Here is a 99,079-nt window from a genome sequence, read left to right as displayed (position 1 = left end):
CCTTCCACCACCCCAGCTGCTTCTCCAGCACCTCCCCCTTCAGCCACTCCCGCTGCCATCTCGCGTAGTCCGCGTACTGCACCTCCAGTCTCGCGGCCTCCACCGCCTCCCCTCTCACCCTCGCCCCGTACCCCTCTCCCAGCTCCTTCTCCAGCAACCCCACCGACCACCCGTCGAACACGATGTGATGCACCACCCACACCAGCACGTGCTCTTCATCCCCCACCCTCAGCACCTTCGCCCTCAGCAGCGGCCCTCGCTCCAGGTCGAACGGACGCCGAGCCTCCTCCTCCACCTTCGGCAGCACCTCCGCCGCGGACACCGACTCCACCGTCAGCGACAGCTCCACGTCCTCGTGGATCCGCTGCACCGGCTTCCCGTCCACCTCACCGAAGGTCGTCCTCAGGGACTCGTGCCTTCGCACCACGTCACGGAACGCCCCCTCCAACGCCCTCACATCCAGCCGGCCTGTGAGTCGTCGGGCGAACGGGACGTTGTAGGAGATGCCTCCCGTGTCGAGCTGTGACGTGAGCCACAGTCGCTGCTGCGCGAAGGACTGCGGCACCACGCCACCGTGCGGCTGGTGCGTGAGGGGACTGCGCTGGGCTTCGTGGTCCTCCTCCAACCGCTCCGCGAGCCGGGACACCGTCGAAGACTCGAACAGGACGCGCACGGGCAGCTCACGTCCCACCACTTCGCGCAGCCGCGACATGGCCCTCGTGGCCAGCAACGAGTGTCCGCCCAGCTCGAAGAAGTCGTCCTCCACGCCCATCCGCGCCAGGCCCAGCAGCGGGGCCAGGACCTCCGCCACCACCTGCTCCATCGCCGTGCGAGGCGCCACGTACTCACGCCGCGAGCCCTCGACCCCGGGGGAAGGCAGCGCCCTCCGGTCGAGCTTCCCGTTCGGCGTGAGCGGCAGGCCCGGCAACATGACGATGGCCGAGGGCACCATGTACTCGGGCAGCCGCGCACGCACCCACGCGCGCAGCTCCTGGGACTTCGGGAGCGCCCCCTCCGAGGGAACACAGTACGCGACGAGCCACCGTCCTCCGGGGCCATCCTCGCGCGCCACCACCGCCACCTCGCGCACGTCCGGGTGGCTCGCGAGCACGGACTCCACCTCGCCCGACTCGATGCGGAAGCCGCGCAGCTTCACCTGTCCGTCCAACCGCCCCGCGAACTCGAGCGTCCCATCCCGCCGCCACCGCGCCCGGTCTCCCGTGCGGTACAGCCGCGCCCCGGGCTCCGCGCTGAACGGATTCGGGACGAACCGCTCGGCGGTCAGCTCCGGACGACGGAGGTATCCCCACGCCAGCCCATCGCCGCCCGTGTACAGCTCGCCCCAGACACCCACGGGGACGAGCGACATCGCCGCGTCCACCACATGGACCTGGGTGTTCGAGATGGGTCGACCAATCGGCACGGCGCCGTCCACCCGCGAGCCCGCCGTCAACGGATGGCACGTGGTGAACGTGGTGTTCTCCGTGGGCCCATACCCGTTGATGACGGCTCCCCCTCGCGCCAGACGCGCGCGAACGGCGGAGGGCGACACCACGTCGCCGCCCGTGAGGAGCTGACGCACCCTGGACAGCGCCTCGGGACGCGTGGCCATCACCTGCTCGAACAGCGCGGAGGTCAGCCACAGCGTGGTGACGCCACTTCGCGCCAGCCCCGCCTCCAGCTCCTCCACCGAGGGTGTCCTCGGCGCGAAGACCACCAGCCTCGCGCCATTGAGCAGCGGCCCCCACAGCTCCAGCGTCGCGGCATCGAACGAGATGGGCGCGAGCTGGAGGAAGACCTCCTCCGGTCCCAGCTCCGCGAAGCGGCTCCCCTTCACCAACCTCACCACCGCGCGGTGCGGAACGCAGACGCCCTTCGGTCGCCCCGTCGAACCGGAGGTGTACATGACGTAGGCGAGCGACTCCGGCGCCAAGGGCAACGCCAGGTCGACCTCGGGCTCGTGAGCGAACGCCGCCCCCGAGGGCTCCAAGGGAACGAGCTTCACCGGACCCGAGACGAGCCACGGACAGGCCGCGTCCGGTGCCAGCAAGGCCGCGAGCTCCGAGTCCTCACACATGAAGGACAGCCGCTCGTCCGGATACGACGGGTCCAATGGAACGTACGCGGCCCCGGCCTTGAGGATGCCGAGCGTCGCCACCACCATCTCCAACGAGCGTCGCGCGAAGAGCCCCACCCGACTCCCGGGCTCGATCCCCAGTCGACACAGGTGGTGCGCGAGCTGATTGGCGCGCCGGTTCAGCTCCGCGTACGTCAGGCGCTCGCCCTCGAACTCCACCGCGACGGCGTCCGGAGTGCGGGACACCTGTGCCTCGAACAGCGCGGGGATGCTCGCGTCGCGCGGATACTCCGTCCGCGTCGCGTTCCACTCCGTCAGGAGCAGCCCACGCTCGGCCGCGCTCACGAGCGGGAGCTCGAAGACGCTCGACGAGGGGCGCTCCACCACCGCCTCCAGCAACGCGACGTAGCGCTCCGCCAGTCGCGTCACCGTCTCCTCGTCGAAGAGGTCCGTGTTGTACTCCCAGTACGTCACCAGCCCGCGGCTCGTCTCGCGCGCGAACAGCGTGAGGTCGAACTTGGAGACGCCCGGCTCCAGCGGGACGTCCGTCGCGACGAGCCCCGGCAGGCTGAGCGCCGCGGACGGCTCTCCCTGGAGCACGAAGGCCACCTGGAAGAGCGGCGAGCGGCTCGGGTCCCGCTCCAGCTGCAGCGCCTCGACCAGCTGTTCGAGGGGCACGTCCTGCCTTGCGAAGGCCTCCAGGCACGTCTTGCGGACCTGACGCAGCAGCTTCTGGAACGGGACGTCCTCGACCTGGGCCCTCAGGGCCAGCATGTTGGCGAAGAACCCGACCACGCCCTCCAGCTCACGCTGCCCGCGCCCCGCGAAGGGCGAGCCCACGACGATGTCCCGCTGCCCGCTGTGACGCGCCAGCAGCACCTGGAACGCCGCCAGCAGCGTCATGTACAGCGTCACCCCTTCCTTCCGGCTCAGCTCGCGCAGCCTCTCTTCCAGGGCCGGCAGGGGCGGCATCCACTTCAGGGCGCCCGGATAGGTCTGCACGGCGGGACGCGGTCTGTCGGTGGGCAGCTCCAACACCAGCGGCGCTCCCGCCAGCTGCTCCTTCCACCACCCCAGCTGCTTCTCCAGCACCTCCCCCTTCAGCCACTCCCGCTGCCATCTCGCGTAGTCCGCGTACTGCACCTCCAGTCTCGCGGCCTCCACCGCCTCCCCTCTCACCCTCGCCCCGTACCCCTCTCCCAGCTCCTTCTCCAGCAACCCCACCGACCACCCGTCGAACACGATGTGATGCACCACCCACACCAGCACGTGCTCTTCATCCCCCACCCTCAACACCTTCGCCCTCAGCAGCGGCCCTCGCTCCAGGTCGAACGGACGCCGGGCCTCCTCCTCCACCCTTGGAAGCACGTCCGCGGCCGCCACCTCCTCCACCTCCAGCCACAGCTCCACCTCGTCGTGGATCCGCTGCACCGGCTTCCCATCCGCCTCGCCGAAGGTCGTCCTCAGTGACTCGTGCCTTCGCACCACGTCACGCAGCGCGCCCTCCAGCGCTCCCACGTCCAGCCGGCCCGTGAGCCGCACCGCGAAGGGCGCGTTGTAGGACGTTCCGCCCGCGTCGAGCTGCGAGAGGAACCACAGCCGCTGCTGCGCGAAGGACTGCTCCGCCACGCCGCCATGCGGCTGGTGCGTCAGCGGAGGCCGACGGCTCGTCCGCTCCGGCTTCGTGGCGATGGACGGCGCGCTCCGCGTCATCACGCCACTCGAATCGTGGGCCGAGGCCCCTCTGGCGCCCCCTGCCCGGGCTGCCCCTGAGGCTCCGGCAAGAGCAGGTCGTACGGATTCATCGCGTCACCGGCCAGGCACTCCAGCTCCACGTCCAGCCCCAAGCCGTGGCGTCGCGCCAGCTCGATGAGCACGCCCGTCACCGCCTCGTCCTCCAACGAGAACCCCGTGGAGTCGAACACCGTGGACCGCTCCCGCCACTCCCCGAAGCGCTCGGGATGCTGGACGACCTCGATGATGCCCGGGCCAATCTGCTCGGGCCGCAGCTGCTGACACTCTCCTTCCACCAGCGCCTGCGGCAGGAAGTCCGGACACACCAGGCTGCGCTCCAGCAGCGAGCGCGGCAGCTCCAGCTTCCCCGGCAGGTCCGAGCCCACCGCGTTGACGTGCACCCACGGCTTGAGCCGCCCGTCCTCCAACACCGGCCCCTCTCCCACGCCCACCGACGTCACCGTGCACACGATGTCCGCCTCCGCCTCCACCGTCTCCAACGGCGCCGCGCGGACATCCAATCCCAGGAACGCCGCCCGCCCCGCGAACGAGCGCTGCGCCACCGGGTCCACGTCAAAGACAAGCACCCTCTCAATGGAAAACAACCGCGACAGTGCATGCAGCTGGGTCACCGCCTGGGCGCCGGCGCCGACCAGCCCCACCACCCGGCTCTCCGGATGTGCCAGGTGCCGGCTGGCGATGGCGGACGCCGCCCCCGTGCGCAGCGCCGTCGCCAGCACCCCGTCCACCAGCGCCGTCAGGTGGCCCGTTGCACAGTCATAGACACTGTTCGTCGCGATGATGGTGGGAACCCCATAGTGTCTGGGATTCATCGGATTGTAGCCGACAACTTTGATGGTGATGGATTCACCCTGCCGCATCACCGGCATCCACTCGAGCACGCCTGTCCGGGCGTTGCGCAGCGTGAAGCCCTCGCGCTGCCGCAGCTCCGTGCGCGCGAGGTCGAACGTTCGGAAAGCCGTCTCCACCGACTCGATGACCCGGTCCATCAGGACATCGATTCCCACTTCGTGCACGAGCCTGCGCAGGTCCGCCTGGGTGACGAGGAGTGTCTTCACGGGCGCTCCCTCAGCCTGGAGATGCGCGCACTCTGCATCAATCCGTGTCACCTGAGAAGACAATCAAAACATTCCGACATCTCTTTACGCGCCCAGAAGAATAATCATCCCTGATTGCCCATGACCACACTTGCCGACATTGCACGTTTTACATGAACTACGAACAAGCCCTATCATCGCGAGCCGTGAGCACACGAACGGACGCCGCGACGCTGTCCTGGGGTTGGGTTCGCAATCCCAGGTTCGACCTCTTCTTCATCCTCGGAACGGCGGGCCTGGGGCTCGCGTTCTCATTGGCGGCGCTGGCGCGGCCGTCGCTGTTCCCCGTGCTGTTGATGGTGGACGTGTGGCTGCTCGGCTACCACCACGTGGTGTCGACCTTCACGCGGCTGGGGTTCGACGCGGAGAGCCGGCGTCAGCACCGCTTCCATCTGTGGGTGCTGCCGGGGCTCGTCTTCGCGGCGACGTTCGCCGTGTACCAGTCGGGCGGCGTCTGGCCGCTGATGTCCATCTACTTCTACTGGCAGGGGTGGCACTACCTCAGGCAGAGCTACGGCGTCAGCCGCATCCTGGACCGCGCCTCGAAGCGGCCGGCGGCGGAGAACCCCGCCACCGCGTGGATGCTCTACCTGCTGCCGCTCGCGGGGCTGCTCTACCGCTCCGCGCAGGGCTCCACCACCTTCCTCAAGCTGGAGGTGCGGATGCTGCCGGTGCCCTGGGAGGCGGCGTGGGCGGCGGCGGCGTGCGCGCTGGTGGCCTTCGCGGCGTGGGCGGTGCTCCAGGCGCGGGCGCTGCGCTCGGGCGCGGGCAGCCCCGCCCAGACGCTCTACCTGGCCACACACGCGGGCATGTTCGCCGTGGGCTACTTCGTCATCCCGAGCCTGGAGACGGGCTGGCTGGGCCTCAACGTGTGGCACAACGCCCAGTACATCCTCATCGTCTGGCTGTTCCACAACCGGCGCTTCAAGGAGCAGGTCAGCCCCGAGCACCGCTTCCTGTCCACGCTGAGCCAGAGCCGGCGGATGCTCCAGTACCTGGTGGTGTGCGTGGCGCTGTCCGCGCTGCTCTACACGTTCATCCTGCGCGGACTGTCGTGGATTCCAGCGGCCAGCCTGCTCATCGTGCAGACGCTCAACTTCCACCACTACATCGTCGACAGCCTCATCTGGAAGGTGAGGCAGCCGGCGGTGCGGCGAAACCTGGGGCTCGCCGCGTGAGGCCCGGGCCAGGAGGGCCGCGAGGGCTTTCGCCCCGCGGCCCCTGGCGTCGGGCTCAGCCGCGAACGCGCAGCACGGAGCGGCCGCCGTAGCGGGCCTGCTTGCCCAGCTCCTGCTCGATGCGGATGAGCTGGTTGTACTTGGCGGTGCGGTCCGCGCGCGACAGCGAGCCGGTCTTGATCTGCCCGCAGTTGGTGGCGACAGCCAGGTCCGCGATGGTCGCGTCCTCCGTCTCACCGGAGCGGTGCGACATGACGGCCGTGTAGCCCGCCTTGTGCGCCATCTCCACCGCGGCCATGACCTCCGACAGCGTGCCAATCTGGTTGACCTTCACCAGGATGGAGTTGGCGATGCCGTTCTTGATGCCGTCCGACAGGCGCTTGACGTTGGTGACGAACAGGTCGTCGCCGACGATCTGCACCTTCGAGCCGATGCGGTCCGTGAGCAGCTTCCAGCCGGCCATGTCGTCCTCGGCCAGGCCGTCCTCGATGGAGACGATGGGGTACTTCGCCACCAGGCTCTCCAGGTACTTCACGTGCTCTTCCACGGAGCGCTTCTTGCCCTCGCCCTCGTAGTCGTAGACGCCGTCCTTGTAGAACTCGCTGGCGGCGCAGTCGAGCGCCAGGGCGATGTCCTCGTTCGGCTTGTAGCCGGCCTTCTCGATGGACTTCATGATGAAGTCCAGCGCGGCCTCGGCGGACGTCAGGTTGGGGGCGAAGCCGCCCTCGTCACCGACGTTGGTGCCGAAGCCCGCTTCCGACAGGCCCTTCTTCAGCGTGTGGAAGACCTCGGCGCCCATGCGCACCGCCTCGGCGAGCGACTTCGCGCCGACGGGCATGATCATGAACTCCTGGAAGTCGATGGCGTTGTCCGCGTGCGCGCCGCCGTTGATGATGTTCATCATCGGCACGGGCAGGAGGCTGGCGGAGACGCCTCCCACGTAGCGGTAGAGCGGCAGCCCGCGCGCGGCGGCGGCGGCCTTGGCCACGGCCAGCGACACGCCGAGGATGGCGTTCGCCCCCAGCTTGCCCTTGTTGGGCGTGCCGTCGAGCGCAATCATCGTCTCGTCGATTTCGAGCTGCGACTCCGCGTTGAGGCCGCGGACCGCCTTGAACAGCTCGTTGTTCACCGCCGCGACGGCCTTCTGCACGCCCTTGCCGAGGTAGCGGCGCTTGTCGCCATCCCGCAGCTCCACGGCCTCGTGCGTACCGACGGAGGCGCCGGAGGGAACGGCGGCGCGACCGCGGATGCCGTTCTCCAGGATGACGTCGACTTCGACAGTGGGATTGCCGCGACTGTCGATTATCTCACGGCCTACGACACCGACGATTGTAGTCATCGCGCCTTCGTAGCGAAGGGTCCCCAGTGCGTCAAGGAGACAGGGCCCCGAGCGTCCGCCTCAGGCGCTCCGGGCCTCGCGCTCCGCGTGGTACTGCTCGATGGAGAGGTTGCGCACGCGGGAGCGACGTCCCTCCTCGTTGTGCACGTAGCCCACGCTGGCCACGTACGGCTCGATGACGCGAAGCTTCTGCAGCGGCGTCACGATGAGCAGCTGCAGGTCCAGCCGGCGGAACAGCTCCAGGCCGTACGCCGCGGACTCGTCCGAGCCCCGGCCGAAGGCCTCGTCGATGACCACGAAGCGGAACGAGCGCGAGCGCGTCTCGCCCCACTGCAGACCGAACTGGTAGGCGAGGCTCGCGGCCAGCACCGTGTACGCGAGCTTCTCCTTCTGTCCGCCCGACTTGCCGCCCGAGTCCGCGTAGTGCTCGTGCTCCTGGTCGTCCGCGCGCCAGCGCTCGGAGGCGGAGAAGCTGAACCAGTTGCGCACGTCCGTGACGCGCCCGGTCCACTTCGCGTCCGCGTCCGCGGAGCCTTCACGGCCCCGGAAGCGCTCGATGATGCGCTTGACGTCCAGGAACTTCTGCTCGGAGTAGGCGTCCTCCTCCGCGCCGCCGAGCGTGCCCTCGATGCAGGCGCGCAGGTCCTGCTGGAACTCGCGGATGTCCGCGTCCTGGGTGGGCGACAGCTCCAGGACGATGTAGCGGTCCGGGTTGTAGTCGATGGCCCTCAGCGAGCGGTTGATGGTGTCCACCCGCTCGCGGATGCCGTGCCGCTCCCGGTGCAGCTGCGCCTGGAAGTTGGCCACCTCACGGATGGTGTTCTCGTTGAGCAGGCGCTTGAAGCGCTCCTCGAAGCGAGGCAGGTCGTCCGCGCGCAGCGAGTGGAGCAGCGCCACGTACTCCCCGGCCGCCTCCAGGCTCGCGCCCAGCTCCTGCGTCTCCACCGGGAACTCCGCGCGGTAGGCCTGCATCGCGGACAACAGCGCGTCGCGCACCCGCTCCAGCTTGCGCGCCTCGCCGTCGATGCGCGACTGGAGCCGCTCGCGCACCTGACGCTCGCGCTCGTCGCACGCCTCCGCTTCCAGCAGGAGCTCGCCCTGCCCCTCCGCGCACAGCTCGGCCACGCGCGGGAAGCAGGCCCGGATGGGCTCGGGGGTCTCGCTCGCCGTGCGCTGACACGTCGCCAGCGTCCGCCGAGCCGCCTCCTCCTTCTCATCCTGCCGTCCCTGACGCTTCTCCACCGCCTTCAGCGCGGTGTCCGTCGCCGCCAGCTCCTTCTCGATGGCGGCGAGCTGACGCTCGAAGCCCCGCAGCACGTCGGACTCGCCCTCCAGCTCGCCCAGCCGCGCCTCCCGGCGCTGGATGTCGCTGGCCACCGAGCGCCAGTCCAGCTCCCGGAAGTTGTCGAACACCGCGAGCTGCCCCAGTTGCTCGGCCCGCTGACTCAGCCGCGCGTGGCGCTGCTCCTGGGCCTCCCACTTCGCCGAGGCCGCCTGGAGGCGCGTCTCCAGGGCCTTGCCCTCCGACTCCAGCGACTGGCGCTTGGAGTCGTTCGTCCAGCCGAGCACCCACTGCGAGCGGTCATCGATGCGCCGCCGGTCGTCCTTCAGGTGTCGCTCGCCGCCCGTCTTCACCTGCCCCGAGCGGGACAGGGCCTGACGCGCGCGCTGGAACTGCTCCGGCGTTTCGCAGCACGTGTAGTCGAACTGCCGCGCGAGCTGCGCCAAGAGCCATCCGCCCATGTGCGAGCCGGGCTTGATGAGCAGCTTGCCGGGGAGCGAATCGGGGCGAGGCTCCTGGGGCCTCGCGAGCCCGTCCTCACGGACGCGGTAGTAGACCAGCCGCTCGTTCAAGTGGGTGCGCTCCACCCACTGGCTCACGCGGGGATAGTCCGCGTCCGCCACCAGCAGCGAGGTGCCCAGCGAGTACAGCACGCGCTCGATGGCGCCCGTCCAATCGCGCGCCTCGTCACGCACGCGCAGCAGCTCACCGGCGAACGGGAGCGCCTCCTCGGACAGCCCCAGGTCCGCGCACAGCCGGGCGCGCAGGTGGAGGAAGCGCGCGGGGATGTTCGAGCGCTGACGGCGCAGCGACTCCAGCTCCACGGCCACGGCCTCGTGCGACTTCTTCAAATCGCGCAGCGCCATGCCCAGCTCGGTGCGCGACTCCTGCACCTCGGCCAGCTCGCGCGCCGCCGCCTCGCGCTGGAGCTGGATGGCGCGGGTGTTGGACAGGAAGAGGTCCAGGTCCGTGGCCGCGGGCAACCCCACCGACTGGGCCATCCGCGCGTAGCGGTCCGACTTCAGCGCGCGCTCGTCCCGCTCGCGGCGCCGCTGGGTCAGCTCCGCCTTCTCCGTCTCCAGCCGGTCTCCCCCGTTGGAGGAGATGGCCTGCCGCAGCCCGTCGCGCTCCGTGCCCTGCCGCTCGCGCTGCTCGCGAAGCGCTTCCGCCTCCGCGCGCAGCTTCTCGCGCTCGTCGCGCACGCTGGCCAGCCGCTCCTCGAACAGCCGCGCCTTCTGCTCGGAGAACCAGGGTCGGAGCGCCTCCCGACACAGCCGGAGCGCTTCGAGCTCCCGCGCCAGGACCGCGTGGCGCTCGTGGTCCGCCACCAGCGGCTCCAGCCGGCTCACCCTCCGCTTCGCCTGGAGCACGGCCTCGTGCGCGCGGTGCAAATCGTCGAAGTGGCCGATGAGCGCCGACAGCCGCGTCTCCACGTCGAAGGGCGGCAGCATGTGGTGGCGCACGAAGTCCGTCAGGTTGCCCACCGACTTCATCGACACCGTCTGGAGGAACAGGTCCAGCGCCTGCTCGTTCTCCAGGCCGAAGCGCCGGCGGAACGCGGCCTGATACGGCGGGAAGGTCTCATGCACCTCGCGCGCGAGCGACTTGAGGCGCTTCTTCAGCGCGTTCAGGTCCGAGCCGATGCGCGAGAAGTGCTCGGCGATGGAGAGCTTCCCGTCCGCCACGACATAAAGCCGCACCGGCTGGCCCTCCGGCTCCCGCATCCACATCACCTGCACGAGCGTGACGTCCTGCCCGTAGCCCTCGTTGTGGAAGTGCGCCAGCAGCACCGAGTACGTCGGCGCGTCACGCAGGTAGACGGGCCGCGCGACCTGCCCCGCGTCGCCGCGCTCGGACTTGTACTGGCCGCGCACGTACGAGCGCAGGTTGCGCTCCTTCGCCTCCGCGCCCGCCGCCTTGTTGTAGGCCAGCTTCTGCGGCGGGACGAAGAGCGTCACCAGCCCGTCCACCAGCGTCGACTTGCCCGAGCCGATGTCTCCCGTGAGCAGCCCGCTCTCCCCATGCAGGTCCAGGTGCCAGACGTGCTGGTGGAAGGTGCCCCAGTTGTAGACCTCGAAGCGGTGGAGCCGAAACCCCGCGCGCTCGTTGGGCGCGCCGATGTCCAGCAGGTCCGCCTGGGTGAGGGTTCGCACCGTGCTCATTCCGCGCCTCCTTGTTCCTCGACGAGCCGGACGCGGTACGCCTCCAGCCGCCGTTCGAAGTCCTCCAACCACTGCGCGTCGATGAACGCCTTGAGGATGCGACGCACCTCGAAGGTGTCCTCCTCCTCGCCCAGCCGGCGCACGAAGCCCATGCCCACCGCGCGCTCCAGGTCCTGATTCACGCGCTCCGCCCAGCGCACCTCGTTGGTGCCCTCCGGGAGGAACAGCCGCACCAGCTCGTGCACCTCGTGGCGCCGCAGCACCAGCCGCGTGCCCCCCGCCGCCGCGTCCACGTCCGCCAGCTTCTTGCGCAGCAGCGCGAGCAACAGGCTCAGCCCGTAGCCCAGCTGCCTTCTCGCCACGAGCCGGGGCAGTTCCACGCCGCCCTCCGACTCCGAGCGCTGGCGCAGGAACGCGTAGCCCTCCGGCTCGTCGAGCACGAGCTTCAAGCCCAGCACGGCCAGCTGCTCGCGCACCTTCGGCTGGAGCTGGAGCAGGGCCTGCCACACCCCCGCGTGCTCGTCGCGGTACACCGCGCCCTTCAGGAGCGAGACGAGCACGACGGACAGGGTGTCGGCGGCATCGGCGGTACGAATCGCGGGGGTCATCATCGGATGAAGAGCACCAGGGGAAGGGAGGCGCGGCGGGTGGCGCCGCTCGCATCGGTCCAGAAGAGGTCCTGCGTGCGCGCGTCGTCGACCGAGGCCTTGCGGTCCTCCGACGCGAGGCTCAGGTACGTGACGAGCTCGGCCAGCCCGTGCTGGAGCGGATGCTCGCGCACCAACTCCGCGAGCGAGACCTGCTCGCGCGCCTGCAGCGCCTCACGCACGTTGAGCCGCAGCCGCGCCTTGTCGATGAACGCGAGGTTGAACAGCGCCTCCGACGGCACGTCGTCGGTCGCCTCCTTCACCTCCTCGTCCGCCATCCGCGCGCGGGCGGGCGGGCCATACAAGGGCCGCTCCAGCGGGAGCTCGAGCGTGGGCGCCAGCTCCTCCAACGACATGAAGCCCTCGCCCGGAGGACGCGAGCGCACCGCCAGCGCGTTGCGTTCGATTCCGCGCAGCACCTGGAGGATGCGGCGGTTCTCCAACCACACACGGTCATCCAGGAAGCGGCGCAGCTGTCCGGACAGTCGCGCCACGGTGCGCTGGGTGTGCTCGCCGGCCTCCAGCCAGTCGAAGTGGATGCGCGGCAGGCGCGCGTCCGGCTGGAGGGATTGAATCGCCGGATGCGACAGCACGCGCTCCAGGTTGCGGGTGAGCGCCTCCTTGCGCTCGGGCGACATGAGGAAGTCCCAGAACGCGCGGAAGCTGCGCCCCTGGTCCGAGCCGTTGATGGCGTCGCGCTCCCCCAGCACCGTCTCCAACAGCTCGCCACGCGTCCCCTCCCATGTGGCGATGCGCTCGCGCACCCGACGGTCCAGCGCGTGGAAGCCGTCCTCCAGCGCGCGGAAGTCGGACATCAGGCCGCGCGCCGTGTCGGACATCTGCTGGAAGCGGTCCTTGAGCGCGGACTCGTCCATCAACTCCAGATGGCCCTCGCGCACGCGGGCTATCTCCTCCTCGAGCTCCGCCTTGCGCTTCTCCAGCTCCGCGAGCCGCGCCTTCGGGTCCACCTCGGTGCCCTCGGTCATCTCCTGGAGCAGGTGGAAGACGGTGAGCAGCCGCGACTCGGTCCCCACGAAGGGCTGCTCGGTGAGCTGGACGAGCCACCGGATGGCGCGCTCCGCCGCGGGCGTCAAATCGAAGTGCGGCTCGTCCATCTCGGGTGGATAGAACTTGCGAAGCCAGCCGGTGCCGTCGGCCGCCCACTCATCGAGATAGGCGCTCGCCGAGCGCGGGAACGCGGCCGCGCCCCGCTGCTCGCGCAGGGCGTGCAGGTGGTCCTCCAGCCGCAGCACCAGCTCCCGCTGGGCGATGGCGCGTGCGTTGGATGCGACGAACACCCGGTGCAGGAAGCCGACGATGAGCGGCGCGTGGTCCGCGACGAGCAACCGCCAGCCGGGGTGTTTCAGACGCAAGGTCTCGAGCGTCGTGAAGTCCATGACGCATCATCCATACACCCCACCTCTGACATGCCCGGGTGACGTCAGGGGATGGCTGGATTGAGGGCGCCTGGATGCCCTGCCTGGTTGGCTGCCCACTCGGGCACCGACGTGCGCGCACGGGCCGCAGTCGGCGCGATGACAGACGCCACGCATTCACCGGACACGTGGCGCGCCAGGCTGGCAGGATGGCGACCATGAACAAGCTCGCGACGACAGGCTGGCTGCTGGGCGCGCTGCTGTGGGGCGCGTGTGGTTCGGACGACGTGAAGCGGGAGCCGTGCGTCGAGCGCACCGTCTTCGCGCGCTCGCCGACGGGCGACTGCACGGCCTACGCGTCCAGCTGCGACATCCCCGCGGGCTACCGCGAGTGCTGCGGCGGCTTCCTGGGAGGCTGCACGGCCTCTGGAGAGGATGCGCGCTGCGTCGACGACCCCACCGACTCCTGCACTCCCGGCGCGGGCGGCGCGGACTGTCCGGGCGTCTGCGAATAACCCTGGCCTCGACCTGGACAGACTCCAGATTTCCACGCGTTTCCAGCATTGGTTGTCTCCGCGCGATTGGGCATAGTGGCCGACGCATGTCGGCCCTCGCTCCCTCCGCGCGCCCTCGCCGTCCGTGGCTTCGCTTCCTGCTGCGTCAGACCATCATCGGGCTGACCCGAATGTCCGGAGTGCTCGCCGGCGCCGCCGAGCGGCTGCGCTGGGTGCGCCTGCGCCACACGTGGCTCAAGCCCAGGCCGGGCGACATCTACATCGCCACCAGCCCCAAGGCGGGGACGACGTGGATGCAGATGATCGTCTACCAGCTCGTCACGCAGGGGCGCGGTGAGTTCGAGCACATCAACCAGGTCTCGCCCTTCCTGGAGCAGCTGGTCCGCGACGCGAAGGCGGAGGCGCTGCTGGACGGGCTGCCGTCGCCGCGCATCATCAAGACGCACCTGCCCTACTCGCAGCTCAAGCCGCCCCGGGACAGCCGCATCCTGTACGTGACGCGCAACGCGGCCGACTCGCTCAAGTCGCTCTACCACCACCACTACCTGGTGGAGGACACGCCGCTCGACTTCAACCGCTTCTTCCGCGTGGTGATGGACCTGGATGACCCGTGGCTCACGCATCTGGAGTCCTGGTGGCCGCACCGCGCGGACCCCAACGTGCTCCACGTGCGCTACGAGGACCTGGTCCAGGACCTGGAGGGGGGCGTGCGGCGCGTGGCCGCCTTCTGCGGGCTGCCCATCGACGAGTCCCGGATGGGCGACATCCTGGAGCGCTGCGGCATCGCCTACATGAAGCAGCACACCCAGCGCTTCGACAACCTGGGCCCCCGGGCCGCGGCGCTGGCGCGGGGCACGTTCATCCACCAGGGGGGCGTGGGCCAGGGACGCGCGATGCTCGACGAGGCGCAGCGCGCCGAGCTGGACGCGCGGGTGGATTCGGCCCGTCAGCGCCTGGGCATGCGGGGCACCGGGCCCTGACGCGGGTGGTCGCCTACACGTCCGGCTTGGACGGCTCCTTGCCCTTCTGCTTGTTGTTCTTCCAGCCCCACGTGGAGCTCCACATCCCCGGCCCCGTGAAGAGCACCGTGACGAGCGTCATCACCGCCGCGCCGATGAGGATTTCCCAGATCATGTCCTCGCCTCCTTCCACTTCCACAACCTGACGCCTCGCGCCCGGGTCGGCACGGCGGAGGTCCGGTTCCACCCCTCGCCGCTTCGTGAGCCGAGTCGCCCCGTGAGCCCGCTGCCCCGGAGACCGGGCAGGCACGCGGTTTCCTGGAACACCTCGCGTGACGCGGCAAACTAGCAGCTCGCGTCACGAGTGCAATCGTGCACGGACAGCGTCCGCGCGGGCGCGGAGTGGTAGTGTGCACGGCCGCATGCCTCACCTGTCCACTCGCGGTGCACGGCCCCTGGCGTACGTCGGGGCGTTGGGTCCTTCCTTCCTCCGCGCACGGCTGGTGTGGGGACTGTTCGTCGGACTGCTCGGTTGTGACGGGCGCCCGCCTCCGGACCTCCCGGGCGCCGAGTGCCCCTCGGGGCCGTGCGGCAACGGCGATGGGGAGGCCATCCGCCCCGAGGGCAGCGTGCGCATCGCGGCGTACAACGTCCATCGCCTGTTCGACACCGTCTGCGACTCGGGTCGGTGTGGGGGCACGGAGTACGAGGAGCTGCCCACGCGCGACGAGTTCGACGCGCAGGTGGCCCGGCTCTCCGGCGCCATCGGGCTGCTGGACGCGGACGTGGTGCTGCTGGCGGAGGTGGAGACGCAGGCGGGGCTGGACGCGCTCCAGGCGCGGCTGCCGGAGTTCCCTCACGCGGTGCTGGGTGAGATTCACGAGCCGGCCAGCGTGGACGTGGGGGTGCTCTCCGCGTTCCCCATCACCTCGGTCGTCACGCACCGGCACCGCGCGCTGACGCGGCCGGACGGCTCGTCCACGCGCTTCGCTCGCGAGTTCCTGGAGGTGCACCTGGACGTGAACGGCAAGGAGGTCATCGTCTTCGCGGCGCACTTCAAGGCGAAGTCGAACGATGACCCGGGCCGCCGTTACGCGGAGGCCAGCGCCGCCCGGGACATCGTCACGCAGGCGGCGGCGCGCGCGCCCCGCTCGCTGGTGGTGATGGGCGGGGACCTCAACGACACGCCGGGCTCGGCGCCCATCGACGCGCTGGAGCAGGACGGGATGCTCAAGCGCGTGGCGAAGGACCGGCCGGACGACCAGACGTGGACGTACAACTACTCCGGTCGCAAGCAGGCCATCGACCACCTGTTCGTGGCCAACAACGCGGCCGGCACGTACGTGCCGGGCTCGTTCCGCGCGGTCCGGGACGGCAGCGGCTACGGCGGCTCGGACCACGCCGCCGTGAAGGCCGACTTCATGCCGGGGCCCTGACGCTCAGCTCGCGGCGGGGATGGCCTGGATGTCGAGCTCGATGTCGACCTTCTCGCCGACGAGCCACCCGCCGTTGTCGAGCGTCTTGTTCCAGCGGATGCCGTAGTCGGAGCGGTTGATGGTGGCGCGCGCCGTGTAGATGAGGCGCGTGCTGCCCCACGGGTCCTTCGACGTGGCGGTGTGGCGCGCCTCGAAGACGACGGGCTGGGTGACGTTGCGGATGGACAGCTCGCCGGACAGGCGGAAGCTGGCGCCGCCGGTGGGCTCCACGTGGGTGCTGCGGAAGGTGAGCTTCGGCGCGGCCTCCGCGTCGAGGAAGTCCGGCGAGCGCAGGTGCGCGTCGCGCTCCGGCGCGCCCGTGTAGATGCTGGCCGTGTCCGCGGAGACTTCGACCTCGCCCCGCGTGGGCTGCTCGGGGTCCACGCGCAGCGAGCCGGAGATGCGCTCGAAGCGGCCGTGCACGCGCGCCACCACCATGTGGCGGGCGATGAAGAGCACGGTGGAATGTGCGGGGTCGATGTTCCAGGAGGTCACGGGCATGAGGGGGAGCTCGTCGGTACGAATCGAGGGGGAGTGTCGGGTGAGCGGGTCACGGCCGACACAGCCATCCTACGCCAATCACAGCCGCTGTCAGGCCCCGCGCCGAGGAGTCGTCCACCGCGCGTCACCACGAGCACAGGCGGTGAGAATCTTCGTCGCCGGGGTGTCTGGCCGTACGGGTCCGACACGCAACCAAGCCCTACTAACGGTCCTAAGGTAGCAACCTCCGGGAAACCGGTGACGCGAAGCAGCCCGTGTCTCTCCGAGAGACGTGCCGCGTGCCCACTGCCGCGAGTCCCGCGGTAAGAGCGACCGTAAAGCCAAGCAAGGCCCGTCCACTCGGACGCCCCGGCGACGTCATGAAACACCCGGAGAACGGCGCTGGCATTTTGCCAAGCCGCCTTCCCGGAGGGATTCTGGAAACACGGTCTCGTGAGGGGGAGACCCGACCGCCGGCTGGCGGCTCCTCACGCGCGTCCGCTTCTTCCAGGAGCCACAGTCCCGCATGCGGATCGCCGTCATCTCCACGTACACGCACCCCACCCGTCTGCGCATCAAGGAACCCTCCATCATGCAGTCGGCCGTGCCGGAGCTCATCGCCGGCCTGTGCCCGGAGCATGCCGAGGTGGAGATCTTCAACGAGAAGGAGGTCGACCTCCCCATGGACCGTCACTGGGACCTGGTCTTCTTCTCGTACCTGCACTCCTACTACGAGCACACCAAGGTGCTCTCCACGCTCTTCCGCCAGCGCGGGATGACCACCGTCGCGGGAGGCCGGCACGCCAACCACTTCCCCGACGACGCACAGGCGCACTTCGACGCCGTCATCACCGGCGAGCCGGAGTCCAACGTCCCCGCGCTCATCGCGGACTTCGAACAGGGCCGGCTCCAGAAGCGCTACGCCCTGCCCTCCTCGGGCCCCACCGCCATCCGCCCGTATCGCTACGAGCTCATCGACTTCGAGCACAACAAGGTCCGCCTGCCCGGCATCGAGGCGTCCCGCGGCTGCCCGTTCCGCTGCAACTTCTGCGTCCTCACCGGCCACGAGCGCTACCGCTACCGCCCCGTCGCCCAGGTCCTCGACGAAATCCAGACACGCATGCGCTGGAACCCCAACTACCTGGGATTGATGAAGGACGCCTTCATCTTCCTCGACAACAACCTGGGCGGCTCCCCCAAGTACCTGCGCGAGCTGTGCGAGGCGCTCATCCCCCTGAAGAAGACCTGGGGCTGCGCCCTCACCTTCAACGTCCTCAAGGACGAATCCCTGGTCAAGCTGATGGCCAAGGCCGGCTGCCGCTACGTCTACACCGGTCTGGAGTCCCTCAACCCCGAGTCCATCAAGGCGATGAACAAGGGCCAGAACACGCTCTCCGAAGTGGACGCCGTCATCCGCCGCGTCTTCTCCTCCGGAATCCTCCTGTCCTTCGGCCTCATCGTCGGCTCCGACGGCGACACCAACGAGTACCTGGAGAAGCTGCCCATGTACCTCTCGGACCTGGGCTACTTCTCCGTCACCTTCCTCGGCATCGTCTGCCCCTATCCGGAGACGCCCTTCTTCCGCGAGCTCCAGGCCGAGAACCGCCTGCTGCCGGGCACCGTCAGCCGCGACTACGACGGCTACACCCTCTGCCACCGGCCGAAGAACCTGCACCCCTCCGAGGTCGTCGAGCACTTCCACCGGCTCTGCGGCCAGCTGGGCAGCCTGCCCAACCTCGCGAGGCACTACTGGTCCAAGCTGACCTTGAGCAACCTGCCCCGCTACAAGCAGGTCATCACCTTCTCCGGGCCGGAGATCCTCAGCATCCGCAACCCGCTGAAGAACCCCGCCCGGCGCTACATCGCGGGGCTCGACGCACTCGAGGACTGGGACACGCGGCAGATGGCGGCGCTGGGCCTGAAGCCTCAGCAGCTCACCTGACGCTCACCCGCCGGGGGTGGCGCCTCCACCCCGGGCGACATCCCCAGCTCGGCCTCCAGCCGGTCCAGCCGGCGCAGCTCCGCCTTCGCGCCAATGGACTCGAAGATGGCGCGCGCCCGGGCCAGGAACTCGGCGCGCCGGTGCGGCAGCGCCACCGCCGCGTCGTGGTACGCCACGCCCGTCTCCCACCGGTTCGGCGTGTCCTCCAGCGTCTTGATGGCGCGCAGGAACAGCGACTCGGCCGCCTTGCCGCCCTTCTTCAGCGCCAGCGCGCGGGCCGACACGCGCAAGGCCGGGCCCTTCATGTACGGATAGCGCCACGCGAGCAGCCGCGCCTTGAACAGACACCGGCGGACGATGGCCCACAGCGTCTGGCGCGGCACCGCCTGCGCCCCCTGCTCCAGCGCGAACAGCGCGCCCTCCGCCGCGTCCACGAGGCCAATCTGGAGGAACGGCACGAGCACGTGGTAGCGCCACAGCGCCTCGTCCGCGCGCACCGCCATCAGCCCCGCCTCCTCCACCTGGTGCTCGCGCACCGTCACGTTGACCAGATGGTTGAGGCTGGCGCACTGGTTGGCCAGGTCCTGCACCTCGATGCTGATGCGCAGCCCCTGCTCCAGCTCCGCGCACAGCTCGCCCACCTCGCCCTCGCCGCGCAGGTAGCGACACATGGGCACCCACGAGTGCGCCCAGCCCTGGTGCATGAGCGCGTGCAGCTCCTCGCCCATCTTCCCCATCTCGACGTACGCGGCCTCCGCGCCCTCGAAGCGCGAGGCGAGGAACTGGCTGGAGCCCAGCATCATCAGCCCCGTCTGCACCTCCCACATGTCGCGCACCTGGCGCAAGAGCGCCATGGACTGCTCGGCGTACTGGGTGGCCTCCGCCTGCTTGTTGCTGAAGATGGACAGCGTGGCCAGGCGCGACAGCGCGATGCCCTCCGCCGAAGGGTCTCTCGCCTGCCGCGCGTAGCTCAGCGCCCGCTGACACCAGCGCTTCGACAACCCGAGGAAGCCCGAGCCGAAGAGCAGCGAGCCGTAGTAGCTGCTCGCCAGGCTCAGCCCCCGCTCCCCCTTCGAGCGCTCCGCCATGATGGTGGCCACCATGGTCGCCCACGTGAGCTTCGCCAGGTCCTTGAAGTAGTAGATCTTGATGAGCGAGACGAGCGTGGACAGCTGCTTGAGGTACAGCGGCAGCCGAGGCCCCAGCGGCCGGGCGAGGAAGGGGAACAGGCCGTAGAGCAGGTGCAGCCCGAAGGCCAGGAGCGTGCGCAGCGCCAGTGAGAACAGGTTGCGCGGCATGGGACGCCCCATCAAGTCCATGGCGCGCTCCAGCTCCTGGATGGCGCGCTTGGACTCGCCCTTCTCCTGGTGGGCGCGGCCCAGGCCCAGGTGCAGCTCCGCACGGCGCGGGTCCTGGTCCTCGTCCGCCAGGCACTGCTCGAACATGTGGATGGCGCCCGCGTAGTTGCCCGCCTGCAAGAGCGTCTCCGCCAGCTCCTGCATCACCCGGCGCGTCTTGAGCAGCACCTCGTCCGGGTCCAACGCCTGGGTGATGGCGAGGATCTCGATGGCCTTGTTGTAGTGGTGGACGGCGTCGTCGTTCGCGTACTGCGAGCGAGCGCCGCGCGCCGCCATCAGCGTGTACTCCAGGCCCTTCACCTCGTCGTTCCCGGCGAGGAAGTGGAACGCCAGGATGCCCGCGGACGGCGCGGTGTTCTCCCCCGCGCGCGCCTCCAGGAAGAGCGCCAGGCGCCGGTGCAGGTCCTCGCGCGAGGACACCATCAGCGTGTTGTACGCGGCGTCGCGGATGACGATGTGCTTGAAGATGCACGTGAAGGGCTCCTCCACCTCCAGGAGGATGAGCCCCAGGTGCGTCAGCGTGTCGATGGCCTCGCGGATGCGCTGGCGAGGCACCGAGCCAGGGGCCAGCGCCGCCACGGCGTCCAGCGTGAAGATGCGGCCGATGACGGACGCGACCTTCACCACCAGCTTCTCCGTCTCGCTGAGCAGGTCGATGCGCCCGAGCACCACGTCCTGGATGGAGTCCGGCAGCACCAGCGTCTGCAGGCCGCGCTTGAGCTCGCGCCGCGCCGCGCCCGGCGACACCGGCCCCAGGTAGCCGCCCTCCACCATGCCCTGGACGATGGACTCCGCGAAGAACGGGTTGCCCTGCACCTTGGAGAGCAGCAGGTCCTCCAGCGCGGTGTCCGGCGGCTCCATGCGCAGGTGCACGCGCAAGAGCGCCCGCGTGTCCTCGTCATCCAGGCTGGAGACGTCGAGCTTGCGCAGGTACGGCAGGTGCTCCAGGCCGCGCAGCTGCTCTCCGGGCCGCATCGTCACCAGCAGCGTCAGGCGCAGGGGCGCGAGCCGGGCGGCGACGTACTCGATGAGGTCGACGGAGATGTTGTCCGCCCAGTGCAGGTCCTCGAAGAAGAGCAGGAGCGGCGTCTTGCGCGCGTGCTTCTCCAGGAGCTGGAAGATGATGTGGAAGACCTTCTGGTTCTTGTGGCGCGCGTCCAGCCCCGAGGTGGCCGCGTCCTCCGCCACGCTCAGGCCCAGGATGTGCGCCATCACCGGCGTCCACTCCGGCCCCACGTCCTCCAGGCTGTCGAGCCCCTGCCGCACCCGGAGCAGCTGCGCGTCCACGTCATCGCCCTCGTGCAGGCCGAACAGCTGCACGAGCACCTCCTTCCAGGGGAAGAAGGGCGTGAACATCTCGTACGAGTAGCAGATGCCGTACAGGCTGCGCGCGCCGCGCGACTCGGCCTCCTCCACCACCCGGGCGCCCAGGCGCGACTTGCCGATGCCCGCCTCGCCGGACACCACGCACAGCCGCCCCGCGCCCTGGAGCGACTCCTCCACCGCGGCCTGCAGCTGCCCCAGCTCGCGCCGCCGGCCGACGATGCCGCCCCGCCCCTTCACAAAGAGGCTGCGGCGCACCTCGCCCTTGAGCCGGAAGATGGGCACCGCGCGGGTGACGCCCTTGAGCGTGGCGTCCTCGACGAACTCCGTGGCGAAGCCGCCCTGCTGCAGCTTGCGCTCCGTCTGCGCGTCGATGTGGATGCCCACCCCGTCCGCGTACGTCATCAGCCGCGCGGCCAGGTTCACCACCTCGCCCAGCGCCGAGTAGCCCTTGCGCCAGGGCGAGCCCATGTCGCCGAAGTACGCGTGCCCCGTGGCGATGCCGATCTGCAGCTCGCGCACGTAGGGGTGGGCCTCGCGCTCGCGCACCAGCTTGCACGCGAGCCGGCTGGCCAGCACCTCCTTGTTCTGCTGGGCGGTGGGCGCGCCGAACAGGACGTAGAGCACGTTGCCCTTGTCCGTGAAGTCCGTCATCAGGAGCACGCCGCCGTGGTGCGCGCTCTCGCGCTGGACGTACTCGTAGAAGGCGTTCAGCTCGCGGGTGAAGGCCTCCACCTCGGACGGCCCGTGGTCCGTCTTGAAGCGCAGGAAGAAGCAGGTGAGGTCGCGGAAGTCACCGCCCAGCTCCTGGTGCGCGGTGGTGATGCGCGTGAAGAGCACCGGATGCAGGAGCAGGGCGCAGCGGCCCACCAGCTCCTCGCCGCCCGGCGCGTCGGACACCGGCGGGGGCCGCGCCTCCAGCGGCACCGAGGGCTCCAGGCGGTAGGCGCCGTCGCACTCCTCGCCCACGCGCGCCAGGTCCGGCAAGAGCGTCCAGGCCTCCGGACTCAGCAGCACCTCGCCCACCCGGGCCCGCTTCTCGGCGGCCACCGCCTGCTCCAGCGGACGGCCGACGAGCGCCGGGTGCATCCACATGCCCGTCGTCCCCAGGACGATGCGGTGCGACTCGCCCACGCCGATGCCGATGCGCGACGACACGCCGAAGCGCTGCCCCAACAGCTCCAGCCGGGAGAAAGGAGCGAGCCTGCGCTGCACGTCCAGCGCGCACCGGGCCGCGCGCGCCACCGCCTCCGCGTCGCCCTCGTCGGAGGCGGGCTCGAAGCAGGCGAGGATGGAGTCACCGGCGAACTGGTAGATGTCGCCGCCGTGCGCCTTCACGACGTCGATCATCTCCGTGTAGTAGCCGCGCAAGAGGCGCTGGAGCGCGTCGATGCCGCGAGGCCCTTCATTGCTCAGGCGCACGACGATGGGCGTGAAGCCCGCGATGTCCAGCACCAGGATGGCGCCGCGCACCGACTCCACCGGCGGCAGCGCGTGCGCCTCCGTGTCCTCCAGCCTGCGAATCAGGGCGCCGGGGATGTAGGGCCGGAGCGAGGACAGCACCAGGTCGATGTCGGCCGACGACATGCTGGCGCCCTCAGCCCAACGTCCTGAAGCGAATCCACATCGCCGCCACGCCCACCCCGGCGTAGAGGAACGTCTCCAGCGTCTCCGACAACGGCTGCGCCTTCCTCAACGCCCCCCACGCGTGCACCACCACCATGGCCGCGCACACCCAGCCGATGAGCTCGAAGAGCGCCGGCTGGCTTCGCGGGTCCGGGATGTAGCGCATCACCGTGAGGATGATGGCCAGCGCCACCCCGCCCAGGCACCGGCCGAAGTACACCGTCAGGTCCGTGTTGCCCTGCATGGGCGCCCAGCCCAACCAGCGAGACCAACGCAGCGGCATCAGGAGGAGCGGCAGGGCGAACACCAACAGGAAGAACGTCGTCGAGACGGCCAGGAACCAACTTGCCAGCGGGTATTCGGCACTGATCATGTCGACGCACGAGGAACGACGCGGAAACCGGGTCTTCAGCGTGGAGCGGCAGTGCCCCCGGCTCCCCATCCTAGTCGGTTTTCACCCGGCTTCGAGCACCCTCGAAACAGACGAGGATTCCTGGGTTTCCAAGCTCAGGGAGCAGGAGGGCGGGCGGGCTCGAGGACGGCGGCGCGGAGGAACTCGGCGACTCGCTCCAGGGAGTCGGTGCGCTCCAGGCCGGAGGGGAAGCGGCGGAACTCATCGGGCGAGCCGAAGAGGATGATGGGCTTGTCGTAGCGGACGCACAGCACGGCCTCGGCCGCGGTGCCGGCGCCTCCGGGCAGGGCCACCAGGGCGTGGGGGGTGAGGACGTTGATGTGGTTGCGGCTGAGTGGATCCGTCCCCTGCTCACCGCTCAAGGGCAGGTGGGTGTAGATGGCGAGCTCGACGCGCGGGTTGGGGTAGCCCTGGCGCGGGACGTATTCGCCGTCCTTCACCGTGCCGGGGACGATGCCGATGGAGATGCCCCGCCGGCCCACCACCTGGACGAACGCATCCGCCGCCGCGCGCATGACGCCGCTGCCCGCGCCGGTGAGCAGGTCGAACCCCGCCTCGGCGATCCACCGCGCCAACGGAATGACGCGCTCCAGGTGCTCCTGCCGCCCCGAGCCGAACACGCCGATGATCCGCCGTTCCTTTCTCATGACTGGTTTGCTCCTTCCCGCGGATGTGACCGGCCCGACCCCCAGCTTCTTCCATGTGCGTCCCACGCATCCGGCGCAACCGTTCAGTGCGGCACAGAGTCCGCGTCCGCCGTTCACCGATGGAAGGATCCACCCTCCGACAGAGCCCGAAATGACGCTTGCAGGACGCGGCGCGCCCAGGGGTGCTCCGCGCCCCAGCGCCCTGGCCTGTCAGACCCCCTCCGTAACCTGCTTCACGTCAAGCCTGGAGGTGGCCGTGTTCGACACCTGTGGTGGATGTGAGCGACGTGGTGGCCCCGGTGAAATCTTCGACTGGTGCGCCAACTGTGAGCTGTCCCTGTGCCCGCGCTGCATGGAGCGAGGGTGCTGTGACGAGTACCCCGCGGAGTCGGGGCGTGGCGCGCCGAGGTTGTTGCCGGACCCGCCGGAGGACGACGCCCTTCCCCTGCCCGAGCACTTCGGTGGGCGGTGCTGCTCCAGTGCCCGCGCGGTGGCGTGCTCGTGCGCGTTCCATTGGGTCTGCGAGCGGCACGGCGACCAGCACATCGGCACGCACGACTGAGGGTGTCAGGGGTTGCTGGCGCGGAGGTCCACGGGGCCCTCGCTCGGCAGTTCGACGGTGAAGCGGGCGCCCTCGCCCTGGATGCTCTGTGCGTGGACCTGTCCGCCGAGCGCCGCGACGATTTCGCGGACGATGAAGAGGCCCAGGCCCAGGCCCCCGTATTCGCGTGACGACACGGCGCGCTCGAAGCGGCCGAAGATGTGAGGCAGTCGCTCGGCGGGGATGCCGATGCCCTGGTCGATGACGTCCAGGTGGACGCGGCCCTCGGCATGCGCCAGTCGCACCTCGATGGGGCTGCCGGCGCCGAACTTGAGGGCGTTGGACAACAGGTTCGTCACCACCTGCTCCAGGCGGACGCGGTCCCATCGGCCGATGCAGTCCGGGGACAGGCTCAAGGAGATGGGCGACTGGGAGCGCTGGATGGCGTCCCGCATGCCTTCGGTCACGTCGCGCACCACGGAGGCCAGGTCCACCGGCTCCAGCGTCAGGTGGAGGCGGCCCGTCTGGATTCGGGAGACATCGAGCAGCTCGTCGACCAGGTGCGCCAGTCGCCGGGTCTGCGCCTGGGTCGTCCTGGAGGCGCGCTGGACGGCGTCGCGCGTGGGCACCTCGCTCCGGGCGAGTCCCTGCACGGAGAGCTGGAGCGCGGTGATGGGGGTGTAGAGCTCGTGCGCGGCGATGGAGAGGAACTCGTCGCGCAGGCGGATGGCGTCCTGGGACTCGTGGTACAGCCGCGCGTTGTCCAGGGCGATGGCCGCGCGGCGCGCCAGGTCCTGCGCGAGCTCCACGTCCGGGGGCCCGTAGCGTTTGCCCGGCACCGAGGACACGAGCGAGATGACGCCCAGCATCCGCCCCCGGGCGATGAGCGGCACCGCGAGGAAGGAGCGGGCCTTCAGCGCGCGGATGAGCGCGACATGCGCCTCGTCGCGGCACAACCGCTCCAGGACTTCGTCGGTGATGACGGGGATGAGCAGCGGCTCGCGACTCTTCAGCACGGCGATGGCGGGCTGGGACGAGTCCCAGTCGGGTGTGTAGAACGACTGCAGGTCGCGAGCGATGCGCTCGTGTCCCGGGTCGGCGTGCGCGGTGGAGAGCCGGCGGATGGCGCCCGAGGGCTCCACCACGTCGATGGCGCAGAGCGTGGAGAGCGAGGACACGCACAGGCGCGCCAGCCGGGACAGCGTCGCTTCGAAGTCCAGCGCCTCGGCCAGCACCACGCTGCTCTCGGCGAGGAAGCGCACGGCCTCCTCCGCGCGCCGGCGCTCCTCGAACAGGAGGCTGTTCTCCAGCGAGATGGCCATCTGCGAGGACAACAACTGGAGCACGCGCACCCGGTCCGGGGTGAAGGCGTGGGTGGCCAGGTTGTTCTCCAAATAGAGGACGCCCATGGTGCGCGCGTGGCGGCGGATGGGCACCACCAGGGCGGACTTCACGCGCTGCCGCGCCACGTAGGCATCCGACACGAAGCGCCCCTGGTGCACGGCGTCCCCGAGCACCACCGCGTCCCCGGTGCGGAAGGCGTGCGCCAGGAGCGACTCGGGCACCAGCGTCGAACCCACGAGGGGAAGCTGGGGCCGCGAGAGGGGCTCCCCCACTCCGCCCACCGCCGTGAGCACCAGCGCGCCCTGCTCGTCCAACACCAGCGCGCCGCGCTGCGCGCCCGCCACCTCCAGGCATACCGCCATCAACTTCTCGAGCAGCCGCTCCAGGGCGACCTCGCCCGACAGGGATTGCGCCGCCTTGAGGATGCTGAGCAGGTCGAGTGACGCGCCCCGGAAGTCGTCGCCCGTGGGCGTGACGGTCTGGTCCCACAGGCCGGACTCCTGCACCTGGAGGTCGGGGAACTCCTCCTGCAACGCGGACACCACGGCCTTGGCGCCCCAGCGGGCGAAGCCCTCCCGCGCGGCGCGCAGGTAGAGCGAGGCCACGCGCTTGCGGCCCAGCGCGCCGTACAGCCGCCCCGCGAGCACGTTCGCGAGCGCCTCGTCGTGGGGATGGCCGTCCTCGCGTGCTCGGTCGATGGCCTCGTCGAAGAGCTCGGCGGCCTCGGTGAAGTGGCCTTCGAGGCGGGCACGCTCGGCGCAGAGCAGCAGGTAGCGGTGGAGGAAGTTCTCCGGACAGTTCGTCGACCAGTGGCGGAACTGGCTCCAGGCGCGCTCGACGAGGGACCGACGCTCGTCGAGTGAGGCCAGGGCGCCGTTGCCCGCCGCGTGCACCAGCCCGCTGAAGAAGGCGTGCTCGGTGACGGTGAAGAGCGACGGCATGAAGCGCAGGTGGGGCTCGGCGGCGCGGAGCATCTCCCGCGCGCCCGACAGGTCTCCGAGCAGATAGGACGTCTGGAGCCGGAGGATGAAGAACTGCCCGAGGATGGTGGGGTCCCCCTGGGCCTTCTCGAGGAACGCACGCGTGTCGAACGTCGAATCGTCGTAGCCCGCGCGCTCGCGGGTCCGCCCCTGGAGGCAGCGCACGGCCTGACGCAGCGCGAGCTGGAGGTCCGCCATGGCGCGCTGTCCGCTCTTCTGGTCGAACGCGAGCGCCGACTCGCTCTCCGCGTGGACGCGGTCCAGTTCGGCGCCCATCCGCAAGCGCGTGAAGCTGAGGCTCGCCAGCAAGTATGCGACGTACTGCGGCTCACCGCTCTCGAGCCCCGCGGAGATGCCCCGGCGCAGAAGCGGGATGGACGAGCGCAGGGGCTCGCGCCAGTGGCGCATGTAGAAGAGGAACGCTGCGAGCACACGGCACTCCTCGCGCGGCTCGTCGAAGCGGCGGCTCAGCTCCATGCCCAGGTGGCTGAAGGGGTGGCCCGCGGCGTAGTCGCCTCGGGACTCGCCGAAGACGAGGCCGAAGCACACGTACGCGAAGGCGGAGTACACGCTGTTGCCGTGGCGCAGCGTGAGGCCCACCATGCGCGTGTAGATGAACGAGAACATCGGCGGGTCCGAGAACCAGGCCGCGATGCCCGCGTTCATCAACAGCCGCATGCAGCCGCGCTCCAACTCCGCGTCCATGCGCGGCGCGGACAGGAGCGCCTCCTCAGAGCGGTCCTTCCACAGGGCCTCCACCTGGGGGAGCTCCGCGCGGAAGGCCTCGGTCGCATCACCCTCCGGCAGCTCCACGCCGAACAAGCGGAGCCCCTCGCGCGCGTGCCGGAGCGCGGCTTCGTGGTCCCTGGCGAAGATGCTCGCGTTCATCCGCAGGACGTAGAGGTCCACCTTCTCCAGCGGCGTGCGCGCGTGCGCCATCGCCGCGTCGATGAGGCGCTCGGACAACAGGCGGTCTGCGGTGAGCTGCGCGCACTCGGCCGCGTCCCGGTGGAGCTGGAGCATCTGCTCGGTCCGGGTCGACCAGGCGTCCTCGGGCAGCAGGGCGCGAGCACGCATGAAGTACGCCAGCGCCGCCTCGAAGGCGGAGGCATCACGCACCTTGCGTCCCGCGCGCAGGTTGAGCTCGGCGAGCCACGTGCGCTCGTTCGTGTCGCGCACCACGTCGCCGCCCAGGTGGTAGTGGTCCACCACCTCGCACACGCGCGACTCGTTCTCCGTGCCCCGCGCATCGGCCCAGAGATGGCGGGCGATGGCGCGATGCACGGCGGCCCGCTCGGCCTCGGACAGGAGTGAGTACGCGGCATGCCTGACGCGGTCATGCGCGAAGCGATACGTGGCTTGATTCACCGACATGAGGCTGGCCGACTGTTGGGACGGGAAGCGAGGGCCACGCCCCTCCGGGACGAGGAGCCCCGCGCGCAGGGCGCTCCAGAGCGCTCCCGCCGTGTCCTCCAGGGGCGCCTCCACCACGCGCGCCAGCAACCACAGGTCCACCTGCCCTCGCATGCACGCGGCCACCGTCAACAGTCGCTGCGTCGACGCCGGCAGTCGACGGATGGAGTCGAGCATCAGCTCCACGACATTGTCGGTGACCTCGGCTTGCGCGATCCGCTCCAGCTCCCAGTGCCACGTCCCCGACTCCAGGTCGTACGTGAGCAGCCCCGTGCGATGCAGGTGCCGCAGGAAGTGGCCCACGGAGAAGGGATTGCCAGCGGTCTTCTCGAGCACGAGCCTCGCGAGTGGCTCGACGTGCGCCGCGTCGCACTTCAGCGCGTCCGCGCACAGCGCCGTCAACGCAGGCAGGTCCAAGGGCCCCAGCTCCAGCAGGAGCGGCGAGCACCCCACGGCGCAGAGCGCCGTCCGCCAGCGCTCCAGGGGATGCGTGGGCCCCCACTCGCCCGAACGCCAGGCGCCGAGGACCAGCAGGTGGTGCAGCTCCGAGTCCGTCGACAATCGTGAGAGCAGCTCCAGCGTGGCCGCGTCCGCCCACTGGAGGTCGTCGAGGAAGAGCACCAGGGGCTGCTCGGCGGTGGCCAGGTCGCGGAGGAAGGACTGGAGCATCAGCAGGAAGCGGCTCCCGGCCTCACGCGGCCCCAGCGCGACGACGGGGGGCTGTTCGCCGATGAGTCGCTCCAGCTCGGGCACGAGCTCGGTGAGCATGCGCCCGTGGTTTCCGAGGGACTTCTGCAGGCGCAGTCGCCACGCCTCCACGCCTTCGGGCGGCAGTTCGAGGACGCTCACCACGAGCCCGCGCACGGCCTCCATCAGCGACGCATAGGGCGTCTGCCCTCGCAGCTCGGGAGACCTGCCCGCGAGGAAGTGGCCCGCGCCCACGCGCTCGCGCAGGACGTTGGCCAGGGACGACTTGCCGCTCCCGGAGGCTCCGGCGAGCAACACCCACTCGCGAGAGCCCGCGCGGGCGCGCTCCAGGGCGGCATCCAGGAGGGCCAGTTCACGCTCGCGGCCGTAGAGCTTGTCGGGCAGGCCCAGCTCGCGCGCGAGGTCGTGGCGGCCCAGCTCGAAGGTGATGGGCGTGCCGGGACCGCGCCAGCGTCGCTGGATTTCCCGCAGGTCTGCGACGAGGGCCTCGGCGCTCTGGTAGCGCTCCTCGGGGGACTTCGCGAGCAGGCGGAGCACGACGTCGGAGAGGATGCTCGGGAGCGAGGGGTTCCGGTCGGCGGGAGGAATGGGAGGCTGTGCCAGGAGCGCATGCACGAGCTGCGCGGCATCGGCCGAGAGGAAGGGCGCCTCGCCCGTGAGCATCTCGTAGAAGGTCGCGCCCAGCGCATAGAGGTCCGCGCGGTGGTCCACGCGCCGGCCCATCCTCCCGGTCTGCTCGGGGGCGATGTAGCGCAGCGTGCCCTCGAAGCCGCCCGGAACACCGGCGCTGCGCACGAGGCCCTGCACGCTGGTGGCCAGGTCGAAGTCGATCATCACCAGTCGGCGACCGCTGGCCGCCACGACGAGGTTGGCGGGGTTGAGGTCACGGTGGATGACGTGCCGCCGATGCAGGGCGCCCAGGGTGGTCGCCACGTCCAGGGCCAGTTCGAGGAAGAGGTCCACCTCGAGCGGTCCTCGTCGCAGCAGGTCCCGGAGGTCATTGGGGCCGGCATCCTCGAGGACGAGGGCCAGGTGGCCCGACAGCTCTTCGAGGCCGATGACGTCGACCACCCCGTCGAGGTCGGACAGCTCGCGGAGCATCACGTGTTCGTGGCGCAGCATTCCGGCGCTGCTCTCCGCCAGCGGGCCTTCGCGGACGACCTTGAGCACCCGAGCGCCGCCGTCGGGAGTCCAGGCACGGAGCACGTCATACCGGTGGCCCCGGTAGATTCTCCGAGCGTCTTGCAAGCCGGGCAGCTCGAGCATCATGCCCCCCTCGGCGACGACCCTACTCGTAAGCTGTAACGGACGATGCGGGCGAGGACCTGTCCAGAGGGGCGGGCCTCCTCCCGCTCGGACGTCAACAGCACACACGCCCGCCCTACCGGATTCGCGCGGCCCCGGAGGTGGACACGTCGAGTAGTGAGCGGCGTCAGCGACCGCGGGTAAGGTGAAGGAGGGTGCGGCGCCGCGTCACGCGGCAGGGGGCTCGATGCGGAACATCTTCGCGTGCCTGGTCCACGAGCGACCCGACTGCGTCATGGACCTGGTGCGCAACCTCCACCACCTGGACCCGGACTCGCTCATCCTGCTCTACAACGGCGGGAAGCATCCGGGACTGTTCGACGGGCTCTGTTTCGAGCGCTTCAACACGGTGGTCCATCCGGCTCCGCGGCCGATGAAGTGGGGCTGGCTGCATGACTTCGCGCTCGACTGTTTCCGCTTCGCGCTGGAGAGCCATCCGTTCGAGGCGATGACCATCGTCGACTCGGACCAGCTCGGGTTGCGACCTGGGTACTCGGAGCACCTGCGGGGTTTCCTGGCGGCGAATCCTGGGGCGGGGCTCCTGGGGAATGTGCAGGCGCCACATGGACCTGGGCCGCGGGCGGCTCCGGCGGTCGAGGCTCGCCGCGAGGTGGATTTGTGGAGGCCGTTCCTCCGGAAGTTCGTGAATGGGGAGTCGCAGTTCGTCCACTGGACGTTCTGGCCGTCGACGGTGTTCACGGTGGACGCGGCTCGGGACCTGGTCGCGCTGTGGGAGCGGGATGAGCAGCTCCGGGACATCCTGCGGCGCTCGCGCATCTGGGCATCGGAGGAGGTGCTGTTCCCCACGCTCACCGCGCTCCTGGGTCATCGCGTCCTCACGAGCCCGTGTGACTACGAGTGGGTGAAGTACCGGGTCGAGTACTCGACCGCGCAGCTCGACGCCGCGATGGACGCGCCTCGCGCGTATTGGGCGCACCCGATTCCACGTCGGCTGGAGGACCCGCTGCGCGCGTATGTGCGGGCGCGGTTCGGTGGCTACGAGCGTCCGCCAGAGAAGGAGGCACCGGAGCCGGTTGTCGAGGAGCCACAGCGGGCTCCGGTCCTCACGTCACGGCCGACGGTGTCCTGCATCATGCCCACGTTCAACCGACGGAGGCTCGTGCCGCTCGCGGTGCGTTGGTTCCTTTCCCAGGACTGGGCGGACAAGGAGCTCGTCGTCGTTGATGACGGCACCGAGCCTGTCGCGGACCTGCTTCCGGAATCACCGAACATCCGGTACGTGAGGCTGGAGGGGCGACACTCCGTGGGGGCGAAGCGGAACCTCGCCTGCGAGGCGGCGCGAGCGGAGGTCATCGTCCACTGGGATGACGATGATTGGTTCGCGCCTCGGCGGCTTCGATATCAGGTCACGTCCCTGCTCGACTCAGGCGCGGATGTGAATGGCCTGACGCGTGTCCATTATCATCAGCCGTCGACGGGTCGGTCCTGGCGGTATGTCTATCCCCGGGGTCATCGCCCCTGGGTTGCCGGCGGGACGATGTGTTACGTGAAGGCGTTCTGGCAGCGCAATCCGTTCGCGGACATCCAGGTCGGAGAAGACGCGCGCTTCCTCTGGGGCGCGGTGACGCCTCGGGTCCAGGTGCTCCAGGACCCGAGCTTCTATGTCGCGCGCATCCACGAGGCGAATGTGGCCCCGAAGCAGGTCCACCAGCCCTACTGGCTCCCCCACCCCACCGACACCGTGCGGACGTTGATGGGCGAGGCGTTCGACCTCTTTCGGGCGGGAGCCATCGAGGAAGCGTGACCGCCCGGCTCAGTGGAACAAGGCGGGCCACCACCGGGCGCGGCAGATGGAATACGGCCTGTGGCTCTCACTGACGTAGATGGACGGCAGGCTCTCGACGACCGTCCCGTCCCGGCCCACGCTGACCATGAAACAGGAATCCCCCATCCCCGTGCTCGGCAGGCGCACCGTGCCGCAGGACTCGCCGGAGGGCGCTGTGAGCCGGGCCTCGAACTGGCAACCCGAGGGGTCCTCATTCACCGTCCCCCACCGGAGGTAACCCCTCCCCCCCGGAAGCAGCGCGAACGGGCTCGTATCCCCATTCGAAAGCCAGCCCGGGACGGGACCCGCCGACGTCTGCAGGGAACCGAAGGAGGCCACCCACGTCTTGCCGAGATAGTTCTGGGCGCTCAGCAGCAGACCGCCCTGCAGCAGGGGAACAAGCCTGTAATACGTATACTGCGGCGGATTCGGCAGCGTGAGCGCGGGGAACGACGTCCCCGGCTGCCCCGCACTGTCCACCCAGACGCCCTGCACCTCCGCCGCCCCCGAGGACGTCTGCGTGACGGACAGCACCAGCGCATGGCCCTCCGTGTTCACGCCCACCACGTGCGGCGCGCCACTCAGGACCGTGGCCAATGACGTGCTCCAGCGAAGCTGCCCGACGTCGCTGTAGGCCCGGACGGTCTTGTCCTCCCCCACTTCATGCAGGCCCCCCATCGGGTTCTCCGCGCTCCACAGCACCCCCGTCGACGGCCCCGAATGGACCGTGACCTGCCGGTTGACGTTGTCGAGGAATGTCAGCCACGTGAGGTCCTCGAACGGGTGGTAGCTCCGCCCCAGGAACCCCCGCGACTGACCGAGCAACTGCATGGTGTTCACATTCGAGATGGAGCCATTCCACAGGTCGCTGCCATCGGGGCGCAACACCCTGAACCCCATCGTCATGAGGTTCTCCGGAGTGGCGGTCATGATGATGTTGCCCGCACCATCCACCCCCGAGGAATCACACGAACCGTAAGTCGATGTCGCCTGCGTCGCGTACTTCCAGTCCGCGAGCGCTTCCGGAGAGATGACCGGAACCACCTCGCACCCCTCCGCCGCCAAGGCTGGGGAAGCAAATCCCATCCAGCCCACGAGAAGCCCCACGCCGAAGAACCCCTGCCCTCTGTTACCCACCTTCACGTTCGCCCCACCCTTCATCCAACTTGACTGTGAGTGCAGGTAAGAATGGGCCTCGGGAAAAACCAGTGGGGGTGGCGAGTGGCCCTCTGACTGTTGATTGCGTGAACGTGCTCCTCTGGACGAGCGACCATCGAGGGTCCAGGCAGGACAGCTCACCCAGACATTCCAACCCGTGGCACCCAATCAAACCCTCACATCCGAGACACGTCCAGCGACGTGGCTTCTGTACTGGCTTCGGCGCCCCCTGTTCTGTACCGCTCGCGCGGGCATACGGTGGCGAGTGGATGAAACAGCACGCCGTCACACCGTCCGCTGAAGCCAGTCAACTGCTGACCGGCGGAACCGCGCCCGCCTTCACGGGCTCCACGCTGTCCGCGGGCTTCGTCACGGTGCTCGTGGCCTTCTCGAGCACGGGCGCCCTCATCTTCCAGGCCGCGGAGGCCGCGGGTGCGACGCCCGCGCAGATGAGCTCCTGGATGGGCGCCCTCGGTCTCGGCATCGCCGCGACCACCATCGGCATGTCCCTGCGCTACCGCGCGCCCGTCCTCACCGGGTGGTCCACCCCCGGCGCGGCGCTGCTCGCCACCAGCCTCGTCGGCCTGCCGATGTCCGACGCCATCGGCGTGTTCCTGTTCTGCGGCGCGCTCATCACCCTCTTCGGCGTCACCGGGTGGTTCGAGCGGGCCCTCGGCCACATCTCGCTCCCCCTCACCGCCGCGATGCTCGCCGGAATCCTCGCCCGCTTCGGCCTGGACGTCTTCGTGTCCATGAAGACGCGGCTCCTGCTCGTCGCCGTCATGCTGGGCGCGTACGTGCTCGGCAAGCGCCTGTGGCCCCGCTACGCCATCCTCGTCGTCCTCGGGCTCGGCTCGTGCGTGGCCTGGGCCTCGGGATTGATGCGCTTCTCCGAGCTCCACTTCGCCTGGGCCACGCCCGTCTTCACCGCTCCGACGTTCTCCTGGCACGCGCTGCTCGGCGTCGGCGTGCCGCTCTTCATCGTGACCATGGCGTCCCAGAACGTCCCCGGCGTCGCGGTGCTGCGCGCGTCCGGCTACGCCACGCCCATCTCGCCCATCATCACCACCACGGGCCTCGCGACGATGGTGCTCGCCCCCTTCGGCTGCTTCGCGCTCAACCTCGCCGCCATCACCGCCGCCATCTGCACCGGCAAGGAAGCCCACGAGGACCCTTCCAAGCGTTATGCCGGCGGCGTCGTCTCCGGCGTCCTCTACCTCCTTGCGGGCCTGGCCGGAGCGACCTTCGTCACCCTCTTCACCGCCTTCCCCCGCGAGCTCGTCCTCGCCATCGCCGGCATGGCCCTGTTCGGCACCATCGCCAACAGCCTGTCCACGGCCATGAGCAGCGAGCGCCATCGCGAGGGCGCTGTCGTCACCTTCCTCGTCGCCCTGTCCAATGTCTCCCTGTTCGGCGTCGGCGCCGCCTTCTGGGCCCTGGTCCTGGGTCTCGCCACCTCCACCGTCGTCAACTGGCGACGCTAGGAATCCCCCGCGCGCCCGCCTTCCCCGACACATGGCGCGCCGCGTGATACATCGCTGAAGACGCCTGGTCGTTCCGCCCCGGGTGAATTACGGGGACCCCGGATTGCTCGGTTGCTTGGAGAATGTGAAAGTACGCCTCGAGTCGTCCGCAGTCGTCCCCCTCTCGAGGCCCCCCCAGCGTGAGCGCCCGACCTGGTCTTGCCTTCGCAGTGTCCGTGGAACAGGGAGTCCCCTCCGCCCTCCCCTCCCGCGCCATCGAAGTCGACGTCGGCGTGGCGCTGCCCACCGCCTTCGGCGGCCTGCGCAAGGTCCTCAAGGCCTGTGAGGACGCGGCCCCCGACGTCCACCGCGCCATCGCCGCCGCCCACCCCTCCGAGTGGAACCGGCTGTTCCCGGGCACGACGCAGGGCGTCCCCGCGCTCGAGGACCTGGCGCTGTCCCCGTCCGAGCGACGGCTCCACCGTGAATCCGAACAGACGTTCTGGATTCTCACCGTGGCCGCGCGAACCCTCGTGGAGACGCTGCGCGCCAGCGGCCGCCCGCTCGTACTCCATGGCGCGGGCGAGTGTGACCTGGTCAGCCTGCGCGCCGTCATGCGCGCCGCCGAGTGGGCCCGGCTGGAGGGCCTGGACGGCACCCTCCTGCTGACCGGCTGGCGGATGCGACGTCCCCATGGCGCCGCCGCCTTCGAGTCCCGCCGGCAGGCCTATCTCGACTCGCTGTGCGACCGCATGCGCGTCCCCCACGCCTCCGGCCCGGGCCCCGTGTCCTCGCGCGAGCTGGAGCCCGCGGTGGACCTGGAGGGCCGCTACCTGCGGCTCGTGGTGGACGAGTCGGAGTCGCGCGAGGCGCGCGTCGCCGCGGCCATCCTCGCCATCCGCAGCTGCTTCTTCACCACGAACTACGAGGGCGCGCTGCTCGCCGCCGAGCACGGCCTGTCGCTGCTCGAGTCCACGTCCGAGCCGAACTTCCCCGGGCGCGTGGTCCAGGCCTGGGAGGCGCTCGATACGGGCTTCACCACGCCGGCCATCGAAATCGACCGCGCGAGCCTGGGCGACGAGGACGAGCTGAAGGCCCTGCTCCACCGGTGCATGGGCGTGGTGCATGTCTTCACCGGCTCGCACGACGAGGCCATGGCCGCGTTCGGCCGCGGGCTCGAGTGCCGACTGCCTCCCGAGCTGCGCGCGCGGCTGCACATGTTCCGCGCGTTGACGCTCACCAAGCGCTTCGGACAGCTCCCCAATGCCCGCGCGGAGGTGGAGGCGGGGCTCGCGGAGCTCGGCCGCTCCACCGCGCCGGACCGCGCGCTCCAGGAGGGATGGCTGCGCAACGTGTGCGCGCTGACCTGGTTCCAGGAGCGCAAGCTCGACAAGGCGCTGGTGGAGGAGAAGCTCGCCATGCGCTGCGTGGGTGATTTGCACGACGCGAGCGCCACGCACCTGAAGATCAACCTCATCTCCAATGCCAGCTACCTGCAGGAATCCGCGCGGCAGTTCGCGGACGCCATCGGCACGTGGCGGCGCTTCGAGGGCATCAGCGAGCGCTGGGGCGTCAACTTCTCCAAGCACCACCGCTACCGACTCGCGGGCCTGGAGTTCGCGGCGGGCCAGCGTGACGAGGCCGTGGACCACTTCCAGCAGGCCTATGCCAGCGCGGAGGCCCTGCGCGACTCGTTCCACCGTCAGGTCATCGCGGCGGAGCTCGGCCGCCTGTTCCTCGACGACGGACGCATGGAGCAGGCGGTGGAGTGGTTCGCCCGCGCCGAGCAGCACGCCCGCGAGATTGGCGAGCCCCTGAAGGCGGCGGAGAGCCTGGCGGGGCTGTCGCTCGCGGCGGGACGCGAGGATTGGTCCGAGGCCCTGCGCTGCGCCCGGGCCAGCACCACCTGGCCCAAGGAGACCCAGGCCCTGGTGGACGCCCTCACGAGGTCGGACGCGAAGGCGGTGCACGCGCTGCTGCCCCGCCCTCGCACGAAGCTGAACCGGCCTTTCGACTCGGTCAGCCTCTACTGAGACACCGACGCGTCACTGGCGCGTCGCCGTGAAGCGGCGCACCACGCGGCACTCCGGGTCGCCATCCACCGTCTTCACGTGGCTGGCATTGAACGTCCCGGAGAAGGAGGCCGGTGCATCGAGGCGCTCGGGGGGTTCGGCGAACACGCCTTCGATGAGATAGAGCAGCTCGGTGGGAGGGCCCTCGCGGCGACGCAGCTCCACCACTGCCCTCAGCACGAGGTGTTTGCCTTCGCCCACCTTGTAGTGCGAGCCCGTGAGCGGGACCTCTCCCAGCGTGCCCTGGATGTCCACCTCGCGTCCGTTCTGGACGACGACGACCCGCTCACCCTCCGGCAACGACACGCCCACCTGACCGCAGTCAGCGCTGAACGGCGTGGTGTCCTGGAAGCGGAACACGTAGGCGCCGCTGACGGCGCAGCCGAACTCACACTCCTCGGGCGCGATGACGTCGACGTCGTCATCCCCGCTGTCGCAGCCCGGGTTGCCCATGCCGCTGCCCATGGAGAGCACGGCCGTCACCAACAGCAACGGGACGCGCAGGTACGTCTTTCCTCGAGACACTTCGTCACACATGTCGGATTCCCCACCCACTGCATTCCGGCCCAGAGACGGTGTTTCCCAGCAAAGACGTCAGCCGCGCCCCTCGCCCGGCACCAAGTCCCGGGCAGGCGGGAACGGCGCCTCGCGCCCCGACGCCAGCTGCCCCACCACCAGCGCCGCCGCGTGGGCGCCGGTGAGAATCCCCTGCCCGCCCAACCCCGTGGCCACGAACGTGCGCCGCGTGCCCGGGTAGCGCCCCAGGTACGGACGACCATCCGGCGTCACCGCGCGCAGCCCGGCCCAGGCCCGCACGAAGCGAGCCTCGCGCAGACGCGGCGCCAGCTTCGCCACCGTGGCGCTCAGGTGAAGGAGGCCCGTGGGCGTCACGTTCTCCACGAAGCCGACGTCCTCCTCCGTGGCCCCCACCACCAGCTCGCCCGCGCGCCACGGCGCCAGGTACGTCGGCCCGGACACGACTCGCGACAGGGAGAGCCCTGGCTGGTGCACCACCATCATCTGCCCTCGCACCGGCTTGAGCGGCAGCGGAGGCAGTCCCGCGAGTGTCGAGGACCACGGCCCCGCGCTCACGAGGAGCTGGTCCGCGCGCAGCGTCCATCGGTCCGTGCGCACCACCACGGCGTCGGAGGTCTCCTCCACCGCGTGCGCCGCCTCACCGAGCAGCAGTCGAACACCCGCGCGAGCCGCCGCGCCCAGCAGCGCGTTGACGTAGCCCTCCGTGTCCACCATGTGGCCACGCGACGACTCGAAGGCCCCCAACAGCGGCGTTCCCTCCAGCGCGGGCTCCAGCTCCACCAGGCGCGCGGCGTCCACCCACGTGCCCAGCTCCTCGGGATGTTTCCCGGCCCGCTCGGCGAGCGCGTCGCGGCCCTTGGTATCGGCGGCGATGCGGAGGATGCCCTGTCCGCGGCGAAGCAGCGCGCCCTCGGGGAGCGAGTCCAGCTCGGCCACCAGCGCATCCCTGCCGCCGCGCGCGAAGGCCAGCATGTCCGCGTCGTCGTGGAGGCGCACGGAGGGGATCGCCACACCCGCCGCCGCGCGAGAGCCCCGGCCTCCCGGGTCCACCGCGTCCAACACCGTCACGCGCGCGCCGAGCGCCGCCAGCCGCCGCGCGGCCGACAGCCCCACCACGCCCGCGCCGAGAATCAGGACCTCCGAGCTGAAACCCATCCGTCAGACCCACCGGTGTGCAGCGAGATGTCGCTCCCTGAATACACGAAGGGCGCCGCCCCTGTATCGAGGGGACGGCGCCCGGGGGGGAGGGCTACTGAATGGAAGCCCGAATCAGGACGGCGTCGCCTCGGCCATGCGCTTGGCGAACAGCTCCGCCGCGTTGCGCAGGCTCTGCTCCGACAGGCCGCCCTTCTCGTTCGCCTTCATCACGTCCGAGAGCAGGTCGGTGATCTGGTTCTTGCCGCCCATCTTGTCGAGCAGGCCGCTCACGAGGCTGTTGCCTCCCATGCCCTCGAGGAAGTTGCTGCCCGGGAACTTGTTGAGCAGGTTCTTCGCGACGCTCGCGCCGGGGAAGAGGTCCATGGCCGCGCCCAGGCCCGCCTGGAGCGGGTTCTCGCCCTTCATCAGCCCGCTGACGAAGCCCGCCGCGATGCCCAGGGCCGGGTTGATGGCCGTGAGCGCCGGCTTGAGGATGTCCAGCGCCTTGCCGAGAACGTTCTTGAAGAGCCCCATGATTGCCTCTCGCGTGCCGGCGTCGCGCAGCGTCCGCCGAAAGTAAGCCTGACAGTGGAGTTATCGGACGGGCGCCCACAAAGTTCCGTGGATCCGGAACAAATCCGGGAGAGCTCCGTCAGGCCCAGTGATTCCGAGAGGTTGCGGGACTCAGCCCTTCTTCGGGCCGCGAGGTGGGGTCGGGGCGCCCCGGGACTCGGGGGTGCCGGTGAGGACCGCGTCCGAGGCCAGCGCGGCCTTGTAGCGCTCATCGCCCTTGTCGGAGCTGAAGCCGTCGCGCTGCTGGGCGCGGCTGATGATGACCTCGCCGCTGATGAGCTTGTCGAGGTGGCCCTGGATCTCCTCGACGGTGGCGGCCTTGGGGTCCTTGGCCTTGAGCTCGTGGTCGAGGGTGATCTCCAGCGGCATCGGCTTTTCGGGGTGCAGCTTGTAGCCGATGATCTTCTCGACGTAGGCCTCCACCGGAATCTGGAGCATCCGCGCCTGCTCCTTCACGTCAGCGTCCGCGAGCAGCTCCGCGCGAATCTCCTCCACGGGGCGCTTGAGCTTCCGGGGCTCCGGAACGACGGTGTTCTCTCCAGCCATGACCTCTCCAGGGTGGTGCGCTGAACCTCGGGCGCATTCTGTTCGCGGACGCGGCTCGGATGTCAAAGCGGCGAGGCGCCTTCGCTCCAGCGGGTGAACTGCATGCGCAGCTCACAGGTGTAGCGGCCCCGCTCGTCCCGGAGCCAGAGCTGCTCGGGGGCCGGGTACATCTCCTCCACGGAGAGCCGCTCGGCCTCGCGGGCCAGGTGCGAGAGCAGGTCCAACGCGAAGGGGCTCGCGGTGTCGATGAGGTAGGGCTTGCGCTCCTTCGTGCTGCGCATGAACACGAAGCGAGGCCAGCCGCGCGCCTGGCGCTCACGCTGCACGGCGAGGAACAGCTCGAAGCCCGAGGGACGCGCGAGGTGCTCGGAGGACAACTCCCAGCGCTCGCGCTGGTACACCGCGCCGCCGATGCTCAGCCGAGGCAGGTGTTGTCCCCGCGTGCGCAGCGGCGCATGGAGCACCTGGGGATGCGCCAGCGCGGCGAAGGGCGGGTAGGAAGAGAAGTCATCCAGCGGCAGGTACAGGTGCAGCCGCTCACCCTTCCCGTCCACAAGCACGGGGCCATTGGACGTGGGCAGGACCTTCACGTCGCCCGGCGTGAGCGCGCCGTCCTCGACGTCCAGCACGTCCGACACCGAGTAGACGAGCCGCCGGCCCGGGAAGACATAGAAGCCCTTGTTGCGACGGCGGATGGACAGGCCCACGAGTCCGCGCGCGGACGGGTCCGACTCCAACCAGCGCGAGGCCACCGCCGCATAGCGCTCCTTCGACGGGAAGAACGCGCTCAGCCAACTTCGCAGGAGCAGGTGGTGATGCACTCGCGCGAGCATCACCTCGAAGCCCGCGCCGTCACCCTTCGCGGCGAGGCAGACATCCGGCAGCGCATAGCGGCCTCCCGGCGTGGACGTGCCGAGGAAGTCCACGGGCAATGTGCGCGCGCGCTCGGGCGACTCGTCCAGCAACACCGGGGGCACCGGCGAGAAGCGGCTGCCCGTCACCTGGTCCGGGCGCAAGCGCACCGCGTAGTCGAGCAGGTCCACCGGACGCTCGTCCGTGCCGAGCGCCTCGCGCACCTGCTCGCGGAAGCCCTGCTGGACGCGCTCGCCATAGGCGGCCGAGAGCTCGAGCGGGCCGCTCAGCGCGGATTCGAGCTCCTCGGTGAAGCGGCGGCCGAAGCGCAGACGGAACGGAGAGCTGGCCTCCTCGTAGAGGATGAGCCGGTCCGCGTACACTTGACCGTCACCGCGTCGGGCTGGCTTGCCGGTGGCCTCCGTGAAGCACGCCTCCAGCTCGAGGAGCAGCACCTTGCGGCGGGTCAGGTCCGCGACCTGGAACTCGGCCTTCAGTCGCGACAGCGTGTCCAGGCGCTCCAACCAACGCGAGCGCGCCTCCAGTTCGGGCAGCGCGGCGACGGCGTCCCGCACGCTCTCGAAGGTCGCGAAGTCGTTGGGGCGGAACGGCAGTCCCCAGAGCAGCAGCGCCCCCTTCACCAGGGGTAGCGCGGCGCGCTCGGCGTCCTCCACCGCGATGCCCAGCACCTTCGCGGCGGCGGCGGGGGTCGGATGCTCGCGGAGCACGGACAGCAGGCGTTCGGCGCTCTCGGAGAGCGGCACCTCCAGCTTCAACACCTCGCAGGCGGCGCGGCCGGGGGACACCGTGAAGAGCGGGTTGAGGCGCAGCGGGAGATGGGGCCGCAGCGTGCGCTCACGGCCCACCGCGCGCGCCAGCTCCGTCACCGCCCAGAAGGAGAAGAACGTGCGTCGGCTCGTGTCACCGCTCGCGACGGTGCGCACGTCGAACCCGTCTTCGTCCGTGCGCTCGCCGTAGGAGATGGGACCGAAGAAGCTCGTGGTCTCGTTCTTGGCGCAGAAGCGCTGGAGGTACGTGTAGACCTGTCGCTCCACCCGGCGCCCGTCGGACGTGTCCCTGCGCTCACCGCCGCGCAGGTAGCGCGCCCAGACGTTGTCGAACATCGCGGGGCTGGAGAGGAACACCGCCTCCTGGATGGAGGGCTCCGCCGCGCGCTCGCGCAGCCTCGAGCGCAGCTCCGAGCGCTCCTGGGCATGGCGCTCCTGGAGGGACTTGTACCCGGCGCGCAGGCGCGACAGCGCGGCGAGGCGCTCCGAGCCCGCGGGCGCCCAACGCGGCGCCGTGTCGTTCTCGAGCAACGCCCGGAGGACGGGGGCTTTGACGGGGCTGCCTTCCGCGCTCAGCGCATCCATGAGCGCCTGCTCGTCCGCGAGCCATCGGTTCGCGTCGTCCACCAGCGCGGTGGAGAACCCGAGCGACTCCAGCCAGTCGAAGGGGAAGCCGGCATGACGGAGCACGAACACCTCGCCCAAGGTCCAGCGTCCGCTCATCCGTGCGTCCTCTCCAGGATGGACTTCGTCACCAACATCTCCACCAGCTTCGCGCGCTGCGCTTCCGGCACCTGGGGCAACGCGCTCGCCACGTCGGTGGCCTCGGTCAATCGGGCCAGCACCGGCGCGAGGCGCGCATCCATCGCGACCACCCCACCCGTGCGCAGGTTCGCCGCGTACCAGGAAGGCTTCGGCGCCCCTTCGAGCGTGGCGGGCAGGTGCACCACCGCGCAGTCCACGTCCAGACGGACGTGCGTGGCGCCCTTGATGCCTGGCGGTGCGAGCAGGAAGGCCGCCGCGACACGGCCTGGACTGAGCGGAGCCAGAGTCATCAGCCGGCTCGCCAGCGACGTGAGGACCCCGGGCAGACGCGCACTGGGAATCGTGCCTGGCCTCTCGACGGGGCGACTGCGCGACAGATCGCGGTCCGCCGGAGCGTCTCCGGGCTGTCCCCACCAGCGCGCCGGGTTGCGGACCCGCGCGATGCGCTCCACCGACGCATGGAACGGGCGCACGCCGGCGAGGTGGTCGAAGAAGCGTGAGCCCTCCAGCGCGGCCAGCGTGGCGTCCAGCGCCGCCTCGTCCACACCCGGCGCGCCGACCCACCACTCCGCGACGACGCGCACGCCCGCGGCCTTCAGTCGTTGGTAGCCCTGGACCAGGAGCTCCACAGGGATGAAGCCGTGGTCGGGGTCGACCACGCGACCGCTCGCGAGGCCGCAGAACCCCACCACCACCGTGTGACAGCCGCTCTCCACGAGCGCGTCCGCGGCCAGGAGCGAGCCGAGCGAGACATTCCCCGCCCACCGCGCGCCCCCTGTGTACGCGCGCACGTCGTCCAACGAGCACCGACCGAGCCAACCCTGCTCGGGTCCGGACTCCGGCCTCGCGCTGTCGGGCTCCATCACCGCCCAGTCCTGGTCATCACCCCACGGAGACGGAGCCAGGACCTCCAGCCCGAGCCCATCGGAGATCCACACGAGGTCCTCGACGCTCGTATCGCCGGACAGCGGGCGCACACGCCAACGCAACGCGGGGACCTGCTCCGGGAACGTGGCGCGCCGGAAGGCGGGCATCCGCGCCAGCACCTTGCGATGCGTCGAGGCAAAGGGCCCCGCGACCTCCAGGGCCACGTGCGCGGGGCACGCCTGCGCCAGAGGCACGGCGGCCGGGAGCTGGAGGTCTCGCTCCAGCCACAGACGAACGCACCGCGCATCCTCGAACCGAGCGAGCACCGCCGCCACGTCATCCGAGAACGGCGAGGGCATCCCCGACACGCGCTGCACGTCCGCGCTCCGCTCCGTCGTCCCAGACTCCAGCTCCACGTCATCGAGCCGCAGGTGCACACCGTGCGGCGAGCCGGAGATGGCCGTCAGCACCGCGCCCAGCGCGCGCAGCTCCGACAGAGCGCCTCGTTCACGCAGGCCCTGCGCGGCTCGCAGCAGGAGCAGCTCGCGCATCGTCTGGGCCGACGGAGGCGACGACTCGCGCGTCAGACACTCCGCTTCCACGGACCCGGCGGAGAAGACCCGACGGGTGAAGTCCCTCGCCAGGTCCAACAGGTGCCACCCCTCCGGGACCTCGGGCACGAGCGTCACGTCCCGGTGTGGAGGCAGCACCAGCCACTTCATCGCTCCTCCTCCCGCGAGACGGAGGGAGACCCCGACATCAGCGTGCAGCGCAGCTCCACCGTGTGGCGGCCCGAGGGCCCTCGCAGCCAGAGCTGGTCCGGCCCGGGCAGCATCTCCGAGAGGAGGACCTCCTCCTTCTGCTCCAGCAGGTTGAGGAAGACGCGCAGCAGCGGCGGACTGCGCACATCCACCAGCACCGGTTTGCGCTCGCCCTTGAACTTCGCGAAGACACACGGAGGAAGCCCCCGCGCGTCCCACAGGCCCGCGGCGACACGCAGCCTCGCGCGGTCGTCCTTGCACGCCAGCAGCGCCCCACACGCCGCCGCGTCCAGCTTCCACTGCTCGCGCTGCACCACCACGCCACCGAGCGTCACTCGGGGCGTGTGCTCTCCCAGGGACACCTTCAAGGGGCGGATGCGAGGCAGCGAGAACGCCGTGTGCACCGCGCTCTCCAGCTCGCCGTTGTAGAGGCAGAGCTCGGAGCCCAGCCGCTTCGACACCAGCCGCGCGCTCTTGCCATCGCTCTCGACGAACAGGTCATCCAGGGGGATTCGCCACGCGGAGGCATGGGAGCTCACGCCGCCCAGTTCCACCACCGGCCCCGGGAACTCGGAGGGCAACAACCCCGTGCGCCGCGACGGCAACACCGTCACCAACGGCACGGAGCGAGACAGCGCCCCGAGCGCGCGCACCATCTCGCTCTCCACCTTCGCGCGCGACGGATGGAATTGGAGCGCCCAGCCCCACACGAGCGCGGTGTCGTGGATGTCTCCCATCACCAGCGTGTACTCGCCCCGGCCCCACGCCTCCACGTCCGTGGCGCCCACCAGCAGGTCCACGGAGGTGACGAGTGGCAGGGTCCTCCCAGCGTCCCACGAGGGGCGCTCCACCGCGCCCAGCTCGACGGACCGGGCGGCCGCGTCGGGAATGGACTTCGCGAGCAGCTCCGCCACCGTCGTGTCCAGCGGCACGGGCAGGTCCGCGGCGGCGGCCGCCACCTTCCAGAAGGGCACCGTGCGCGAGCCCACCTTGCGGGCCACCGCCTCACGGGCCGCGTCACGCGTGCGCCACGCCGCCTCCGCCATCCACGCCAGCGCCGGCTCCAGGCGCGCGCCCAGCTCCCGCGCGCGATCACCGCCGACCTCCAGCCGCAGGTCTCCGCCGCACTCCTCCCGCAGCGGGAGACGGTCCTGGTAGAAGTTGTGGGACTCGGACGCGGGGCCGCGCTCCGTCGGTGGCGCCACGCCCCACAGCTCCTTCGCCCTGCGCGCGAAGGCGTCCTGGAGCGCCATCTTCCCGCTCGCGTCGGCCGCCCCGTAGCGCCCCATCAGCTCCAGCAGCGTGCTCAGCCCCTCGACGTGACGACGCGCGCCCGCGCCCGGCAGCGCGGCGACCCGCTGGGCCAGGTCGTCCACCGGGTGATGCACGGCGGACGGGACCTCGAGCTGATGCGTGAGCAGCGCCTTGTCACAGCCGAGCCGCAGCGCCTCGCGCGCCATGCCGGGCGCCACGCCGAGCGAGGACGCGAGCGCCGCCAGCGTGCGCGTCCCATCCGCCAGCTCCACGATTCGCGGCAGCAGCTCCTCCGCGCTCTCCGGCGTCGGCCCCGCCTTGCGCGCGGGCATCTCCGCGAAGGCCTTGCGTCGCGGCACCAGCCACGAGGCGATGTCCGGGTCGAAGGCGATCGCGCGCACCAGCCCCTGCACCAGCCACGACGCCGCGAAGGTGTTGCGCCCCACCAGCGTCTCGGGCCCGGACCAGCGCAGCGTCACGCCCGTGGGCGCCTGAGCATCCACCCGGCCGTAGTTGATGGGGCCGAAGAAGCCCATCGTCTCGTTCTTCGCGCACAGCCGCTGGAGGTAGCTCGCCACCTGCCTGCGCAGCCGCGAGCCCTCGCGCTTGGCGAGCAGGTCCCTGGCCACGGGAGGACTGGAGCTGGCCACCGCCTCCAGGAAGCGCGGCTCCTGGCACAGCGCCTCCATCTGCGTCTCCACCGCCGGCAGCTCACGCTCCAGCGCCGACGCGAGGGCGGCCTCCGCCTCCTGCGCCGCGCGGGCGCGGGTGTTCCACTCCGCGAAGCGCTCGGGGGCCTCCAGCCCCTCTGTATCGACGGGGCGGCCCGCCTTGAGCGCGGAGAGCAGCTCCCGGGGGGGACGGTGCACGCGCGGGCCCTGGGCACGCAGCGCGTCCAAGGCGCGCCGCTCCGCCTCGAGCGCGCGCGCCCACCGCGCCGACTCCGGACACCCCAGCCGCTCCAGCCAGTCGAACGGGAAGCCTGTCGCGCGAACGACGAGGTGGGGGAAGAGGGTCCAGCCCTTCATGGATCACATGCCCTTCAACCTCGAGGGACGCCCCACAAGAGGCGCCCCGTCCCGAGGCCAGCCACTGCGACTTTAGCGAGCCGTCACGACAATCTCCTGCCCAGGCACCGCGAGCACCCACCGCGTGCTCTCGCTCCCCGCGCAGTTCACCACCACCTCCAGCTCCCTGCCCGCCTCGATGGAGGACTTCGTCACCGGCGTGCGGTGGGGCAGCACCGCGCCATCCACCTTCACCTCACACCCCGGCGAGCTGGTCGCCACGCTCAGCGCCCCACGCGTCCCGGACTGCGGCGTGGCGTCTGCCAGCGTGCGCACGTCGATGTCCTCGCGCTGCGTCGTCGTGCCGAAACGGCGCAGCTTTCCGCCCACCGCCGTGGAGATGAGCAGCGAGCCGGTGGACGGCACCGCGAGCGTCTTCGTGCCGGGCTCCACCCGCACACCGCCGACGAACACGTGCTCTCCCTCCGACAGGTTCACGAACACGGAGCCGGAGCCGCGCAGCATCACCAGCGCCACCACCGCGATGACCAGGAGCGCTCCACCACCGATGGCCGCCCACTTCCACGTGGAGGCATTCGAGGGCTCCTCCCCATCGGCCTCGACCTCGGGCTCGACGCGGGGAGGCGCGACCGGGACCGGATGCGCCGTCGTGGAGGGACGGGGCGAAGGAGCCGGCCTGGGCGCCACGTTCGCCGCGGGAATCCCCACGGACGACGGACGCTGCGGCGTGGGCACCGCGGTGTGTCCCGGCTGCGAGGGCCTGGGCGCGGGCGCCACGGGACGCGGAGGCGCCGCGGGAGGAGTTACCCCCGGCTGGAGCACCACCACCTCCGTCCTGTCCCCCGCGTCCAGGTCCGGGAGCATCGGCAGCTCGGGCGCGACGGGAGGCGGAGGAGGACGCACGGGCGCCACGGGAGGCGGCGTCGCGGGACGCGCGGCGACCGGCGCGGGACGCGGAGGCGGCGCGGCCATGGGAGACGGACGCGGCGGAGTCCCGGGTACGGGGGGCGCGGACACGTTGCCGCTGCCCGTCCCCGGCACGCGGGGGATGCTCCCACTGGTGGAGGCCGTCGGCTTCGGGCCACTGCCCGTCCCCGGCCTCGGCGTCTTGCCGTCCACCGGCGCGGCCATGTCGCCGCTGCCCGTGCCGCTCCCGGAGGGAACCGGGCGCGGATGGCTGCCCGTCCCCGTCGCGGACGAAGGCGCGTACTCCACCAGCCGGTCCCCGAGCGTGTCCTTGAAGAACTGCGCCACCGCCGCCGGGGACGAGTTCAGGCGGTGGTGCGCCATCACCGCTTCAATCTCCTCGCGCATCGCCGCGGCGGACGCCGTGCGGCGCGCCGGGTCCTTCACCAGCGCGCGGAGGATGAGGTCGGAGACGTCCTGCGGGATGTTGGGCCGCAGCTGCGAGGGCACCGGCGCCGGCTCGCGCACGATGGCGTTGAGCGTGGCCGCGTCGTGGTCCCTGCGGAACGGCAGCTGTCCGGTGAGCAGCTCGAAGAGCACCACGCCCAGCGCGAACACGTCGTTGCGCGCGTCCAGCGTGCGCCCGGACGCGGCCTCCGGGGAGATGTACGAAATCTTCCCCTTCAGCACGCCCGCCTGCGTGTGCTCCTCGCCCGCCACCTTGGCGATGCCGAAGTCGCTGAGCTTGATGGCGCCGTCCAGCGAGATGAGCACGTTGTGTGGGCTGACGTCGCGGTGCACCACCGGGTGCGGAATGCCCGCCGGGTCCACGTACGCGTGCGCGTAGTGCAGGCCCGCGGCCACCTCCGCCACGATTCGCAGCGCGTGCTCCAGGGGCAGCGCCAGCCCCTTGCGGCGCAGCTCGTTCACCAGCCGCTTCAGGTCCGGCCCGCGCACGTACTCCATCAGGATGTACGCCACCCCGTCGGACACGCCCACGTCGAAGGTCTGCACGACGTTGGGATGCGTCAGCCGCGCGTTGGCGCGCGCCTCCGCGAAGAGCATGTCCACGAACTCGGGGTTCTGCGCGAACTGCGGGAGGATCTTCTTCATCACCACGAACTTCTCGAAGCCCTTCACGCCGACCTGCTTGGCGAGGAAGACCTCCGCCATGCCGCCCTGCCCCAGCCGGCGGATGACGTTCAGCTTGGTGCTGCCCAGCGAGTTGGAGATGTCGGTGGGCGAGCCCTTGTTCGCCTGCGGGTCGATGTTGGTGGACCCGAACAGGTACTGGCTGAGCGCGCGCGGCTCCAGCACCTCGATGTCCTCGAGCGGCCGGTCCGTCAGCTGCATCCGCGCCAGGAACCCCTGCAGCTGGGGCATGTGCGGCACCTGCGCGGCGCCGCCGCAGATGGGGCACTCGTTGGACAGGCCCGTCTGCTGCGTGCGCAGCTGCGCCAGGTACGCGCTGGCCTGGATGCGCTGGTGGCTCACCTGTCCGCAGCTGCGGCACTCACACGGCAGCCACAGCGTGGCGAGCTTCGCGGGCAGCAGCTTGGCCGAGCGCGCCAGCACGGCCAGCGCCGGCGGAGGCAGCCGGCAGAGCACCACCTGCGCGCCCTGCGCGGCGGTGTCCAGCACCTGCTCCAGCTTGGGCAAGGCCTCCGGCTCCACCTTGCTCACGTGGCTGAAGTCGAACGCGACGCGCCCCTCCAGGCCCGAGGCGAGCCGGCGCACGTTGAGGTCGCCCTTGAGGGTGCTCGCCAGCGAGATGAAGGTGATGTCGTCCTGGACGATCTTCAGGTGCTGCGGAAGGTCCGGCTGCTCCTTCGGCATGCTGGCGCGCAGGTAGCGCATCACCACCGGGTCCACGGTGCCGAACTGCTGGCGGCGCGCGTAGTCGAAGAACTCGCCCGGCAGGTCCGCGAACTCCAGCGGGTTGGAGCAGACGGGGCAGGCGTGCTCGGGCGCGCGCTCCTCGGCGATGACCTGCGCCTCGTCGACCAGGTTCACCACCCGCATCCGGTCTTCGTTGCAGGTGCGGCACGTGTACGGCGCCAGCATGGAGAGCACGCGGGCGACTCCCGCGAAGCCCTCCACCATGTTGAGCTGGTCCACCACGACGGGCGGAGCGTGGACGACGTAGAGCCCCAGCGCGCCCGGGGGCAGCTTGGCGGCGAACTCGATCCACCGACGCACGCCGAAGGAGCTGATGCGCTCCACCCTCCCCAGGTCGACGACGAGAAGCCCGCTGAGCTCCGGGCTGGTCGACGTCAGGGGGAAGGTCTCGTCGATGACGCCGGCGATCCGGACGTGGGTGATGGTACCCACACGGAGCCGGCTGATGATGGCGTTGGAACCCTGGCTATCCACCGGCCCTGACCTCATGCGAACAGAAAAGCAGTGACTTGGGCTGGGTCGCGCGGCGGCGCGCGTCTCCCAGGTCCACCACGCACACGACGCGAGACTCGCGGCCGACGCACACCCGCGCGGCCACCGTGTCGCAATGCTCGAGGATGCGGCGCAACCCGAGGCCCGCTCCGCCCCCGGACGCATCCACCTTCACCTTCTGGCCCCACCCGTCCAGCGCCCGGGCGAACGGCCCCGGCCGCAGCCCGCCGAAGCGGTCCGCCACCTCCAGCCACATCCGGCCGTCCTCCACCGCGAACACCAGCTCGCAGGCGTCCTCCGGCGCCACCTCGCGCACCTCGGTGCGGCGGTGCGCGTAGCGGGGCTCGCCCTTGGCGTCCACCGGCGCATCCAGCAGCGCGTTGGCGGAGATCTCATGCACCACGTCCGCCACCAGCCCCGCGGCCACCCGGCTGCCCTCGGCCGCGCCCACCGCCGCCGCGGCCGCCGTGGCCGCCTCGTGGATGTCCGCCACGCGGCGCAGCGGATGGCGCGTCACCTCCGCGCGCTCGGGCAGCAATGTCCCGGACGGCTTGAGGACCGCGCCCACCAGGAGCGCCTCCCACATGGACGGGCCGCCGTCGCGCTCGCGCGTGGCCAGCAGCAACGCCGGAGGCTCGCGCCGCAGCCACTGCGCGTGCTCGGGCTTGAGCACCCCGTCGAACAGCAGGAGGCCGCGCGAGCCCGTCGACGGGGACGTCTCCGCGGAGGCCCCCACCCCACCCTGCGTCAGCAGAGGCACCACCTGCTCGAGCGCGGCCGCGGGCAGGGAAGCATCTGCAATCAGCAGGAGGCCACTGGCCTCCAGGTGGGGTGCGGTACTCAAACGAGGTGCCTAGTAGCGTACCTTGACTTCACTGAAGAAGGACTGGGGCGCGACGGGGAAGCCGTGAGACTCCTCGTAGGCGGCGTTGAAGAGGTTGGAGCCCAGGAACGACACGGAGATGCCGTCGTAGACGTTGAAGCCCACCCGCGCGCTGGCGGTGAGGTAGCTGGGCAGCTCCACGCGGGAGCTGGGCAGGCCCGTGGCCTCGTCCACCTGGAAGCCCGGGTCGAAGCGCGAGCCCACGAAGAGGGCGTAGAGCTCCACGAAGGCCACCTTGCCGATGTTGGTGCGGCCGCGCGCGTAGATGCGGTGGGTGGGCGCGTAGTCCAGCGGCGTGCGGGCCCCGCCGTCGAAGGGCACGTTCTTGGCGTCGAGGAACTGGTAGGCCACGTCGAAGGACGAGTTGATGGACGGAATCTGCGCGGCCGCCTCCAGCTCCGCGCCGGCGATGCGCGCGTCACCCATGTTCCGGAACTGTGACACCGAGCCGAACACGAGCTGCTGATTGATGAAGTTCTTGGCCACGTTGTAGAAGCCCGTCCCCGTCAGGCGCACCCGCCGGTCGAAGGGCCAGAAGTCCACCGAGGCCTCGAAGGTATCCAGCGTCTCCGCCCGCAGGCCCGCGTTGCCCACCAGCGTGGAGGCGTACATCTGCTGGTTGATGGCGAGCTCCGCCAGCGTGGGCGCGCGGAAGGCGCGGCCGTAGTTGGTGCGCAGCGTGAGCAGCTCCGGCACCGCGTGGAAGACGACGCTGGCGCGCGGTGAGATCTGGTCCGTGCGCTCGCGCCAGACGCGCTCGGGAATCTGGTAGCGGTCATAGCGGGCGCCCGCGCTGAGCACCACGCGCTCCAGCGGGCGGTACTCCGCGTCCACGAAGCCGCCGATGATGGTCTGCTTCGTGTCGTCCATCGTGAGCTCGGGCAGCACGTTGGGCACGTTGACCTGGTCGAACTTCACGTCGCCGCCGAACGTCACGGACACCGGGCCCGCCGAGTACAAGGCGCGCGCCTCGCCGCCCAGCCGCCGGCGCTTGCCCAGCGCGCGCGTGGGGTCGCCACCGAAGGCGTTCTCCATCACCACGTCGCGGCGCTTGAAGAAGCCGTACACCTGACCGAACAGGCGCAGGCTGTCCGTCACCTGCTGGTCCACCTGCGCGGAGGCGTTGAGGTTCTGGACGGACTCCTCGTCGTTCGGCGTGTAGTGGCAGCGGCCGCAGTTGCCCACCGTCGAAATCCCGGTGTGCGAGCCGCCCGGACGGCCGATGGTCGCGTCGGTGAAGTCCGCGTCCAGCGCCAGCGGGCCCACGCGCACCTTGCCGTTGACCTGGTGCACCATCGAGTCCTGGTTGCGGTCCACCAGGCCCGTGGCCGGATCATTGAAGAGCTGCGGGCCGTCCGAGCCGAAGCCGTAGTAGCCGAGCAGCGCCTCCACCGGGCCACCGCGCCCGGCCACGTTGCCGTGCAGCCGCCACGTCTGGTCCTGGCCGGCGAGCACGCGCGCCTCCGCGCCCACGCTGCGTCCCGGGGCGATGAGGTCCGCGGGCTGCCGCTCGATGATGTTGATGACGCCGCTGAAGGCGTTGGAGCCGTACAGCGAGGAGCCCGGGCCCCGGATGACCTCCACCTGCTTCAGGTTGACCAGGGGCGTCGTCTCGTCCGCGTAGAACTGGCCCGTCCACGGGTCCGTCAGCGGGCGGCCGTCCTTCAGGAGCAGCAGGCGGTTGGACAGGTAGTTGGAGCCCAGGCCGCGCGCGCTCACCGCCGCCTTGCGCATGGAGCCCCGGCGGCACTCCATGCCGGGGAAGTACTGGATGGCCTCGCACAGCGTGAACTGGCCGGTGCCCTCGAGTTCCTCGGCGGGAATCCACGACACCGTCAGCGGCACGTCCGCGATGCGCTGGTTGCGCTTGCCGGCCGTGGTCACCACCGCCTCGCTGAGCACGCGGTTGACGGACTCCTCCAGCGGGTCGGCGCCGCCCAGGGGATCCAACCCGGCCAGGCCCGACGGGGGCGGCATGGCCCGGTCCATGGTGGGCTCGGCGAAGGGCGCGCTGATGGGGACGTTGTCGGTGGCGACGGGCGCGGAAGGCGGCGTCTTCGTCGCGGGCAGCACGGCGCCGTGGCCCGGCGTGGAGGCGGGCGACGAGGTGAGCGGATCCGAGATGCTGGGACCGGGCTGGGCGCCCGGGCTCGCCACGGGAGCCGTGGGCAGCGGCGCGGGGGGATGCGACTCCACCGTGGGCGCCGGGGCGACGGGCACGGGGGGCTCGGCCGTCACGGACTCCGTCGTCGGGGTGGGCTCGTCCTCCAGGCCACCGCCCAGCACGGGGATCTCCGCGTCGGCGGGCGCGGCCTCGGTGCCACGAGGAGGCTTGCGCGTCTTGGGCGGCTTCTTCGCCGTCGCGCGCGGAGGCTTGGTGGCGGGCGTCTTCGTCGTCGTGGCGGCGGGCTTCGTCCCGTTCGCCACGCGCTTCTTGCGCTTCACCTTGGGCTGCGACTCGGAGGCCGCGTCGCTCTGCTGCGCCTGGGCCACCGTCGGGTGGGCCACGGCCAGCGCGCAGAGGACGGCCGACACCGTGAAGAAGGCGCGAAGGCCCCGGCGCTTCACGTGAGCACGCACCGCGCCTGGCAGCGGATCACCACACACAATCGAGTGCATCGTTCTCTCATCCGCGGATGGGAGGAGCCCCCGCGGTCCTGTACGCCCCGGTTGGCGGGCGCGGCGCCAGGGCAATCGGTCTGTTGGACGAATTCGCTCACCTGCACGCTCGCGCCGTCGAAAAACAAGCTACCCCAGAGACCCCGCCGGGCCAAGCCGGTGATTCTCATTCCCTGGAAACTCAAGAGTGTTTCGGGCTGTAGCGTCCAAGGTTGCGTGAAATCAGTCGTCGGGCTGCTCGGCGGAGACGGCGAGGTCGCTGGTGAAGGACGGCAGCGAGGGCCCCAGCGCCTCGGCGCGGACGAAGACCTCGGCGTCCACGCGCGTGTCCGCCACGTCGGCGAAGACGGGCTGGCGGCGCGGGGGGCCCTGGGTGACGAGACGTCGGAAGTCCTCGAAGTCCTTGCCCTGGATGCGCGCGAAGGGCTCGAACGGCGCCACGGCGCCCACGGTGGGCAGGGCCTGCTCCAGGGCCTCCTTGTGGTTGCGCAGGTCCACCAGCACGGCGCCGGGGAGCCGGGCGCTGCGGAAGAGCACCCGCAGCTCCTTGTCCTTGGGGACGTGGGACACGGGGACGAGCGCGGCCTCCGCGCCCTTGGCCTCGAGCATCTTCAGCGCGGACTCCACGTTGGGCACGGGGGACAGCTTGAAATGGCGCTGTGCGTCCAAGTCGCCGCCGAGCACCGCGTGGGTGACGAACTTGGGGTCGGCGGGGCCGGCGCCCTTCACCAGGGCCAGGCGCTTGCCGGCGAGGTCCTTCACCGCGCCCTTGTGGGTGGAGACGATGGCCCAGCGCTGCTGGGACTCCCCCGGGCGCGAGGCCCAGGCCAGGGGCGTGGCGCGCGAGCCCAGCTGCACGGCGGCCCAGCCCTCCACCACGGCGAAGTCGACCAGGCCGTCCGCCATGGCGCGCGCGAAGTCCTCGTAGCGGCCGAAGCTCTTGGCGGCGACGGGGCGGTCCAGGACCTCGGTGAGCTTGGCGGCCAGGGCCTCCGCGTACTGGAAGCGCTCCTGACCATCACTCAAGGTGGTGGCGAGGAAGACGCCCACGGTGGCCTTCTTGGGGGCCGCGGCGACGGCGGGGGATGCGACGAGGAAGGCCAGCGCGAGGATGGCCCACGGGAAACGAGGCGTCTTCATGGGGTCTCCTCCACCACGGCGGGGCCGTTGGACGGGACGCTGCCCGCGGGCTCGGCGAGGCCGTGCAGGCTCTGCAGTCGGTCCTTCCACTCGCGCACCTGGGCCATGCGAGGCCCGGTGCCGGAGGCGAGGTAGCGGCGCCAGGCGTCCACGGCCTCGGCCGGCTCACGGCGACGCTCCTGGGCGTCGATGCCCAGGTTGAGCGAGGCCACGGACACGGTCGACTCCAGCCGCCGCCAGGTGCTCAGCGCGTCGGACGTCTTGCCCTTGCGCCAGTCGACGCAGGCCAGGTTGTGCTGGACGAGCGCGTCCTCGGGCTCGGTGGCGAGCGCGGCCTTGAGGGCCTTCTCGGCGAGCTTCATGTTGCCGGAGGCGTAGGCCAGCGAGGCCTCGCGCCGGTGGAGCGCGCCCGTCATGGACGCAATCCACTTGGGCTGCCCCGGCATGGGCTTCTTGGCCGCGGCGGTGAGCTGCTTGCGGGCGGCGGCCACCTGCCCCTTCTTGTAGAGCACGAAGGCGTCCGCCAGCGCGCGCGTGTTGGGCCAGGCCCAGGGCTGCGCGGGGGTGAGCGCCTTCTTCAGCGCGGCGGCGGCCTCGGCGTGACGACCGGCCTCCGCGCGCGTCAGGCCCCGGGCGAAGAGGGCCAGCTTCGCGAGGTCTCCCCGCTTGCCGGTGCCCAGCTTGTCCACCGCGTCGAGGTCGCGGTCCGCGCCCTCCGCATCTCCCGCCTCCAGCCGGGCGAGCGCGCGACGCACCAGCACGCGCGGCAGGTTGGCCTGGGCCACGCTCGCGGCATCTCGCGACGGGCCCACCTCGGTGAGCCGCTGCACGGCGGCGTCCACCTGCCCCAGCTCGACCTCCGCCAGCGCGGCGCCCACGGACGCCTCGGCCTGCTGGTCGGGCTCCTCCGTCTGCTTGCCGGCGAGGTTGAACGCCTCCAGCGCCGCCTGCGCGTCACCCGCGCCCAGCCGCGCATAGCCCAACAGGAGCTGGTCCCTCCACGTCGCGCCGGGCAGCGTGGCGCCCTGCTCCATCACCTTGCGCGCATCCGCGTACGTGCGCGTCTCCAACAGCGCCGCCGTCAGCCGGCGGGCCATGACCGCGCTGCGGTCCAGGTCGAACGCGCGGCGCAAATCCCGCACCGCGTCGTCCGCCCGGCCTCCACCGCTGCGATCTCTCGCGCGATGGGCCAGCGCGCGCGCCAGCCACTGCTTCGCGCCCGCGTGCTGGGGCTCCACCTGGAGCGCGTTGCCGTAGTCCTCGATGGCCTGGTCCCACTGGCCGGTGGCGAAGTGGTCCGCGCCCAGCAGCATCCATCCCAGGGCCTGCCGGGGCGCCATCTCCACCACGCGGCGGTGCACCTCCACCGCGCGCTGGAAGCGGCCGGCGCGGCGGTTGACGGAGCCGAGCGAGGCCCACAGGTCCACGCTGCTCGCGCCCGAGCGCACCGCGGCCTCCAGGAACTGGATGGCCTCCTCGTGACGACCCTGCGCCTGCAGCGCCTTGCCCACCGCCATCTGTCCCAGCACCAGGCCCGGCTGCAGCTCCAGCACCTTGCGGTAGGCCTCCTCGGCGGCCGGGGCCTGCTTGCGCGCGAGCCGCACGTCACCGAGCAGCAGGTAGGCCGCGGGCGTCGCGCCCAGCTTCACCACCGCCACCGCCTCCGACTCGGCGCGCGTCAAATCACCGGCGGACAGGTACAGCCGCGCGAGCTTCTCCCTCGGCTCGGCGACCTGCGGGAAGCGCGTGGCCACGCCCTCCAGCAGCGTGCGCGCCTCCACCCCCTTGCCCTCCAGCTCCAGCACGCTCGCGAGCCCCAACTGCACCGTGGGCGACTCGGGCCGCCCGGCCTGGGCCTGAGTGAAGGACGCACGAGCGGCCACGGTGTCCCTGCGCAGCACGTGCGCGCGGCCGAGCAGCTCGTGGATCTGGAAGTCGTTGCCGGACAGCTTCGCGGGGCGCAGCGACAGGTAGCGCTGCAGCCGCGTCACCGCCGCGTCGCCCTGCTGGGCGTAGAGGTAGTAGCTGGCCAGGTAGTAGTGGACGATGAGGTGCTCGGCCTGGTCGGCCTGGGCCACCTTCTCCAGCATCGGCACCGCCTCCGGGAAGCGGCGCAGCTTGAAGAGGGCCACGCCCAGCGGATACGCGAGCGTCAGTTCGGACGGGTTCGCCGTGTGCACGGCGGACACGCGCTCCACGGTGCGCGCCCAATCCTGCAGCGCGTTGGCGGCGGAGCCCACGCCCGCGGCGGCGGTGATGGAGGTGGGCTCGGCGGCCAGGGCCTTCTCGAAGAGGCCCAGGGCCTTCCTGTACTTCTCCTCGGCCTCCTTCTTGTCACCGGAGGCGCTCGCGGCGCTGGCGGAGACCTGGGCCTGCTCGCCCTCCTTCACCAGCCGCTGCGACTCGGACATGGGGGGCGCGCGGTACTGCGCCAGGACGGGAGGACTGGCCAGCGAGGCCAGGAGCGCGAGCGCGGGGACGAGACGTCGCTTGGGGGTGTGGGGTGTGCGGCGCATGCGGGAGTCGTCCAGGGGTCAGGCGGGGCTGAACTCGGCGACGACGACGGTGATGTCGTCGCGCTGCGGCTGTCCCGCGCTGTGGGCACGGGCGTCCGCGAGCAGCGCTTCACGCAGCGCCTCCGCGGACAGGTGGGCATTGGCCTGCACCGCGGCGGCCAGGCGCTGGGTGCCGTACATGCGCCCTCCGCCGTCGCGCGCCTCGGTGAGGCCGTCGGTGTACCAGACGACGATGTCGCCGGGGCGAAGCTGGCCGTCGCGCGAGGTGAACTGCGACGTCACGGACGCGCCCAGCAGCGGACCGCGCGCGGGCAGCGAGGCCACCTGACCGCTGTGGCGGTTGAAGACGAGGGGGCTGGGGTGCGCGCCGGCCGCGTAGTCGATGACGCCGGTGGACACGTCGATGACGGCCAGGGCGCTGGACATCTGGTGCTCGCCGCGGCCCACGTTGGCCAGCGTCACGTTGAGCGCGGTGATGAGCATCCGCGCGTTGACCTCCGAGGGCTCGCGCAGCGTCATCGCGGAGGCGAAGCCGCTGGTGGCGCTGGTGGCGACCAGCGAGGTGGACAGGCCGTGGCCCGTCACGTCGCCGATGCCGATGACCACGCGCTGCTCGTCCAGCGCCGCGCGGAACCACCAGTCGCCGCCGCACGCGTCCGCGGTGACGACGAGGCCCGCGATGCGCAGCGCGCCCACCTGCACCGCGTCGCGGCCGGGCAGGAGCGTCTCCTGGACGGTGCGCGCCAGCGACACCTCGCGCTCCAGCTGCGCCTTGGCGCGCACGTCGTCGAGCAGCACCTTGATGCGCTCGGCCATGTGGTTGAACACCACGCCCAGCGTGCGCACCTCGCGCCCCGCGCCCCGCGCCGCCTGCGTGCGCGCGCCCAAATCACCGGCGGCCAGCTGCATCACCTTGTTCGTGAGCATGCCCAGCGGGCGGGTGATGCGACGGCTCTGGAACGCGGCCACCACGCCCGCGAGCACCACGAACCCCAGCCCCAGGCCCAGCATGCGCACCGTGTTCGCGCGCACCGTCTCGCGCTTGTCCCGCTCCAGTTCCTCCAACTGCACCTGGAGCGCGCGCAGCGAGTAGCTGATGACCACCAGCCCCTTGCCGCTGCTGGAGCCGTAGTCGATGGGCTCTTGAATCTCGTACACCGGCTGGTCGCGGTAGAAGGCCTGCACCAGGCGCTGCTCGGCGACGCGGCCGGTGGGCACATCGGACTCGGCCGCGCCCGCGGCCTTCGGCTCGCTGTCCGCCATCACCACGCCCTCCGGGTCGAGAATCTGGACGCGGAGGATGTTGGGGTTGGTGGTGACGATGGAGCCGGCCACGCCCTCCAGGAAGGCGTAGTTGTTGTCGCGCAGGTTGGTGACGGAGGTGAGCGCCAGCGTCTGCCCCACCGTGCGCCCCAGCTCGCGGGCCTGCTCCTGGATGCGCTCGGTGGAGCGGCGCGCGGTCTCCTCGAACTGGGACTGGGTGGAGGCCACCGACAGCGCCGCCAGCAGGCCCACGATGACCACGACGAGCGCCGTGGTGGTGAGCAGGAGGATCTGGTCCAGCCGGGGCCCGCGGATGGCGGCGACGTTGGGCAGCTCCCCCGCCTCCAGCGGCGCGATGAGCGTGCCCGTCTGCTCGGCGTGGGGCAGCCCCACGTTGGAGGTCAGGCGGGTGGCGGTGGACTCGCGAGAGCCCGTCAGCTCCCGGGTGCCTGTCCTCTCGGCCGGTGGTGGGGCGGCTCCCGCAGACGTGCCAGGGGACGTACCGGACTCCGGCGCGGGGTTCAGACGCGTGTTCGTGCTGGACAAGGACACACCCGGAAGGGCCACGCCCGAGGCGCGGCGGGAGCGAAAAAGAGTCGCGACTCTAGCGCACTTCTCCTGCTTCGCGAGGTCCTGCCCCCCACGACACGTCTCCGCCACCGCGCGGCGCGACGTGCCTTGACGGGTGTGGCCCGCATCCTGTTCAGCGAGGACACTTCACGTCCGGTGAGTGTCGGGCGAGGCCCTTCACCCGGCGTCCGCGCGCGGGCCCGGTTAGGCTCGCGGGAGCATGAAGCCGCTCTTCCACGTGGCGCGAACGCCCGTTCATCTCCAGCCGCTCTTCTTCCTCACCGCGCTGGCGACGGGCTGGGACTTCGCCGCGGAGCCAGGCCGTCTGGCGATGTGGCTGCCGGTGGTCTTCGTGTCCGTGCTCCTCCACGAGCTGGCCCACGCCTGGGCCCTGCGCCGCTTCGGCTCCCCGGCGAGCATCACCCTCCATGAGCTGGGCGGCACCACCCGGGGCTCGGACCGGCTCACGCACCGCCAGTCCGCGTGGGTGAGCCTCGCCGGGCCCGCCGCGAGCCTCCTGGTGGGCGGGCTGGCGTGGTGGGCCTCGGACCTCGCCTCGCCGGGAGGGCAGCCGGGCCTGGGCGGGGCGCTGCTCCAACAGCTCCTGTGGGCGAACGCGGGCTGGGGGCTCTTCAACCTGCTGCCGGTGCGCCCCCTGGATGGCGGGGACTTCGTCGCCTCGCTCGTGCGCCACCGCGCCGGCTATCGACACGAGCGGGGGCTCCAGGTCCTCGGCGTCCTCACCGCGGTGGCGCTGGTGGTGGGCGCCATCGTCACGCGCACCGTCTGGATGGGCGTGCTCGCCCTGATGCTGGGGTTCAGCAACGGGCGCAGGCTGCTCCAGCGCCAGCGCGAGGCACGCCTGAAGCCCATCACCCCACCCCGCCGCCCCCTGGCGCGCGAAGGCTCGACCGAGGGCGCCATCCCGCTCGACGCGCTATTGGGACGCAAGCCCGCCGCGGCCAAGACACCCGAGCCGGGCCCCGAGCACGCGCGCGCCTCCCCGCGCACGGTGGCCAGCGACGAGGACGTCCCCCACGACGCGGGCAGCGTGGGCCAGCTCCTGCTCGACAGCGGCCTGGCGGACCTCGCGGTGCGGCCCCTCCAGGAGTCCTTCACCCGCGAGCCCTCGCCACGCGCGGCCCACGCGCTGGCCCTCGCCCTGCTGGAGGCCGGACGCACCGCGGAGCTGGAGTCGCTGCTCTCAGGCCCCCAGGCGCCGCTGGTCTCCGACGAGACGCTGGCCGCCGTCGACGCGCGGGCCCACGTCCTGGGCCACGCCACGCTAACGGACCGCGTCACGGCCCTGCGACGTGGCCGGGCTCCTAAGTCGGATGAGCGAGGCTGATTGCCGCGCCGCGCCACCGGGCCCGGCCGGGTGGTGGGAAGCCGACGCGGCATCTCTCGCTTGAGAAATGGGGGCGCATCCGGGTTATAGGGGCGTCCCCTCCAGATAGAGGAAGCCCGCGCGTGTCTCGACCCCGACTCATCAAAGAATCGTCCGCGCCGCTCCAGCTGGACAAGGAGCTGCTGGTCCGCATCCACGACCTCATGGTCAAAACGCGCGTCCTCGAGGAGCGCCTCATCCAGATGTACAAGCAGGGCCATGGGTACTTCTGGATTGGCGGTCCCGGCGAGGAGGCGTTCAACGTCCCGCTCGGCCTGCTGATGAAGAAGGGCCAGGGCCCCGAGTACGACTACCTCCACGCCCACTACCGTCAGTCCGGCACGCTGCTGGCGCTGGGCGAGGAGCCCATCGGCGCCCTCCGGCAGATGAAGAACACGGCGTCGGACCCGTACTCCGGCGGCCGCAACTTCGCGGGCCACTTCTCGCTGCGCAAGTACAACGTGGCCCCCGTCAGCTCGCCCATCGAGGTGCAGTACGCCATCGCGCCGGGCACGGCCATGGTGCAGAAGCGCGTGGGCGGCGACGGCATCACCATCGTCACCGGTGGCGACGCCGGCACGGCCGAGGGTGACTTCGCCTCCTGCCTGGTGTGGAGCAGCCGTCCCGCCAACCCGCTGCCCATCCTCATCATCGTCACCAACAACAAGTGGGGCATCTCCACGTCGGCGGAAGGCCAGCACGGCGAGCCCCGCGTGAGCGAGCGCGGCAAGGCGTTCGGCATCCGCTCGAAGACCATCAACGGCAACGACCCCGTGGAGGCCTACCAGGAGCTGAAGGAGGCCATGGAGTACGTGCGCAAGGAGCGCAAGCCGTTCCTCCTGGAGGCGAACGTGTCGCGCCTGTACGGACACTCGTCCGCGTCCGGCGCCAACTACGTCTCCGAAGAGGTGGACTGCCTGAAGAACTTCGAGGCGCGCCTGGAGCAGGACGGCGTGCTGACGCGCCAGCAGATGGACGAGCTGCGCAACCGCTACACCGAGGACATGGCCGCCGCCGCCCGCATCGCCCGGGACGAGCCGCTGCCGGGCCCCGAGACCATCTGGAAGCACATCTTCGCGGAGGACAAGTAACCCATGGCCAACATGGCACAGGCCATTCGCATGGCCCTCCACTACGCCGAGGAGAACCTGGGCGTGACGGACATCTTCGGGGAGGACGTCGGCGCCCCGCTGGGCGGCGTCTTCACCTGCACGCAGGGCCTGAAGACGACGTGGAACTCGCCTTTGGACGAGCGCGGCATCATCGGCGCGGCCATGGGCATCGCGATGGGCGGCGGCCGCCCCGTCGCCGAAATCCAGTTCTGCGACTACGTCTACAACACCATCGACCTCTTGAAGCTGGCGGGCAACACCTGCTGGTCCAGCAACGGTGACTGGAACCTGCCCATGGTGGTGCGCACGCCGGTGGGCAGCGGCATCCGCGGGTCCATCTACCACTCGCATTCCTTCGACGCGACGATGACCCACATCGCCGGGTGGAAGGTGGTGATGCCCTCCACGCCGCTGGACGCGTACGGCCTGCTCATCTCCGCGTGCAAGGAGCAGAACCCGGTCATGTTCCTGGAGCCCAAGGCGCTCTTGCGCGTCAAGGGCGAGGAGCGCATCCCCGGCGAGCCGGACGATGACCGCGCGCTGTCCAAGGCCATCGACGCGCCCCTGGGTGACCGCAGCCAGTGGAAGCCCGCGTGGCCCGAGGGGCTGGAGGCGTTCGCCATCCCCATCGGCAAGGGGAAGCTGGTGCGCGAGGGCTCGCAGGTGACGGTGGTCAGCTACGGCCGCACCCTGCCCCTGTGCGCGCGCGCCGCCGCGCTGCTCGCCGACGAGGGCATCAGCGTGGAGGTCATCGACCTGCGCTCGCTGTGGCCCTACGACTGGGAGATGATCAAGGCCTCCGTCCAGAAGACGGGCCGCGTGCTCTTCGTCAACGAGGACACCGAGGTGACGAACTTCGGCGAGCACCTGGTGCGACGCACGGTGGAGGAGCTCTTCTACTCCCTGCTCGCGCCTCCCCGGCTGCTGGCGGGCAAGTTCATCCCCGGCATCGGCCTGGCCGACACGCTGGAGATGGCCTCCGTGCCCCAGCAGAACGACATCACCGACGCCTTGCGCTCGCTCGCCGGCGAGCAGCCCTAGGCATCGTACCCAGTGCCCCCGTGTGGGCTGTCCGCCCACGGGAAAAGTCCCGGGCCGCCGTTCCTCTTTGGAGGAGCGGCGGCCCTTTCGTTAGACTGCCAACTGCCTTGTCACAGCCAATCGTCCGGACCGTCAGCCCCGCGGGCGCAGAAGCCCCCGCCTTCCGCATCCGCCGAGCCCGTCGCGGCGACGCCGAGGCCATGGCCTTGTTGCTTCGCGAGCTGGGCTACCCCCAGGGAACGGACCAGCAGACGGTCCACTGGGTGGTGAGCCATCCGGAGATTGAAATCTTCGTGGCCGGAGACCCGCAGGACAAACCCGTGGGCATGCTCTCCTTCTCCCACCGGCCGCAGCTGCGGCTGCGCGGGCGCGTGGGCACCATCGACGAGCTGGTGGTGACCGAGTCGTGGCGCCGCCGGGGCGTGGGCCGCGCGCTCATCAAGCAGATTTTGGAGCGCTGCAAGGTGCTCAGCGCGCGCCAGCTCCAGCTGGTCTCGCCGATAACGACCACGCCGGAGGTGCGCAGCTTCTATACGGCGTGCGGCTTCTCCGAGGTCGACGCGGGCGTGTTCCGCCACCTGGAGACGGAGAAGAGCCGCTGACGGTGCTGTCCGTCCCTCGCGCCCCGGGCTTCTTCCGGGGCCGAGGCGCACGGTGACGTCAGCGCTTGATGCGCTCCACCACGTTGTGCAGCCGGACGCGGTCGTCGTCGCTCACGTCCGTGAAGCGCACGCCGATGGCCTCCTGCTCGTCACGCACCCACGCGATGACGCCGGTGAGGTCGAACTGCTCGCCCGCGATGTCCATGGACAGCCGCACCTGGGCGCCCACGTCGTAGGCCTTGCGCGTACGCAGGCACAGGCCACCCGCGGACACGTTGATGGAGAACACGCGCAGCGCCCTGGCCGCGTCCTCGGCCTGGGTGAAGCGAACCGCGAACTTGGCGGCGACGCGCTCGTCCGTGCGCCGGTTCGCGTACGCGGCTGGGTCTCCCGATGACATCTCTGCTTCCGCCGCCTTGCTAGTCATGTGCACCCGCTACCCCCAGCCGTCCGCCGCTGGCGACCTAATGCCTTCCCGAGGACCGACGGGATACTGACGCGCCGAGCCACCCCTTGGGCATCGGTCATCCAGCAAGTGTCCGCTGCTTTCCAGGCTCGATTCAAGAGGGCCCCCACGAATGGGCGCCATCAGGTAAGTCCTCACACAGTTCGATTCGGGAGTTCGGGATGCGTGCGTGGCTCGCGGTGTTGACGGGGACCCTCTTCCTGGCGCTCGTCACGCCTGGGTGTGATGACGACGACAAACAGCCGGGCCCCGGCCAGGGTGACTCCGGGGTGCCCGGAGACCCGGACGGAGGCGGCGCGGGCGATGGCGGCGTGAGTCCCGACTTCGCGTGCAACGTCGCAAGACAGGAAGGCTGCGGAACCGGCCAGAGCTGTCACTTCGCGGACCTGTCGGGCGGCAAGACGGGCAGCCGGTGCTTCGCGGCGGCGTGTGACGTGGTGCTGCAGAACTGCGCGCAGGGGCAGCGCTGCACGTACGTGAGCACGGGCGCGGTGACGGAGCGCCGGTGCGTGGAGGCGGGCACCGTCGCCGAGGGCGCGCGGTGCACGCTGTCCCCCACGGACGGTGGGCCGGAGTTCGACACGTGCGCGGCGGGCCTGTTCTGCAAGGACGAGCGGCAGGACGACGGCGGCGTGGGCTTCTTCTGCCGGAAGCTGTGCCACACGAGCAGCCAGTGCACGGACTCGCGCGAGTGCAACACGGTGCTGCGGCTGGCGGGCACGTCGGAGCTGCCGCTGTTGTGCGGACCGCGCTCGCAGCCGTGCGACCCGTTCGCGCAGGGCTGCGCGGCGCCGCTCAGCTGCTACCCGTCCTCGTCGGGTCCGGTGTGCGCGGGCAGCGGGACTCGCGCGACGGGTGAGCCGTGCGACTTCAGCAACCAGTGCGCGCCGGGGAGCGCCTGTGTGAACACGGGGCAAGGGCTCAACTGCCGGCCGCTGTGCAGGCCCTCCAGCTCGCCCGCATGCACCGCCGGGACATGCCGTCCACTGAATGACAATCCTGGGGTGGGAGCCTGCATCCCATGAAGCGGGTTACCCACGTGGGGCAACTTCCGCCGCCATGTGGGTGAACGATGGACCCGAGCAAGGCCGGCGGGTTCGCGTGACAGGGAAAGCGTTGTCTCCATCTCGCCCGGAGACCAAGGGGGCGTGCGCCGCGAGCCTCGGGACTTGCGCGCATGTTCGGTGGTCGTCGCGGGAATGAGCGGTGTACATCGTGCGTCGTCGGGAGGGAGCGACGATGCGAATGTGGCGGACGTGGCTCGGTGTCCTCGCATGCGTGGGTGGCGCGCAGTTGGCGTGCACTCCCAGCAGCCCCGAGGACCCGTTGTCGGAAGAGCCTTCTCAAGAGCAGGGTGAGTCCACGAACGCGCCGGATGCCTCCGTGGACGTGGCGCCGCCATTGGTGCTCAACGACGACGGGCACGTGAGCTCACCGCCGCCGCCCGCGCCGCAGCCGCCGTTGCCGAGCATCGGCTTCCAGCCGGGCTTCCATCAGGCGCTGCGCTGGTCTCACTACGTGGGCGGTGTCACCACGTTCCGCCTGCGGGTGCCGGTGGCGCGCGCCGGAGAGCGGCTCCAGGTGACGTTCCGCGCGGGCGACGGGAACCTCATGCTCCAGCGCGCCACGGTGGCGAAGGCGGGCGTGGACGGCTCGCTGGTGTCGGCGCCGGTGGCGCTGAGCTTCGAGGGCAAGCCGGGCTTCAACGTCGGCGCGCGCGCGCTGGTGACGTCGGACCCGGTGGTGTTCCCCGTGGGCTTCCGCGAGGACGTGGCCATCACCTTCGAGGTGCGTGGGGCGCTGGCCGCCAGCGCCATCAACGCCTTCCCGGGCAGCTTCGCGCGAGCGGGCACGCATGCGCTGGTGACGGGCGCCATCGGCGGCGAGCCCTTCGAGCGCTCCGTGGGCGTGGCCTCGGTGCACGTGGAGGGCCCCACGGGCCGCGCCTTCATCGCGCTGGGTGACAGCATCACCGAGGGCTACGTCGACCTGCGCAACGACACGCGCAACGCCTGGCCGGCGCTGGTGGAGGCGCAGCTGGGCGTGCCCGTGGTCAACGCGGGCGTCAGCGGCCAGGGCTTCTACGACGCGCTGAGGCTCTTGTCCGACGAGGTGCTCGCGGTGAAGGGCGTCACCGACTGCCTGGTGCTGCTGGGCACCAATGATTTGGGCGACGCGGGCGCGGAGGAGCAGATGGAGACGCGGATGCTCCTGCTGGTGCAGCGGCTGGAGCCCTTCTGCCGCGTGTGGGTGAGCACGCTGTTGCCGAAGGAGAAGACGAACTACGGCGCCTATGACTACGTGAAGTCGCAGCGGCTGGGCTTCAACGCGTGGCTGCGCGGCGGCGGCACAAGCACGGACGTCATCGACCTGGAGTCGGTGATGCGGCAGACGAGCAACGTGCACCTCTACCTCGACGGCCTGGGCATCGACGGCATCCACCCGAGCACCGAGGGCCACCGGGTGATGGCGGCCGAGGTGGTGCGCACGCTGCGCGAGCGGGGCGAGCTGTAGCCCCGCTGTGGCTCAGCGGGGTCCGAGCACGTTGTTGAGGACGAGCAGCTCCGCCAGTGCTGGCGGAGCCAGCACCCAGTCGTTGCCCGTGGGCACCCAGCGCACGGGCGCGCCCGCCTGCTCCAGCACGGCGTTCACCCGCTGGAGCAGCGGCTCGAAGGTGGTGGCGGGCGCGTCCCAGTCCCCCTCGCCCGCTTCGACCTCGTGTCCTCCGGGGTCCACGACGAAGGCCTCGCGCCCCTGGAGGGGCCGCACCGCGAAGCCCGGCAGATAGGGCTGCAGCGCCGCCTCCAGTCGCTCCAGCAGCGCGCCGTCCTTGTACGGGTGGGACAGCTCCCAGTCGAAGAAGGTGGGCAACTGCGACGTCAGCTCGCTGCGCAGCGGGTCCTCACGGCTCTGGCGCCAGTGGTGCTCGGCGAGCTCCAGCGCGGTGGCGGGGACCTTCAGCTCCCACTGCTCCAGCTTCGCGAGCAGCTCCGCCATGCGCTCCACCAGCTCGTACGGCGGCTCCACGCGCGTCACCCACGCGACCTCCGTCACGGACTGCCCGCGACGCTGTCCCGTCACCCGGTCTCCCTTGCGCAGCTGGAAGGGAGGCGCGTCGGACTCCGGCTCCGGATAGAGCGGGGCATGGAATGGCCCCTCTCCCGAGTCCGGCCGCAAGAGCGCGAAGCCGTGCTGGGCGTTGACGTCCTCCACCGTGAATGCGTCCCTGGCCATCCCGACCTCGTCTCGAAAGCCGTTGAAGACGTCTGTATTGGAGCGCTGAAGGTTAAGTCGTCAGCGCCGGAAGCGCACCACGCGCACGTCGAGGTCCCCCGCCTCCGCGTCCAGGACCTGCCTCATCAGCTCGAGCGCGCGCGTCTCGTCGAAGCTGCCGGAGCCCGCGCCGATGATGGGGAAGGCCACGGAGTGGAGGCCCTGCTCACGGGCCCTCTCCAGGGCGTTGCGGACCGAGTCCTGGATGGAGCGCTGGGAGGCGCGCCACAGCATGTCGATGCCCGCCACGTGGATGATGGCCTTGAAGGGCAGCCGCCCCGCGGAGGTCACCACCGCCGAGCCCAGCGGCATGGGGCCCGCTCTCGCCACCTCGCGGAAGGGGCCGACGCCACCCCGTCGCTTGATGGCGCCGGACACCCCCTGCGGCAACAGCAGCCACCAGGGGATGATGTTCCGGTTCCAGGCATTGACGATGGCCTCCACCGGCTGGTCCAGCAGGTCGCCTTCGCAGACAGAGACGGGCATGGCGCGGACTCTAACCGGTGTTGCGCATGCCGGCCGCGATGCCGTTGAGCGAGAGCAACAGCGGCCTGTCGCAGTCACAGTCGCTCTCGCGCTTGCGGCGCAACAGCTCCACCTGGAGGAAGGACATCGGATCCACGTACGGGTTGCGCAGGGCGATGGCGCGCTGGAGCTGGGGGTTGTTGTCGAGCAGCTTCCCCTCCCCCGTCAGCCGCTTCACCTGCCGACGCGTGCGCCGGTGCTCCTGCTGGATGCGACGCCACAGGGCCTTCGTGGACGCGGGGGCGAGCGCCGCGTAGCGCCCGGCGATGGCCATGTCCGACTTGGCCAGCACCATGGTGACGTTGTCGATGACGGCCTTGAAGAAGGGCCACTGGCGGTACATGCGTTTGAGCAGCGCGGGCCCGCCCGGCTCCTTCGAGAAGGCCTCCAGCGCGGAGCCCACGCCGTACCAGCCCGGGACGATGGCCCGGTTCTGCGTCCAGGCGAACACCCAGGGAATCGCGCGCAGCGACTCGAGCCCTCCGGCCTTGCGCTTGCTGGGGCGCGAGCCGATGGGCAGCGCGGAGATCTCCTCCACGGGCGTCGCCGTGGTGAAGAACTCCAGGAAGCGAGGGTCCTCCCACACGAGCGCGCGGTAGGCCTTGCGCCCCGTCTCCGCCAGCGTGTCGAACGTGGCGCGGAAGGTCTTCTCGTCCTCCGGCGTCGGGCGAGGCTGCGCGTCGAGCAGGTGGGGCAGCACGCCGCCCAGGATGAGCTCCAGCGTGCGGCGAGCCAGCTCCGGGCGCGCGTACTTGTGGTCCAGGGCCTCGCCCTGCTCCGTCGCCTTGTAGCCACCGGCCACGGCACCGGGAGGCAGCGCGAGGATGGCCTCCTGGGCGGGGCCACCACCGCGGGCCACGGACTCGCCGCGACCGTGGAACAGGCGAAGGGGGACACCGGACTGGGCGGCCGCCTCGGTGAGCGCGACCTGGGCGCGATAGAGCGCGGCGCTGGCGGCCAGCAGCCCCACCTCCTTGCCCGAGTCGCTGTAGCCGACCATGACCTCCTGGAAGCCGCGCGCGTCGACGTGCTTGCGGTACTCGGCGTTGGCGAAGAGCGTGCGCAGCACATCGGGTCCACCGTCGAGCGCGCCGAGCTGCTCGAAGAGCGGGACGACGTCCACGGTGGCGCAGCCGCGCTGCTCATCCCACAGGCCCGTGAGCTTGAGGCACTTGAAGGCCGCGAGGACATCCTCGGCCGTGCTGGCCATGCTGAGGATGAGCGTGCGACAGGCGGGCTCACCGGCCTCGGCCTGCGCCTCGCGCAGCTTCTCCAGCACCGCGAGCAGCCGCTTGCCACCCTCGGAGGGAGCGGGACCTCCCGCGTCCAGCGAGGCCGCCGCGCTCACCGCGTCCTCGGCGGGCACGCGCGCCTCCAGCTCGGCCAGGGAGAGCCCCAGCGCGAGGACCCGCTCGCGCATGCGGCGCACCTGGCGCAGGCCGGACTTCGCGGCCTTCGCCTCCTCGAGCGAGCGCGACAACAGGTCCAGGTCCGCGAGCAGGGCCTCGGGCGTGCGATAGGCGCTGGCCGGCATGGGGCCCGCGTCACCGGTGCGCTGGGCCAGCACATGGCGCAGGGCCTGATTCAGCCGCTCCTCCATGAAGCGCAGCTTGCGACGCCAGGGCTCGCCGATGGTGCGCGGCCCCAGGCGCTGCTCGGCCTCGGGGAGTTCCTTCGCGTCGCGCTCCAGGGAGGCGACGAGCTCCGCCGACGGCTTCGCGTGGCGCTCCGACTGCGAGAGCATTCCGCCCAGGCGCTCCAGGCCTTGGGTCAGCAGGCGCAACCCACGTGCACGGTGGGCCCGCAGCGTGTCCGCGAAGACTTCCGGTGTCACCAGCGGGTTGCCATCCATGTCTCCGCCGACCCACGAGTGGACTCGCACGGGCGTGTCCACCTGGCCGAGGGGTTCTCCGTAGGCGCGCTCGAAGGCCCAGTCGAGCAGCTCGGGCAGCTCGGAGAGCTGCTCGGCGATGACCTCCTCGACGTACCAGAGGGCGTTCTTCACCTCGTCGCCCACGGTGGGCCGCTCGCGGCGCAGTTCGTCCGTCTGCCACAGCGTGGTGATCTCCTCGCGGAGGGACTCCACGTTGGCGGCGCTCTCGCGGGGCGTCAGCTCGCACCGGTCGCGCTCCTCGAGCAGGCTGGCCATGCGGTAGAGCTTCTCGAGCAGCGTGCGGCGCACGGCCTGCGTGGGATGCGCGGTGAGCGTGAGCGTCACGTGCATCTGGCGCAGCGCCTCGCGGACGCGGGTCGCGGGGATGCCCGCGTCCTTGAGCGACAGCATCGTCGCCTCCAGCGAGCCACGCTGGGGCGTCGTGGACTCGGCGCTGGAGTGCGCGCGGGCGCGGCGGATGCGGTGGTGTTGCTCGGCGAGGTTGACGAGCTGGAAGTACACCGAGAAGGCGCGGAGCACGGGCTCGGTGCGCTCCAGAGGCAGGCGCTTGAGGATCTCCGCGAGCTCGGCCGCGGAGGCGCGCCTTCCCGCCACGGGGCCGCGTCGTCGCTGGATGGCGAGCCGACGGACCTCCTCTTCCAGGTCGAACAGGTCCTGGCCTTCCTGTTCGACGAGCACCTCTCCCAACAGTCGCCCGAGCAGGCGGACATCACGACGCAGGGGCTGATCCACGGCACGGACACGGGCCATATGCCGTGGAAGGTAACGCCTTCCGCCACGGGCCGCGCGGGCAATGTCGGCGGGCCCGTCGTTTCTCGTCCACCTCAGAACCCAAGGTATTCGAGCTCGTCATCGGTCAGCTGGTGCAACGGCTGCCGGCTCAGGACCTCGCCAGTCTCCGGGTGGTTGTACAGTTCCGAGTCCGGAAGGTTGCGCAGCACCAGCTCCAGCTTTCGGATCTGCCCTCGCTCCGAGTCGATCATCTCTCCCTCCTTGATGAGGTTGGCGATGACGCCCGCGGGCACGATGGCTTCACTCGGGGAGCCGCCCTGGTTCTGATAGGAGACGAACTCGGACTTCTTGTTCTGGAACTGGATGACCAGCGCGGCCAGACGCTCGGAGTCGATCTGGTACTCCGCGCGGATGCGACACATCCGGCCCTCGCGGTCCTCGATGCGCGCCACCAGCTCCTTGACCTTCTTCTGCATCGCCACCCGAAGGTCGGGGGTGGTCTTGGTGTTGTAGCGAACGGATTCGAACAGCTCCGACGGTCGTTGAATGCTGTAGCCCATGGGGCCGGCTCCTCGTTGGGTTCGACGCGGGTCGAGCGCGCCGACGGCGCGAACGGGCGGGAGCTGACCGGGCACTTCGCGGCTACGTCTTCGCGTCGAAGGCAGTGGAGCGCGAGAGAAGCTCCATCCGGTCGACATCGGTGGCGACGAGGGACAACTTGGCGCGAATCTGTTCCACGGCGTCACCGCCCAAGGGCAGCCGCAACGGAAGCTCCGCGCTCGGTCGCGCGATGACGTCCGCCATGACCCGGGCTGCCTTCACCGGGTCTCCGCCCTGCTTGCCGTCCGTCTGGCGCACCCAGGTGCGCAACTGCCCCACCGTTCCCTCGTAGGCGCTCATCGCGGGCATGTGCCGGAACGAAGCGCCGAACAGCGAGGTGCGGAAGGTCCCCGGCTCCACTACGAGCACGCGAATCCCCAGCGGCTTCACCTCCTGCGCGAGGCTCTCGGACATGCCTTCCAGGGCGTGCTTCGCGGCGCAATAGGCACCGAAGCCCGGCGCGGAGGAGAGCCCCGCGACGCTCGAGACCTGCACGATGGTGCCGGAGCCCCGTGCCCGCATGTGAGGCAGCACCTCGCGCGTGGTGGTGACGGCGGCGAAGAACATCAACTCCATCGTCGCGCGCAGGTCCCGGTCGCTCGTCTCCTCGATGGCGCCGAGGATGCTGAAGCCCGCGTTGTTGACCAGCACGTCGATGTGGCCGAAGCGGGAGATGGCGGTCGTCACGGCGTCGCGCACCTTCTCGGGCTGCGTCACGTCCAGTGCGGCGAGGCGCAGCCGCCCCGAGGCCGACGACGCCAGCTCCGCGAGGACCTGCGGTTGCCTCGCGGCGGCGACCACGCTGTCGCCTCGCCGCAGCACCTCCTCGACGAGCGCACGCCCCAGTCCCGAGGACGCTCCCGTGATGAACCAGACCTTGTTGGAGGTGGACGCTGAAGAACCTTGGCTGCCCATGGTGGACTCCTTCGACTGCGAGTTCGTTGACGCAGTTCAGAATAGGAGTCCGGGGACCTCGTGATTAGCAGTGGAATTGCGATGGTTTTTTAAGTTTCGCTAAAAGATGCACATGCGAGACGACTACTCGGGGCTGAACGCGCTGGCGGCGGTGGCGGACAAGCGCAGCTTCACGGCCGCGGCGGCCCAGTTGAGCGTGACGCCGTCGGCACTCAGCCAGAGCATCCGGGCGCTCGAGGAGCGGGTGGGCGTGCGGCTGCTCCAGCGGACGACGAGGAGCGTCGGTCTGACGGAGGCAGGCGAGCGTTTCCTATCGCAGCTCAGGCCCGCGATGGCGAGCATCCGCTCCGCCTTCGAGTCACTCGACGCGGTCCGCGGGCGTCCCTCCGGCACGCTGCGACTCAATGTGCCCCGGCTGGCCATCGCGGCGGTGCTCGACTCCATCCTGGGGGGCTTCCTCGCGGCGAATCCGGAGCTCAAGCTCGACATCGTCGTCGACGACGGCATCACCAACATCGTGGAGCACGGCTTCGACGCGGGTATCCGACTCGGCGAGATGCTCGACAAGGACGTCGTGGCGCTGCGGCTCACCGACGACCTGCGCATGACGGTGGTCGGCTCACCCGCGTATCTGAGCGAGCGCGGACGGCCCAAGCATCCACGGGATTTGCACGCGCACGACTGCATCAACTACCGCCACCTCAGGAGTGGCACCGTGTACCGCTGGGAGTTCAGCGACAAGGGTCGGGACTTCACCGTCGCCGTGGAGGGGCGGCTCATCGTCAACGACAACGAGCTGATGGTTCGAGGAGCGCTCGATGGCGTGGGGCTCGCGTACGTCATGGAGCACACCGTCGAGCAGGAGCTGGCTGACAAGCGCCTCGTCCGGGTGCTCTCCAACTACTGTCCGCCCTTCCCCGGCCTCTTCCTCTACTACCCGAGTCGGGCCCAACTCCCCCTCAAGCTGCGCGCGCTCGTCGACTTCCTGCGGGCCCGACGCTCGGGAGCAAGGACCTCCTGACGTGAGCCTGTTGCCGAGGGGATCCTGTTCATGGTCGCCTGCTCGGGTCGATACCTCCCGCCCTGCACGCGTTCGAGCGGGCCCTGACGCTCCGGGCGGGCACATCCGGTAAGGTGCCCTCCGTGAGCATGAGTCGGCCCCTCCCCCGTGGGTTTGTCCCCATCGTCCTGCTGGTGTTGTGCGTCGCGCACGTCGCGCTCGGGCTCGTCCTCCTCCCCGGGGCCATGTTCGCCAAGTACCCCGACAGCGCGCGGCTGCTGACGTCGGGCCGGATGCTCCCCGAGCAGGGCGCGGACTTCAGCCCCCTGTACCTCATCCTCAACGTGGCCCTCTCCCCTACTCCGCTGCGCTGGGTCCAGAGCATCGCGGGCGCGCTTGGGCTCATCGCCGTCTATGTGCTCGGCGCCCGGCTGCTGTCGCGCCCCGTGGGACTCCTCGCCGCGACGCTCGTCGCGGTGACGACGCCTGTCCTCCTCTACGAGGCCACGCTGGAGCCGGACCTGCTGGTCATGGTCCTCAACCTGGGCGCGCTCGCGCTGCTGGCCCACGCACGGCCCCACTTCCAGAAGCGCTGGCTGGTGCTCGCCGGAGCGCTGCTCGGACTCTCGGGAGCGACACGTCCCACGGGCCTCGCCATCCTCGTCCTCGCGACGGGCTGGATGCTCTGGGAGCGCCGCCACGAGGCACGACGCGCGAGCCTGCTCGCCGGAGCGCTGTTGCTGGGCACGGGGATGTTCTCATCCTGGCTGCCCGCTCAAATCATCCGCGCGACCGTGGGTTCACACCTCGGCGCGACCATGAGCGCGGGCGCCGTGCTGCACATGGGCAACCGCCCCGAGGGCACGGGACTGGGCGCGCAACCGCCCACGCTCATCAAGCAGTACGAGGCGCAGCTGCGCTCCCCCGAGCGCCCCGACCACGCGCACAGCCTCTACCGACAGTTTGCCCGAGCCGAGGCGGGCGAAGACCTGTCCCCCTCCCGCACCGAGCTGTACTGGATGCGCAAGACGCTGAACTTCGCGCTGGAGGAGCCAGGAACCGTCCTCGGCTTGTTCGGCCGGAAGCTGGCGTTCTTCCTCTTCGGCCCGGAAGGCCACGACCTGGTCGAGGTGCGCCGCGCCGAAGCGCACCTCGCGGGGCTCCCTCTCCTCGATGCCCAGGTCCTGGGCTTGCTCGGCGTGGCCGGACTCGGCGCCATGCTCGCGCGACGACGAAGCGTCGGGCTCATCGTGCTCTACCTCGCCGCGAGCAGCGCGCTCGCCGTGGGCTTCTACGTCGTGAGCCGCTACCGACTGGCCGCGCTGCCCGCCTGGGCGCTGTTCGCGAGCGCGCTCGCGGTGATGGCCTTCGAGTCACGGCGCGAGCCCCGGGTCCTCGGACTGCTGACCGTCAGCCTCGCGCTCTGTCTCGCCCTGCCCACGTTCTTCCCCTTCGTGCGCGACGTGGAGCGGATGCTCGCGCGGACGGAAGCCGTGGGAAGTCCGGGCGCGGCGCTCAACACCGCGCTCCAGCAGGGCCGCTACGACGAAGCGACCCAGGCCTTCGAGCAACTCCAGGCCGCGCACCCGTTCACCGCGCTCGCGAGGCCCCTGCGCGGCGTGCCGTTCGAATCGCCCGTGGTCGCCGAGCGCTCGGGAGCGATGTCCGTGGAGAAGCTGGGCCTGGAGACCCCCATGGACCTCTACTTCGCCTCGGAGCTGGCACGGCGCGCCGGCCACTGCGACCAGGCCCTCCCCGCCGCACACGCGGCCCAGGACGCGGGCTATCGCGGAGCGCTCTATGACACCTCGCTGGACCCCGCCCTGGTGGTGGCGGATTGCCTGTTGTCACGTGGCGACCGCGCCGGCGCGTTGAAGGCCGCGGAGGCGTCGCTGAATGAACGAGGCGGCACGCTGGACGCCCTCGCCTTCGCGGTGGCTGGCGCGGAGTCGCTCGCCACCGATGCGGAGGAACAGCGAGCCCGCTGGGACGCGAAGCTCTTCGCCATCCACGACCTGTTGAGCGCCAGACACGCGCGAGGGCTCGCGCGCCTGCGTTGGGGGAACTTCACCGGTGCGCTGCAGGACGCGGACGCGGTCCTCGCCGCCATTCCCGACGTGGCCGTCACCCACCACCTGCGCGCCGCCGCGCTCACGGGACTCGGCCGCCATGCCGAGGCGCTTCGCGCCTATGCGCGCGCCCTCCAGCTTCTACCGGGGCACAACTTCGCGACCCGTCCGCTCGAGGACACCGTGGCAATGGCGCTCGCGGAAGCCGCCGAGGCTCCTGGGGTGCTGAGCGTGGCCACGGAGCATCACCTCCGCGCGGGACGACTGGAACTGGCTCGCGACCTCGCCGCTCGCGCCAGCAAGCTCGCCCCCGAGGACAAGAACCTCGCGCGAATCGCCCAGGAACTGGCCCAGGCCCGACCTTCCGGTGTCCCCATTCCGCCACCGCCCTCTCCGCGAGCTACTCGCTCCGCCACGCCCCCTGAACCGTGAGCGACGCGCCTTGGCTTCGTGACTCGGCGCCGCACCCGCCCTCTCCGCGAGCAACTCGCTCCGCCAGGCCTCCTGAACCGTCAGCGACGCGCCTTGGCTTCGCGGCGCGGCAGCCGCACCCGGTACGCTCTGTGCGCCAGCCATGACGCCCTCATGTACCGGGCTCGCCGTGCACGAGCGGCGCATCAGCCCCGGCACAGACGAATGGCGCGGCATCCCACCCATGACCGGCGTTGGCCTCCCGCCTCGCGTGAGCACACGCCACGCCCCTGTGGCCCATCGACCGCACTCAGGCCCGGTCCGCGCCTTGCAGAACCCCTGTGCACACGACGCGGCCCACGGTGCCGAACAGGGGTGAAAGGTCATGTGGACGACAGGGTGGTGGAAGGTGGCGGTGATGTGCGGCTCGCTGGCCGCGTCCGGGGCGCTCGCGCGGTCGACGACGCTTGCTGAGCCCACCGAGCAGCCAGACATGACCACGCTGGAGCCGAGCCTCACTCCACCGTCGCCCGAGGAGCTCTTCTCCGGCGCCCCCGACGAGATGGCCCCGCCGCGCCTGCGCCACGTCGAGCCCGTCGCCTGCGCCTCCGCGCCCGAGGGCCGCCTCTGGGTCGCGTCCACCGAGGAGTGCGGCGACACCGAGTGCATCGACAAGACGACAGTGTGGGTCGGCTCCTGGACCGTCGAGGACACCACGGTCGAGGTCCAGTGCGACGCCGACCGCATCATCCTCTCCACCTTCGACTGGAAGATGGTCCTCGTCCCCGACGGCAAGGGCGACTTCGACGTCGAGGAGTCCGTCCTCGGTGACGGCGAGGTCACCCCCGTCCCCACCGAGCACGCCCAGGCCGAGCCCGTGAAGCCCGGCCCCCAGGGCTGAAGCCTACGGCCCGATGCGCCGCAGGATGAGGATGGCCCCCTCGTCCAGCCGCCGATCTCGCAAGTCAATCTCGCAGTCGATCATCCAGTCCCCATGTCCCTCGGGGTCCATGATGCGCTGCTGCACCTCCCAGAGCCGGGGGCCCGTCTCCTTCAGGAACGTGTTCGCCGGCTTGCGTGCCTGCGGCGTGAGCACCACCACCTTGTGCTCCTCGTGGTACGGCACCATCGCCTGCTCGAGCTTCGGCGCCGTCCACTCGCCCAGCGGGTTGTCCAAGAGCGTCAGCGCGTCCGTGTAGCGCTTCTGCCCCAGCGCGCGCAGCAGCCGGTGCAGCTCCTCGCGCACGCGGGCCGCGAAGGCGCGCGGGTCCTCGGTGAGCTCCTTCGGCTTGAGCTCCACCGCCGGCTTCGCCTCGACCACGGCGTCCGGGTTGCGCATGCGCTCCCACTCGTCCACCAGGCTCGAGTCCACCTGACGAATCGTCGCGCGCAGGTGGTCGATGATGTCCTCCACCTCCTCCGTGCGGAAGCGCTCCGGCACCGTCTGCGCCAGCGTCTTGTACACGTCGCTGACGTAGCGCAGCAGCACACCCTCGCTGCGCTGCAGCCCGTACTCGCGTACGTAGTCGTGGAAGGACATGAAGCGCTCGAACATGTCCCGCACCACCGCCTTGGGGCGGATGTTCTCCTCGCCCACCCACGGGTGCTTGCGCGCGAAGGCGTTGAACGTGCCGTAGATGAAGTCCCGGTTCGGCTTGGGCCACTCCAGCTTCTCCAGCTGCTCCATCCGGTCGTCGTACTCGACGCCCTGCGCCTTCATCTCTTGAATCTTCTCGCCCTTGAGCTGGTGCAATTGCGCGTAGAGCACCACCTCCGGGTTCTCCAGGATGGACTCCACCAGCGTCACCACGTCCAGCGCGTACGTCTCCGTGGTCGGGTCCAGCAGTTCCAGCGTCTCCAGCAGATACAACGACAGCGTGTGGTTGAGGCTGAAGTCGTGCTGGAGCTCCTGCGCCACCTTCACCGAGGCCCCCGAGCCGCCCTCCCCTCGCAGCACCTCCACGATTCCCGCGCCGCGCAGCGTGCGGAAGTCCCGCGCCGCCTCCTTCAGGTGCCGGCGCTTCAGGAAGTCCGAGTCGTGGCAGCGCTGGATGAGCTGCACCAGCCGGTGGTAGCCCCCCGTGCCCCGGACGTGGTCGCTCTGGAGCAGGTTCAAGATCATGCCGTGCGACACCGCGAAGCGTGACTCCAGCGGCTCGGGCATGCCCGTCTGGAGTCGATCGAAGGTGTTCTTGTCGTACTGCACGAAGTTCTTCTGCGGAGGCTTCTGCTTGGGCGCCTTCTTCTTGCCCGCCGCCTCCTTCGCCGCCTGCTTGATGTTCTCCACCACGTACTCGGGCGCCTGCGCGACGACGCTGCCCTCGTTGTCGAAGCCCTTGCGGCCCGCGCGCCCGGCGATCTGCTGGAAGTCGCGCACGCTCAGGGTCGCCAGCTTCTCGCCGTTGAACTTGAACAGCTGCGTGAAGAGCACCGTGCGGATGGGGATGTTCACGCCCACGCCCAGCGTGTCCGTGCCGCTGATGACCTTCAGGTGCCCGCCCTGCGCCAGCTTCTCCACCAGGAGCCGGTACTTCGGCAACAGCCCCGCGTGGTGCATGCCGATGCCGTGGCGCAGGAAGCGCTGGAAGTCCTTGCCGTAGGGCGTGTCGAAGGGCGCGTCCATCAGCGCCAGCCGGATGGCCTCCTTCTCCTCCTTGGTGGAGAAGTCCACGCTCATGAGGTTCTGCGCCTGCTCGGCGGCGGCGCGCTGCGTGAAGTTCACCAGGTAGATGGGGTACTTCTTGCGCGCGATGAGGTCCTCAATCGTCTCGTGCAGCGCGGACTCGCGGTAGTCGAAGTCCAGCGGCACCGGGCGCTGCGCGCTTCGCACCGTGGCCACCTCGCGGCCGGTGAGCCGCTGCAGGCTCTCCTCGATGATGTGCGTGGGGCCCAGCGTCGCCGACATCAACAGGAACGTCACCTGCGGCAGCGCGATGAGCGGAATCTGCCACGCCACGCCGCGGTCGCGGTCCGAGTAGTAGTGGAACTCGTCCATGACGACGTAGTCCACCTTCGCCCCCGCGTCTCGCAGCGCGAGGTTGGAGAGGATTTCGGCGGTGCAGCAGATGATGGGCGCGTCGCGGTTGATGCTCGCGTCGCCGGTGAGCATGCCCACGTTCTCCGCGCCGAAGGCGTCGCACAGCGCGAAGAACTTCTCGTTCACCAGCGCCTTGATGGGGCACGTGTAGAAGGAGACCTTGCCCTCGGCCATGGCCTTGAAGTGCAGGGCGGTGGCGACCAGCGACTTGCCGGAGCCCGTGGGCGTCTTGAGGAACAGGTGCTTGCCCGCGAGCAGCTCCAGGATGGCTTCCTCCTGGGCGGGGTAGAGGCTGAGCCCGTTCGATGCGACATAGCCGACGAAACGGTCCAGGATGCTGTCCGGGTCGAGCGCGGGCTCTCCCTTCTTGGGGAGCAGGGCTGCGAGCGGCGCTTGGGATTCAGGGGTGGCCATCACCGCCGGACTCTAGAGCAGCCCCCGCCTCCCGTCCGCTGTGAAATCCCGGAGCGCCCCCCCGTACGAGCCACGACGAGGGGCCCATGGCACGGTCCACCGCGCGTCATTGGCCACGCACGCCGGAACGATGTGGGGGCCCGAGCGCATGCCTACCGTTGCGCGACCTCCGGCCAACAAAGGGGCAGCATGATGTTCCATCGATGGCGTCTCGCCTTGCTTTCCGTCTGGGTTTCGGTCGCGGTCGCCCAGGCGCAGTCCACGGACCCGGCCGTCGTCGGCCAATGGGCGCCCGTCAAGAAGTGGCCCTACTCCGCCGTCCACACCCACGTGCTTCCCACCGGGAAGGTGATGTTCTTCTCCGAGTTCGCGGATGGAGACAATCCCTACCTCTGGGACCCCACCACCGACGCGCTCACCCCCCTGCCCAAGGCGGGCTTCAACATCTTCTGCTCGGGCCACGCCTTCATGGCGGACGGGCGGCTGTTCATCGCCGGAGGCCACATCGCGGATGACTCGGGCCTGCCGTACGCCGCCATCTTCGACCCCTTCAAGCTCACCTGGACGCGGCTGCCCAACATGAACGCGGGCCGCTGGTACCCCACCGTCACCACCCTGCCCAACGGCGACATGCTGGTGATTGGCGGCGCCAAGGAGGACCGCACCAAGAACCTCATTCCCCAGGTGTGGCAGACGTCGAAGGGTTCCTGGCGGACGCTCACCGGCGCGAGCCTGGAGCTCATGTACTACCCGTGGATGTTCGTCATGCCCTCGGGCAAGACGCTCATGTCCGGCTACTGGAGGCCCTCGCGCTATCTGGACACGGACGGCGTGGGCGCGTGGACCAGCGGCCCTCGCACGACCTACACCGCCAGCCGCAACTATGGCAGCGCGGTGATGTACGACGAGGGCAAGGTGCTCATCACCGGCGGCGACAACCCGCCCACCAACAACGTGGAGGTGCTGGACCTCAACGTCACCAAGCCCGCGTGGCGCCCCGTCGCCCCCATGCGCTACGTGCGCCGCCAGCACAACAGCACCGTGCTCCCGGACGGGACGGTGCTCGTCACCGGCGGCCACGGCGGCCCCGGCACGGACAACCCCAACTACCCCCGCCTGGAGACGGAGCTGTGGGACCCGGTCAAGGAGACCTGGTCGCTGCTCGCCCCGCTGGGGACCTATCGCGGCTATCACTCCACCACCGTGCTCCTGCCCGACGGGCGCCTGTTGTCCGCCGGCAGCCGCAACGTGAAGACGATGCAGGTCTACTCGCCGCCGTACCTCTTCAAGGGCCCGCGTCCCACCATCTCCTCCGCGCCCGCGACCATCCGCTATGGGGAGACCTTCCGCGTCAACACGCCGGACGCGGCCAACATCACCATGGCCTCCTGGGTGCGGCTGGGCTCCGTCACACACGCGTTCGACGAGAACCAGCGCTTCATGAAGCTGCGCTTCACCGCGAGCGGCGGCGGGCTCAACGTCGTCGCGCCCCCCAACCCCAACGTGGCGCCGCCCGGGCACTACATGCTGTTCCTGCTCAACGGGCGCAAGGTGCCGTCCGTCGCGAAGATCATCCGCATCGGCGGGGATGGCACCACGCCGCCGCCCACGGAGCCGCCGCCGAACACGGGCTTCACCGCCGTGGCCTTCGGCGCCGAGTGGAAGTACGACGACCGCAACGTCGACCCGGGCCCGACGTGGAAGGCCGCGACGTTCAACGACAGCGCGTGGAAGAAGGGCCTGGCGCAGCTCGGCTATGGCGAGGCGGACGAGCGGACCGTGCTGACGAAGACGACGCCCGCGCAGCCGACGGTGTACTTCCGCAAGAAGTTCACCCTGCACGGCATGGTGGAGCAGGCCACGCTCAAGGTGATTCATGATGACGGCGTGGCGGTGTTCCTCAACGGGACGCAGGTGTTCAACAGCCTGATTCCCAACCCCGCCCACGCGGCCTACGCCCAGGGCGCCAGCTCCGACAACCACCTGAGCCAGACCACCATCCCCGGCATGCGCTTCGCGATGGGCGAGAACACGCTGGCCGTCATGGTGAAGCAGGCGAACGCGACCTCCAGCGACTTGTCCTTTGATCTGGAGCTGAAGGTGACGACGGACGGCATGCAGCACGACGCCCTCTTCCTGGAGAGCCCCAACGGGGGCGAGACGCTGCGGCCGGGCCAGTTGCAGACGGTGCAGTGGATGACCCACGGCGCGGGCGTCGACACCGTCGACGTGCAGTTCTCCCAGGACAACGGCGCCAGCTGGAGCACCGTGGAGACGGGCGTGTCGAACATCGGCTTCTACGAGTGGAAGGTGCCGCGCACGGAGACGTCCCAGGGCGTGCTGCGCATCCAGGACGGCGCCCGGCCGGACATCGAGGACAAGACGGACCTGCCGTTCACCATCACCGCCACGCCCCGGTTCAAGGCCATCGCCTTCGGGGAGTACTGGAAGCTCGATGACCGCAACGTGAGCCCCGGCGCGCAGTGGACCTCCCTGGGCTTCAACGACAGCGCGTGGCGGCAGGGGCCCGGCCGGCTCGGCTATGGCGACGGTGACGAGCACACGGTGCTCACCAAGACGAACCCCGTGCAGCCCAGCGTGTACTTCCGCAAGAAGCTCACCCTGGACGAGGCCATCCACACCGCGCACCTCCAGGTGCTCCATGATGACGGCGTGGCCGTCTGGGTGAACGGGCGACTCGTGTACTCGCGCTACATGGACAACGGCATGGAGCACGGCGCCTTCGCCAGCGGCGTGGTGAAGGACGCGGTCCTCAGCACCTTCAGCTTCGACGGCTCCGTCTTCGTCGAGGGGGAGAACATCATCGCGGTGATGGTGAAGCAGGCCAACGCGGAGTCGAGCGACGTGGCGTTCGACCTCGAGCTGGACCTCGAGGCCCGCTGAACCCGGGGCGTCACCGGCCCCGGATGTGAGTCACAGCACCTTCACCGCTTTGACCATGTCCGGGGCCAGCTCCTCGTGCGGCAGGATGGAGAACCCGAGCTGCTTGCTGACGTTCTGCATGGCCCGGTTGCCCGCGAGGATGTCCGCGACGATGCGCCGCACGCCCCACGCGCGGCCCACCTCCACCAGCCGGCGCAGCATCTCCGTCCCCAAGCCCTGGTGCTGCACCTCGTCGCTGATGAGGATGGCGTACTCCGCGTCCTCCGTGCCTCGCAGGCGTGTCAGCCGCCCCACCCCCAGCAGCTCTCCGCCCTTGCGCTCGGCCACCAGCGCCAGCTCCCGCGCGTAGTCGTTGAAGCAGATGCGCGCCAGGCGCTCGTGCGCCACGCGCGTGCTCAGCTGCATCAGCCCCGCGTAGCGCAGGAACACCGTCTGCTCGGAGAGCGTCTTGTGGAAGCGCGCCATCGCCGGCTCGTCCTCGGGGCGGATGGGGCGCAGCAACAGCTCCTCGCCGTTCTTCATCCGGAAGGGCGCCACGTACTGCTGCGGATATGGCTCGATGACCAGCCGGGGCAGCTCGGCCTCCGTCACGGACGGGGGATGCAGCACCACGCGCGCGTCCAGCGCGAGCAGTCGCTCCGGTGAGGCAAGCAGTGGGTTGATGTCCACCTCCTTCACCCAGCGCTGCTCCACCACCAGCTGGCCGAAGCGCACGAGCAGTCGCTCCAGCTCCGCCAGGTCCACGGGCTTCGCCCCGCGCACACCCTTGAGCGCCTGGAGGATGCGCGTCTGCTCCATCATCCTGCGCGCCAGCGTGGTGTTGAGCGGCGGGAAGCCCAGCCCCCGGTCCTTGAACACCTCCACCAGCGTCCCGCCCGCGCCGAACAACAGCACCGGGCCGAACTGCGGGTCCAGGCTGCTGCCCACGATGAGCTCGTAGCCGCCGAGTCGCACCATGGGCTGCACGGACACTCCCGCGAAGGCGTCCCCTTGTCCCAGCTCCACCAGTCGCTCTCGGATGCCCCGGAACGCCGCGCGCACGGCGTCCACGTCCCGCAGGTCCAGCCGCACGCCCCCGACGTCCGTCTTGTGCGTCACCGAGTAGGAGTGGAGCTTGAGCACCACGGGGAAGCCCAGGGACTGGGCCTCGGCCACCGCGCCGTCCTCGGTCGTGGCGAGCCGCGTCTCCACCGTGGGGATGCCGTAGGCGGCGAGCAGCTGCTTGGACTCGTACTCCGTCAGCAGCGTTCGGCCCTGGGCCCGCGCGGCGTCCACGAGCCCACGGGCCACGTCGCGACGCCCGGCGGGCTCCTCGGTGAGCGTGGGCGTCTCGTACAGGCCCGCGAGGTTGTACGCGTAGCGCCACATGTAATTGAAGATGCGCGCGGCCGTGTCGGGATAGCCGAAGGTGGGGATGCCCGCGTCGTTGAGGATGCGCTCACCGGCGGCGACCTCGGAGCCTCCCATCCAGCTCGCCAGCACGGGCTTGTGCCCGAGCTTCGCGTAGGGCTTGAGCCGGTCCGCCGTCTGTGTCGGCTCCGTCATGTCCTGCGGCGTGAGGATGACCAGCAGGCCGTCGCTGTTCGGGTCCTTGCCCGCCACCTCGAGCGCCCGTGCGTAGCGGTCCGGGTCCGCGTCTCCCAGCACGTCCACCGGGTTCGCATGACTCCACTGTGGCGGCAGGAAGGTGTTCAGCGCGGCGAGCGTGTCGTCTCCGAGCACCGCCAGCTCGCCTCCGCCGGCCACGAGCGCATCGGTGGCGAGGACTCCAGGGCCTCCCGCGTTGGTGAGCACCGTGAGGCGGCGGCCCGAGGGCCTGGGCTGCCGGGCGAGCGTCTCCGCCATGTAGAAGAGGTCGGAGATGGACTCCACGCGCAGCACGCCGGAGCGGCGGAAGGCAGCGGTGAGCACCTCGTCGCTGCCCGTGAGCGTGCCGGTGTGGGACGCGGCGGCCTGCGCGGCCTGCGCCGTGCGTCCGGCCTTGATGACGATGATGGGCTTGGTGAGCGCGACCTCGCGCGCGGCGGAGAGGAAGGCTCGCGCGTCGCCGATGGACTCCATGTAGATGAGGATGGAGCGCGTCATCGGGTCATCGGCCAGGTAGTCGATGAGGTCGCCCCAGCCCACGTCCAGCATGGAGCCCACGGAGACGAAGGCGCTGAACCCCACCGACTCGCGCAGGCTCCAGTCGAGGATGGCCGTCAGGAGCGCGCCGCTCTGGCTGATGAAGGCCACGTTGCCCGGCCGGGCCATGGCGCCAGCGAAGGTGGCGTTGAAGCCCGTGGGGGGACGCATCACGCCCAGGCAGTTGGGGCCGATGATGCGGATGCCGGCGGCCCGGGCAATCTGGAGGACCTCCTGCTCCAGGGCCGCGCCCTCGGGCCCGGTCTCCCTGAAGCCCGCGGAGATGATGATGGCGCCCTGGACGCCCACCTCCGCGCATTCACGGATGACGTCGGGCACGGCGGCCGCGGGCGTGACGACGACGGCCAGGTCCACCGGCTCCGGCAGCGCGCGCAGGGACGGCCAGGCGCGGATGCCCAGCACATTGGGGCGCTTGGGGTTGATGGGATAGACGGTGCCGCCGAAGGGGTTGCTGATGAGGTTCCAGAGGACGGTGCGCCCCACGCTCCCCGGACGCTCGCTGGCCCCCACCACCGCGACGCTGCGCGGCTTGAAGAGAACGTCCAGGGGCTGACGTGTGCGCTGCTGCTGGTGCAGCACGTCGTAGGAAGGGTCCGACTTCCGGGAGCCAGGGGCGCGCGGGTCCATGGGTCCCGTGTCTCACGCGACGCGGGGCCCCACGCAAGGCTCTTGCGTCAAAAGCGTGTGGCACCCGTCATCCGTCTCGTCGAGAAGGGCGCCCCCTGTGAGCCTCAGTCGAGGCCACGCTTGCCGTCGGCCCAGTAGGCCTTCACCTTCTGTCCCGAGTGGGGCGCGCCACTGTCGCGCAGCGTGGAGCGCAGGGCCTGGATGGAGCGGGCGCGGCCGGTCAGGACGAGCTGCGCGCCAGGTCTGCGCTCCAGCGCCGCGCGCACCCGCGACGCCACCTCCGTCGCGTGCGCGTCCGCCGCCTGTCGCTCCACCACCGCGGCACCGGTGAGCCCCAGCTCCGTGAGCACGGACTCCGACTCGGTGCGCTCGGAGACCTCGAACACGTATTCGACGTCGGCCGTGCTCGCCCGCAGGTTGCGCAGCGTGTGCGCGACGGCGAAGGACGTCTCGTCGCCGAAGAGCACCACGGGGCCACGCAGGGACTTCAGGTCGATGGAGCCGCGTGGCCCGAAGAACTGGCACCGGTCCCCGGGCTTGATGGCACGTCCCCACGTCGCGCCAGGGCCGTCACCATGGAGATAGACGAGGAAGCGCGTGGCCCCCAGCGCCGCATCCCAGCCCAGCGGGGTGTACGTCCGCATGCCCTCGCCCGGGAGATAGACCTGGACCTTGTCTCCCGGGCTCCACGCCACGTCCCGCAGGCCATCCCCCACCCACTCCACCCAGCGGAAGTGCGATGACACCTCGCGGACGCGCTCCACCGTCGCCTCCCGGAAGAACAACCGCCCCAACAATCCGCCGATGATTCCCTGCCCCGAAGCCATGACTCGCTCTCCACGCACGCCGTCTTTCCGAGAGCACATTCTCCACCTTCCGCGCCTGCTCGCGGATGAACAGAGATGACGCTCAGATGAAGAAGTGTGAAGCGTCGAAAGGACACGAGCCAGCAGAGGACGACCGAGAGTCCATCGAGGACGAGTGTGTGCCGGGCCCAAGGCACCGCGGGAATCGACTCGTGCCAGAAGCCACTGTCCATGCGGGGCCGGCCAGCATCCTCGGGGCAAGCCCGCCTTGACCCACAATACCCTGGCCTGATTGAAGGGACGCGACCATGCGACTCCGCGCCTGCGCCGCGCTTCTGCTCTTTCTCTCAGCCTGCGCGACATCGGCGCCGAGTCAGAAAGCCCCAGCGGCCCGCCCCCCCCGAGGGGAGCCAACCTCCAAAGAGCCGCGACGTTGCCGTGGGCAGATGGAGGACGATGCGTTGTGAGAGAGGCATCCAACGAATGGGGCGTGCTTGTGGAGCGGTGCTTTCACGCGCTCGACCATGATCGAATCGAATTTCGCGATGTCACAGGCAGATGCAGCGTCGCCTCCACGGGGGCCGCTGCCATTGGATTGGGCATCTGCACATCGCAGGGCATCCCGTGGGTCCGCGCGAGCCGAGACACAACCGGAGCTCCTCAAAAACTCCTCCGCAAAACGAACGCCCAAACCCGGGCCATCCGAACAAGACGTCTTCCCTACGGTGCCGACAGGTTTCCACCCAACCAATATCCCGGCATGGATGTATTGGTGTGCGGGTGCTCTGGGAGATCAAGACGCACCGATTCGACACCTACTCTGACTTCATCCGCAGGCGCGAAATCGAGAGGGAGGTGGAGCAGATCTACAGGGAGCGAGCCGCTGCGGTAGACTGTGGATATGACTTCGTCATCGGGGTGAGTACCCAAGCGCACGCAGACGCGCTGATCGAAGCGGACTTCTCGCTGAATGTCGTCGTCACGGGGTGCAACCGATGAACCGGCGCAAAGCCCTCACCCTCGTCGCCTACGCGCCTCCGCTCACAGGCAAGGACGGCCGCGCACTCGCCGTCGTCCAGGCGATGGAGAAGGCGCTCCCCGGCCTGCGCCTGGAGTGGGAGATAGGTCAAGGAGAGCACCCCGTCGCACTGCAGCAGCGAGATGCCTGGCTCGTGGACAGGACACGGGACGGGAAGTTTCCCATCCTGTGCAACGGGGATTCGAGTTACCCCGTGACGGTCAACGGCAGAGGAAGACCTGGCCTCCTTGGTCCAGGCGGCCAGCCCCTTTCAGAAGTCCATGCAGAGGTGCCACTGGATGGCCACGTGCTGACGGTCGCCTCCGCTTTGCTCGAGGGACTGGCGGAAGAGGCGCGCTCGTTCTGGGGGCATGCGTCGCCGTACGGCTACGGCTCGGAAGTCACGCGGCAGTTCCGCCGCTCACATCAGGGACCAGCGCATTCCCCCCGTGGGCTTCCCATGCTCAACCTCCCAGAGAAACTCCCCGCGCCCGAGAGTCCCTGGTTCCTCGGGTGGCTGAACCATTGGTCCGCGGCAGCCGCACAAGCCATCGGCTTTCCCGACCCGGCCCGCGACTCCGATCTGCTATCGCGGGCGCGGCGCACGACATCGGGGGGCTGGGTCGTTCAGCTCACCGAGGAACCGCTCGATCTGGACAACCCCACCCACGTGGAAGCACTCCTGCGAGCCTATGAGCGCTTCCCGGTGATTGGCGGACGTTCGGAGCCTTGACCTTCCGCGTGGACCCCCAGGCAAGCTACGGATTCGCCAGGACGCCCAGGTCCGAAGACACGACGGGGCCGGACGTCATGCCACCGCAGCGGGAAGCGCCATCCCCGGTCGTGGGGTTGAACTCGTTCAAGAAGACGACCCGCAGCGAGTAGCCCGGGGCCGCGCCGAAGACGCCGCGAAGCCGCTGCGCATCCGTCACCGTGTCATTCACCCCGAAGCGCACCGCCGCGTTGCCGAACGTGTTGTGCGCCTTGAACGTGCAGCCCGGCGAGTACTGGTACGTCGACGTGGAGAGCACCGTCGGCCACGTGCGCGCCAGCAAGCGGGCGATGGGCTGGCCATACCAGACGGGGTTGGACGCACGGCTCAACGTCTGCGGGTTCGGCCACGTGGTGGAGCCGTAGCGCGGAACACCGCTCGGGCCCGAGTAGAGCGTCGTCTGGGGCGTCACTCCGGCGACGTAGTCATTCACACCCAGGCCACTCGCGAGCAGCGTCAGGTTCTCCCCCGAGGGGAAGAGCGTCGCGCTCCGGGTCATGTCGAACGCGTCATACGGGACGTTGATCTTGATGGAGGGCGCCGGCAGCCTGAGGTTGACGAGCAGCTCGTTGGTGCGCGTCGTCGAGCCAGCGAGGAACAGCCTCACGGAGCCCGTCTCCGGCAGCGACTCGATGATGGAGTTCTCGATGGTGGAAGACATGCTGCCCGCCGCCTCGCTCTCGATGATGTCGTAGATGAGGTTGGGGATGAGGCCGAGGATGGGAACGACCTGCACCGCGCTGCAGAGGGCCGGCCAATCGAGGCTCGCCTGGGGCGCCGTCACCCAATCCACCGAGATGCCCGTGAAGTCCGCCTTCAGCTTGAACGTGCCGTAGGCGCGAATCGTCGGGTCGCACCAGTTGTTGATGTCCGTCTTGAACTTGAACGAGAAGCCCACGCCATTCGAGGTGACGGAGAGCTGGAGGCTGCTCGGGTCGTAGTCGTAGATGCGGCGCATGGAGCCGTCCGTCGACGTGATGACGGTCGAGTTCGTCTCGCGATTGAACTTCTCATAGAGCGCCTTGCCGAACATGTTCCACAGCTCGGTCCGAGAGAACCCCATGGGCGCGGACGCGGAGCTCGCCTCGACGGTATCCACCTGCACCATCGGAAAGCTGTACGTGGCGACGCCGCTGCCGAAGGTGCGCCCCACGGTGATGGTCACCTGGTTCGTGGAGCCATCTCCCAGATAGGGGAAGAAGATCCACAGGTTGTAGCCATAACGACCGGGGTCCGCGGGCTGGTACGAGGCATCCGTGGCGGAATACCAATAGCCATCCGTATACGTCGGCGTCACGACGCGCGTGCCGACCTTCACCTCCTTGATGTACGTACACCGGTCGGTGATGAGTTCGAAGCGCAGGCCATTGGCGGAGACGTATTCGATGCCGCCACGGCGGAGGCGGCCACTCTCCGGATTCCAGTTCGCGGGGGCACCGCCGCCCATGTTGAGGGCCGGGGGACTCATCAGCGTGTTGCTGAAGATCTGAGGCGTGGTGCCCGCGTTGCCGCACGCATTCTGGATCGTCCACCCGCCCCGGGTGGCCGCGTCCGTTCGCGCGGAGAGCGTCTCGGCTTCGGGCTCGGGGAGTCCCTCCTGACCACAACCCAAGACGAGCGACAGGAGCAGCAAAGCAGGGAGACGGCGCAACGAACGCATGGAGAGCCTCGAGTGGAGTGGGTGTTCCCTGGCGCCGAGCGCGGACACGGGCCAACGGTCAAAGACGGTCGCAGCGTATCTACACTTCCGCCCGCAGCGAGGCTTCCGCCCAGGCGCCAGATGCTTCCGCGGCCACGCCAACCAACTCATCCCCACATGCGGGCCTACACGCTCCCCGCAGCAATCCAAGACCCGCCCCGTGAATTCAACAAACCCTCCACGCGAGACCCGCAATCACAACCAGACGACCCCGCAACAAAGACAGTCCAAAACCCCAAGACAAGCAACTGGCCGCGCCGGAGCCCCCTGATTACCATCCCAAAGCCACACCTCACCCATAGGAGTGTCCAACATGTCTCTGGCTTCCCCCAGCGCGACACCCCAGTTGCGCCGTTACATCGCCGCGTTCAAGGAGCGCGGCAATCACATCAAGTCCAGCAAGTACCTCAACGCGCTGACCTCGGGCGACTTCGCGCGCGAGGACTTCGTGGAGGCGCAGGTCCACATGCGCACCGCCGTCGCGAACTTCTCGCGACCCATGGCCCTGCTCCTCAGCCGGCTGCCGAACGTCTCCGACAGGCTCCCCCTCCTCGAGAACGTGATCGACGAGCACGGCAACGGAAAGCCCAGCGAGGCCCACGACAACGCCTTCTGCCTGCTCCTGGAGCGCCTTGGCGCGCCGCGCTCCCGGGTGGAGAAGTGTCGCCCCTGGCCGGAGATCCTCGCGTTCAACACGTCCCTGGCGGGCACGGCCTGCTTCGAGTCCGTCCACTTCGCCATGGCGGTCTTCGGGATGATCGAAGACCTGTTCGGCACCATCGCCCTCGTCACGGGTGAGAGCATCGTCAAGCACGGCTGGCTCGCGCGGGACCAGATGGTCCACTACCCGCTCCACTCCACGCTCGACGACAAGCATGCCGATGACTTCTATCGCTTCCTCGACGGCCCCTATGAATCGGACCCGAAGCTGGCGAGGGACATCGAGCAAGGGCTGGCGCTCGGCGCCCACCTCATCATGAACCTCTTCGACGACCTCTACCGGGCAAGACACCGCCGCGCGAACTGACGTGGGTACACCCCACGGGCGAGAGGAGCACCCTGGCGGTGCTCCTCCCTCGCACGCTCCATCACTACGCCGCCGCCGCGCGCGCCTGCTCCACCGCGGGCAGGAGCACTGACTTCGCCCACTGGGCCAGCGTCGTGGCCGTGGTGGTCTCCGCGCTGCGCGGCTCCGCCGGGTCCATGCGCCCCTCGCCCACGGCCTGGTACATCTCCGCCAAGAGCCCCACCAGGAAGTCGGGCAGGCCGTACCCCGCCATCGCCTTGCGGAAGTCCTCGATGGAGATCTGCACTGCGCTCACCGGCCTGCCGGACACCTCCGTGAGGATGCGCGCCACGTCCGCATACGACAGGTGCGCGGGGCCGTGCACGCCAATGATGCGCGCGCCCTTCCAGCCCGCGTCCAGCAGCACGTCCGCCGCCTTGCGCGCGATGTCCGCCACCGCCACCATGGGCAGCGCGCGCGTCAGGGAGATGGGAACGAACAACGAGCCCGCGCTCGCCAGCGTCTGCACCGACTGCAGCAGGTTCTCCATGAAGTAGCCCGGGCGCAGGATGGTGACATCCGCGACGGCGGCCTTGAACGCCTCCTCCACCGCCAGGAGCGCGCCCACCGGGCCCGTGCCCCGGCCCGTCTGCGCGCCGATGCTCGACAACACCACGACCCGCTTCACGCCGTGCTGCCTCGCCTTGCCCGCCGCCACCCGCGCCGTCGCCTCCGCCCAGTCGAGGAAGTCCGGCCGCGTCGCCGGGGGCGTCAGCCAGAACAGGGCGCTCGCTCCCGTGAGCGCCTTGTCCAGCACCGCCGCGTCATCCGTGGAGCCCTCCACCACCTTCGCGCCGCGCTTCACCAGCTCCTCCACCTTGCGCGCGTCCCGGCTGATGAGCGTGAGCTGCTCTCCCGCGTCGAGCAGCGCGTGCGCGAGGGGACGGCCAATGTTTCCGTTCGGGGTGTTGATGACGATGCTCATGGGCGGCTCCAGTGACTTCGAGGTGGGCGAAAGATGCGCCCGGCCACACCATGAGGCGACCGCATGTTACTCATGTGCCCATGAGCGCCATGCATACCGCCCGCCGCAAGGCCCGCGCCCCCAGACGGCCCCGTGCCCCCCGCGCCCCCGCGCCGAGCCCGCCCGCGAAGGCCGACCTGGACCTGGCGAACATCAACCTCAACCTCGCGGTGGCGCTCGACGCGCTGCTCACCGAGGGCAACGTCACCCGCGCCGCGGCCCGCGTGGGCATCACCCAGTCCGCCATGAGCCACGCGCTCAGGCAGCTGCGTGAGCTGCTCGGGGACGCGCTCCTCATCCGGGGACGTGGCGGCATGGTGCGCACGCCTCGCGCCGAGCAGCTCGCCGCGCCCCTGCACCGGGGCCTGCTCGAGGTCCAACGCGCCCTGCGCAACGAGTCCGTCTTCGCCCCCCAGGCCTCCTCGCGGCGCTTCATCCTCGCCACGACGGACTACTTCGCCTCCGCCCTGCTCCCGTCCCTGCTGGAGCTGATGGACACCGAGGCCCCCCAGGTGGACCTGGTGGTGCGCCCGCTCGTCATCCCCCAAATCGAAGCCCAGCTGGAGAGCGGCGAGCTGGACCTGGTCGTCGGCGCCTATCCGGAGCCGTCCCCCGTCCTGCGCCAGCAGAAGCTCTTTACGGAGCACTTCGTGTGCGTCGTGCGCCGCGACAACTCCGTGGTGAAGCAACGGTTGGACCTGGAAACATTCCTGCGGCTGCCGCACGTGTTGATGAGCCCGCGCGGCGAAGGTGTCGGCTCGGTGGACATCGCGCTGGAGAAGCTGGGTCGCACGCGACGCATCGGCGTGCGGCTGCCGTACTTCCTCACCGCGGCGCTGGCGGTGACGCGCACCAACCACGTGCTCACCGCCCCTCGCCGGCTCGCCGAGCTGTTCGTCGAGCCAGGCAACCTCCGCATCCTCCCTCCCCCCGTGGAGCTCGCCCCGTTCGACGTCCTCCAGGTCTGGCACGAGCGTTTTGACGACGACCCGGCCCACCGCTGGCTCCGGGGGATGATGCTCCGCGCCGCCGCCGCACCGCGTAGCAGCCGCTAACCCCTGGACTCTCCACGACTTTTTCTCGGCGAGCAGTCGTGCTGTCGCTCGCCGACAGGGGCACTGAACGCCGATTCACCTGTGGGCGAGCATGCGACGGGCCGACCGGTGTAGGGTGCGACCCTATGACTTCTTCCGAGAAGCTGATTTTCACGCAAACCGTGGAAGCGCTCTTCCTTCGCGCTCTCGAGAACCGGCTCACGCCCGCGTGCCGCGAGCACCTGCGTCGTGCGGGGCTGGACCTCGAGCAGAAGCTGGAGCGGACCTACACGCTGGAGCAATGGAAGGAGTTCCTTCGCATCGCCGCGGGTCACGTCTACGGCGGAGTTCCCGCCGAGGCCGCGTACTACTCGCTGGGCGAGCGCTTCATGGACGCCTACTTCGGGACCTTCTTCGGTCGCGCGCTCTTGGGCGTCGTCCGGCTCGCCGGCCCCCGGAGGATGCTGCTGCGGGCGGGGATGGGCTTTCGCGCCGGCAACAACTTCAGTGTGGTCGAAATCGTCGAGCGCAGCCCCACTTTCCTGGAGCTGCGGATGAACGACGTGCTGGCGGACCTGCCCACGTTCTCCGCGGGGCTGCTGGCGCGGGCGGTGGAGCTGTGTGGCGGCTTCCGCGTGGTGGTGCTGCCGGAGGAGTTCGACGGCACGGCGTCGACGTTCCACATCCGCTGGGCGGAGGTGACGGCGGAGGCGGCCATGCCTCCTCCCGAGGATGGGTCGGCGGGCGCGTCGCGTCCTCGCGCCTGAGGTCCCCCGAGTCCCGCGAGCCCCCCTGCCGCAATCCGCCAGGGTGGCTCGCGGAACGCCATGCTCGCGCAGCTTGCGAGCGGGCGCGACGGAGGTCCCGGGGGCACGCGCTCCCGAGTGAGGCCTCGCCGCCCTCCCCCGCGTCCCCACGCTGGCATCCGCGCTGCAGTCGCTGAGTCCCGAAGTGGAGGACTCATGGACGGCAATGGCGGTGATGTGGTGGGGAAGCTCGAGCGCGGCGCGCTCTGGGGTTGGGGCCTGGTGATTCTGGTGGCGGCGGTGCTCGCGGGGGCTGGGGTGTGGCACGGCCTGCTGCATGGCGCACCGGACACGCCCGCCGCGCCGCCGCCCGTCGCCCAGGCGCCCAGGTCGTTGGACCGGGGCCCGGACGCGCCGCTGCCTCCCGCGACGGAGCTCGACGCGCTGCTGCGCTCGCGGCTGGCGGGGGCCTCGTCCCAGCGCGAGTTCGGGGTGTGGCTGCGCGAGGCGGACCTGCTGCGCCGCTTCGTCGCCGTGGTGTCGAACATGGCCAGCGGCGAGAGCCCCCGCGCGGTGGTGGGCTTCCTGGCCCCGTCCGGCGACTTCCAGGTCCGCACGCACGAGGGTCGCACACACATCGCGAAGCGGACGTACGGCCGCCATGACGCGGTGGGCCGGGTGGTGGGCAGCCTGGACTCGACGCTGCTGGTGGACACGTACCGCGAGGTGCGGCGGCTGGCCGAGCGCCTCCACCAGGAGAGCGCGCCGCCGGGCAGCTCCTTCGAGGCCACGCTCCAGCGCGCCTTCGAGGCGGTGCTCGCGGTGCCGGTGCTCGACGGTGACGTGGAGGTCCTGGCCCGGGGCGCGCTGTACGTGTACGCGGACCCGGCGCTGGAGGCGCTCACGCCCGCGCAGAAGCACCTGCTGCGGATGGGCCCGGCGAACCTGCGCCTCATCCAGGGCAAGGTCCGCGAGGTGTCGCAGAAGCTCAACCAGCAGGCCTCGAGGCCCTGAGTCCTCCGTTGCCGCCCGAGCCGGGCACCGACACGACGTCCGGGCCCCCGGAGCAGGGGCGGCCCGGCGGGCAACATCCCCCTCTTCCGCGCGGGATGTTGCTATCTGCCCCCATGCGCCTCTCCCTCCTGCCCGTCCTGTTGCTGTGCACGGCGCTCACCGGCGTCATCGGCGGAGCCGTGTATTTCATCCAGCGGGACAGGCAGGCGCTGGTGGACCAGTTCGCCCGGGAGCGTCAGGCGCAGCTGCGCGAGGCCGCGCGCGGGGTGTCCGAGGCCCTGGAGGACGTGGGTGAGGACCTGCGCTTCACCGCCGAGCTGCTCTCCCAGCCGGGCTCGCCCGAGGAGCACCGCCGGGAGCTGCGCGCGCTGCTGGAGGCCGTGGGCCAGTACAAGGCCATCGTCGTCTTCGGCCCCGAGGGTGACGAGCGCCTGCGCCTGCTGGACCGGCGCACCGGCGAGTCCATCGCCCGGCAGTACCCCGCCCAGGCGCTGACCCTCACGGCGAAGAGCGCGCTCGAGGGACCCGCGGGCCACATCGCGTCCTCGCCGCCGTTGAGCGGGGATGTGTCCGGGTGGCTCAGGGCCTTCGCCACCGCGCTGCCGGAGGACTCGCCGGGGGGTGGCGGCGCGGTGGTGGTGCTGGTGGACGCCGAGCCCCTCTTCGCGCCGCTCAAGCTGCTCACCGCGGAGAGCGACACGAACCTCCTGCTCCTGGGCGCGCACGGCACGCCCACCGCGCTGAGCGCGCCGACGCTGGCGGCCCGCTACCAGCAACCCGGCACCGACACGCCGGGGCTGGCGCTCCTGGCCTCGCGCCTGCGCGAGGGTGAGGCGGGCTCGCTCGTCATCGACCGCGCCGAGGCGATGGTGCTGGGGCTGGGCGACGCGGAGGTGGTGGCGAGCTTCGCCCCGGTGGGCATGAAGAACGGCGCGCTGTGGCCGCTGGCGTCGCTGTCCTCCACGCGGGGGCTGCGCTCGCACGAGCGGAGCCTGGTGCTGCGGCTGTCGTTCGCGGCCTTCCTGTTCTCGTCGTTCCTCATCGCCTTCGGCGTGTACGTGGTGCTGGCGCGAAGCCGCGCGGTGGCGCTCCAGGAGAGCCTGCGGCACGCCAGCCGCTTGGCCCACCTGCACGACAAGACGCAGAAGATCCTCGACCACATCCCCACGGGCGTGCTGGCGCTGTCCACGTCGGGCCGCATCACCTCCGCCAACCAGGCGCTCAGCTCGCGGATGCCGAAGGACGTGGTGGGCTCCACGCTCGCCGCGGCCTTCCCCCAGGCCCACGCGCCCGTCATCCAGCGGCTGGAGGAGCTGGTCAACGCCGCGGGCCAGGACAACCGCGTGCGCAGCCTGCACGCCGAGCCGCTGCGCCTGTTCGAGTCGGAGGGACAGTACAACGTCCACGCGGTGCCGCTGGAGCCGCACCAGCCCGACGTGCGCACGCTGCTGGTGCTGGAGGACCTGAGCAACCTGCGCGCGCTGGAGGGGCAGCTCTTGCGCGCGGAGAAGCTCGCCACCGTGGGCGTGCTCGCGGCGGGCATCGCGCATGAAATCGGCACCCCGCTGGGCGTCATCCGCGGCCGGGCCGAGTACGTGCAGGACAAGCTGGGCCCGGAGCACCCGCAGTCCCCGGGCGTGGGCGCCATCGTCGAGCAGATCGACCGCGTCAGCCGCACCATCCGCCAGCTGCTGGACTTCTCCCGGCTGCAGCCCGCCGAGTCGCGCGCGGTGACGTTGGGGCCGCTCGTCCGCAGCGTGCAGGAGCTCTTGCGCGTCGAGGCGGAGCGGCGCCACGTGGACCTGCGGCTGGACGTGTCCCAGCCCCTGCCCCCGCTGGCGGCGGACGCGGACCAGCTCCAGCAGGTGCTCGTCAACCTGCTGCTCAACGCGTGCGACGCGTGCGAGCCCGGAGGCCAGGTGCGCCTCACCGCGACGCCGGGCGAGGCGGACACGTCCGGCGCCTGGGGGCGCGTGTGCATCACCATCGAGGACGACGGGTGCGGCATCGCCCCCCGGCACCTGCACCAGGTCTTCGACCCATTCTTCACCACCAAGAAGCGCGGCCTGGGCACGGGCCTGGGACTCACCATGGTGGCGCACATCGTGCGCAACCACGGTGGACGCATCGAGCTGGACAGCGCGCCCGGTCAAGGCACGCGAGTGATGCTGCAGTGGCCCGCCGCGGCCCCCGCGCGAGAGGAGCAACATGTCGGTTAGAGCCCGGGTCCTCGTCGTCGACGACCACGTCGAGATGGGGCAGATGCTGCAGGAGCCGCTGGCGGACGCCGGCTACACGGTGGACGTGGCGTCCGGGGGCGCGGAGGCCATCGCCCAGCTGCGCGCCGCCGTGTACGACGCGGTCATCTGCGACCTGCGCATGAAGGACGTGGACGGCTTCGACGTGCTGGAGGCCGCGCGCAAGCTGGACCCGGACCTGCCCGTGCTGATGATGACGGCCTTCGGCGGCGTGGAGAACGCCGTGGAGGCGATGAAGCGCGGCGCGTGGCACTACTTCGCCAAGCCCTTCCGCCTGGACGAGGTGCGGCTGTACGTGGGCCGGGCGCTGGAGCAGCGGCGCATGCGCGCCGAGCACCGCACGCTCAAGCAGCAGGCGGAGGACCGGGGCCGGCTGGGCGCCATGGTGGGCCGAAGCGGCGCGATGCGGGCCCTGTACGCGCTGGTGGAGCGCGTGGCCTGGTCCAGCGCGCCGGTGCTGGTGCGGGGTGAGAGCGGCAGCGGCAAGGAGCTGGTGGCCAGGGCGCTGCACTTCGAGGGCACCCGCCGCGCGGGCCCCTTCGTCGCCGTCAACTGCACCGCCCTGCCCCACGCCCTGCTGGAGAGCGAGCTGTTCGGACACGTGAAGGGCGCCTTCTCAGGCGCGACGAGCGCGCGGCGGGGGCTCTTCGTGGAGGCGGACGGCGGGACGCTGTTCCTGGATGAAATCGGGGACATGGCGCCGGAGCTCCAGGCGCGGCTGTTGCGCGTGCTGGCGGACGGCGAGGTGCGGGCGGTGGGCGCGGACGGCTCGCGCACGGTGGACGTGCGGGTGGTGGCCGCGACGCACCAGGACCTGGAGGCCCGGGTGAAGGAGGGCCGCTTCCGCGCGGACCTGTTCTACCGGCTCAACGTGGTGACGCTGCGGGCTCCGCCGCTGCGGGAGCGACCCGAGGACATCCCCGCCCTGGCCGAGCACTTCCTGGAGCAGGCCCGGGCGCGAAACCCGCGCTCGCCCGTGGAGCGCTTCGCCCAGGAGTCCCTCGCGGCGCTGTGCTCGCTGCGCTGGCCGGGCAACGTGCGCGAGCTGGAGAACCTGGTGGAGCGGCTGGTGGTGCTGGGGACCCGGGACGTGGTGGACCTGGAGCAGCTGCGGCCGCACCTGGCGGAGGGGGGTCCGGAGCCCCACCCGCTCCTGGAGGCCCAACGCGAGGTCATCCCCTTGCGCAAACTGGAGAGCGAGTACATCTCTTGGGCCGTCGCGCGCTGTGGCGGGAACAAGACACGGGCGGCGGAGCTGCTCGGAATCGACGTCTCCACGATTCACCGGCGCGAGCGTTCGGAGGGCAAATAGCCATGGGCGGCTTGGCGTTTCGCAACACCGGCTGAGCGTCGCCGGGGACGTCCCGAGTGAGGACACCCCGGCACGGCGCATGCTCAGCACGAGGCCATGCGCCCCTTCCTCTCGCTTCTCGTCGTCGTCCTCGGTCTGGTGGGTTGTGCCGCGAAGCAGCCCATCTCCACGGTCTCCACCGACTCCCAGCCCCCCCATGCTCCGGTGGCCACGCGTCCGGAGCCGGAGCGTCCCTCAGCGATGACCCCGAATCCCGACACGGACCTGCACCCCATCCGCCTGGAGCCCGTCTACTTCGAGCTCGACTCGACGACGCTGCGCCCGGAGTTCCGCGACACGCTGACGCAGCTGGCGGACGACCTTCGCCAGCGGCCGCAGGCGAAGGTGAGCATCACCGGGCACACGTGCGAGCTGGGGACCACGGAGTACAACCTGGCGCTCGGTCAGCGTCGGGCCTCGGTGGTGCGCGACTACCTGCGCCGGCTGGGGGTGGAGCCGTCGCGGCTGTCCACCCTGTCCTACGGCGAGGAGCGGCCACTCTCCACCTCCGAGCTGGAGAAGAACCGCCGCGCGGAGCTCCAGCTCTCCGGCGGCTACCTGAACTGACGCGGGGCGCCCCGTCGTGACGCGGGCGTGACGGGCCGGGGGCTGGAAACGACGACGTCCGCCACGGGCAGCGGATGCCTGGGCGGACGTCCTCGAGACTCGTGCTGGGTTTTCGTGGGGCGGGTCAGTCCAGGCCGCGCAGCAGCTTCGACTGGGCGAAGGCGGCGAGCTGCTGGGTGTTGAACTTGCCCTGCGCGATGTCGCCCACCGCGGTGGCCGCCGAGCGGACCGTGTCGACGGTGTCCGCGAGCTTGCCCACGTTGGAGGCGCCGTTGAACAGGCTGCTGACGCCGGCCAGGGGGCCACCGGCCACCATGGACAGGCCGTTGTCGATGAACTTGTCCGCGAAGGGCTTGGCCAGCTGGCCCAGGCCGAACGGGAGGTTGTCGAGCGCCTTGCCGACGATGTCCTTGAGGGGGCCGGAGATGGCGCTGAGCGCCTTGTCCAGCAGGCCCGAGACGGAGCTGAGCGCCTCGGAGACCTTGCCCACCACATCGCTGAGGCCCTTGGCCAGGCCGCTCAGGCCCTGCGCGAGGCCACCCAGGCCGCTCAGGCCCTTGGACAGCCCACCGAGCGCCTTGCCCAGGCCGCCCAGCGCGTTGCTGATGCTGTTGGCCGCCTTGCTCGCCGCGTCCGCCGCCTTGCTCGCGGCGTTGCTGGCGCTGTTCGCACCGTTCGTGCCGTTGCTACCACCTGCGCCACTGGAGCCGCCGACAGACATGGGATTTCCTCGGTAGAAATGATTATCCCCATTATCGGAGGAGCACGGAGGAAGTTGCCTCCAAGGTAGGTTCAGAGGCGATCAGGCCCCCGGGGGACGTGCTTGAGGAGGGCCTTGCGGGTCTCCTCGTCGACCTCGACCTGGGACTGGTTCTCGTCGCCGCGGAGGGAGGGCTTGCCCGCACCGGGGGCGGGCTTGGACTCGAAGCCGCTGTAGTAGGCCGGCGGAGGCCCCAGCCCCAGTTCCCCCCGGGCGGCGCCCAGGAAGAACTCGCCGACCTCCTCGATGCTGGCGGGCTCGTAACCGGACTGCTTGAGGATTTCGTCGGGGACGACCTGGAGGACGGGCTCCTTCTCCGGGTGCTGGGCGTAGTCGAGGACGAGCTCGACGTAGGCGGCCAGCTCCATGCCCACGGACTTCGCGATGCGCTGGGTGTCGGGGTCCGCGAGCAGCTCGGCGCGGACGTTCTCCACGGGACGCTTGAGGCGGGGCTTGGACTCGGACATGGAATCACTCCAGGCAACGCGGGTGACTCCCGAGGTTAGACGGACCTCGGAGCAAGCTCCAGCCTGTCTGAAATTCCAGCGATTACGACGTCACGGGACGGGGCATGGCCAGGTGGAGGAGCGGATAGGGCCGGCCCTCGCCGTCGGTGGGGCTGCGGCCCGTCTGGACGAAGCCGCAGTGGAGGTAGAAGCCCACGGCGCGGGGGTTCTGCTCGTTGACGTCGACGGTGAGCGGTCCGCGCGTGGAGACGTGGGCGAGGAGTCGTCGTCCCAGTCCGCCGCCCATGACCTGGGGGTCGACGAACAGCATCTCCACGTGGTGTCCGCTCATGCCGATGAAGGCCACGGGCCGCGTGTCCTCACAGGCGACGTGCACCTCGACGGCGGGGAGATAGACGGGCCCGAGCTTGCGGTGGATGTCCTCGAAGTCCGCGTCGCTCAGGAAGTCGTGCGTCTTGCGGACCGCGCGGCTCCAGATGTCCACGAGCGCGTCGGTGTCGGAGGGCTGGAAGGGGCGGATGGTCATGGCTCGCGGGGGGACGCGACTCGCCCGGCCTCCTGACATTCAGGGCTGGACGTCGTAGACCTTGCGCACCCGCCCCCCACCCCGCTCCAGTTCGACCTCCAGGCGCCGCTGGCTCTTGAGCAGCATGTACGTCTCCATGGCCTTCTCCAGCGAGTCGAGCTGCATGCCATTGATGCGCTGGAGGACGTCCCCGTTCTGGAGGCCGAGCTTCTCGTAGAGCGAGCCCTTCCGGATGGAGAGGACCTTGAAGCCTTGCGCCTTCCCGTCCTTGAACGCCGGCACCATCCGCGCGTCCGACAGCGTCGAGCCTCCCGTCCAGAGGTCGAGCTCCAGATACCGCCCAGGGACTTCGTAGGTGTGCTCGCCCACGCGCCGGATGTCCGCGGCTCCGGTCGAGGGCGGACGCGGCATCGGCGAAGCGGCACCCGAGGGGCCTCCCCGGTCGATGACCTCGCGTCGCCCCTGGACCGTGACGATGACGCGCTCACGCTCGATGGCGACGACCTCCGAGTCCTGGAGCACATCGCCCACGCGCAGGCTGCGCACCCGCCGACTCTCCAGGTCCTCCACCGACGCGAGCGACCAGTGCGCCTCGCGTGACATCAACGTCCCCACCAGCCTCGCGCGCCGTGCGCCAGGCGGCGGGCCTGCATCTCCCCCGGGGACACCGGGCGTCGGCAGGGCCACTCCCAGCAGCCTCGACAGCGTGTCCTCACTCAGCGGTGCGCGTGCCGCCCCTGGAGTAACCCGGATGGGGCGAGCGCTCGACGCCTCCCAGCCAGGAACAGGCGCGCTGAGATGAAACTCGGTGAACACGTGGACGATGCGCGACAGCAGGAACGCGACCGCGAGGATGAATGCGCCATGCAACCACCACGAGTGCCGCTCCAACCAATGTCTCATCGGGCCCGACCTCCTCCCCTCCAGGGATGAAGCAGGGACTGAGCAAGCACGGGGCCAGGGGCCTCCGCCGCCTGGACTTCAGACTCGACTTTCGCCCTTTTGGGGTGGGATGCCCAAGCAGGGGGCCGAGAGGAGAGAGGGCTGAGGGTTGGTAAAGA

69 protein-coding genes are annotated in these 99,079 nt (G+C 70.3%); 28 read left to right on the top strand and 41 right to left on the bottom strand.

Annotated features, from left to right (window positions below; all coding sequences use genetic code 11):
* Both K8640_RS38515 and K8640_RS38510 read right to left on the bottom strand, forming a co-directional pair.
* A partial coding sequence (locus K8640_RS38515; RefSeq protein ID WP_223751656.1) for a non-ribosomal peptide synthetase occupies positions 1-3,790 on the bottom strand: 3,790 nt, incomplete at its 3' end.
* Positions 3,790-4,890, bottom strand: a complete 1,101-nt coding sequence (locus K8640_RS38510; RefSeq protein WP_223751655.1) for an ornithine cyclodeaminase family protein — start codon at positions 4,888-4,890, stop codon at positions 3,790-3,792. The genes K8640_RS38515 and K8640_RS38510, both read right to left, overlap by 1 nt.
* Before the next feature lie 185 nt (positions 4,891-5,075).
* Here K8640_RS38510 and K8640_RS38505 point away from each other — a divergent pair, with 185 nt between their 5' ends.
* Positions 5,076-6,107: a hypothetical protein gene (locus K8640_RS38505; RefSeq protein WP_223751654.1), complete on the top strand. Its 1,032-nt coding sequence runs from the start codon at positions 5,076-5,078 to the stop codon at positions 6,105-6,107.
* 55 nt (positions 6,108-6,162) lie between these two features.
* Here the strand turns inward: K8640_RS38505 and eno are convergent, their stop codons facing one another.
* Genes eno through K8640_RS38485 form a run of 4 tightly spaced genes read right to left on the bottom strand, consistent with a single transcriptional unit; the run spans position 6,163 to position 12,934 of the window.
* The gene (gene eno, locus K8640_RS38500; RefSeq protein WP_223751653.1) at positions 6,163-7,446 is read right to left on the bottom strand and encodes a phosphopyruvate hydratase; all 1,284 of its coding nucleotides are present in this window, start codon (positions 7,444-7,446) and stop codon (positions 6,163-6,165) included.
* Positions 7,447-7,506: 60 nt separating this feature from the next.
* The gene (locus tag K8640_RS38495) at positions 7,507-10,890 is read right to left on the bottom strand and encodes an ATP-binding protein (RefSeq protein WP_223751652.1); all 3,384 of its coding nucleotides are present in this window, start codon (positions 10,888-10,890) and stop codon (positions 7,507-7,509) included.
* Positions 10,887-11,501, bottom strand: a complete 615-nt coding sequence (locus K8640_RS38490; RefSeq protein ID WP_223751651.1) for a DUF4194 domain-containing protein — start codon at positions 11,499-11,501, stop codon at positions 10,887-10,889. The genes K8640_RS38495 and K8640_RS38490 overlap by 4 nt, the downstream gene beginning before the upstream one ends.
* A complete protein-coding gene (locus tag K8640_RS38485) occupies positions 11,498-12,934 on the bottom strand; it encodes a DUF3375 domain-containing protein (RefSeq protein ID WP_223751650.1) in 1,437 nt (478 codons plus the stop codon). Before K8640_RS38485 ends, K8640_RS38490 begins: the two co-directional genes overlap by 4 nt.
* Before the next feature lie 197 nt (positions 12,935-13,131).
* Between K8640_RS38485 and K8640_RS38480 the strand changes: the two genes are divergently transcribed.
* Together K8640_RS38480 and K8640_RS38475 are read left to right on the top strand one after the other, a co-directional pair.
* Complete coding sequence (locus K8640_RS38480) at positions 13,132-13,428, top strand: hypothetical protein (RefSeq protein ID WP_223751649.1); 297 nt, start codon at positions 13,132-13,134, stop codon at positions 13,426-13,428.
* Between the two features lie 86 nt (positions 13,429-13,514).
* Entirely contained in the window at positions 13,515-14,408 is an 894-nt protein-coding gene (locus K8640_RS38475; RefSeq protein WP_223751648.1) for a sulfotransferase domain-containing protein, read from the top strand.
* Positions 14,409-14,421: 13 nt separating this feature from the next.
* Here K8640_RS38475 and K8640_RS38470 read toward each other — a convergent pair whose 3' ends face one another.
* Complete coding sequence (locus K8640_RS38470; RefSeq protein ID WP_223751647.1) at positions 14,422-14,562, bottom strand: hypothetical protein; 141 nt, start codon at positions 14,560-14,562, stop codon at positions 14,422-14,424.
* 298 nt (positions 14,563-14,860) lie between these two features.
* Here K8640_RS38470 and K8640_RS38465 point away from each other — a divergent pair, with 298 nt between their 5' ends.
* Entirely contained in the window at positions 14,861-15,823 is a 963-nt protein-coding gene (locus tag K8640_RS38465; RefSeq protein ID WP_223751646.1) for an endonuclease/exonuclease/phosphatase family protein, read from the top strand.
* 3 nt (positions 15,824-15,826) lie between these two features.
* Here K8640_RS38465 and K8640_RS38460 read toward each other — a convergent pair whose 3' ends face one another.
* The gene (locus tag K8640_RS38460) at positions 15,827-16,363 is read right to left on the bottom strand and encodes a YceI family protein (protein WP_223751645.1); all 537 of its coding nucleotides are present in this window, start codon (positions 16,361-16,363) and stop codon (positions 15,827-15,829) included.
* A gap of 505 nt (positions 16,364-16,868) precedes the next feature.
* Between K8640_RS38460 and K8640_RS38455 the strand changes: the two genes are divergently transcribed.
* Positions 16,869-18,284 (top strand): radical SAM protein, encoded by a 1,416-nt coding sequence (locus K8640_RS38455; RefSeq protein ID WP_305070713.1) that lies wholly within the window; start codon positions 16,869-16,871, stop codon positions 18,282-18,284.
* On the opposite strand, the gene K8640_RS38450 is transcribed toward K8640_RS38455, so the two are convergent.
* The 3 genes from K8640_RS38450 to K8640_RS38440 all read right to left on the bottom strand — a co-directional run bounded on the left by K8640_RS38450 (position 18,269) and on the right by K8640_RS38440 (position 23,650).
* Complete coding sequence (locus K8640_RS38450; RefSeq protein WP_223751644.1) at positions 18,269-22,552, bottom strand: AAA family ATPase; 4,284 nt, start codon at positions 22,550-22,552, stop codon at positions 18,269-18,271. The genes K8640_RS38455 and K8640_RS38450 overlap by 16 nt on opposite strands.
* A 10-nt stretch (positions 22,553-22,562) precedes the next feature.
* On the bottom strand, positions 22,563-22,964 hold the full coding sequence (locus K8640_RS38445; RefSeq protein WP_046714650.1) for a hypothetical protein: 402 nt from the start codon (positions 22,962-22,964) through the stop codon (positions 22,563-22,565).
* Positions 22,965-23,098: 134 nt separating this feature from the next.
* Positions 23,099-23,650 (bottom strand): molybdenum cofactor carrier protein, encoded by a 552-nt coding sequence (locus K8640_RS38440; protein WP_223751643.1) that lies wholly within the window; start codon positions 23,648-23,650, stop codon positions 23,099-23,101.
* Positions 23,651-23,906: 256 nt separating this feature from the next.
* Here K8640_RS38440 and K8640_RS38435 point away from each other — a divergent pair, with 256 nt between their 5' ends.
* Positions 23,907-24,212, top strand: coding sequence for a hypothetical protein (locus K8640_RS38435; RefSeq protein ID WP_141324330.1), 306 nt, complete (start codon positions 23,907-23,909; stop codon positions 24,210-24,212).
* Between the two features lie 5 nt (positions 24,213-24,217).
* On the opposite strand, the gene K8640_RS38430 is transcribed toward K8640_RS38435, so the two are convergent.
* A complete protein-coding gene (locus tag K8640_RS38430; protein WP_223751642.1) occupies positions 24,218-29,905 on the bottom strand; it encodes an ATP-binding sensor histidine kinase in 5,688 nt (1,895 codons plus the stop codon).
* 223 nt (positions 29,906-30,128) lie between these two features.
* Between K8640_RS38430 and K8640_RS38425 the strand changes: the two genes are divergently transcribed.
* Positions 30,129-31,706 carry a glycosyltransferase family 2 protein gene (locus tag K8640_RS38425; protein ID WP_223751641.1) on the top strand — a complete coding sequence of 526 codons (1,578 nt, stop codon included), beginning with the start codon at positions 30,129-30,131 and terminating at the stop codon, positions 31,704-31,706.
* 9 nt (positions 31,707-31,715) lie between these two features.
* Here the strand turns inward: K8640_RS38425 and K8640_RS38420 are convergent, their stop codons facing one another.
* Positions 31,716-32,771, bottom strand: a complete 1,056-nt coding sequence (locus K8640_RS38420; RefSeq protein WP_223751640.1) for a hypothetical protein — start codon at positions 32,769-32,771, stop codon at positions 31,716-31,718.
* A gap of 383 nt (positions 32,772-33,154) precedes the next feature.
* Between K8640_RS38420 and K8640_RS38415 the strand changes: the two genes are divergently transcribed.
* On the top strand, positions 33,155-34,369 hold the full coding sequence (locus K8640_RS38415; RefSeq protein WP_223751639.1) for a benzoate/H(+) symporter BenE family transporter: 1,215 nt from the start codon (positions 33,155-33,157) through the stop codon (positions 34,367-34,369).
* Positions 34,370-34,584: 215 nt separating this feature from the next.
* A complete protein-coding gene (locus K8640_RS38410) occupies positions 34,585-36,381 on the top strand; it encodes a lipopolysaccharide assembly protein LapB (protein WP_223751638.1) in 1,797 nt (598 codons plus the stop codon).
* Positions 36,382-36,393: 12 nt separating this feature from the next.
* On the opposite strand, the gene K8640_RS38405 is transcribed toward K8640_RS38410, so the two are convergent.
* The 13 genes from K8640_RS38405 to K8640_RS38345 all read right to left on the bottom strand — a co-directional run bounded on the left by K8640_RS38405 (position 36,394) and on the right by K8640_RS38345 (position 57,792).
* A complete protein-coding gene (locus K8640_RS38405) occupies positions 36,394-36,957 on the bottom strand; it encodes a hypothetical protein (RefSeq protein WP_223751637.1) in 564 nt (187 codons plus the stop codon).
* 57 nt (positions 36,958-37,014) lie between these two features.
* On the bottom strand, positions 37,015-38,112 hold the full coding sequence (locus K8640_RS38400; RefSeq protein ID WP_223751636.1) for an FAD-binding oxidoreductase: 1,098 nt from the start codon (positions 38,110-38,112) through the stop codon (positions 37,015-37,017).
* Between the two features lie 114 nt (positions 38,113-38,226).
* On the bottom strand, positions 38,227-38,628 hold the full coding sequence (locus K8640_RS38395; protein ID WP_223751635.1) for a hypothetical protein: 402 nt from the start codon (positions 38,626-38,628) through the stop codon (positions 38,227-38,229).
* Between the two features lie 150 nt (positions 38,629-38,778).
* Positions 38,779-39,213, bottom strand: coding sequence for a hypothetical protein (locus K8640_RS38390; RefSeq protein WP_223751634.1), 435 nt, complete (start codon positions 39,211-39,213; stop codon positions 38,779-38,781).
* 62 nt (positions 39,214-39,275) lie between these two features.
* Positions 39,276-41,576 carry a lantibiotic dehydratase gene (locus K8640_RS38385; RefSeq protein ID WP_223751633.1) on the bottom strand — a complete coding sequence of 767 codons (2,301 nt, stop codon included), beginning with the start codon at positions 41,574-41,576 and terminating at the stop codon, positions 39,276-39,278.
* Positions 41,573-43,207 carry a hypothetical protein gene (locus tag K8640_RS38380; RefSeq protein ID WP_223751632.1) on the bottom strand — a complete coding sequence of 545 codons (1,635 nt, stop codon included), beginning with the start codon at positions 43,205-43,207 and terminating at the stop codon, positions 41,573-41,575. Before K8640_RS38380 ends, K8640_RS38385 begins: the two co-directional genes overlap by 4 nt.
* Entirely contained in the window at positions 43,204-45,528 is a 2,325-nt protein-coding gene (locus tag K8640_RS38375) for a lantibiotic dehydratase (RefSeq protein WP_223751631.1), read from the bottom strand. Before K8640_RS38375 ends, K8640_RS38380 begins: the two co-directional genes overlap by 4 nt.
* A gap of 72 nt (positions 45,529-45,600) precedes the next feature.
* Complete coding sequence (locus K8640_RS38370) at positions 45,601-48,807, bottom strand: serine/threonine-protein kinase (protein ID WP_223751630.1); 3,207 nt, start codon at positions 48,805-48,807, stop codon at positions 45,601-45,603.
* Positions 48,800-49,669 (bottom strand): hypothetical protein, encoded by an 870-nt coding sequence (locus tag K8640_RS38365; RefSeq protein WP_223751629.1) that lies wholly within the window; start codon positions 49,667-49,669, stop codon positions 48,800-48,802. The genes K8640_RS38370 and K8640_RS38365 overlap by 8 nt, the downstream gene beginning before the upstream one ends.
* Positions 49,670-49,678: 9 nt before the next feature.
* Positions 49,679-52,327: a TonB-dependent receptor domain-containing protein gene (locus K8640_RS38360; protein WP_223751628.1), complete on the bottom strand. Its 2,649-nt coding sequence runs from the start codon at positions 52,325-52,327 to the stop codon at positions 49,679-49,681.
* Positions 52,328-52,549: 222 nt separating this feature from the next.
* Positions 52,550-53,467, bottom strand: coding sequence for a PhnD/SsuA/transferrin family substrate-binding protein (locus tag K8640_RS38355; protein WP_223751627.1), 918 nt, complete (start codon positions 53,465-53,467; stop codon positions 52,550-52,552).
* Positions 53,464-55,983: a tetratricopeptide repeat protein gene (locus tag K8640_RS38350; protein WP_223751626.1), complete on the bottom strand. Its 2,520-nt coding sequence runs from the start codon at positions 55,981-55,983 to the stop codon at positions 53,464-53,466. The genes K8640_RS38355 and K8640_RS38350 overlap by 4 nt, the downstream gene beginning before the upstream one ends.
* 18 nt (positions 55,984-56,001) lie before the next feature.
* Positions 56,002-57,792 carry a PP2C family protein-serine/threonine phosphatase gene (locus tag K8640_RS38345; protein WP_223751625.1) on the bottom strand — a complete coding sequence of 597 codons (1,791 nt, stop codon included), beginning with the start codon at positions 57,790-57,792 and terminating at the stop codon, positions 56,002-56,004.
* Positions 57,793-58,036: 244 nt separating this feature from the next.
* Here K8640_RS38345 and K8640_RS38340 point away from each other — a divergent pair, with 244 nt between their 5' ends.
* The 4 genes from K8640_RS38340 (at position 58,037) to K8640_RS38325 (ending at position 61,958) form a co-directional block, all read left to right on the top strand.
* A complete protein-coding gene (locus K8640_RS38340; RefSeq protein ID WP_223751624.1) occupies positions 58,037-59,164 on the top strand; it encodes a metalloprotease in 1,128 nt (375 codons plus the stop codon).
* A gap of 122 nt (positions 59,165-59,286) precedes the next feature.
* Positions 59,287-60,294 carry a thiamine pyrophosphate-dependent dehydrogenase E1 component subunit alpha gene (locus K8640_RS38335; protein WP_141325736.1) on the top strand — a complete coding sequence of 336 codons (1,008 nt, stop codon included), beginning with the start codon at positions 59,287-59,289 and terminating at the stop codon, positions 60,292-60,294.
* Positions 60,295-60,297: 3 nt separating this feature from the next.
* Entirely contained in the window at positions 60,298-61,356 is a 1,059-nt protein-coding gene (locus K8640_RS38330) for an alpha-ketoacid dehydrogenase subunit beta (RefSeq protein ID WP_141325735.1), read from the top strand.
* Between the two features lie 200 nt (positions 61,357-61,556).
* On the top strand, positions 61,557-61,958 hold the full coding sequence (locus K8640_RS38325; RefSeq protein WP_223751623.1) for a GNAT family N-acetyltransferase: 402 nt from the start codon (positions 61,557-61,559) through the stop codon (positions 61,956-61,958).
* A 58-nt stretch (positions 61,959-62,016) separates the two neighbouring features.
* Here K8640_RS38325 and K8640_RS38320 read toward each other — a convergent pair whose 3' ends face one another.
* Positions 62,017-62,385: a TIGR02266 family protein gene (locus tag K8640_RS38320; RefSeq protein WP_223751622.1), complete on the bottom strand. Its 369-nt coding sequence runs from the start codon at positions 62,383-62,385 to the stop codon at positions 62,017-62,019.
* Positions 62,386-62,585: 200 nt separating this feature from the next.
* Here K8640_RS38320 and K8640_RS38315 point away from each other — a divergent pair, with 200 nt between their 5' ends.
* Positions 62,586-63,449 carry a hypothetical protein gene (locus K8640_RS38315; protein WP_223751621.1) on the top strand — a complete coding sequence of 288 codons (864 nt, stop codon included), beginning with the start codon at positions 62,586-62,588 and terminating at the stop codon, positions 63,447-63,449.
* A 214-nt stretch (positions 63,450-63,663) separates the two neighbouring features.
* Positions 63,664-64,938 (top strand): GDSL-type esterase/lipase family protein, encoded by a 1,275-nt coding sequence (locus tag K8640_RS38310; protein WP_223751620.1) that lies wholly within the window; start codon positions 63,664-63,666, stop codon positions 64,936-64,938.
* A gap of 12 nt (positions 64,939-64,950) precedes the next feature.
* On the opposite strand, the gene K8640_RS38305 is transcribed toward K8640_RS38310, so the two are convergent.
* From K8640_RS38305 to K8640_RS38285, 5 genes are all read right to left on the bottom strand, one after another.
* Positions 64,951-65,658: a hypothetical protein gene (locus tag K8640_RS38305; RefSeq protein ID WP_223751619.1), complete on the bottom strand. Its 708-nt coding sequence runs from the start codon at positions 65,656-65,658 to the stop codon at positions 64,951-64,953.
* A 60-nt stretch (positions 65,659-65,718) separates the two neighbouring features.
* The gene (locus tag K8640_RS38300; protein ID WP_223751618.1) at positions 65,719-66,183 is read right to left on the bottom strand and encodes a macro domain-containing protein; all 465 of its coding nucleotides are present in this window, start codon (positions 66,181-66,183) and stop codon (positions 65,719-65,721) included.
* Positions 66,184-66,193: 10 nt separating this feature from the next.
* Positions 66,194-68,866 (bottom strand): phosphoenolpyruvate carboxylase, encoded by a 2,673-nt coding sequence (locus K8640_RS38295; RefSeq protein ID WP_223751617.1) that lies wholly within the window; start codon positions 68,864-68,866, stop codon positions 66,194-66,196.
* Positions 68,867-68,940: 74 nt separating this feature from the next.
* Complete coding sequence (locus tag K8640_RS38290) at positions 68,941-69,408, bottom strand: hypothetical protein (protein WP_223751616.1); 468 nt, start codon at positions 69,406-69,408, stop codon at positions 68,941-68,943.
* A gap of 82 nt (positions 69,409-69,490) precedes the next feature.
* Positions 69,491-70,363, bottom strand: coding sequence for an SDR family NAD(P)-dependent oxidoreductase (locus K8640_RS38285; RefSeq protein WP_223751615.1), 873 nt, complete (start codon positions 70,361-70,363; stop codon positions 69,491-69,493).
* Positions 70,364-70,475: 112 nt separating this feature from the next.
* On the opposite strand from K8640_RS38285, the gene K8640_RS38280 reads away from it, so the two are divergent.
* The 3 genes from K8640_RS38280 to K8640_RS38270 all read left to right on the top strand — a co-directional run bounded on the left by K8640_RS38280 (position 70,476) and on the right by K8640_RS38270 (position 74,744).
* The gene (locus K8640_RS38280) at positions 70,476-71,384 is read left to right on the top strand and encodes a LysR family transcriptional regulator (RefSeq protein WP_223751614.1); all 909 of its coding nucleotides are present in this window, start codon (positions 70,476-70,478) and stop codon (positions 71,382-71,384) included.
* A gap of 128 nt (positions 71,385-71,512) precedes the next feature.
* Positions 71,513-73,864, top strand: coding sequence for a glycosyltransferase family 39 protein (locus tag K8640_RS38275; RefSeq protein WP_223751613.1), 2,352 nt, complete (start codon positions 71,513-71,515; stop codon positions 73,862-73,864).
* Between the two features lie 364 nt (positions 73,865-74,228).
* Positions 74,229-74,744 (top strand): hypothetical protein, encoded by a 516-nt coding sequence (locus K8640_RS38270; RefSeq protein WP_223751612.1) that lies wholly within the window; start codon positions 74,229-74,231, stop codon positions 74,742-74,744.
* Between the two features lie 3 nt (positions 74,745-74,747).
* On the opposite strand, the gene K8640_RS38265 is transcribed toward K8640_RS38270, so the two are convergent.
* Positions 74,748-77,294, bottom strand: coding sequence for an RNA helicase (locus K8640_RS38265; RefSeq protein WP_223751611.1), 2,547 nt, complete (start codon positions 77,292-77,294; stop codon positions 74,748-74,750).
* Between the two features lie 216 nt (positions 77,295-77,510).
* On the opposite strand from K8640_RS38265, the gene K8640_RS38260 reads away from it, so the two are divergent.
* Entirely contained in the window at positions 77,511-80,198 is a 2,688-nt protein-coding gene (locus tag K8640_RS38260; protein WP_223751610.1) for a galactose oxidase-like domain-containing protein, read from the top strand.
* A gap of 30 nt (positions 80,199-80,228) precedes the next feature.
* On the opposite strand, the gene K8640_RS38255 is transcribed toward K8640_RS38260, so the two are convergent.
* Positions 80,229-82,970 carry a bifunctional acetate--CoA ligase family protein/GNAT family N-acetyltransferase gene (locus K8640_RS38255; protein ID WP_223751609.1) on the bottom strand — a complete coding sequence of 914 codons (2,742 nt, stop codon included), beginning with the start codon at positions 82,968-82,970 and terminating at the stop codon, positions 80,229-80,231.
* 104 nt (positions 82,971-83,074) lie between these two features.
* The gene (locus K8640_RS38250) at positions 83,075-83,797 is read right to left on the bottom strand and encodes a siderophore-interacting protein (protein ID WP_223751608.1); all 723 of its coding nucleotides are present in this window, start codon (positions 83,795-83,797) and stop codon (positions 83,075-83,077) included.
* Positions 83,798-84,556: 759 nt separating this feature from the next.
* Between K8640_RS38250 and K8640_RS43370 the strand changes: the two genes are divergently transcribed.
* Both K8640_RS43370 and K8640_RS38240 read left to right on the top strand, forming a co-directional pair.
* Positions 84,557-84,775, top strand: a complete 219-nt coding sequence (locus K8640_RS43370) for a DUF6310 domain-containing protein (protein ID WP_223751607.1) — start codon at positions 84,557-84,559, stop codon at positions 84,773-84,775.
* Positions 84,772-85,527, top strand: coding sequence for a DUF5953 family protein (locus K8640_RS38240; RefSeq protein ID WP_223751606.1), 756 nt, complete (start codon positions 84,772-84,774; stop codon positions 85,525-85,527). Before K8640_RS43370 ends, K8640_RS38240 begins: the two co-directional genes overlap by 4 nt.
* Positions 85,528-85,552: 25 nt before the next feature.
* On the opposite strand, the gene K8640_RS38235 is transcribed toward K8640_RS38240, so the two are convergent.
* Positions 85,553-87,226: a hypothetical protein gene (locus K8640_RS38235; protein WP_223751605.1), complete on the bottom strand. Its 1,674-nt coding sequence runs from the start codon at positions 87,224-87,226 to the stop codon at positions 85,553-85,555.
* A 352-nt stretch (positions 87,227-87,578) separates the two neighbouring features.
* On the opposite strand from K8640_RS38235, the gene K8640_RS38230 reads away from it, so the two are divergent.
* Complete coding sequence (locus K8640_RS38230) at positions 87,579-88,292, top strand: TenA family transcriptional regulator (RefSeq protein ID WP_223751604.1); 714 nt, start codon at positions 87,579-87,581, stop codon at positions 88,290-88,292.
* Between the two features lie 64 nt (positions 88,293-88,356).
* Here K8640_RS38230 and K8640_RS38225 read toward each other — a convergent pair whose 3' ends face one another.
* Positions 88,357-89,256 carry an NAD(P)H-binding protein gene (locus K8640_RS38225; protein ID WP_223751603.1) on the bottom strand — a complete coding sequence of 300 codons (900 nt, stop codon included), beginning with the start codon at positions 89,254-89,256 and terminating at the stop codon, positions 88,357-88,359.
* Positions 89,257-89,336: 80 nt separating this feature from the next.
* On the opposite strand from K8640_RS38225, the gene K8640_RS38220 reads away from it, so the two are divergent.
* From K8640_RS38220 to K8640_RS38195, 6 genes are all read left to right on the top strand, one after another.
* The gene (locus K8640_RS38220) at positions 89,337-90,350 is read left to right on the top strand and encodes a LysR family transcriptional regulator (RefSeq protein ID WP_223751602.1); all 1,014 of its coding nucleotides are present in this window, start codon (positions 89,337-89,339) and stop codon (positions 90,348-90,350) included.
* A 125-nt stretch (positions 90,351-90,475) separates the two neighbouring features.
* Complete coding sequence (locus tag K8640_RS38215; RefSeq protein WP_046714688.1) at positions 90,476-91,096, top strand: DUF2378 family protein; 621 nt, start codon at positions 90,476-90,478, stop codon at positions 91,094-91,096.
* Between the two features lie 195 nt (positions 91,097-91,291).
* Entirely contained in the window at positions 91,292-92,089 is a 798-nt protein-coding gene (locus K8640_RS38210) for a DUF3014 domain-containing protein (RefSeq protein ID WP_223751601.1), read from the top strand.
* 113 nt (positions 92,090-92,202) lie between these two features.
* Positions 92,203-94,308, top strand: coding sequence for a nitrogen regulation protein NR(II) (locus tag K8640_RS38205; RefSeq protein ID WP_223751600.1), 2,106 nt, complete (start codon positions 92,203-92,205; stop codon positions 94,306-94,308).
* Positions 94,298-95,659, top strand: a complete 1,362-nt coding sequence (locus K8640_RS38200) for a sigma-54 dependent transcriptional regulator (protein WP_223751599.1) — start codon at positions 94,298-94,300, stop codon at positions 95,657-95,659. Before K8640_RS38205 ends, K8640_RS38200 begins: the two co-directional genes overlap by 11 nt.
* Positions 95,660-95,755: 96 nt before the next feature.
* A complete protein-coding gene (locus tag K8640_RS38195) occupies positions 95,756-96,265 on the top strand; it encodes an OmpA family protein (protein WP_141332159.1) in 510 nt (169 codons plus the stop codon).
* Between the two features lie 124 nt (positions 96,266-96,389).
* Here K8640_RS38195 and K8640_RS38190 read toward each other — a convergent pair whose 3' ends face one another.
* The 4 genes from K8640_RS38190 to gspC all read right to left on the bottom strand — a co-directional run bounded on the left by K8640_RS38190 (position 96,390) and on the right by gspC (position 98,921).
* Positions 96,390-96,986 carry a hypothetical protein gene (locus K8640_RS38190; protein WP_141332160.1) on the bottom strand — a complete coding sequence of 199 codons (597 nt, stop codon included), beginning with the start codon at positions 96,984-96,986 and terminating at the stop codon, positions 96,390-96,392.
* A gap of 71 nt (positions 96,987-97,057) precedes the next feature.
* Entirely contained in the window at positions 97,058-97,492 is a 435-nt protein-coding gene (locus K8640_RS38185) for a hypothetical protein (protein WP_046714694.1), read from the bottom strand.
* Positions 97,493-97,574: 82 nt separating this feature from the next.
* On the bottom strand, positions 97,575-98,018 hold the full coding sequence (locus K8640_RS38180; protein ID WP_223751598.1) for an acetyltransferase: 444 nt from the start codon (positions 98,016-98,018) through the stop codon (positions 97,575-97,577).
* A 39-nt stretch (positions 98,019-98,057) separates the two neighbouring features.
* Positions 98,058-98,921, bottom strand: coding sequence for a type II secretion system protein GspC (gene gspC, locus K8640_RS38175; RefSeq protein WP_223751597.1), 864 nt, complete (start codon positions 98,919-98,921; stop codon positions 98,058-98,060).
* Positions 98,922-99,079: the final 158 nt, after the last annotated feature.

This window comes from Myxococcus sp. XM-1-1-1, from assembly GCF_020037095.1.
GTDB classification, from domain to species: domain Bacteria; phylum Myxococcota; class Myxococcia; order Myxococcales; family Myxococcaceae; genus Myxococcus; species Myxococcus fulvus.
The sequence above is the reverse complement of the archived record's forward strand: the minus strand, read 5'-3'. Positions and strand labels throughout refer to the sequence as shown.

Coding starts and splice junctions, on each gene's coding strand:
- K8640_RS38190 (WP_141332160.1), bottom strand. CDS start 96,986: ATGTCTGTCGGCGGCTCCAGTGGCGCAGGTGGTAGCAACGGCACGAAC.
- K8640_RS38255 (WP_223751609.1), bottom strand. CDS start 82,970: ATGGACCCGCGCGCCCCTGGCTCCCGGAAGTCGGACCCTTCCTACGAC.
- K8640_RS38195 (WP_141332159.1), top strand. CDS start 95,756: ATGCGCCCCTTCCTCTCGCTTCTCGTCGTCGTCCTCGGTCTGGTGGGT.
- K8640_RS38240 (WP_223751606.1), top strand. CDS start 84,772: ATGAACCGGCGCAAAGCCCTCACCCTCGTCGCCTACGCGCCTCCGCTC.
- K8640_RS38275 (WP_223751613.1), top strand. CDS start 71,513: ATGAGTCGGCCCCTCCCCCGTGGGTTTGTCCCCATCGTCCTGCTGGTG.
- gspC (WP_223751597.1), bottom strand. CDS start 98,921: ATGAGACATTGGTTGGAGCGGCACTCGTGGTGGTTGCATGGCGCATTC.
- K8640_RS38400 (WP_223751636.1), bottom strand. CDS start 38,112: ATGGGTTTCAGCTCGGAGGTCCTGATTCTCGGCGCGGGCGTGGTGGGG.
- K8640_RS38205 (WP_223751600.1), top strand. CDS start 92,203: ATGCGCCTCTCCCTCCTGCCCGTCCTGTTGCTGTGCACGGCGCTCACC.
- K8640_RS38310 (WP_223751620.1), top strand. CDS start 63,664: ATGCGAATGTGGCGGACGTGGCTCGGTGTCCTCGCATGCGTGGGTGGC.
- K8640_RS38270 (WP_223751612.1), top strand. CDS start 74,229: ATGTGGACGACAGGGTGGTGGAAGGTGGCGGTGATGTGCGGCTCGCTG.
- K8640_RS38235 (WP_223751605.1), bottom strand. CDS start 87,226: ATGCGTTCGTTGCGCCGTCTCCCTGCTTTGCTGCTCCTGTCGCTCGTC.
- K8640_RS38355 (WP_223751627.1), bottom strand. CDS start 53,467: ATGAAGACGCCTCGTTTCCCGTGGGCCATCCTCGCGCTGGCCTTCCTC.
- K8640_RS38330 (WP_141325735.1), top strand. CDS start 60,298: ATGGCCAACATGGCACAGGCCATTCGCATGGCCCTCCACTACGCCGAG.
- K8640_RS38215 (WP_046714688.1), top strand. CDS start 90,476: ATGACTTCTTCCGAGAAGCTGATTTTCACGCAAACCGTGGAAGCGCTC.
- K8640_RS38300 (WP_223751618.1), bottom strand. CDS start 66,183: ATGCCCGTCTCTGTCTGCGAAGGCGACCTGCTGGACCAGCCGGTGGAG.
- K8640_RS38485 (WP_223751650.1), bottom strand. CDS start 12,934: ATGGACTTCACGACGCTCGAGACCTTGCGTCTGAAACACCCCGGCTGG.
- K8640_RS38360 (WP_223751628.1), bottom strand. CDS start 52,327: ATGCACTCGATTGTGTGTGGTGATCCGCTGCCAGGCGCGGTGCGTGCT.
- K8640_RS38325 (WP_223751623.1), top strand. CDS start 61,557: ATGGCCTTGTTGCTTCGCGAGCTGGGCTACCCCCAGGGAACGGACCAG.
- K8640_RS38450 (WP_223751644.1), bottom strand. CDS start 22,552: ATGTCGTCGGCCGACATCGACCTGGTGCTGTCCTCGCTCCGGCCCTAC.
- K8640_RS38385 (WP_223751633.1), bottom strand. CDS start 41,576: ATGAGCGGACGCTGGACCTTGGGCGAGGTGTTCGTGCTCCGTCATGCC.
- K8640_RS38225 (WP_223751603.1), bottom strand. CDS start 89,256: ATGAGCATCGTCATCAACACCCCGAACGGAAACATTGGCCGTCCCCTC.
- K8640_RS38375 (WP_223751631.1), bottom strand. CDS start 45,528: ATGAAGGGCTGGACCCTCTTCCCCCACCTCGTCGTTCGCGCGACAGGC.
- K8640_RS38290 (WP_223751616.1), bottom strand. CDS start 69,408: ATGGGCTACAGCATTCAACGACCGTCGGAGCTGTTCGAATCCGTTCGC.
- K8640_RS38495 (WP_223751652.1), bottom strand. CDS start 10,890: ATGAGCACGGTGCGAACCCTCACCCAGGCGGACCTGCTGGACATCGGC.
- K8640_RS38455 (WP_305070713.1), top strand. CDS start 16,869: ATGCGGATCGCCGTCATCTCCACGTACACGCACCCCACCCGTCTGCGC.
- K8640_RS38380 (WP_223751632.1), bottom strand. CDS start 43,207: ATGAAGTGGCTGGTGCTGCCTCCACACCGGGACGTGACGCTCGTGCCC.
- K8640_RS38285 (WP_223751615.1), bottom strand. CDS start 70,363: ATGGGCAGCCAAGGTTCTTCAGCGTCCACCTCCAACAAGGTCTGGTTC.
- K8640_RS38295 (WP_223751617.1), bottom strand. CDS start 68,866: ATGGCCCGTGTCCGTGCCGTGGATCAGCCCCTGCGTCGTGATGTCCGC.
- K8640_RS38405 (WP_223751637.1), bottom strand. CDS start 36,957: ATGTGTGACGAAGTGTCTCGAGGAAAGACGTACCTGCGCGTCCCGTTG.
- K8640_RS38180 (WP_223751598.1), bottom strand. CDS start 98,018: ATGACCATCCGCCCCTTCCAGCCCTCCGACACCGACGCGCTCGTGGAC.
- K8640_RS38445 (WP_046714650.1), bottom strand. CDS start 22,964: ATGATCAGTGCCGAATACCCGCTGGCAAGTTGGTTCCTGGCCGTCTCG.
- K8640_RS38430 (WP_223751642.1), bottom strand. CDS start 29,905: ATGATGCTCGAGCTGCCCGGCTTGCAAGACGCTCGGAGAATCTACCGG.
- K8640_RS38440 (WP_223751643.1), bottom strand. CDS start 23,650: ATGAGAAAGGAACGGCGGATCATCGGCGTGTTCGGCTCGGGGCGGCAG.
- K8640_RS38350 (WP_223751626.1), bottom strand. CDS start 55,983: ATGCGCCGCACACCCCACACCCCCAAGCGACGTCTCGTCCCCGCGCTC.
- K8640_RS38475 (WP_223751648.1), top strand. CDS start 13,515: ATGTCGGCCCTCGCTCCCTCCGCGCGCCCTCGCCGTCCGTGGCTTCGC.
- K8640_RS38470 (WP_223751647.1), bottom strand. CDS start 14,562: ATGATCTGGGAAATCCTCATCGGCGCGGCGGTGATGACGCTCGTCACG.
- K8640_RS38425 (WP_223751641.1), top strand. CDS start 30,129: ATGCGGAACATCTTCGCGTGCCTGGTCCACGAGCGACCCGACTGCGTC.
- K8640_RS38415 (WP_223751639.1), top strand. CDS start 33,155: ATGAAACAGCACGCCGTCACACCGTCCGCTGAAGCCAGTCAACTGCTG.
- eno (WP_223751653.1), bottom strand. CDS start 7,446: ATGACTACAATCGTCGGTGTCGTAGGCCGTGAGATAATCGACAGTCGC.
- K8640_RS38390 (WP_223751634.1), bottom strand. CDS start 39,213: ATGGCTGGAGAGAACACCGTCGTTCCGGAGCCCCGGAAGCTCAAGCGC.
- K8640_RS38460 (WP_223751645.1), bottom strand. CDS start 16,363: ATGCCCGTGACCTCCTGGAACATCGACCCCGCACATTCCACCGTGCTC.
- K8640_RS38250 (WP_223751608.1), bottom strand. CDS start 83,797: ATGGCTTCGGGGCAGGGAATCATCGGCGGATTGTTGGGGCGGTTGTTC.
- K8640_RS38210 (WP_223751601.1), top strand. CDS start 91,292: ATGGACGGCAATGGCGGTGATGTGGTGGGGAAGCTCGAGCGCGGCGCG.
- K8640_RS38200 (WP_223751599.1), top strand. CDS start 94,298: ATGTCGGTTAGAGCCCGGGTCCTCGTCGTCGACGACCACGTCGAGATG.
- K8640_RS38280 (WP_223751614.1), top strand. CDS start 70,476: ATGCGAGACGACTACTCGGGGCTGAACGCGCTGGCGGCGGTGGCGGAC.
- K8640_RS38185 (WP_046714694.1), bottom strand. CDS start 97,492: ATGTCCGAGTCCAAGCCCCGCCTCAAGCGTCCCGTGGAGAACGTCCGC.
- K8640_RS38230 (WP_223751604.1), top strand. CDS start 87,579: ATGTCTCTGGCTTCCCCCAGCGCGACACCCCAGTTGCGCCGTTACATC.
- K8640_RS38395 (WP_223751635.1), bottom strand. CDS start 38,628: ATGGGGCTCTTCAAGAACGTTCTCGGCAAGGCGCTGGACATCCTCAAG.
- K8640_RS38340 (WP_223751624.1), top strand. CDS start 58,037: ATGAAGCCGCTCTTCCACGTGGCGCGAACGCCCGTTCATCTCCAGCCG.
- K8640_RS38315 (WP_223751621.1), top strand. CDS start 62,586: ATGCGTGCGTGGCTCGCGGTGTTGACGGGGACCCTCTTCCTGGCGCTC.
- K8640_RS38265 (WP_223751611.1), bottom strand. CDS start 77,294: ATGGCCACCCCTGAATCCCAAGCGCCGCTCGCAGCCCTGCTCCCCAAG.
- K8640_RS38320 (WP_223751622.1), bottom strand. CDS start 62,385: ATGACTAGCAAGGCGGCGGAAGCAGAGATGTCATCGGGAGACCCAGCC.
- K8640_RS38220 (WP_223751602.1), top strand. CDS start 89,337: ATGAGCGCCATGCATACCGCCCGCCGCAAGGCCCGCGCCCCCAGACGG.
- K8640_RS38490 (WP_223751651.1), bottom strand. CDS start 11,501: ATGATGACCCCCGCGATTCGTACCGCCGATGCCGCCGACACCCTGTCC.
- K8640_RS38480 (WP_223751649.1), top strand. CDS start 13,132: ATGAACAAGCTCGCGACGACAGGCTGGCTGCTGGGCGCGCTGCTGTGG.
- K8640_RS38305 (WP_223751619.1), bottom strand. CDS start 65,658: ATGGCCAGGGACGCATTCACGGTGGAGGACGTCAACGCCCAGCACGGC.